General features: G+C 62.9%; 97 protein-coding genes, 1 tRNA gene, 1 other RNA gene and 1 riboswitch (2 of these 100 running past the window's edge). Of the genes, 42 read left to right on the top strand and 57 right to left on the bottom strand.

Features of this window, described 5'->3' with window-relative positions; all coding sequences use genetic code 11:
- A protein-coding gene (locus tag CWB41_RS00770) for a class II 3-deoxy-7-phosphoheptulonate synthase (protein ID WP_115835868.1) crosses the window boundary here: on the top strand, positions 1-1,299 show its 3' portion. 87 nt of this gene lie to the left of the window's left edge; only the last 1,299 of its 1,386 coding nucleotides appear in the window; the start codon falls outside the window, past its left edge; its stop codon occupies positions 1,297-1,299.
- 132 nt (positions 1,300-1,431) lie between these two features.
- Positions 1,432-1,686, top strand: a complete 255-nt coding sequence (locus tag CWB41_RS00765; RefSeq protein WP_115835869.1) for a hypothetical protein — start codon at positions 1,432-1,434, stop codon at positions 1,684-1,686.
- Positions 1,687-1,722: 36 nt separating this feature from the next.
- Here CWB41_RS00765 and CWB41_RS00760 read toward each other — a convergent pair whose 3' ends face one another.
- Positions 1,723-2,856 (bottom strand): ceramide glucosyltransferase, encoded by a 1,134-nt coding sequence (locus CWB41_RS00760; protein WP_115835870.1) that lies wholly within the window; start codon positions 2,854-2,856, stop codon positions 1,723-1,725.
- Between the two features lie 135 nt (positions 2,857-2,991).
- Here CWB41_RS00760 and CWB41_RS00755 point away from each other — a divergent pair, with 135 nt between their 5' ends.
- Positions 2,992-4,344: a glutamate--tRNA ligase gene (locus CWB41_RS00755; protein ID WP_165204423.1), complete on the top strand. Its 1,353-nt coding sequence runs from the start codon at positions 2,992-2,994 to the stop codon at positions 4,342-4,344.
- Here the strand turns inward: CWB41_RS00755 and CWB41_RS00750 are convergent.
- The 6 genes from CWB41_RS00750 to CWB41_RS16300 form a co-directional block, all read right to left on the bottom strand.
- Positions 4,307-5,485, bottom strand: a complete 1,179-nt coding sequence (locus CWB41_RS00750; protein WP_165203904.1) for a DUF2865 domain-containing protein — start codon at positions 5,483-5,485, stop codon at positions 4,307-4,309. The genes CWB41_RS00755 and CWB41_RS00750 overlap by 38 nt on opposite strands.
- Before the next feature lie 274 nt (positions 5,486-5,759).
- On the bottom strand, positions 5,760-6,245 hold the full coding sequence (locus CWB41_RS00745; protein ID WP_115835873.1) for a F0F1 ATP synthase subunit B family protein: 486 nt from the start codon (positions 6,243-6,245) through the stop codon (positions 5,760-5,762).
- A gap of 18 nt (positions 6,246-6,263) precedes the next feature.
- The gene (locus tag CWB41_RS00740; RefSeq protein WP_115835874.1) at positions 6,264-6,803 is read right to left on the bottom strand and encodes a F0F1 ATP synthase subunit B family protein; all 540 of its coding nucleotides are present in this window, start codon (positions 6,801-6,803) and stop codon (positions 6,264-6,266) included.
- A gap of 60 nt (positions 6,804-6,863) precedes the next feature.
- On the bottom strand, positions 6,864-7,121 hold the full coding sequence (locus CWB41_RS00735) for a F0F1 ATP synthase subunit C (RefSeq protein WP_115835875.1): 258 nt from the start codon (positions 7,119-7,121) through the stop codon (positions 6,864-6,866).
- Positions 7,122-7,176: 55 nt separating this feature from the next.
- The gene (locus tag CWB41_RS00730) at positions 7,177-7,920 is read right to left on the bottom strand and encodes a F0F1 ATP synthase subunit A (protein ID WP_115835876.1); all 744 of its coding nucleotides are present in this window, start codon (positions 7,918-7,920) and stop codon (positions 7,177-7,179) included.
- 60 nt (positions 7,921-7,980) lie between these two features.
- On the bottom strand, positions 7,981-8,607 hold the full coding sequence (locus tag CWB41_RS16300; RefSeq protein ID WP_245411203.1) for an AtpZ/AtpI family protein: 627 nt from the start codon (positions 8,605-8,607) through the stop codon (positions 7,981-7,983).
- Between the two features lie 93 nt (positions 8,608-8,700).
- Here CWB41_RS16300 and CWB41_RS00720 point away from each other — a divergent pair, with 93 nt between their 5' ends.
- A complete protein-coding gene (locus CWB41_RS00720) occupies positions 8,701-9,690 on the top strand; it encodes an energy transducer TonB family protein (protein WP_165203901.1) in 990 nt (329 codons plus the stop codon).
- A gap of 61 nt (positions 9,691-9,751) precedes the next feature.
- Here CWB41_RS00720 and CWB41_RS00715 read toward each other — a convergent pair whose 3' ends face one another.
- Positions 9,752-10,219, bottom strand: a complete 468-nt coding sequence (locus CWB41_RS00715) for an SRPBCC family protein (RefSeq protein ID WP_115835879.1) — start codon at positions 10,217-10,219, stop codon at positions 9,752-9,754.
- 175 nt (positions 10,220-10,394) lie between these two features.
- On the opposite strand from CWB41_RS00715, the gene CWB41_RS00710 reads away from it, so the two are divergent.
- Both CWB41_RS00710 and CWB41_RS00705 read left to right on the top strand, forming a co-directional pair.
- On the top strand, positions 10,395-10,688 hold the full coding sequence (locus tag CWB41_RS00710) for a hypothetical protein (RefSeq protein ID WP_129396364.1): 294 nt from the start codon (positions 10,395-10,397) through the stop codon (positions 10,686-10,688).
- 66 nt (positions 10,689-10,754) lie between these two features.
- A complete protein-coding gene (locus CWB41_RS00705; RefSeq protein WP_115835880.1) occupies positions 10,755-11,294 on the top strand; it encodes a formaldehyde-activating enzyme in 540 nt (179 codons plus the stop codon).
- A gap of 63 nt (positions 11,295-11,357) precedes the next feature.
- Here the strand turns inward: CWB41_RS00705 and smc are convergent, their stop codons facing one another.
- The 4 genes from smc to CWB41_RS00685 all read right to left on the bottom strand — a co-directional run bounded on the left by smc (position 11,358) and on the right by CWB41_RS00685 (position 16,704).
- Positions 11,358-14,813: a chromosome segregation protein SMC gene (gene smc / locus CWB41_RS00700; protein WP_115835881.1), complete on the bottom strand. Its 3,456-nt coding sequence runs from the start codon at positions 14,811-14,813 to the stop codon at positions 11,358-11,360.
- A gap of 149 nt (positions 14,814-14,962) precedes the next feature.
- The gene (locus tag CWB41_RS00695) at positions 14,963-15,373 is read right to left on the bottom strand and encodes a YccF domain-containing protein (protein WP_115835882.1); all 411 of its coding nucleotides are present in this window, start codon (positions 15,371-15,373) and stop codon (positions 14,963-14,965) included.
- Positions 15,374-15,427: 54 nt separating this feature from the next.
- Positions 15,428-16,099, bottom strand: coding sequence for a DsbA family protein (locus CWB41_RS00690; protein ID WP_115835883.1), 672 nt, complete (start codon positions 16,097-16,099; stop codon positions 15,428-15,430).
- A gap of 56 nt (positions 16,100-16,155) precedes the next feature.
- Positions 16,156-16,704, bottom strand: coding sequence for a DUF721 domain-containing protein (locus CWB41_RS00685; protein ID WP_115835884.1), 549 nt, complete (start codon positions 16,702-16,704; stop codon positions 16,156-16,158).
- Between the two features lie 209 nt (positions 16,705-16,913).
- Here CWB41_RS00685 and CWB41_RS00680 point away from each other — a divergent pair, with 209 nt between their 5' ends.
- Together CWB41_RS00680 and mfd are read left to right on the top strand one after the other, a co-directional pair.
- Complete coding sequence (locus CWB41_RS00680) at positions 16,914-17,192, top strand: FAD assembly factor SdhE (RefSeq protein WP_115835885.1); 279 nt, start codon at positions 16,914-16,916, stop codon at positions 17,190-17,192.
- Between the two features lie 30 nt (positions 17,193-17,222).
- A complete protein-coding gene (mfd, locus tag CWB41_RS00675; RefSeq protein ID WP_115835886.1) occupies positions 17,223-20,741 on the top strand; it encodes a transcription-repair coupling factor in 3,519 nt (1,172 codons plus the stop codon).
- A 3-nt stretch (positions 20,742-20,744) separates the two neighbouring features.
- On the opposite strand, the gene CWB41_RS00670 is transcribed toward mfd, so the two are convergent.
- The 3 genes from CWB41_RS00670 to CWB41_RS00660 are packed head-to-tail and all read right to left on the bottom strand — an operon-like array spanning position 20,745 to position 22,830.
- A complete protein-coding gene (locus CWB41_RS00670; RefSeq protein WP_115835887.1) occupies positions 20,745-21,263 on the bottom strand; it encodes a DUF6790 family protein in 519 nt (172 codons plus the stop codon).
- A 41-nt stretch (positions 21,264-21,304) separates the two neighbouring features.
- Entirely contained in the window at positions 21,305-22,573 is a 1,269-nt protein-coding gene (locus tag CWB41_RS00665) for a CCA tRNA nucleotidyltransferase (protein ID WP_115835888.1), read from the bottom strand.
- Positions 22,570-22,830, bottom strand: coding sequence for a DUF6111 family protein (locus tag CWB41_RS00660; protein WP_115835889.1), 261 nt, complete (start codon positions 22,828-22,830; stop codon positions 22,570-22,572). The genes CWB41_RS00665 and CWB41_RS00660 overlap by 4 nt, the downstream gene beginning before the upstream one ends.
- Before the next feature lie 199 nt (positions 22,831-23,029).
- Between CWB41_RS00660 and pabB the strand changes: the two genes are divergently transcribed.
- The 6 genes from pabB (at position 23,030) to CWB41_RS00630 (ending at position 29,106) form a co-directional block, all read left to right on the top strand.
- On the top strand, positions 23,030-24,454 hold the full coding sequence (pabB, locus tag CWB41_RS00655) for an aminodeoxychorismate synthase component I (protein ID WP_342633302.1): 1,425 nt from the start codon (positions 23,030-23,032) through the stop codon (positions 24,452-24,454).
- Complete coding sequence (locus CWB41_RS00650) at positions 24,451-25,056, top strand: anthranilate synthase component II (RefSeq protein ID WP_115835890.1); 606 nt, start codon at positions 24,451-24,453, stop codon at positions 25,054-25,056. Before pabB ends, CWB41_RS00650 begins: the two co-directional genes overlap by 4 nt.
- Complete coding sequence (locus CWB41_RS00645; RefSeq protein WP_115835891.1) at positions 25,043-25,876, top strand: aminotransferase class IV; 834 nt, start codon at positions 25,043-25,045, stop codon at positions 25,874-25,876. Before CWB41_RS00650 ends, CWB41_RS00645 begins: the two co-directional genes overlap by 14 nt.
- A gap of 97 nt (positions 25,877-25,973) precedes the next feature.
- Positions 25,974-26,489, top strand: a complete 516-nt coding sequence (locus CWB41_RS00640; RefSeq protein ID WP_115835892.1) for a SixA phosphatase family protein — start codon at positions 25,974-25,976, stop codon at positions 26,487-26,489.
- Between the two features lie 27 nt (positions 26,490-26,516).
- Positions 26,517-28,019 carry a YcjX family GTP-binding protein gene (locus tag CWB41_RS00635; protein WP_115835893.1) on the top strand — a complete coding sequence of 501 codons (1,503 nt, stop codon included), beginning with the start codon at positions 26,517-26,519 and terminating at the stop codon, positions 28,017-28,019.
- Positions 28,020-28,104: 85 nt separating this feature from the next.
- Positions 28,105-29,106 carry a YcjF family protein gene (locus tag CWB41_RS00630; protein ID WP_245411204.1) on the top strand — a complete coding sequence of 334 codons (1,002 nt, stop codon included), beginning with the start codon at positions 28,105-28,107 and terminating at the stop codon, positions 29,104-29,106.
- Here the strand turns inward: CWB41_RS00630 and CWB41_RS00625 are convergent, their stop codons facing one another.
- Positions 29,107-29,799 (bottom strand): Crp/Fnr family transcriptional regulator, encoded by a 693-nt coding sequence (locus tag CWB41_RS00625; protein ID WP_129396363.1) that lies wholly within the window; start codon positions 29,797-29,799, stop codon positions 29,107-29,109.
- Positions 29,800-30,057: 258 nt separating this feature from the next.
- Between CWB41_RS00625 and CWB41_RS00620 the strand changes: the two genes are divergently transcribed.
- Positions 30,058-30,960, top strand: a complete 903-nt coding sequence (locus tag CWB41_RS00620; RefSeq protein ID WP_165203898.1) for a transporter — start codon at positions 30,058-30,060, stop codon at positions 30,958-30,960.
- A 76-nt stretch (positions 30,961-31,036) separates the two neighbouring features.
- Here CWB41_RS00620 and CWB41_RS00615 read toward each other — a convergent pair whose 3' ends face one another.
- The 3 genes from CWB41_RS00615 to CWB41_RS00605 all read right to left on the bottom strand — a co-directional run bounded on the left by CWB41_RS00615 (position 31,037) and on the right by CWB41_RS00605 (position 33,016).
- Positions 31,037-32,074: an NAD(P)/FAD-dependent oxidoreductase gene (locus tag CWB41_RS00615; protein WP_115835897.1), complete on the bottom strand. Its 1,038-nt coding sequence runs from the start codon at positions 32,072-32,074 to the stop codon at positions 31,037-31,039.
- Positions 32,075-32,163: 89 nt separating this feature from the next.
- Positions 32,164-32,484, bottom strand: a complete 321-nt coding sequence (locus CWB41_RS00610) for a 2Fe-2S iron-sulfur cluster-binding protein (protein WP_115835898.1) — start codon at positions 32,482-32,484, stop codon at positions 32,164-32,166.
- 175 nt (positions 32,485-32,659) lie between these two features.
- Positions 32,660-33,016, bottom strand: a complete 357-nt coding sequence (locus tag CWB41_RS00605) for an Hpt domain-containing protein (protein ID WP_245411205.1) — start codon at positions 33,014-33,016, stop codon at positions 32,660-32,662.
- Between the two features lie 328 nt (positions 33,017-33,344).
- Between CWB41_RS00605 and CWB41_RS00600 the strand changes: the two genes are divergently transcribed.
- The gene (locus CWB41_RS00600; RefSeq protein ID WP_115835900.1) at positions 33,345-38,000 is read left to right on the top strand and encodes an apolipoprotein A-IV repeat region-like domain-containing protein; all 4,656 of its coding nucleotides are present in this window, start codon (positions 33,345-33,347) and stop codon (positions 37,998-38,000) included.
- Positions 38,001-38,037: 37 nt separating this feature from the next.
- Here CWB41_RS00600 and rnpB read toward each other — a convergent pair.
- Positions 38,038-38,415: RNase P RNA component class A (gene rnpB / locus CWB41_RS00595), an RNA gene on the bottom strand.
- Between the two features lie 139 nt (positions 38,416-38,554).
- Here rnpB and CWB41_RS00590 point away from each other — a divergent pair.
- Positions 38,555-38,878: a hypothetical protein gene (locus tag CWB41_RS00590; RefSeq protein WP_115836360.1), complete on the top strand. Its 324-nt coding sequence runs from the start codon at positions 38,555-38,557 to the stop codon at positions 38,876-38,878.
- An 18-nt stretch (positions 38,879-38,896) separates the two neighbouring features.
- Entirely contained in the window at positions 38,897-39,643 is a 747-nt protein-coding gene (locus tag CWB41_RS00585) for an N-acetylmuramoyl-L-alanine amidase (RefSeq protein ID WP_115835901.1), read from the top strand.
- Here the strand turns inward: CWB41_RS00585 and CWB41_RS00580 are convergent.
- Genes CWB41_RS00580 through CWB41_RS00565 form a run of 4 tightly spaced genes read right to left on the bottom strand, consistent with a single transcriptional unit; the run spans position 39,640 to position 45,571 of the window.
- On the bottom strand, positions 39,640-39,870 hold the full coding sequence (locus tag CWB41_RS00580; RefSeq protein WP_115835902.1) for an FmdB family zinc ribbon protein: 231 nt from the start codon (positions 39,868-39,870) through the stop codon (positions 39,640-39,642). The two genes, CWB41_RS00585 and CWB41_RS00580, sit on opposite strands and share 4 nt — an antisense overlap.
- Before the next feature lie 53 nt (positions 39,871-39,923).
- Positions 39,924-43,643 (bottom strand): methionine synthase, encoded by a 3,720-nt coding sequence (gene metH / locus CWB41_RS00575; protein WP_115835903.1) that lies wholly within the window; start codon positions 43,641-43,643, stop codon positions 39,924-39,926.
- Positions 43,644-44,564 (bottom strand): methylenetetrahydrofolate reductase [NAD(P)H], encoded by a 921-nt coding sequence (gene metF / locus CWB41_RS00570; protein ID WP_115835904.1) that lies wholly within the window; start codon positions 44,562-44,564, stop codon positions 43,644-43,646.
- Positions 44,564-45,571 (bottom strand): ArsR/SmtB family transcription factor, encoded by a 1,008-nt coding sequence (locus tag CWB41_RS00565; protein ID WP_115835905.1) that lies wholly within the window; start codon positions 45,569-45,571, stop codon positions 44,564-44,566. The genes metF and CWB41_RS00565 overlap by 1 nt, the downstream gene beginning before the upstream one ends.
- 600 nt (positions 45,572-46,171) lie before the next feature.
- Here CWB41_RS00565 and CWB41_RS00560 point away from each other — a divergent pair.
- On the top strand, positions 46,172-46,459 hold the full coding sequence (locus CWB41_RS00560; RefSeq protein ID WP_115835906.1) for a hypothetical protein: 288 nt from the start codon (positions 46,172-46,174) through the stop codon (positions 46,457-46,459).
- A 119-nt stretch (positions 46,460-46,578) separates the two neighbouring features.
- On the opposite strand, the gene ettA is transcribed toward CWB41_RS00560, so the two are convergent.
- Positions 46,579-48,231, bottom strand: a complete 1,653-nt coding sequence (ettA, locus tag CWB41_RS00555; RefSeq protein ID WP_115835907.1) for an energy-dependent translational throttle protein EttA — start codon at positions 48,229-48,231, stop codon at positions 46,579-46,581.
- Between the two features lie 289 nt (positions 48,232-48,520).
- Here ettA and CWB41_RS00550 point away from each other — a divergent pair, with 289 nt between their 5' ends.
- Positions 48,521-50,527, top strand: a complete 2,007-nt coding sequence (locus CWB41_RS00550) for a P-loop NTPase fold protein (RefSeq protein ID WP_129396362.1) — start codon at positions 48,521-48,523, stop codon at positions 50,525-50,527.
- 30 nt (positions 50,528-50,557) lie between these two features.
- Here the strand turns inward: CWB41_RS00550 and CWB41_RS00545 are convergent, their stop codons facing one another.
- Positions 50,558-52,222 carry an OFA family MFS transporter gene (locus tag CWB41_RS00545; protein ID WP_115835909.1) on the bottom strand — a complete coding sequence of 555 codons (1,665 nt, stop codon included), beginning with the start codon at positions 52,220-52,222 and terminating at the stop codon, positions 50,558-50,560.
- Between the two features lie 216 nt (positions 52,223-52,438).
- Positions 52,439-53,650 carry a cupin domain-containing protein gene (locus tag CWB41_RS00540; protein WP_115836361.1) on the bottom strand — a complete coding sequence of 404 codons (1,212 nt, stop codon included), beginning with the start codon at positions 53,648-53,650 and terminating at the stop codon, positions 52,439-52,441.
- Between the two features lie 149 nt (positions 53,651-53,799).
- On the opposite strand from CWB41_RS00540, the gene CWB41_RS00535 reads away from it, so the two are divergent.
- The gene (locus tag CWB41_RS00535; RefSeq protein ID WP_115835910.1) at positions 53,800-54,654 is read left to right on the top strand and encodes a LysR substrate-binding domain-containing protein; all 855 of its coding nucleotides are present in this window, start codon (positions 53,800-53,802) and stop codon (positions 54,652-54,654) included.
- Between the two features lies 1 nt (position 54,655).
- Here the strand turns inward: CWB41_RS00535 and mobB are convergent, their stop codons facing one another.
- Both mobB and CWB41_RS00525 read right to left on the bottom strand, forming a co-directional pair.
- Positions 54,656-55,162, bottom strand: a complete 507-nt coding sequence (mobB, locus tag CWB41_RS00530; protein ID WP_115835911.1) for a molybdopterin-guanine dinucleotide biosynthesis protein B — start codon at positions 55,160-55,162, stop codon at positions 54,656-54,658.
- Positions 55,162-55,929 (bottom strand): class I SAM-dependent methyltransferase, encoded by a 768-nt coding sequence (locus CWB41_RS00525; RefSeq protein WP_115835912.1) that lies wholly within the window; start codon positions 55,927-55,929, stop codon positions 55,162-55,164. The genes mobB and CWB41_RS00525 overlap by 1 nt, the downstream gene beginning before the upstream one ends.
- A gap of 45 nt (positions 55,930-55,974) precedes the next feature.
- On the opposite strand from CWB41_RS00525, the gene CWB41_RS00520 reads away from it, so the two are divergent.
- Positions 55,975-56,211, top strand: coding sequence for a sulfurtransferase TusA family protein (locus tag CWB41_RS00520; RefSeq protein ID WP_115835913.1), 237 nt, complete (start codon positions 55,975-55,977; stop codon positions 56,209-56,211).
- On the opposite strand, the gene mobA is transcribed toward CWB41_RS00520, so the two are convergent.
- Together mobA and CWB41_RS00510 are read right to left on the bottom strand one after the other, a co-directional pair.
- Complete coding sequence (gene mobA, locus CWB41_RS00515; protein WP_115835914.1) at positions 56,177-56,830, bottom strand: molybdenum cofactor guanylyltransferase MobA; 654 nt, start codon at positions 56,828-56,830, stop codon at positions 56,177-56,179. The two genes, CWB41_RS00520 and mobA, sit on opposite strands and share 35 nt — an antisense overlap.
- Before the next feature lie 8 nt (positions 56,831-56,838).
- On the bottom strand, positions 56,839-57,615 hold the full coding sequence (locus CWB41_RS00510) for a hypothetical protein (RefSeq protein WP_115835915.1): 777 nt from the start codon (positions 57,613-57,615) through the stop codon (positions 56,839-56,841).
- A gap of 215 nt (positions 57,616-57,830) precedes the next feature.
- Here CWB41_RS00510 and CWB41_RS00505 point away from each other — a divergent pair, with 215 nt between their 5' ends.
- Complete coding sequence (locus tag CWB41_RS00505) at positions 57,831-58,817, top strand: NAD(P)H-quinone oxidoreductase (protein WP_181902960.1); 987 nt, start codon at positions 57,831-57,833, stop codon at positions 58,815-58,817.
- A 76-nt stretch (positions 58,818-58,893) separates the two neighbouring features.
- On the opposite strand, the gene CWB41_RS00500 is transcribed toward CWB41_RS00505, so the two are convergent.
- Positions 58,894-60,054 (bottom strand): NAD-dependent formate dehydrogenase, encoded by a 1,161-nt coding sequence (locus CWB41_RS00500; RefSeq protein WP_115835916.1) that lies wholly within the window; start codon positions 60,052-60,054, stop codon positions 58,894-58,896.
- 355 nt (positions 60,055-60,409) lie between these two features.
- Here CWB41_RS00500 and CWB41_RS00495 point away from each other — a divergent pair, with 355 nt between their 5' ends.
- Together CWB41_RS00495 and rpsD are read left to right on the top strand one after the other, a co-directional pair.
- A complete protein-coding gene (locus CWB41_RS00495) occupies positions 60,410-62,251 on the top strand; it encodes a 2Fe-2S iron-sulfur cluster-binding protein (RefSeq protein ID WP_207206620.1) in 1,842 nt (613 codons plus the stop codon).
- A 302-nt stretch (positions 62,252-62,553) separates the two neighbouring features.
- The gene (gene rpsD, locus CWB41_RS00490) at positions 62,554-63,171 is read left to right on the top strand and encodes a 30S ribosomal protein S4 (RefSeq protein ID WP_115835918.1); all 618 of its coding nucleotides are present in this window, start codon (positions 62,554-62,556) and stop codon (positions 63,169-63,171) included.
- Positions 63,172-63,251: 80 nt separating this feature from the next.
- Here rpsD and CWB41_RS00485 read toward each other — a convergent pair whose 3' ends face one another.
- The 6 genes from CWB41_RS00485 to CWB41_RS00460 all read right to left on the bottom strand — a co-directional run bounded on the left by CWB41_RS00485 (position 63,252) and on the right by CWB41_RS00460 (position 70,768).
- On the bottom strand, positions 63,252-64,538 hold the full coding sequence (locus tag CWB41_RS00485; protein ID WP_115835919.1) for a glycosyltransferase family 87 protein: 1,287 nt from the start codon (positions 64,536-64,538) through the stop codon (positions 63,252-63,254).
- A gap of 71 nt (positions 64,539-64,609) precedes the next feature.
- Positions 64,610-65,158, bottom strand: a complete 549-nt coding sequence (locus CWB41_RS00480; protein ID WP_115835920.1) for an RBBP9/YdeN family alpha/beta hydrolase — start codon at positions 65,156-65,158, stop codon at positions 64,610-64,612.
- A gap of 3 nt (positions 65,159-65,161) precedes the next feature.
- Positions 65,162-65,788 carry a hypothetical protein gene (locus tag CWB41_RS00475; RefSeq protein ID WP_115835921.1) on the bottom strand — a complete coding sequence of 209 codons (627 nt, stop codon included), beginning with the start codon at positions 65,786-65,788 and terminating at the stop codon, positions 65,162-65,164.
- Between the two features lie 3 nt (positions 65,789-65,791).
- Positions 65,792-67,099, bottom strand: coding sequence for an adenylosuccinate lyase (gene purB, locus CWB41_RS00470; RefSeq protein ID WP_115835922.1), 1,308 nt, complete (start codon positions 67,097-67,099; stop codon positions 65,792-65,794).
- A 16-nt stretch (positions 67,100-67,115) separates the two neighbouring features.
- A complete protein-coding gene (gene rpe, locus CWB41_RS00465; protein WP_115835923.1) occupies positions 67,116-67,796 on the bottom strand; it encodes a ribulose-phosphate 3-epimerase in 681 nt (226 codons plus the stop codon).
- A gap of 167 nt (positions 67,797-67,963) precedes the next feature.
- Positions 67,964-70,768, bottom strand: a complete 2,805-nt coding sequence (locus CWB41_RS00460; protein WP_245411206.1) for an EAL domain-containing protein — start codon at positions 70,766-70,768, stop codon at positions 67,964-67,966.
- A gap of 242 nt (positions 70,769-71,010) precedes the next feature.
- Here CWB41_RS00460 and CWB41_RS00455 point away from each other — a divergent pair, with 242 nt between their 5' ends.
- Positions 71,011-71,379, top strand: a complete 369-nt coding sequence (locus tag CWB41_RS00455) for a cupredoxin domain-containing protein (RefSeq protein ID WP_115835925.1) — start codon at positions 71,011-71,013, stop codon at positions 71,377-71,379.
- Positions 71,380-71,445: 66 nt separating this feature from the next.
- Here CWB41_RS00455 and CWB41_RS00450 read toward each other — a convergent pair whose 3' ends face one another.
- A complete protein-coding gene (locus CWB41_RS00450; RefSeq protein WP_115836363.1) occupies positions 71,446-72,543 on the bottom strand; it encodes a hypothetical protein in 1,098 nt (365 codons plus the stop codon).
- 211 nt (positions 72,544-72,754) lie between these two features.
- On the opposite strand from CWB41_RS00450, the gene CWB41_RS16080 reads away from it, so the two are divergent.
- Positions 72,755-72,916, top strand: a complete 162-nt coding sequence (locus CWB41_RS16080) for a hypothetical protein (protein WP_165203894.1) — start codon at positions 72,755-72,757, stop codon at positions 72,914-72,916.
- A gap of 15 nt (positions 72,917-72,931) precedes the next feature.
- Here the strand turns inward: CWB41_RS16080 and CWB41_RS00445 are convergent, their stop codons facing one another.
- Positions 72,932-73,957 (bottom strand): cytochrome-c peroxidase, encoded by a 1,026-nt coding sequence (locus CWB41_RS00445; protein ID WP_165203891.1) that lies wholly within the window; start codon positions 73,955-73,957, stop codon positions 72,932-72,934.
- Between the two features lie 84 nt (positions 73,958-74,041).
- Entirely contained in the window at positions 74,042-75,277 is a 1,236-nt protein-coding gene (locus tag CWB41_RS00440) for an O-succinylhomoserine sulfhydrylase (RefSeq protein WP_115836365.1), read from the bottom strand.
- An 86-nt stretch (positions 75,278-75,363) separates the two neighbouring features.
- Positions 75,364-75,443: riboswitch (SAM riboswitch) on the bottom strand.
- A 109-nt stretch (positions 75,444-75,552) separates the two neighbouring features.
- On the opposite strand from CWB41_RS00440, the gene CWB41_RS00435 reads away from it, so the two are divergent.
- The gene (locus CWB41_RS00435) at positions 75,553-76,719 is read left to right on the top strand and encodes a 2'-deoxycytidine 5'-triphosphate deaminase (RefSeq protein ID WP_115835926.1); all 1,167 of its coding nucleotides are present in this window, start codon (positions 75,553-75,555) and stop codon (positions 76,717-76,719) included.
- 79 nt (positions 76,720-76,798) lie between these two features.
- Positions 76,799-78,409 (top strand): Na+/H+ antiporter, encoded by a 1,611-nt coding sequence (locus CWB41_RS00430; protein ID WP_115835927.1) that lies wholly within the window; start codon positions 76,799-76,801, stop codon positions 78,407-78,409.
- Positions 78,410-78,426: 17 nt separating this feature from the next.
- Here CWB41_RS00430 and CWB41_RS00425 read toward each other — a convergent pair whose 3' ends face one another.
- On the bottom strand, positions 78,427-78,708 hold the full coding sequence (locus CWB41_RS00425) for a hypothetical protein (protein WP_129396361.1): 282 nt from the start codon (positions 78,706-78,708) through the stop codon (positions 78,427-78,429).
- Positions 78,709-78,991: 283 nt separating this feature from the next.
- Between CWB41_RS00425 and pqqC the strand changes: the two genes are divergently transcribed.
- Positions 78,992-79,765 (top strand): pyrroloquinoline-quinone synthase PqqC, encoded by a 774-nt coding sequence (pqqC, locus tag CWB41_RS00420; protein WP_115835929.1) that lies wholly within the window; start codon positions 78,992-78,994, stop codon positions 79,763-79,765.
- Between the two features lie 78 nt (positions 79,766-79,843).
- A tRNA-Gly gene (locus CWB41_RS00415) sits at positions 79,844-79,917 on the top strand.
- 36 nt (positions 79,918-79,953) lie between these two features.
- On the opposite strand, the gene CWB41_RS00410 is transcribed toward CWB41_RS00415, so the two are convergent.
- Both CWB41_RS00410 and CWB41_RS16450 read right to left on the bottom strand, forming a co-directional pair.
- Positions 79,954-80,670 carry a hypothetical protein gene (locus tag CWB41_RS00410; RefSeq protein WP_115835930.1) on the bottom strand — a complete coding sequence of 239 codons (717 nt, stop codon included), beginning with the start codon at positions 80,668-80,670 and terminating at the stop codon, positions 79,954-79,956.
- 59 nt (positions 80,671-80,729) lie between these two features.
- The gene (locus CWB41_RS16450; RefSeq protein WP_165203888.1) at positions 80,730-82,325 is read right to left on the bottom strand and encodes a globin-coupled sensor protein; all 1,596 of its coding nucleotides are present in this window, start codon (positions 82,323-82,325) and stop codon (positions 80,730-80,732) included.
- Positions 82,326-82,580: 255 nt separating this feature from the next.
- Between CWB41_RS16450 and CWB41_RS00400 the strand changes: the two genes are divergently transcribed.
- Complete coding sequence (locus CWB41_RS00400) at positions 82,581-83,474, top strand: Crp/Fnr family transcriptional regulator (protein ID WP_147301469.1); 894 nt, start codon at positions 82,581-82,583, stop codon at positions 83,472-83,474.
- On the opposite strand, the gene CWB41_RS00395 is transcribed toward CWB41_RS00400, so the two are convergent.
- From CWB41_RS00395 to CWB41_RS16445, 7 genes are read right to left on the bottom strand one after another with little or no spacing between them, the layout of a single operon-like run.
- Positions 83,431-84,129 (bottom strand): response regulator, encoded by a 699-nt coding sequence (locus CWB41_RS00395; RefSeq protein WP_115835933.1) that lies wholly within the window; start codon positions 84,127-84,129, stop codon positions 83,431-83,433. The two genes, CWB41_RS00400 and CWB41_RS00395, sit on opposite strands and share 44 nt — an antisense overlap.
- Positions 84,126-86,813, bottom strand: coding sequence for a sensor histidine kinase (locus tag CWB41_RS00390; protein ID WP_115835934.1), 2,688 nt, complete (start codon positions 86,811-86,813; stop codon positions 84,126-84,128). The genes CWB41_RS00395 and CWB41_RS00390 overlap by 4 nt, the downstream gene beginning before the upstream one ends.
- 31 nt (positions 86,814-86,844) lie before the next feature.
- Positions 86,845-87,450 (bottom strand): K(+)-transporting ATPase subunit C, encoded by a 606-nt coding sequence (locus CWB41_RS00385; RefSeq protein ID WP_115835935.1) that lies wholly within the window; start codon positions 87,448-87,450, stop codon positions 86,845-86,847.
- A 10-nt stretch (positions 87,451-87,460) separates the two neighbouring features.
- Positions 87,461-89,548, bottom strand: a complete 2,088-nt coding sequence (gene kdpB, locus CWB41_RS00380) for a potassium-transporting ATPase subunit KdpB (protein ID WP_425373904.1) — start codon at positions 89,546-89,548, stop codon at positions 87,461-87,463.
- Positions 89,549-89,563: 15 nt separating this feature from the next.
- The gene (gene kdpA / locus CWB41_RS00375; protein WP_115835937.1) at positions 89,564-91,291 is read right to left on the bottom strand and encodes a potassium-transporting ATPase subunit KdpA; all 1,728 of its coding nucleotides are present in this window, start codon (positions 91,289-91,291) and stop codon (positions 89,564-89,566) included.
- Between the two features lie 11 nt (positions 91,292-91,302).
- A complete protein-coding gene (locus CWB41_RS00370) occupies positions 91,303-91,392 on the bottom strand; it encodes a potassium-transporting ATPase subunit F (RefSeq protein ID WP_115835938.1) in 90 nt (29 codons plus the stop codon).
- Positions 91,393-91,399: 7 nt separating this feature from the next.
- Positions 91,400-91,531 (bottom strand): hypothetical protein, encoded by a 132-nt coding sequence (locus CWB41_RS16445; RefSeq protein ID WP_281024143.1) that lies wholly within the window; start codon positions 91,529-91,531, stop codon positions 91,400-91,402.
- 212 nt (positions 91,532-91,743) lie between these two features.
- Here CWB41_RS16445 and hemN point away from each other — a divergent pair, with 212 nt between their 5' ends.
- Positions 91,744-93,066: an oxygen-independent coproporphyrinogen III oxidase gene (gene hemN / locus CWB41_RS00365; protein WP_115835939.1), complete on the top strand. Its 1,323-nt coding sequence runs from the start codon at positions 91,744-91,746 to the stop codon at positions 93,064-93,066.
- Positions 93,067-93,083: 17 nt separating this feature from the next.
- On the opposite strand, the gene CWB41_RS00360 is transcribed toward hemN, so the two are convergent.
- On the bottom strand, positions 93,084-93,749 hold the full coding sequence (locus CWB41_RS00360) for a Crp/Fnr family transcriptional regulator (protein WP_165203885.1): 666 nt from the start codon (positions 93,747-93,749) through the stop codon (positions 93,084-93,086).
- Between the two features lie 411 nt (positions 93,750-94,160).
- Here CWB41_RS00360 and coxB point away from each other — a divergent pair, with 411 nt between their 5' ends.
- From coxB to CWB41_RS00340, 4 genes are read left to right on the top strand one after another with little or no spacing between them, the layout of a single operon-like run.
- On the top strand, positions 94,161-95,363 hold the full coding sequence (coxB, locus tag CWB41_RS00355) for a cytochrome c oxidase subunit II (protein WP_207206619.1): 1,203 nt from the start codon (positions 94,161-94,163) through the stop codon (positions 95,361-95,363).
- 24 nt (positions 95,364-95,387) lie between these two features.
- Entirely contained in the window at positions 95,388-96,986 is a 1,599-nt protein-coding gene (ctaD, locus tag CWB41_RS00350; RefSeq protein WP_115835941.1) for a cytochrome c oxidase subunit I, read from the top strand.
- Positions 96,983-97,576, top strand: a complete 594-nt coding sequence (locus CWB41_RS00345; protein WP_115835942.1) for a cytochrome c oxidase assembly protein — start codon at positions 96,983-96,985, stop codon at positions 97,574-97,576. The genes ctaD and CWB41_RS00345 overlap by 4 nt, the downstream gene beginning before the upstream one ends.
- Complete coding sequence (locus CWB41_RS00340) at positions 97,566-98,426, top strand: cytochrome c oxidase subunit 3 (protein WP_115835943.1); 861 nt, start codon at positions 97,566-97,568, stop codon at positions 98,424-98,426. The genes CWB41_RS00345 and CWB41_RS00340 overlap by 11 nt, the downstream gene beginning before the upstream one ends.
- A 93-nt stretch (positions 98,427-98,519) precedes the next feature.
- On the opposite strand, the gene CWB41_RS00335 is transcribed toward CWB41_RS00340, so the two are convergent.
- Entirely contained in the window at positions 98,520-99,614 is a 1,095-nt protein-coding gene (locus tag CWB41_RS00335; protein ID WP_245411207.1) for a putative bifunctional lysylphosphatidylglycerol flippase/synthetase, read from the bottom strand.
- 38 nt (positions 99,615-99,652) lie between these two features.
- Between CWB41_RS00335 and CWB41_RS00330 the strand changes: the two genes are divergently transcribed.
- The 3 genes from CWB41_RS00330 to pbpC are packed head-to-tail and all read left to right on the top strand — an operon-like array spanning position 99,653 to position 107,242.
- Complete coding sequence (locus tag CWB41_RS00330; protein ID WP_115835945.1) at positions 99,653-99,961, top strand: hypothetical protein; 309 nt, start codon at positions 99,653-99,655, stop codon at positions 99,959-99,961.
- 10 nt (positions 99,962-99,971) lie between these two features.
- Positions 99,972-105,173 carry an alpha-2-macroglobulin family protein gene (locus CWB41_RS00325; RefSeq protein ID WP_115835946.1) on the top strand — a complete coding sequence of 1,734 codons (5,202 nt, stop codon included), beginning with the start codon at positions 99,972-99,974 and terminating at the stop codon, positions 105,171-105,173.
- The gene (gene pbpC / locus CWB41_RS00320) at positions 105,170-107,242 is read left to right on the top strand and encodes a penicillin-binding protein 1C (protein ID WP_115835947.1); all 2,073 of its coding nucleotides are present in this window, start codon (positions 105,170-105,172) and stop codon (positions 107,240-107,242) included. Before CWB41_RS00325 ends, pbpC begins: the two co-directional genes overlap by 4 nt.
- On the opposite strand, the gene CWB41_RS00315 is transcribed toward pbpC, so the two are convergent.
- The 3 genes from CWB41_RS00315 to CWB41_RS00305 form a co-directional block, all read right to left on the bottom strand.
- Complete coding sequence (locus tag CWB41_RS00315) at positions 107,243-108,073, bottom strand: oxidoreductase (protein WP_115835948.1); 831 nt, start codon at positions 108,071-108,073, stop codon at positions 107,243-107,245.
- An 11-nt stretch (positions 108,074-108,084) separates the two neighbouring features.
- Positions 108,085-109,059 (bottom strand): aldo/keto reductase, encoded by a 975-nt coding sequence (locus CWB41_RS00310; protein ID WP_115835949.1) that lies wholly within the window; start codon positions 109,057-109,059, stop codon positions 108,085-108,087.
- Positions 109,060-109,128: 69 nt separating this feature from the next.
- The gene (locus CWB41_RS00305; protein WP_115835950.1) at positions 109,129-109,554 is read right to left on the bottom strand and encodes an organic hydroperoxide resistance protein; all 426 of its coding nucleotides are present in this window, start codon (positions 109,552-109,554) and stop codon (positions 109,129-109,131) included.
- Between the two features lie 408 nt (positions 109,555-109,962).
- Here CWB41_RS00305 and CWB41_RS00300 point away from each other — a divergent pair, with 408 nt between their 5' ends.
- Positions 109,963-110,790, top strand: a complete 828-nt coding sequence (locus CWB41_RS00300) for a DUF3108 domain-containing protein (RefSeq protein WP_115836367.1) — start codon at positions 109,963-109,965, stop codon at positions 110,788-110,790.
- Positions 110,791-110,816: 26 nt separating this feature from the next.
- Here the strand turns inward: CWB41_RS00300 and CWB41_RS00295 are convergent, their stop codons facing one another.
- Entirely contained in the window at positions 110,817-111,530 is a 714-nt protein-coding gene (locus CWB41_RS00295) for a glutathione S-transferase family protein (RefSeq protein WP_115835951.1), read from the bottom strand.
- A 477-nt stretch (positions 111,531-112,007) separates the two neighbouring features.
- Here CWB41_RS00295 and CWB41_RS00290 point away from each other — a divergent pair, with 477 nt between their 5' ends.
- Positions 112,008-114,210, top strand: partial view of a helicase-related protein gene (locus CWB41_RS00290; RefSeq protein WP_115835952.1) — the 5' portion only. The gene runs 1,076 nt beyond the window's last position; 2,203 of the gene's 3,279 nt are visible here — the first part of the coding sequence; the start codon lies at positions 112,008-112,010; the stop codon falls past the right edge of the window.

Here is a 114,210-nt window from a genome sequence, read left to right as displayed (position 1 = left end):
GATGTCGAGCGCCAGCTCGCCTCGTTCCCGCCGCTCGTCTTCGCCGGTGAGGCGCGCAAGCTGAAGGGGCTGCTCGCCAAGGCGTCGAAGGGTGAGGCTTTCCTCTTCCAGGGGGGCGATTGCGCCGAGAGCTTCGCCGAACATGCGGCGGACAATATCCGCGATTTCTTCCGCGTCTTCCTACAGATGTCGGTGGTGATGACCTTTGGCGCCGCGCTGCCGGTGATCAAGGTCGGCCGAATTGCCGGGCAATTCGCCAAGCCGCGTTCCGAGGCTTTCGAGAAGAAAGGCGATGTGTCGCTGCCGAGCTATCGCGGCGATATCGTCAATGACATTGCCTTCACCGAATCCGCGCGCGTGCCGGACCCGCAGCGCCAGCTCGATGCCTATCGCCAGTCCGCCGCGACGCTCAATCTGCTGCGCGCCTTCGCTTCGGGTGGCTATGCCAATCTTGAGAACGCGCATCGCTGGATGCTCGGCTTCATCAAGGACAGCCCGCAGTCCGCGCGCTATCAGGAATTGGCCGACCGCATCACCGAGACGCTCGGCTTCATGCGGGCGATCGGGCTTGATCCGGAATCGCATCAGGAATTGCGGCAGACGGATTTCTACACCTCGCACGAGGCTTTGCTGCTCGGCTTCGAGGAGGCGTTGACGCGCGTCGATTCGACGACGGGCGATTATTACGCCACGTCCGGCCATATGCTCTGGGTTGGCGACCGCACGCGCCAGCTCGACCATGCACATATCGAATATCTGCGCGGCATCGAAAATCCGCTCGGGCTTAAATGCGGTCCGTCGCTGACGCCGGAAAATCTGCTGCAACTCATCGACCGGCTGGATCCCGCGAACGAGCCGGGTCGGCTCACCTTGATCTGCCGTTTCGGTGCCGACAAGGTCGGCGATCATCTGCCCAAGCTCATCCGCGCCGTTCAGCGCGAGGGCCGGCATGTGCTCTGGGCCTGCGATCCGATGCACGGCAATACGATCAAGGCGGCCTCGGGTTACAAGACGCGGCCGTTCGATCGTATCATGAGCGAAATCCGCAGCTTCTTCGCCGTACATCATGCCGAGGGCACTTATGCCGGCGGCGTGCACCTCGAAATGACCGGCAAGAACGTCACCGAATGCACCGGCGGCGCGCGGGCGATCTCGGAGTCCGATCTCTCCGACCGCTATCACACCTATTGCGATCCGCGTCTCAACGCCGAGCAGGCGATCGAGGTGGCGTTCCTGGTGGCGGAGCTTTTGAAGGCGGAGCGTCTGCAACGCCCGCCGGCGGTCGTCGCGGCGGAATAACACAGCTCAAGCGCTGCTTATCGTTACGCCAGTCCCCATGGGGGCTGGCGGCGATGCTTCGCGGAGAATTTTCTTCCATGCTATACGAGTCCTGTTCGGCGGCCATGAGAGCTGCAGCACAGGAGGAAATTCATGGCGTGGAAATTTGCGATTGCGATGCTGAGCGCATTGGCTTTCTCAGCGCCGGCCTTTGCCACCGGGATGACGAATTACACCGGCCATCACGCTTGCGCGTCCGGCGGCAAGAAAGGCGGTTGTATGGAGCACCATTACACCGGCCATCACGCTTGCGCATCCGGCGACAAGAAGGGCGGGTGCATGACGCATCACTCGATGGGGCATCACGCTTCGCCGTCGGGTGACAAAAAGAGTGGCGCGATGCACTAGTCGCGCGGCGCGCGCGCTTCTTTCCGGCCGGGCGCTCTACGTGCTCGGCCGCTCCTTTTCGCGCATCGTCATTTCCGTTCCGCGCCAGACGAAATCGTTGACCAGCCAGGCGTCGAAATAGACGACCGGCAACATCAGATCGCGCAGCAGAAAGAGGAACGGCAGGCGCCAGGAGAAATGCCATCTGTTGGAGAGCGCGAGCGCCGTCTCACCGCTATAGAGTATGGCGAGAACCAGCGCGGCGCCGGCCAGCGGCGTGACCCCGAAGAGACCGGCGGCATAGGCGCCGATGATCGCGGGCGTGGCGGAGCCGGAGAGAAGCTCCGGGAAGAAATGCAGCGGGAACGTCTTGCGCCGCATGCGCGCCCAGCGGATTTGGCGGCTCCAGACGTCGCCGAGCGTCCGCTTGCCCAGCGGCTGCGGGAAGGGGCTGTCGACGAGATTGATCTCGAGGCCCGCGGCGCGCACCACTTTGGTCGAGGCGGCGTCCTCCGCGATCTCCGCTGCGAGGGCGCGGATGCCGCCCGCGTCGTCCAGAATATCGCGGCGCCAGAGCATGTTCTTGCCCTGGGCGAATCCGGTGCCGACGCCGTCCGCCGCATATTGCCAGCGCGCCTGATAGGTATTGAGGAAAGCGATCTCGAGTTCGGCCCAGAGATTCTGCGGATGTGATCCCTGCGGCATCGAGCAGACAAGGCCGGTCGTCGGCTGCCAGGCGGCAAGGAGCCGCTGGATATAATCACGCGGCATAAGCACGTTGGAATCGGCGAGGATGACCCATTCGTGCCTGGCCGCCTCCCAGCCGCGCACGCAATTGTTAAGCTTGGGATTGGCGCTTATGCGCTCGTCGCCGATGATCAGTGTCGCCGGAACTGCGGGATTGGCCGCGATCAGCTTTTGCAGGACCGGGATAACGGGGTCGTTGCTGCGGGCGACGCAGAAAATGACCTCATAGGAAGGGTAATCGAGCTTGAAGCTCGAGCCGAGCGTTTCCTCGCAGAAATTGTCGATACCGCAGCAGGGACGGACGATGGATACGCCCGGCGAATCCGGGGCCGGCGGCAGCGGCGTCGCGCGGGGCTTGGAATTGCGGATTGCAATGCCGTCGCTGATCAGGTTGAGGACAACGAGAACAAGACAGATAAGGGCCAGGGCCCAGGCTAGCGTCATCAGCGGCGCCTCCGCACCTTTTCAGTTTGCCCACATTGGCCCGCGAACGCAATCCAACGGCGGCATGGAAACCTGCAACCGGGCATCAGCCTTGCGGTCTGGCGGTTGCGAGGGTAGGCCGTAAACGAAAGGAAAATCATGCCGCCCGTTGTCCGCTTTGCTCCCTCGCCCACTGGCCGAATCCATATCGGCAATGTCCGTACGGCGCTCATCAACTTTCTTTTTGTAACGAAAGACCGTGGCCGATTCATTTTGCGTTTCGATGACACTGATGTGGCCCGCTCCAAACAGGAATATGCCGAGGCGATCGAGGAAGACCTCAAATGGCTTGGGATCGCGCCCGATCTAATCGTCCATCAGTCCAAGCGGTTCCCGCTTTATGACGCGGCGGCGGCGAAATTGCGGGGCGTCGGACGACTCTACCCCTGCTACGAGACGGCCGAGGAACTGGAGCGCCGGCGCAAACGCCAGCAGGCGCGCGGCCTGCCGCCGATCTACGATCGCGCCGCCCTGACCCTGACCGAGGCCGACCGGGCAGCGCTGGAAGCGGCCGGCCGCCGGCCGCACTGGCGCTTTCTGCTCGATCATGTGGTTGTGCACTGGGACGATCTCGTCCGCGGCGCGAGCCATATCGACTGCGCCTCCCTGTCCGACCCGGTGCTGGTGCGCGAGGACGGAACCTATCTTTATACGCTGCCCTCCGTCGTGGACGACCTCGACCTCGAGATCAGCCATATCATCCGCGGCGAAGACCACGTCACCAATACTGCCGTGCAAATCCAGCTCTTCGAGGCACTCGGCGGCGCAAACGCGGCGCCGGTCTTCGGCCATCATAATTTGCTGACGACCGCCTCGGGCGAGGGGCTCTCGAAGCGCAGCGGCGCATTATCGATCGGCACGCTTCGGGAGGAGGGGATCGAGCCGCTCGCGGTCGCCGCCTGCGCCGTGCTGACCGGAACCTCGGACTCGGTTCATCCCGTGCAATCGCTCGACGAACTCGCCGCGGATTTCGATTTCTCGCATGTGAGCCGCAATCAGGCGCGGTTCGATCCCGCGGAGTTAAAGACGCTTTCCGCGCGGACGCTGCACCAGATGTCCTTTGCGGCCGCCGCCGGCCGTCTTGCACTCGCGGGCATCAGCGGGCCGAACGCGGAAGCCTTCTGGTTCGCCGTGCGCGGCAATCTCGAAACCTTCGGCGATGTCGCGATCTGGTGGGCTGTCGTCGAGGGGACGATCGCCCCGGCCATTGAGGACGCGGATTTTATCGCCGCCGCGCGGGCGCTGCTGCCCGCCGAGCCGTGGAATCAGACGACCTGGGCCGAATGGACAAATCTGTTGAAAACTCAAACGAATCGGAAAGGCCGGGCGCTCTACCACCCGCTGCGGCTGGCGCTGACCGGGCGGGAGCAAGGGCCGGAACTTGCCGCCCTGCTGCCGCTGATCGGCCGGGCTAAGGCTGAGGCCCGACTATCCGGACGCGCTGCTTGACGCCTTCGGGCGTGGTGATTTCCGTCGTCTGTCCCGCGCCCTGCGGATAGGAGCTCTGGTTCTTGACGTTGCCCGCGGAAATGCCGGCGGAATCGGTGCTCGCGGTCGGCACCTGCGCGGCGGCGGCGGCGTCCTGATCGATGATGTCCTGATCGCTGGTGTCGTCCGCGGCGGGGACTGGGGCGCGCTTCTTCTTTTTGTCCGGTGTCGCTGCCGTCGGGCGCGCCATCTCGTCGGACTTCTCCTGCGTGACGACGAATTCGCCCTTCTTGCTGTGGCTCAGCATGGCTTCCGCGCCAGCCAGCGTATCGCCCCAGGTGGCGCCCTGCGCGCGGCAGGTGCAGGAGGCGTCGAGCGACTTCTGGTATTTGAGCGCGGCCGGCAGGCTCATATAGGCTTTGCCGTCGAGCCCGACCGCCGTCTGGATCACCTGGCCGGGCACCCGCGAATAGACGCTGACCTCAGCATTCGGGCAGGAGGCCTTGCAGAAGTCAGACAGCGTCTCCTGGTCGCGCCCCGGGGCGTCCGTGATCGGGAAAAAGGCGCCGTCGCAATGGCGCACGCAGAGCATTTCCGAACCGCCCGTCGGCTGTCCCGGCTGGTCCGTCGCCGGCAGCGCATCGGGCGAGGGAACGTCGGCGATATCGGGCTCGTTGCTCTGCTGCGTGGGGCCGCCGAACAGGCCGCCGAGGAAGCCGCCCTGCGTTGCCGTCTGCTGACGGCAATAGGCGTTGTAACTGGCGACCATCTGCCGGCGCTGCGGCGAATCGAGCATGCCGCGGGCGCTGCCTTCGAGTTGCGCGAGACTGGCCCGCAATTGCGCGATTTGCGCGTTGATCTGGCCGCACTGTGCCGGCGGTGGCGAGCCGAAAAATATGAATTGCTGACGGTCGCAGCCGATCTTGTGCGCATAGTCCGCAGTGCGCTGAAGCCCCGCTCGTTGGCTGCGGATCGTCCCGGCATAGGGGTTGGCGCGGGCGTTCGACCGGTCGAGCCCGGCGATCTGAGCGCGCAGGCCGGCGCAATCATAGCCCTGAGCGAAGGCCGCGCCGGACAGAGCCGCAAATAGTGCGATCGCGGCCGCCAGACGCGCGGCGGCAAAGCCTCGGAAAGCAAAAAGCCGGCGTGGGGAACGCTTCATCCAAACCTCGTCGGGCGAAAGCTGCGGGCTGGATGAGAGGCCCGCGCAAGGGGGAGGCCCGAACCGCGCCCGCAGCGGAAAATCAACGCGCCGATCCGTCCCTGCCTTTAGCCATGCGACCGCGACCTTTTCATGGCCGGCCGCGGCTATCGCGCCGCTGCTTAGAGCGTGTTCCGGAAAAGTTGCATGACTTTTCCGATGAGAACACGCTCCGACGTATTGAATCGGCGCGATTTCTTGTCGACCGGATGATTCCATCCGGTCGGAAAGCGCGCTAGTGCAGCAGGCGCTTGAGGCCGGCGATGCCTTGCTCGACGAGTTCGTCGCCATAGGCACCCTGCGCTTGCGTCTTCAGCACGATCTCCGAGGCCTTGGCCGCGGCATCGGTCGCGGCGTCGCGCACTTGCGCCAATGCCTGCGTTTCGGCGGAGGCGATCTTGTCTTCCGCCTGCTTCGTGCGCCGCTGGACGAAATCAGCGACGCGGGCATGGGCTTCCTTGGCGATGAGTTCGGCTTCGACTTGCGCCTGGGCGATAATGGCCTTGGCTTCCTCTTCCGCCTGCTTCTTCTTCACGACAAAAGAGGCGAGCAAATCCTCGGCTTCCTTGCGCAGGGAGATCGCTTCGTCGAGCTGCGCCTTCACCCGCGCGCTGCGCTTGTCGAGGGCATCCGCGATCTTCTTGTGCAGGCCGAAATAGCCAAGCAGGCCGACAAAAGCGATGAAGGCGATAGTATCCCAGAATTCGGCATCGAAATGCATGGGGCGGCTCCCTCTGCTCTAGGCTTTGAGCTTGGCGATGGCGCCGGCGATGGCGGCCGCGTCGGCTGGCTTGCCGGTGATATGTTCGACAATGGCCGCCGCGGTTTCCTGCGCGATCTGATCGACATTGGCCATAGCCTTGGCCTTCGTCTCTTCGATTTGCTTTTCGGCGGCGGCGAGTTGAGCGCCGAGTTCGGCCTCAAGGGTGTGGCGCTTGGCGTCGGCTTCCGCGGCGAGGCGGGTTTGGGTTTCCTGCGCGAGCGCCTGTGCATCGGTGCGGGCGTTGTCCAGGGTCTTTTGATAATCGGTGGCGGCCTGATCCGCCTCCTTGCGCTTGGCATGCGCGGCGAGCACGTCCGTATTGATCTTGTGGTGACGCGCTTCAAGGATACCGGCAACGCGCGGCAGGGCGATACGCGACATCAGCCAATAGAGCAGGCCGAAGGTCAGCGCGAGCCAGATCAGCAGCGACGCAAAATTGGTCGTATCGAATGGCGGAAATTGCTGCTGGGCCGGCTGGGCCTGGCTGGCTGTTGTTTGGGCCGTACCTTCTGCCATTTTCGAGTCCTGCAAAATGAATGAAGCGCGAGCCGCCGGAAGCAGCTCGCGCCGTTGAGATCAATGAAGTGCGAACAAAAGCAGCAGCGCAACGAGGAAGGCGAAAAGCCCGAGCGCTTCCGCCAAGGCGGCGCCGACGAAGGCGCGACCGAACTGCGCATCCGACGCCGTCGGGTTGCGGAGTGCGCCCGACAGGAAGTGGCCGAACACCAGACCCACGCCGATAGCGGCGGCACCCGTACCGACGGCGGCGAGACCGGCGCCGATATATTTGCCCGCCGTGACGATGTCGCCGGGGCTCGCGATTGCATCTACCATATTTAAAACTCCTGCATGTATTGAAGGGCGACCGATCTGTTGTTGCGCTCTTTATTCAGTGGCCCGGATGAATTGCGTCGTTGAGATAGACGCAAGAAAGGATGGTGAAGATGTAGGCTTGCAAAACCGCAACGAAGAGTTCGAAGCCCAGGAGTACGACATTGGCGAGGAAGGGCAGCGGTGCGACGATCCACGTGGCAGCACCGGCGCCGAGCAGCGCGGCGACGAAACCTGCCATCACCTTCAGCGTGATATGGCCGGCCAGCATGTTGGCGAAGAGACGGACGGAGAGGGTGACTGGCCGTATCAGGAAGGAAATAACCTCGATGACGACGATGAACGGCAAAAGCCATATCGTGACGCCCGACGGCACAAACAGCTTCAGAAAGTGCAGGCCGTGCCTGGAGACGCCGACTGCGATCACGACAAGAATAATCCCGATCGCCAGCGCGAAGGTGATGACGATCTGACTGGTGATCGAGAAGCTGAAGGGCAGGAGGCCGAGCAGGTTGCAGGCCAGGACGAACATGAAGATCGTGAAGATCAGCGGGAAGAATTTCATGCCCTCGTTGCCGGCGGTCATGCGCACGGTCGAGGCGACGAATTCGTAAGACATTTCGGCGGCCGATTGCAGCCGTCCGGGAACGATCGAACGCTGTGAGGTGCCGATCAGCATGACGATGCTGACGAGCGCGACGACCAGTATCATGAACAGCGAAGCATTGGTGAAGCTGACATCGAGCCCGAAGAGATGCACAGGCACGAACGGCTCGACAGTAAATTGATGAATAGGATCCATTGCGAAACCTGCACCCCTTAAACCAGCCCGCGGCGCCGCGGCGCTACGTTTATTCTGCCTTCACCCGGCGCGCGGCGGCTTTGGGCCGGCCGTGATCCGATAAATGTTCACCAGCCCCGCCACCATCCCCAAGAGCAGGAAGATGATGAGAAAGATCGGACCCGTATGGACCCATTTGTCGATTTGCCAGCCGATAAGCGTTCCGACGAGAATCGCCGAGAAGAATTCGACAAGCACACGAAACCCAATATTTGACGCGCTCAGCTCTTGGCCGGAAAGCTCCGGCACTTTGATCCCATCCGGCTCGGCCGAATTTTGATGCTGCTCGAGTGCGTTTGATAATCTGGAAAGCCGCGCCTGCAAGGCGGCGTCTTCGCCCGCGTCGTGCCCCCCGTTGGTGTGACCGGCTTCGCTCCGGCCGTCCGAACCCTCGTCTTTTGCCATCGCCAATCCGCCTTCCTGGAAGCGGGACTGGCGCTCTATAATGTGCTCCCGCGCAAAAAGCGAGATGGATGAGAAGACACGCTGCGTCTTGCCAGGCCCTGCTTTGCCGGAGAAAGCGGCGGCACCATAAAAATGCCCCCTGCCGCTGTCAAGCTGCCGAAGTGTTGTTCTAAGGCTATGAAGACATTTGATTTTCCGGTGTACTTGTCGCCGAGAAGCCGGATGTGACAAAAGGTTGGGCATGGCCGGCTGACGAGCCTGCGCCGAATCTTATTTTTGGCGCAGGCTGGCGAAGAATTTCCGGCCCGGTAACGTGAAAGCGCCTCTGTGACGGACGTGCCTTCTTTCTCTCAGGAAACCGTGGTGGCGCGGCCGGAAGATCGGCTGTTCGCAATCGCCGACCCTTTTTGGCGCAGGGCCCGGCGTCGGTTTCCGCAACTGCTGTTGGCCTGTCTGCTGCTGCACCTCACGGTGCTGCTGTTTTTGTTTCTTGCCGACCAGCCGGACAAGAACATCGCCGCGCCGGAGAAGGAGATTCCGGTTCAGGTGGTCATCGAACCGCCGCCGCCCCCTCCGCCACCGCCGCCGAAGCCGGAACAGAAGAAGCCCGAGCAGCCGAAGCCGAAACCGCCGCAATATGAGCGGGAGGAAAAGCCCGCCTTCGACGCGCCGCGCGCGCCGAATCAGGAGACGATCAAGCGCGAGGCGCTTGACGACCAGACCCGCGCGCCGGTGATGGCGAAACCCGCGCCCGCCAACGATACCAAACCGACGCCCGACGTGCCGAAGCCGGCTCAGAACGCCGCTCCCGAGGCCGCGCAGCAGACGACATCGCCGCAGGAGCAGAAAGACGACAAGGACGCCGAGGCCTTGTCGAAAGCGGCGCCGATCAAGGACAAGAAGACCGCCGTGCGCATGCGGCAGGCAAAGCGCCATGCGCCGCTGCCGGACGACGAGCGCGGTGCCGTCGCGCGCGAGCTCGCGTCACTGATGCCGTCGCCGAATTACACCTTCGCCGCCAAGACCGAAGTCTCGCCGGTTAACGGCGGCACGGAGGACATGCGTTATCTCTCCGTCCTCTTTGGCCTGATCATGCGTCAGCGCCATTTCCCGACACGGATCATCCACGACGATATCGAGGTCGTCGTCGCCTTTTGGGTCGACGATTCCGGGCATCTGGTCCAGAGCGAACTCTATCGCACCAGCGGCTATCCCGAATTCGACCAAGAGGCGGTTGCCGCGGTTCGCCGGGCCGCGCCGTTTCCGCAGCCGCCTTATGGCGAGCCGCATGGATTCATCGCCAAGATGGATTTCCCGGCGCGCTGATGCCGAAAAGAAAACGCTCTCCCCCGTCGGGGGAGAGCGCTTCACGACGAGAAAAGACTGCTTACTGCGCCAGAGCGTCCGCGCCGGCCTTGTAGATGCCGTCGATTACCTTCTGCGCGTCGGCATCGCTCGTGCCCTTCACGGCCTTGTATTTGCCGGTCCAGATGACATCGGAGCCCGTGCCGTCGGCGACGACCTTGATGGTCGAAATATAGTTCTTCACCGGCAGCGGGCTGGAGACGATGCGATAGACGTAGTCATGGTGGCCCTTGTCCCACTTCACCAGGCGCTCGACGATCGTGCCGCCGCCTTTCAGCGTCAGGGTACGGATCTTGTTGCCATGCGAGAGTTCGCATTTCGCGACGGCGGGGTGCCAGGTGCCGATGCCGCAGAAATCGCCGACTTTCGCCCAGACGGCATCGACGGGGTGGGTGGACGCCGCCTTGTATTCCGACTCGATGGCAAAGGCTGACGCGCACGAAAACAACAACGCGACCGAACCGGCCGCGAGCACAAAAGCTTTCTTCATTGGGCGTTTCTCCATTTATTCCCACGGCTTTGAGCATTGGGCGGCGCACCTTAGCCTCGGGGGCAGGGGCGTGGCAATCCTGCGCCCGCGGTTCGATTTGCCCCTCTTTGGCTAAAAAAATCGCGCCAGGCGGGAACCTGGCGCGAGACACAAGCTCAGACGCTTGTGCTTAGTGATGCACGACGACGACGTGATCGTGGTGGTGATGGTGGTGGTGATGATGCCAATCATTACCGTGGTGGACGACGACGACATGGTCCGCCATGGCGGCCAGCGGTGCAAAAGCGACAGCCAAAACCAGCACGATCGCCGCGATCATTTTCTTCAACATCAGGCTTCCCCTTATGGTTATGTGAACCGCGCAAACCCCGCGAGTTCGCAAGTGAATATCAAAAATGCAGCATTAACCGCGACTGAACATGACTTTTGGGCGGGTCGCGGCAAGACTGGCCCGCGGGCCAAAGCTTGACGCTTTCCGCCTTTACCCAATGTTAGCGCGAGTGTTAATGCGGGCACGCAGCGTGAGAGGAACGACATGAGCGAGATTTGGTTGCGTACCGGCGAGGCGACTGTTTTGGCCGCAGAAGGGCAATTCACCGATGCCATGCCGGAAGTGCTGATCGGCGACATCAGAGGGCCGGTGGGCAATGCCTTTGCGGCGATGACCGGGCAGGTCGCGGGCCACCCGCGCATGTTCGTCATCCGCGATCTCAATCAACAGGTTCGTCCGGCGACGATGATGACCACCAAGATGACAGTGCGCTCGGAGGCTTACGTCGAACTGCTGGGCGGAATCGTCCAGGCCGCGACGGGCGATGCCATCGTCGACAGCCTCGCCGAGGGAATCCTGCCGAAGGATCAGGCCGACACTCTCTGCATGATCATCATGATTTGGCTCGATCCGCGCTGCGCGACCGACGAGAATCTCGACCGCCGCGATCTCTACCGCACCAATTACGAGGCGACGAAGCTCGCGATCTCGCGCGCCATTAAGGGCGAGCCGACGGCCGACCAATTGATCGCCAACCGCAAGACGATCAGCCATTACGCGCTTGAGGGCGTGTTCGACGATTAAGCCGGTAACGTCATCGTGAAAAGTGCAGGCAGCGAAACTTCGTTGCCTGCACGATGACAGTACTCACACCGCTTCGAGGAAACGTTCGACCTCGGCGAGTTCCACCGACACCAATTGGCTGACGCCGCGCTCGGCCATCGTCACGCCAAAGAGCCGGTCCATCCGCGCCATGCTGATCGGGTTGTGCGTGATGGTGATGAAGCGCGTGTCGGTGCGCTTCACCATCTGCTCCAGCAGATCGCAAAAGCGTTCGACATTGGCATCGTCGAGCGGCGCATCGACCTCGTCCAGCACGCAGATGGGCGACGGGTTGGTCAGGAACACGGCAAAGATCAGCGACAGCGCGGTCAGCGCCTGCTCGCCGCCAGAAAGCAGCGAGAGGATCTGCATTTTCTTGCCCGGTGGCTGGGCGAGGATTTCAAGCCCCGCTTCGAGCGGGTCTTCGGATTCAACGAGTTTCAACTCCGCCGTGCCGCCGCCGAAGAGCGTGGTGTAGAGATCCTTGAAATGCGCGTTCACCGCGTCGAAAGCGGCGAGCAAGCGCTCGCGGCCTTCCTTGTTGAGGCTCTGGATCGCCTGACGCAAGCGGCGGATCGCCTCGGTCAAATCCTCGCGCTCGCTGGTCAGGTTGGTGCGGCGGGTCTCCGCCTCGGTCAATTCCTCATCGGCGCGCAGGTTGACATTGCCGAGCCGTTCACGCTCGGCCTTCAGGTTTTCGAGCTTCGACTCGACGGCCGCCACCTCCGGCAATTCGCTGTCGCGATCGACCTTGGCGAGCCCGGCGAGGCTGGAAGGTTCGCATTGCAATTCGGTCGCGATGTGATGGGCGATCGCGGCAAAGCGCTCGCGCGCGGCTTCGAGCCGCGCTTCGCTGCGCGCCTTTTCCTCGCGCGCGGCGCTCATTGCCTCCAGCGCCCTGCGCGCCGCACGGTCGGCCTCGGCAAGACGTTCTTCCGCTGCCGTACGCGCATCAGACGCCGTGCGGCGGGCATTTTCCGCCGCCTCGATCTGATCCATCAAATTGCGGCGCAGGCGCAGAAATTCGTCCGGCGCCTCGGCGAGCTTTTCCTGCTCCGCGCCGGCTTCCTTGAGGCGTGAGTCGAACTCGCCGATCTGCGCAAGGGCGCGCTCGCGCCGCGTCTGCCAGGAGCCGCGTTCTTCGCCGATGGCGGCGAGGCGTTTTGTCCGCGCCTGCGCCTCATGCACGAGCGCTTGCAGATGCGCACGCGCTTCGGCGGTGGTGGTGCGGTCCTGCGCCGCTCCGGCGCGCGCGGCTTCGAGCGCCATGGCCAATTCGGGCGTCGCGGCGAGTTCTTTCAGCGCGGCCTCGGCTTTGGCGCGATTGACGCCGGCTTCGTCGCGGCTCGCGGTGAGCCGTTGCGCCGCTTCCTCACGCGCCGATAGCCGTGCCGCGACCTGTGCCTTTTTCCGCTCGGCCTCGGCAGCGGCTTCACGCGCGCCTTCGACGGCGCGCAGGGCCTCGCGATGCGTCTGCCGGGCTTTTGCCTCGACCTCGGCCCTGGCGCGAAGCTCAGCCTGCACCACTTCGGCTTTGGCTTTCAATTCCTCTGCGGCCTGACGAGCCAGTTCCGCTTCGCGGGTGAGATCGCCGAGCCTGTTCTTTTCGGCAAGGCGGCGCGCGGCTGGCGTTGGCGCCTCTGCGGCGAGGCAGAGACCATCCCAACGCCAGAGATCGCCTTCGACAGAGACGAGCCGTTGGCCCGGCCGTAAATGCGCCTGGAGCGCCTTGCCTTCGCCACGGGCGACGACGCCGATCTGGGCGAGGCGGCGCGCGAGCGCGGTCGGCGCGGAGACATGCTGCGCGAGCGGGACGACGCCCGCGGGCAGGGCGGGATCGCCTTCGGCCGAGAGCGCATCCCAATGCGCCGGCGCTTCGGCATCGGTCGAGGCGTCGAGGTCGTCGCCCAAGGCCGCGCCGATTGCGGCTTCATAGCCCTTGGCGACGCTGATTTCTTCGACGACGGCGGGCCAGCGGCTCGAGCCCGAATCGGTGAGCAGCTTGGCGACGGTTTGCGCCTCGGTCGCGAGGCTTTGGGCTTTGCGCTCGGCGTCCTGCAAGGGCGCGCGCGTTTCGGCTTCAAGCCGCCGGGCTTCGACATGCGCGGCCTCGGCGGCCAGCATGTCTCTTTCGGCTTCTTCTGCGGCGGTCCGCGCGGCGTCGAACGCGCCGGCCAATCCTTCATCGCCGCTCGCACTTTCGATTTCACTATGCAGCCGGGCGAGCTCCTCGCTCACTCTGGCGAGTTCGGCCTCAAATTGCACAAGCCTTTGTGTCTCGTCGTTCAGGCTCTTGTTGAGCGCGTTGCGCTGCGCTTCGGCGTTGGAGAAGGTGCTTTGCGCGGCGTTGAGCGCAGCCTCCGAGGTCGCGAGCGCCGTCTCGGCTTGCGCGAGCTTTTCGCGCGCTTCGGCCTCAGCCTGCTGATCGCCGCTGCCGAAGGCGGCAAGCTCCGCTGCCTCGTTGTCGAGGCGCGCGAGCACGGAGGCCGCGTCCTCGATCAAAGCCTGTTCGCGGGTGAGGTCGGCGTTCATCTGGGTGATGCGCCGCTCGAGCTCGGCGAGGCGCGCCTTGGCGCGGCGCTCTTCGCCTTCGAGCGTTTCGCGCGCCAAAACCAGTTTTTGCAATTCGCTGCCGGCGGCGGCTTCCGCCTCGCGCAACGGGGGCAATTCATGCGCCGCGACAGCCTGAAGACGCGCGGTCTCGGCCTGCTGCAAGGTCGTATCGGCGACCAGCTTGAGATCGGCTTCGGCCTTGGCTTCCGCGGCGGCGACCTGCGCATTGGCCTCGCGGAAATTGACGAGCGCGAGCAGGGCCTCGTGGCGCTTGATGTCGGACGCGAGATTGCGATAGCGCGTCGCCTGCCGCGCCTGCCGCTTCAGGGCGTCGATCTGCGCCTCGATTTGCTTCACCACATCTTCGAGGCGAACGAGATTGTCCTCCGCCCCCTTCAGCCGCAGTTCCGCCTCGTGCCGGCGCGAATAAAGCCCCGCGATGCCGGCGGCCTCTTCGAGAATACGGCGGCGCTGCTGCGGCTTGACGTTGATGATCTCGCCAATCTGCCCCTGGCGCACGATGGCTGGCGAGCGCGAGCCGGTCGAGGCGTCGGCGAAGAGAAGCTGCACGTCGCGCGCGCGGACCTCGCGGCCGTTGACGCGGAAATTCGAGCCGGCGTCGCGCTCGATGCGCCGGCCGACCTCGATCACGTCGCTGTCGTTGAAGGCACCCGGCGCCGTGCGGGCGGTATTGTCCAGCGTCAGGCGGACTTCCGCCATATTGCGGCCCGGCCGGTTGCCGCTGCCCGAGAAGATAACGTCGTCCATCTCGGCGCCGCGCATGTTCTTCGACGAGCTTTCGCCCATCACCCAGCGCAGGGCATCGACAAGATTGGATTTGCCGCAACCATTCGGCCCGACAATGCCGGTCAGGCCCGGCTCGATCAGGAAGTCGGTCGGTTCGACGAAGGTTTTGAAACCGGCGATGTGGAGCTGTTTAAATTTCATTGCCGGTCCGGACGCTAAGCCTTTGCTTTTCCAATTGACTGTTCATATTCGCTACGAAACCGGAATCATAGTTTTCCGCCGCGATTACGCCGGGAGCACACGCCCGAGCGCAAGGCGAGAGGCCATATTTCCTGTGCGCAACAGCCTTTTCAGGCGTTGGCCGGGACGATGACTTTTCCGATCGGCCAGAGCGCCAGGCCGGCGAGCTTCAAATGCGCCCAGGCGAAGGGCAGGCCGATGATCGTGATCGCCCAGAGCGCGGCGGTAAGGACATGCGCCAGCGCCAGCCACCAGCCGGCAAGGACCAGCCACAGGATGTTGCCGATGAGTCCCAACGGCCCGGTGCCCACGTCCTCGCGCCCGGTGAGTTCCGTCCGGGGCACGGCGCGGCTGCCGAAGGGCAGCAAAGTATAGGCCGCGATACGGAAGGCTGCCGGCGCCCAGGGCAGACCGATGATCGTCAGTGCCATGATGATGCCGGCGATCACCCAAGCGACCGACATCCAGATGCCGCCGAACGCGATCCACAGGATATTCAGGATAAACTGCAACAGGTTCATGGCGGTTTTCTCCGATCCGGGTCAAGCCCCCGCCTGTCCGACCTTTTATGCAGTCTACTTCTTCGCGAGCAGCGGATCGATGATTTTGCTCAAGGCGTCGATCGAGATTTCGCCGCTGTATTTTTTGCCGTTGATGAAGAAGGTCGGCGTCGCGTCGATAACAAAATCCTTACCGGCGTCATCGCGTTCCTTGATGACGTTATTGTAGAGGCTTTGATTGTTGAGGCAGGCGTCGAAATCCTTCGCGCTCATGCCTGTCTGTCGCATCAAACCGGAGAGCGTGTCGAGCGGCTTGTCGGACTCGGCCCAGCTCTGCTGCGAATTGAACAGAAGGTCGATCACGGCCGTGCGCTTGTCGCCGTCGCCGGCGCAGCGCGCCAGCATGAAAGCCGCCGCCGCCCGCGGATCGAGCGGGAATTCGCGCAGGATGAAGCGCACCTTGCCGGTGTTGACATATTTGCTCAGCAAAGCCGGATAGGTCTCGGCGTGGAAGCGGGCGCAATGCGGGCAGGTCATCGAGGCATATTCGACGATCGTCACCGGTGCATCGGCCTTGCCCTCAACGATGTCGGGGAGCGCCTGCGGCGCAAAGAGTTTCTCCGGCGGGATGGTGGTCTGATCGTCCGCCTGCGCGGGTGCAAGCCCAGCCGCGAGCCATCCGCCCATGACCAGGCTCGCAATGATCCCGAGCAATTTCAGAGCCGAACGCTGTTGACAGTGAGGCATGAGCAATCCTGCGAAGAGTTAAGCGATATGGCGGATAATCCAGCGCGGATTTCCGATCATGGCGTGGGCTTGCGGTCAAGTGAATGTTCGATAATGCGCGCGCCGAGCCGCGTCAGCGCCTGCCGCAGCGGCGCTTCGGCAATGTCGCCGACGATCGCCGCCGCCGCTGCGACCTGCGCTTCCGAGGGCGGCGCCGGGCGGGTCTTGCGGGCGCTTTTGCGCAAGAGCGGGCCCTGGCGCAGGCCGATCCGGTCGACGCAGGCAAAGCCGAGATGCGCGTTGACCCTCTCGATCACAACTCCGGCAAGATGCTGCAATTCGAGGGCGAAGCCGCTCTCGACCCGGACAACGAGCGTCGCCGGCGCATGTTCCCTCGACGCCTTGCCGCGCGGCGGCCATTTGAGCGCCATCGGTTCCGACATTGCGGCAAGCCGCTCGCCGACAATATCTTCCCAATAGAGGACGATCTGCGACTCACCGAAGCCTTGACGGGCAAGCACGGGGTCGATAGCGGCATCGACGAGGTCGGCGAGCGGGCGCGACCAAGGCCCGCGAGACGAAGCGGCGCGGGAGGCGGAAGCGCGGGAGGGCGGAGCCTTCGGCATGGCTACTTATAGCCCGCGCGGCGTGCCGATCAAAGGCGATGGCGCCCGGCTGCGCGGCGCGTTCCAGAAAAAATGTATGACTTTTGCGATGCGAACACGCGCCAATCGTTCGATTTTGGGCGATTTCTTATCGGCGGGACGATTTTCCATCTGGCCGGAAAGCGCGCTAAGGCGATACGAAGCGGCCTATTCCCAATCGGTGGAGACCCATGACACAGCTTTCCGACCCGCGCCGCAGGCGGGCCCTGTTCCGCTCCTGGCATCGCGGCATGCGCGAAACCGACCTCCTCATGGGCCGGTTCGCCGAAGCCGAGATCGCCAATCTGAGCGCGGCGGAGCTCGATGACTACGAGGTGCTTCTGGAGGCGCAGGACCGCGACATTCTCACCTGGCTGACGGGCGAAGCCGAAATCCCATCGAGCTATGACACGCCTGTGTTCAGAAAGCTGCGCCGGTTTCACATCCATGCCGGGCCGATCCATATCTGAACCCTTGCGCTTGCATCCGAAGATTGAACCGTGACCGATATCAAACGCGCGACTGCCGAACTTGCCAAAAAGCAGACCCTTATCCTGGCCTCCCTGCCGGACGGGTTCGATGCCTTTTGCATCGCCGACCTGACCCGGGCGCTGGCCCCGGCGGCGGAGGATCGCGCCGTCGTGCTGGCCCACGTCGCCCGCGACGAGCAGCGCGCCCGCGCCTTCAACGAGGCGCTCGCCTTCGCCGCACCGGAGATCGAAGTGCTCGATTTCCCCGGCTGGGATTGCCAGCCCTACGATCGCACGTCGCCCAATGCGGCGATCGCCGCACGGCGGATGACGGTATTGTCGCGACTCGCGCGTTCGCGCACCGCCGCCGAGCGTCCGCGCATTCTCTCGACGACGATCAATGCTGTCCTCCAGCGCGTGCCGCCGCTCGAAAAAATCGCGGCCGATTCCTTCTCCGCCGCGCCCGGCAATGCCGTCAACATGACGAGCCTCACGCAATGGCTGGAGAACAACGGCTTCGCCCGCGCCTCCGCCGTGCGCGATACCGGCGAATATGCCGTGCGTGGCGGTATTCTCGATCTCTTCGCGCCGTCGTTGCCGGAGCCGATCCGGCTCGATTTCTTCGGCGATACGCTGGAATCGATCCGCACCTTCGATCCCGAGACGCAGAGGACGGTCGCGCCGCTGCGCGCCGTCGATCTCGTGCCGATGAGCGAAGTGCAATTGACGTCCGACTCCATGCGCCGCTTCCGTCAAGGCTATGTCACGCAATTCGGCGGCGGCTTGCGCGGCGACACGCTCTATGAGGCGGTGAGCGAAGGCCGCCGTCATCCCGGCCTCGAACATTGGCTGCCGTTGTTTTACGACGGGCTCGACACGTTGTTCGATTATACCGGCGGCGCCCCGCTGGTGCTTGATCCATTGACGGAGGAAGCTGCGGGCGAACGTTTCGCGCAAATCCGTGATTATTACGAGGCGCGCAAAAGCGCGCACGATGCCGATCCCGTCAATTCGCCCTATAAGCCGCTGGCGCCCGACGCGCTTTATCTGCCGGCGAAGGAATGGGACAAGGCGCTGGCGTCGCAAGGCGTCGCGCGGGTCACGCCGTTTTTGCCGCCGGAAGGCAGCAGGACGCCGGTCATCGATTGCGCCGGCAAGCTCGGCCGTAATTTCGCGGCGGAGCGTGCGGACGAGGGCGCCAATGTCTTCCGCGCTGCGGCGGAGCATGTTCAATCCTTGCAGGCGCAGGGCAAGCGCGTTGTCGTCGCCGGCTGGTCCGAGGGCTCGCGCGAGCGTCTTGGCCATGTGCTGAAGGACTTCGGCATTCACGCGCTCGAGCCGGTTTCGTCCTTCGGCGAGGCTTTGCGGCTGCCGAAATCCGCTGTCGCGCTGGCCGTCATCGGCCTCGAAACTGGTTTCGAGGCGCCCGCGCTCGCGGTGATCGGCGAGCAGGACATTCTCGGCGACCGTTTGATTCATGGTCGCAAGAAAGCGCGCCGCGCACAGGATTTCATCGCCGAGATCGGCGCACTCACGGCGGGCGATCTCGTCGTCCATGTCGATCACGGCATCGGGCGCTTTCATGGCCTCACGCCGGTCGAGGCGGCGGGCGCGCCGCACGATTGCCTCGAAATCCACTATGCCGGCGGCGACAAGCTCTTCCTGCCGGTCGAGAATATCGAGCTTTTGTCGCGCTACGGATCGGAGGATTCCGAGGTCGAGCTCGACAGGCTCGGCGGAGCGGGCTGGCAGAAGCGCAAGGCGCGGATGCGCAAGCGCATCCTCGAAATGGCCGCGGGCCTTCTGCGCATCGCCGCGTCCCGGCAGACCCACGCGGCGCCGAAGCTCGTGCCGCCTGAGCCGCTTTACGAAGCCTTCTGTACGGGCTTTCCTTATGACGAGACGGAGGATCAGGCAGCGACGATCGAGGCCGTTCTCGACGATCTCGCCTCGGGAAAGCCGATGGACCGGCTCGTTTGCGGCGATGTCGGCTTCGGCAAGACGGAGGTGGCGCTGCGCGCCGCTTTCGTCGCGGCGATCAACGGCAAGCAGGTGGCGGTCGTCGTGCCGACGACTTTGCTGGCGCGCCAGCACGCCAGGAATTTCGCCGCGCGCTTCGCCGGCCTGCCGATCAAGGTCGCGCAACTCTCGCGCATGGTCGGAACGGCGGAGACCAAGGCCGCGAAGGCGGCGCTTACCTCCGGCGAAGTCGACATCGTCGTCGGCACACATGCGCTGCTCGGCAAGCAGATCGCCTTCAAGAATCTCGGCCTCGTCATCATCGACGAGGAGCAGCATTTCGGCGTCAAGCACAAGGAGCGGCTGAAGGAGCTGCGTGCCGAAGTGCATGTGCTGACGCTTTCGGCAACGCCGATTCCGCGCACGCTGCAACTCGCGCTGACTGGCGTGCGGGAACTTTCGATCATCGCGACGCCGCCGGTCGACCGGCTGGCGGTGCGCACCTCTGTCAGCCCGTTCGATCCGCTGCTCGTGCGCGAGGCTTTACTGCGCGAACGCTATCGCGGCGGCCAGAGCTTTTACGTCTGTCCACGCATCGAGGATATCGAGGAGGCCGGCGCCTTCCTGCGCCAGAACGTGCCGGAGGCGAAATATGTGATCGCCAACGGCCAGCTTCCGGCTTCGGAACTCGAAGCGCGCATGGCCGCCTTCTATGATGGCAGATATGACATTCTGCTCTCGACGGCGATCGTCGAATCCGGGCTCGACATTCCGCGCGCCAATACGCTCATCGTCCATCGCGCCGATATGTTCGGCTTGGCGCAGCTCTATCAATTGCGCGGCCGGGTCGGGCGCGCCAAGTCACGCGCCTATGCCCTGTTCACGACGCCACTCCACAAAAAGCTGACGGTGCAGGCCGAAAAGCGCCTGAGCGTGCTGCAATCGCTCGATACGCTCGGCGCGGGCTTCCAGCTCGCGACCCACGATCTCGATCTCCGCGGCGCCGGCAATTTGCTGGGCGAGGATCAATCCGGCCACATCAAGGAGGTCGGCTATGAGCTTTATCAGCAGATGCTGGAAGAGGCGGTGTTGGCGCTGAAGGCCGGCATCGAGGAACCGGCGGAGGAGGCCTGGTCGCCGGCGATCACGCTCGGCACGCCGGTGACGATCCCGGAGGATTATGTCGCCGATGTTGATCTGCGGCTCGGCCTCTATCGCCGCCTCTCGACGCTCGAAACCGACACCGAGATCGAGGCGATGGCGGCCGAGATGATCGATCGCTTCGGCCCGTTGCCGCGCGAGGTCGAGCAATTGCTCGCGCTCGTCGCCATCAAGGCGCTCTGCCGCAGGGCCAATGTCGAAAAGGTCGAGGCGGGGCCGAAGGGCGTCACCCTGACCTTCCGCGACAATTCCTTCGCCAATCCGCAAGCCCTCGTGCGCTATGTCGCGGAGCAGGGGTCGCAGGCCAAGGTGCGGCCCGATATGCGCGTCGTCTTCATCCGAGATTTCGAGAATCCGGCCGAGCGGCTCGACGGCACACGCACGATTCTGCGAACGCTTGCCGCCATGGTGAAGAAGAAGGCGGCTTAAGCCTCAACGTGCAGCGTCTTCCGGCTTGATGCGCGACTGCAGCCATAACAAAACGAAGCCCGCGACGGGGATCAGGATGTCGCTGTAAAGGACGGCGCCCGAATTGCCGGGCGCAAAATTATGGGTGTTGGCGATCTGATAGAGATGGCCTGCAGCGGCGCCAAGCAGAAACAGAGACGGGCCGACGACAGCGGCGAGCCGTAATCCAAAGCTGCCGCGGAAGGCGAGAAAGCCGACAACCGCATAACCAAGACTTGCGAATCCGACCTCGGCCTGGAATGGGCTGTCGGCCCAGCCGATGAAGCGCGCCGACATGGCCCCGAAAAACGTGTGCATGACAAAATTGTAGAAGAAGCTCACGCCGATCGAGAAAAACAGAAAATAGGAAAACAGCGCTTCGTGGATCGCGCGGGGTGTGAGCGGCTTTGGCGCGCGAAGCAACACGATCCCGGATGCGAGAAGACCGATCACAAAAAAGGTTACGGTGAAATTGCTCAGAGCCAGACGAATCGCGGCGGACATTGTGCGCATCCCTTATCGGGCTGTGAGAAAAGTGCGGGAATCTAAGCCGCGCTGCCCTGCTTGCGGATGGTGATCACGGCTTCGTCCAGCAATTCGGCGAGCCGGTCCGGCGCCTCTGGATAGCCTGCTTCGATCCAGCGCGATTCCAGGAGCCTCAGCGCATCGCCCACGGCTTTGCCGGCGTCGATGCCGCGGGCGATGAGATCGTCGCCACTGAAGGGCAGGCGCGGTTCCTTCGCCGTGCGCAGGACGTCGAGCGCCGCGCGCCATTCGGCCGCCGCATCGCGGGCCTCGGCGGCGGCAAGGACGAGCGCGTCGCAGGCGGCGCGGCGGCCGTAGAGGAACAGTAGTTTCAATAAACCCTGTTGCGCCGGTGGCGTGTCCCGGCCATGCAGGGTCTCGAGGGCTTCCGCCGCCCGCACCAGCCGCTGATGCTCGGGGTTCGAGAGGCGCAGTTTGTCGCGCAGGCGATGCGCGTCCTCAGGCAGGTTCAGCGCCAGCGCGGCGAGGTTCAAAATCGGATCGCGCTCCTCACCCTGCGTGAATTGCAGCAGGCGTTCGAGCCTTTGCGGATTGGGCGCCGAGGCGATCAGCGGACCGAGCAGACCGGACCGGGAAAACTCGCGCGTCACTTCGCCTGTGCGGGGCGCGGCAAGGAGTTTCAGCAACTCGTTGCGGACGCGCTCGCGTGACAGCCGCGCCAATCCGTCGCGGGCGCGGATGCAGGCGAGCAGTCCCTCGGTATCGAGTGGCCCTTCCGCATAGCCGGCGGAGAAGCGGAAGAAGCGCAGGATGCGCAGATAATCTTCCTTGATCCGCTCGGCCGGGTCGCCAATGAAGCGCAGCTTTTTTGCGGCAATGTCGGCAAGGCCGCCGACGTAATCGTAGAGTGTGCCGGTGCGGCTCAGCGACAGAGCATTCATGGTGAAGTCGCGCCGCTGTGCGTCGGCGGCGAAATCGCGGCTGAAGCGGACGACGGCATGGCGTCCGTCCGTCTCGACATCTTCGCGCAGGCTCGTCACCTCGAACGGATGGCCGTCGACAATAACCGTGACGGTGCCATGCGCGAGGCCGGTCGGCACGGCGCGAAGATCCGCCGCCTGCGCCCGCGCGGCAACGACTTCGGGCGTTGCGGTCGTGGCGATGTCGAATTCCGTCGCCGGTTTGTCGAGGAGGGCGTTGCGCAGCGCGCCGCCGACCAGCCGCGCTTCCTCGCCGTCACCATCGAGAAGCGCGAGGATGCGCTGAAGTCCCTGGTTCTTGAGCAGCGCCAATGCTGCCGCCGGCGCTTCGACCGCGATGGAGCTCATTGGATGTGTCCGGGCACGAGCACGCCATTCTCGATATGCGCAGGCTGATAGGCGCCGAAGCGGCGGTCAGCAAAAATTCCGAAGGCGAGCATTCCAATCACCGCGACGGCAAGGCCCAGGAGCGTCAGGTTCGAAACGACAGTGCGGCCCCAATGCTGGCGGGCAAAGGGCATCGTCCGGCTTAAAGCAAGCCACGCCACATAAAGCAGGAAAGGCGCGAGGAACAGAAGCGCCGGCCTCAGGACGACGCGCCACATTGCAAACCTTTCACGAAAAGACCAGCCGCACATATGGTAGGGCCGGCGGCCGATGTTTGCAAAATCACTTCGAGTGGGATGCGAAACTAGCGCGCGGGCGCAGGTTGCAGCGCGCCCTTCGCATGCACATATGCGTGCCTGTTTTCAAGTTCTTGATGAAAATGTTAGGGAAACACGCCGATTTCGGCGGGAAGACAACGTGGCCACAAAGCTCGACGGACTTTGGATGCATGACCTCAAGTGGCGCGAGCCGCTCGATGTCGCGCGCGTCCTCGCCGAGCGGCCGGGATTCGCCTTTCTCGACAGCGCGATGTTCGAGCCGAAGCTGGGGCGCTATTCCTTTATCGGAATAGAACCTTTCGGCAGTTTTACCGCAATCGGTGGCCAGGCGGCCTGGAACGGGGCGTCTCTCGACGCACCGCCCTTGGCGGCCCTCCGCACCCTTCTGGCGCGGTTCGCGGTGCCGGCTGATCCGGACCTGCCGCCGTTTCAGGGCGGGGTGATCGGCGCCGTGCCCTATGAATTCGGCTGGGAGTTCGACGGCTTGCGCGGTGGCAAGCATACCATCGCCCAGGACGAGCCGGTTTCGCTCGGTTTTTATGACCTTGTTCTGGCGTTCGACCATCTTCTGCGGCGCGCCTATATTTTTTCCTCCGGCCTGCCGGAGACCGACCCCGACGCACGCGCGGCGCGTGCCACCGCGCGAATCCAGCAGGTGTTGCACCTCATCAGCCATTCCGCGCGCGGCAACGTCGAACAACCGCAGCCGATTCGCGGCTGGACCTCGAATTTCACGCCCGCAGCCTATCATGCTGCGATCGAGCAGGTTCAGGCGCATATTTTTGCGGGCGACATCTACCAGGCGAATATCGCGCAAAGGTTTTCTGCACATCTGCCGGCGGATTTCTCGCCCTTTGGCTTCTACGAGAAACTGCGCGCCGCCAATCCGGCGCCCTTCGCAGCCTATCTCAATCTGGGCGGAACGGTGATCGCTTCCTCTTCGCCCGAACTGCTTTTGCGCAAGCGCGGGCGCGCGATCGAGACGCGGCCGATCAAAGGCACGATCAATCGCTCGCCGGACCCCGCGGCAGACGCCCGCCGCGCCGAGGCGCTGAAAAAGTCGGAAAAAGACCGCGCGGAAAACATCATGATCGTCGATCTTCTGCGCAACGATCTCTCCCGCGTCAGCCGGCCGAATTCGGTGGACGTGCCGGTGCTGTGCGGTCTCGAATCCTATGCCAACGTCCACCATCTCGTCTCCGTGGTGACGGGCGAACTTGCGGCGGACAAGGATATCGTCGATCTCCTCGCGGCCACCTTTCCCGGCGGCTCGGTGACCGGTGCGCCGAAGCGCCGCGCGATGGAGATCATCGACGCGATCGAAAAGGTCTCGCGCGGCTATTATTGTGGCTCGATTGTCTATATCGGGTTTGACGGTACGACGGATATGAACATCGCTATCCGCACCGCGGTGCTGAAGCCGGGCCGTGCCTCGCTGCATGCGGGCGGCGGCGTCACCATTCTGTCTGATCCCGTTGCGGAATATGTCGAGACGGAAGTGAAGGTGAAGCGCCTGTTCGAGGCATTCGGCGCCGCCGATGAACTGGAAGAAGCAGCGCAATGAGCGGTCAGGTTCTCGTCATCGACAATTACGATTCGTTCGTCTTCAATGTCGCCCGATATTTTGAGGAATTGGGCCGCGACGTTGCCGTGCGCCGTAACGATGAGATCGACATTGCCGCGATCCGCCGTGCGGCTCCCGCGGCGATTGTGATTTCGCCCGGCCCTGGCACGCCGCGCGAGGCGGGGATTTCCGAAGCCGTTGTCGCGCAACTTACCGGCGAGATCCCGATCCTCGGCGTTTGCCTCGGTCATCAGGCGATCGGCGAGGTGTTCGGCGGCAAGGTCGTACCGGCCAAGCGGCCGCTCTACGGGCGCACGTCGCGGGTCGCGCATGACGGCACCGGGCTTTTTGAGGGCCTGCCGCAGCCGTTGGTGGTCGGGCGCTATCACTCACTGATCGTCGAGCCGACAGCGGCGCTCGAGGCGGAGCTTGCGATCGATGCGGTCTCGGAAGAGGGCGAGATCATGGCGCTCTCGCATCGCGCCGCGCCGGTCTATGGCGTGCAATTTCATCCTGAATCGATCCTGACGGAATTTGGCCATGCTCTTTTCGCTAATTTCTTGCGCCTCACAGTAGAAAGAAAGCCGCGTGTTCTGGTTTGATGGCGCGTTGCGAGAGCAGTCGATCGTTCCTTTCGACCTGACGGACCGCGGCTTGACGCTGGGCGACGGGATTTTCGACACGTCGCTGGCGCGCAACGGCCGCATCTTCCGGCGCAAGTCGCATATCGACCGGATGGCGGACGCCGCCGAAATTCTCGGCATCCCCTTCGATGAATCCGTCGCGGCGCGGGCTCTCGATGCGCTCGCCGAGTCGATTGTCGATGGCGCGGTGCGGCTGACGCTGACGCGCGGGCCGGGTCCGCGCGGTCTCTTGTTTCCGAAACAGCCGAAACCGGTATTCTTCGGCGTCGCGGCCGAACTGGGACGCCCGCTGTTCCCGGTCCTGAAGCTCGGCACGACGGCGATCCGGCGCAACGAGACCTCGCCCGGCTCGCGCATCAAGGCGATTCCCTACCTCGATTCCGTCATCGCGCTGGAGCAGGCGGCGTCCAGGGGCGCCGATGAAGTTCTGTTCGAAAATACGCACAGCCGCGTCGCTTGTCTTGCGAGCGCGAATATTTTTGCGGTATTCGGGCGTCAATTGGTGACGCCGCCGCTCTCCGATGGCGCGCTCGCCGGCACGACACGAGCCTTCGTTCTGTCGAAGGCGCATGGCTTGCATTATGACGTTGCCGAGCGCTCGCTGCCGCTGGAGAAGTTCTCGCGCGCGGATGCGCTTTTCGCCACCAGCAGTCTGCGGCTGATTGCCCCGTGCAGTCGGCTCGACGCCATCGCCTATCCCTCTGAGGAAAATGAAATCGTGCGCGAATTGCAGGCTGCGATCCAGGAGGCGATCGCCGCCGAATGCGGACGTTTTTGAAGAGAGTTCCGCCGGCGTGGCTTTGCAAGCGCCGCCGCGCGGGGGATAATAGCGCCGCCGGGCGACCGGCTGAATTTTGGTCCCAACCGGTCTTTTGATGTTGCGTCTCGCGATCCTGCGCCATGCCGAAGCCGTTCCGCTCACCGATGAATCGGATGCCGAGCGCGAGTTGACGCCGACCGGTCGCGACATGGCCGAGCGGATGGGCCGCTATTTCCACGATTCAGGTCTTAAGCCCGATCTCGCGCTGGTCTCGCCCGCCAGGCGGGCAAAGGAGACGTTCGAGGGATTGGAGCGCGGCGCCGGCGATACTTTCACCGTCGATTATCTGCCGGACCTCTACAGCGCCGATCTGCGCACACTGGAGGATGTCGTCGCCGAGGCGCCGCCGGATGCGAAGTTTCTGCTCCTCGTCGGGCATAATCCGGGCCTGGCGGAACTGGCGCTCGTCCTCGCCGGACGCGGCAACAAGTCGGAACTGGCGCGGATGCGCGGGCATTTCCCCGCACCGGCTCTGGCGGTCATCGATTTCGACGTCGATACCTGGCGCAAAGCGCGGCGCGGCGACGGCCAGCTCGAACATTTTGTGACTCGCCACGTTCTGGCCAAATGAATCGCATGGCCATTTAAGGGGTCTTCCGTGCCCTCTTTCGCCGATTTCCTCTTCGATGCCGGGCTGGCGATCCAGAACCTCGCCGAATCCCTTTCGGGGCGGGCGCTGCGGCTTGGCGTCACCGGTCTGTCGGGCGCGGGAAAGACGATTTTCGTCACCGCGCTCGTCCAGCAACTCACTCTCGCCGCCCGCGTCGCGGCGCAGGGCGGCAAGAATCCGCTGCCGGTTTTCCGCGTCCATGCCGAGGGACGGCTGGTGCGCGGCACGATCGAGCCGCAGCCGGACGATGCCGTGCCGCGCTTTGCCTATGAGGAGCATATCGCGACACTGACCGGCCCCGGCGGCGATTCCGAAAAACGCGCCTGGCCCGAGTCGACGCGGCGCATCTCCGAACTGCGGCTGACGCTGGAATTCGAGCGCGAGACGAGCTTCGGCCGGCGCAATTCGCAGCTCTCGATCGATCTCGTCGATTATCCCGGCGAGTGGCTGCTCGATCTGCCGCTGCTTGGAAAATCCTATCAGCGCTGGTCGCAGGATACTTTGGAAGCCAGCCTCGCCCCGGCGCGGGCCCCGCTTGCCGCCGAATGGCGCGCCTATGTGACTAGCCTCGATCCCGCGGCGCTGTCCGATGAGGCCGTGGCACAGAAGGCGGCGATGCTTTTCACCGCCTATCTGCGCGCTTGCCGGGCGGAGCCGATCTCGGCTTCCGCCCTGCCGCCGGGACGGTTTCTGATGCCGGGCGATCTCGAAGGCTCGCCGCTGCTCACCTTCTCCCCGCTGCCGCTCACCGAAGGCAGCGAGATCGCCCCGCAATCGCTCGCCGGCATGATGGCGCGCCGTTACGACGCCTATCGCAACCATATCGTGCGGCCCTTCTTCCGCGACCATTTCGCCCGTCTCGATCGCCAGATTGTACTTGTCGACGTTCTCGCCGCGCTCAATGCCGGTGTCGGGGCGGTGCGCGATCTCGAACATGCGCTCGGCGAGGTTCTCAACGCCTTTCGCGCCGGCAAGAACACGCTGCTGACCAGCTTGCTGCGGCCGCGGATCGACAAAATCCTCTTTGCCGCGACGAAAGCGGACCATCTCAACCACGTGAGCCATGATCGGCTCGAGGCGATCCTGCGTCGGTTGACGGCACGCGCCATCGCACGATCGGAGGATGTCGGCGCTGCGATCGATGTTGTGGCGCTCGCCGCCGTGCGGGCGACGCACGAGGCCAATGTCGGCGGCCGGGGCAATGCGGCGCTGGCCGCTGTCGTCGGCATTTCGATGGCGGGCGAGCGCATCGGCAACGAGGTTTTCGACGGCCGCACGGAGGCGGCCATCTTCCCCGGCGAACTGCCACGCGACCCGGACGCGGTCTTCTCCGGCGATATGGGCGTGGTCGATCCACGCATGGCGGATTATCGTTTCGTGCGCTTCCGGCCGCCGATCGCGCAGCGCGATGCCGCCGGCATGGCATTGCCCCTGCCGCACATCCGCCTCGACCGCGCCTTGCAATTTTTGATCGGCGACAGATTTGATTGAGGGCTCAAAGAGGATTTCCGTGGCGAGCGAAGCAAAGATAAAGCCTCAGGCGTTTCGAATCGGCAAGCCGGGCGCGGCGGAGCCCATGCCCGAGACGTTCACGCTCGAGCCGGTCGAGGATTTCGTCGAGGCCGAGGCCGCGAAGGCGGTGGCGCCCATCGATCCGGCCGAACGCGCGGTCGAATCGGCACAGGGCCGCGGCATCACGCGCAGCAGCCTCATATCCTGGGGCGGGCTGTTCTTTTCCGCGGCCGGCGGCTTCATCCTGGTTGCCTTGAGCAATTGGCTGATCTCGCTCGTCGTTGAGCTTTTCTCGCGCTCGAAAGTGCTGGGCTATGTGGCGGTCGGCCTCGGCGGCCTTGCGCTTTTCGCGCTGGCCGTAATGGCGGCGCGCGAAATCTGGAGCATCGCCCGGCAAAGCAAGATCGCGCATATGCATATGAGCTTTGCCGCCGCGCGCGCGGCCGACGATCGCGACGCGGCGCGCCGTCTCGTCGCTGAGCTTGTCGGCCTGCAGGCCAAGCGCGGCGCGAACGCCGCCGTGCGTGCCAATCTGCTCGACCTTACCAAGGAGATTATCGACGGACGCGATCTCATCGACATTGCCGAGCGCGACCTCGTCCTGCCGCTCGATCGCAACGTTGCGCGCGAGATCGCCGGCGCCGCCAAGCGCGTCTCGATGGTGACGGCGATTTCGCCGCGCGCGCTCATCGATGTCGCTTTCGTTGCCGCGCAGGCGCTGCGGCTGGTACGACGGATTTCGGAGATTTATGGCGGACGCCCGGGCTTTTTCGGCTTCATCAAGCTGATGCGCTCGGTCGGAGCGCATCTTGCGATCACTGGCGGCGTCGCCATCGGCGATTCGCTGATCCAGCAGGTCGTCGGGCACGGCATCGCGGCGAAACTTTCGGCGCGGCTGGGAGAGGGGGTGCTGAACGGCATGCTGACTGCGCGCGTCGGCCTTTCCGCCATGGCGGTGTGCCGGCCGATGCCCTTCGAGGTCGAATCTTCTCCCGGCATTGGCGATGTCGCGCCATTTCTTTTCCAGTCGGAAAAGAAAACCCCCGACGCGGCACATAAGAACTAATTAACTCTCGGCGATGTCGCGCAGGCGTTTGGTGTCGAGAAGATCGAACCCCTGTTTGGCGACGCTGATGATCGCCTCGCGGACGAGGCGCGCCATCGTCCGGTTCACCGTCTCGACCGTCATGCCGAGATAGTCGGCGATATCGGCTTGCGGCACGCGCACGGGGACGTTCGCCGGATTCGAATCGGGCCGCGCGCAGCTTTCAAACAGCGTCAGAAGAAATTGCGCCATTTTGGGCTCGGCTTTTCGCTGGCTGAGAAGCGCAATCTGGCTGCGCGCGCGCGTCAACTCCTCGTGCGTCACCACTGCGAGAGCGGAAAGAACCTCCGGCTCGCGCTGCAGCAAGCCATGGAAATCCTGCCGCCGGAATTGGCAGAGATAGACCGAATCGAGGGCGTCGGCGCTATAGTCGTTGCGCTCGCTGAGCGGGAACAGCAGGAGATCGCCCGCCTTGGCGAAACCGATGACCTGCCGCCGGCCGTCGAGCATACGCTGATAGAGGCGCAGCATGCCGGTGCGGACGACATAGACGCTGTCGGTTTCCTCGCCCTGGCGGAAGAGGGTCTTGTGCGATTCGAGCGTCACCAGCCGGGAGACTTCGGCGAGGAGCGCCTTATGGCTGTCCGAGAAATGACTGCAGAAGCCCTTGCTGCGCAGCTCGCAATAGCTGCACGCGCGGCTTTTCTCTGCCAAAAAGTTTCTTGCTAGATCCACTTCTTTTCGCGGGTTTGCGACCGGGCCGGATGCCGTGTCCCGCGCCTCAATCTCTAATGTTTACCGTCACTAAGCTGACGCAGAATCAGCGGGCGGAAATTGATCTGGATCATGCCAAACGGGGGAGACAATTTGCCGCGAGTTGATGCAGGGCGGACTTGAGCAGGATCATCCGTCGCGCGCCCGGAGGGTGCAAGTTCCTCATATATGACATGCGCAAACCGTGGGGGAATTTGCATGAGAATTACAAAACTGGCCGGGACAACGGCCCTATGTACAATGGCCGTACTTGGCATCACCGGAACCAAGGCTTTTGCGGATACCGTCAGCCCTGCCGGCTGGACGATGAATCTGCCGGTCGCCGTGGTTCTCCCCGGCGGTCTCTATTTTGCCGACACCGGTTATTACATGAACCGCCAGTCGGGCATCGGCCGGGTCGATGCGGAGGTCAACCTTCCGACATTGGTGTGGTCGACGCCGTGGGATTTCCTCGGCGGCCATGTCGAGGCGATCGCCGCAGTGCCGGAGCTGAGCGTCGGGGATCACACCGCCGGCGTGAGCGATACGTCGTTCTACAATGCGGCGGCCCTTATCGGCGAAGTGTGGAACCTCGGCAGCGGCTGGAGCGTGTCGGAATTCGCCGGTGCCTTCTTCCCGGTCAATACTGACGTCGGCCAGCTCGGGATCGGCGGCAATTTCTGGACGTTCACCGATCTCGCGGGCATCGCTTACAACACCACCGACGGCTGGAGCCTCGGGGCGAACTTCACCCTCGGCATCAGCGGCAACAACGCCAGCTACGGCTACCAGACTCAGCCCGATACGATCGACGTCGATTTCTCGGCGGTGAAGCACATCGACAAGTGGGAGCTGGGTCTCGTCGGCAATGCGTCGACCGACATCAGCAACACGGTCGGCAACGACTACGGCAATTATCGTTACAGCCAGGTCGCGCTCGGCGGTCTCGTCGGCTACACCTTCGGATCGGTGACGGCGGAAGTCTTCGCGACGCGCAGCGTCCTGGCGAACAATCAGGCGCCGCTCAGCCTCGGTGGCCCGGACACGCGGGTTTGGGGCCGCATCATCATTCCGTTGTGGAATCCCCCGGCGCCGGCCGCACCGGTCGTCGCCAAATACTGAATTTCACAGGCTCCCGTCCAGGGCATGTGACTTGGACCGGCCTTCGGGCCGGTCCTTTTTTATCTGGCGCCGGTTTTTATTGGACGCCGAGCTTCTTCTGCAGATTCGTCGAAGAGGTCGTGTACTGGAAGGTCAGCTTCTTGTCCGGATAGACATAGCGGTGCACCTTCTGCGCGGCCAGCGAGCCCTCGTGGAAGCCGCAGAGAATGAGCTTCAGCTTGCCGGGATAGAAGTTGATGTCGCCGATGGCGAAAATCCCCGGCACGTTGGTTTCGAATTGCGCGGTATCCACCGGGATCAGATTTTCGTTGAGGTTGAGGCCCCAGTCGGCGATCGGCCCGAGCTTCATGGTGAGGCCGAAGAAGGGGATCAGCCGCTCGGCGGCGATCACGACCGCGTCTTCCTTGCCGGCCTTGAAATGGGCGCCGCTCAATTCGCCGTCATCGCCGGAAAGCCCGACGATCTGGCCGATGCGCAAATCCAATTTGCCGGCGGCCACAAGCTCGCGCATGGCATTGACCGAATGCGGCGCGGCGCGGAAATCGTCACGGCGATGGACGAGCGTGATCCGCTTGGCGATCGGATGCAGGTTCAAGGTCCAGTCGAGGGCGGAATCGCCGCCGCCGACGATAATGACATTCTTATCGCGGAATTCTTCCATCTTGCGCACGGCGTAGAAGACGGATTTGTCTTCATAGAGCTCGATGCCTTCGATCGGCGGCTTCTTCGGCTGGAACGAGCCGCCGCCCGCGGCGACGATCACCGCCTTGGCGGTGAAGGTAGCGCCGGCATCGGTCTTCACCCGGAAGGCGGGCGCCTCGGGCGTGCCAAGAGTCTCGAGCTCCGTCACCAGTTGATTGAAATGGAAGGTCGGGTGGAACGGCTCGATCTGCGCCAGCAGATTGTCGATCAGGCCGGCGCCGGTGATCGTCGGATGGCCGGGAATGTCGTAGATCGGCTTTTCGGGATAAAGCTCCGAGCATTGGCCGCCGGCACGCGGCAGAATGTCGATCAGGTGGACTTTGATATCGAGCAGCCCGAGCTCGAACACAGTGAAGAGGGCCGAAGGACCGGCGCCGACGATGACAACGTCGGTTTCAATATTGTCTACCATCAAAGGCTCCTTGGAAATTCTCATCGCGGGCAGCATGCGCCGTCCGCGGCTCAGCACATCTCGACGATCATCGCGGAATTGGCGCGGGGCTAACCCTGGCGCGCCGGCGTCGTGACGATCAGCCCCTCAACTTCGGGCCCGATCTTGATCTGGCATGCCAGGCGCGAATTTGGCTGCACGGCATAGGCGAAATCAAGCATGTCCTCTTCCTGCGGGCTGGCCTCGCCAGTCAGCGGGACGAAAGCTTCATCGACATAGACGTGACAGGTTGCGCAGGCGCACGCCCCGCCGCATTCGGCGGTGATCTCGGGGATCGAATTGCGGATCGCCGCCTCCATGACGGTCGAGCCTTCCTCGGCTTCGACCGGCCGCTTTTCGCCCGATGAATCGATGAAAGTAATATGGACCATTGATGCTTTCTCTGGAGGTTTGAAGGAGGGGATTGCGCGCCTTTTAATGAAGAGCTTGCACAATGAATAGCCTCGTCTTGGCGACGAAGCCGGAATTTGGCCCAAAACCGCGGTTTTGGCGGGACTTTTTTGCCGCAGCGCAGCAATTACCCGCCTGGATTGCGGAAATTGGCGGCTACGGACGCTCGCCGAGATGGCGCCGGATGGCCGCCAATGCGGCCTCGCTGGCGCCGGGAAGGCGCGCAAATGCGTCTGGCGCGGCGGCGCCCGCCCGCCACTCGGCCTCCGCGGCTGCGGCGGCTTCCGCGAGGGCAAAGGCGCCGACGGCCCTGGCAGAGCCCGTGAGTTTGTGTGCGAGATCGGCGCGGGCAAGCGGCGTGGCGGCGGGATCGTCCAGTGCTGACAGGATCGCTGTGGATTGGTCGGCAAAGAGTATCAGCAGTTCGCGTTGAAGCGCCGTATCGCCGCCGGTTTGCGACGCGAGATGATGCGGATCGAACGTCTTCACCGATCGTACTATCTCTTCGGTCAACGCCGGCTTCATTGCGGCCCGCGATTCATGAATCCGTCCCCAGCGAATTTTGCGCTGGCCTTATCGGCAGCTTGCCATCGTACGGATTTTGCTTGACAAGTTACAGGGATAACCGTGGTGGCGCCCGCGTGCGGCAATTCTTTGTTTTTATGGTGAAGGCCGCGTTAACGACGTTTGCAAACCTTCGACAGCGGCGGTTTCAATCGCTCTAGCGCGGATGTAGACTGCCTTTGGTTAACGGAATGTTTGCGGTTTTGCCGCCGGCCGGTGGCAAAACGCGTCGTGAGTAGGGTGCGGATGCGTATCTCCGTTTGCGTAAGAGGTTATCATGGCGACGTCCAATAAGGCGCAAGATCCGGCGGCTGCGGCGCTGTCGGCGATCGAAGAGGCGTTGAACCTTTCCGCCGACTCGCCCGCCGAGGATGAAAATAAGGCGCCGGAGATTTCGACGCCGATTTTCCCGAAGGCTTCCGACCCCGACAAGACGCCGAAGGTCATGCGGCGCTATCCGGAAGGACCGGCGCTCGGTGTGCCGTCGTTCGGCCCGGACGATCGTTCGCTGCCGCGCCTGCCGGAGGTCGAGGAACACCCGCTCTTCGTGCCAAAGAAGCCGGAGACCGGAAAGTCGGCGGGGCAGAGCGATTTTGCCGCCAGCCAGGCGCCCGTCCAGCCGGCTGGCGCGCCGGCCAACGATGACCGCCATTCCGTCGGCGCGATGCTCCGGGCGCTGAACCAGCGCCCGAGCCCGGCGCCGTTGGTCATTGCCGGGCTTTTGTCTTTAGTCTGGCTCGTTCTCGCCGGGCTTTATTTCGGCGCGCATCGTGCCGAACTTCTGGTTCCCGGCGCTTCGGCCCTGCGTCCGGAGACCGCGTTGTTCGCGATTATCGCGCTTGGGCCGGTCATTTTCTTCGTCGTCACCGCGCTCTTGGCGCGCCGGGCGCAGGAGATGCGTCTGACCGCGCGTTCGATGGTTGAGATCGCGATGCGGCTTTCCGCTCCGGAGACGATCGCCAGCGAGCAAATGGTGACGTTGTCGCAAGCCATCCGCCGCGAGATCGTCTCGATGGGCGACGGCATCGAGCGGGCACTGGCCCGCGCGGGCGAACTTGAAACCCTGGTACGTTCCGAGGTCTCCAATCTCGAGCGTTCCTATTCGGAAAACGAGCGCCGGATCCGTTCGCTCGTTGACGAGCTGACGACCGAGCGCGAATCGATGCTCGCCAACAGCGAGCGGATGCGTGCGGCGATCGGCAGTGCGCAGGATTCCTTTGCCCGCGAGCTCGACAGCGCCGCCGGCGGCCTGACCGAAAACCTTAACGGCACCGGCAATCGCATCACCAATTCGCTCGGCGCCAAGGCCGAGGAAATCCGCTTCTCGCTCGCTCAGGCGGGCGAAGATCTGGTCGGCGCGCTGGCCGCTCACGGCGAGGACATTATCGGCCGGCTCGATCAGGCGCGTGAGGCCGTCGAAGCGAGCATCGGGCGCGCCAACTCCGAACTGGCGCAAAGCTTCAATCAGCGCCTCAGCGAGATCGACGCCCATCTCAACGAAACCGGCGAGGCTTTTGCGAGCCATATTACGCAGCGGCTGAACGATGCGAGCGAGCGCGCCGCCCTGGCGCTGAGCGGGGCGACCTCGGCCTTCGATCAAGTCTCGAACGACCTGACGCAAAAGTTCGCTGATGTCGACGCGCATTTGCGTGACAGTGGCCAGAGCCTCGTCAGCGATATCGCGCAGAAGCTCGACGATGCGAGCGAGCGCGCTGCCCTGGCGCTGAGCGGGGCGACCTCGGCCTTCGATCAAGTCTCGAATGACCTGACGCAAAGGCTCGCCGATGTCGACACGCATTTGCGCGACAGCGGCCAGAGCCTCATCAGCGAAATCGCGCAAAAGCTCGACGATGCGAGCGCTCGCGCCGCCGCCGTGCTCGAGGACTCCTCCTCGACGCTCACGGCACATTCCGAGCGGATGCACGAGCGCCTCGCGGCCACGGCGCAAGAATCTTTCGACAGTTTCGCTTATCACGCGGGGACGCTCAACGATCGCTTCGCCGAGACGGCGGGCGATGCCATCGGCGCCATCGCGACGCATGGCGAGCGTATCAACGAGACTTTGTCCGAGCGGCTCGCGCGGTTCGAGGATGCCATTTCCGGCCACGGTAACGAGATCGCCGAGCGGCTTGGCGAAAGCGCCGATGCGCTCGCGGCTCGGCTCTCCTCGCATTTCGAGACATTGCAGGGCGTGCTCGACAACCAGGGCGGCGAACTCGACCGCAAGCTCTCCGAGCACAACGATCATACCGTCGCGGTCTTCGCCGAGCAGGCGCAGAATCTGGACGATCGCGCCTCCGCACGGGCGCAGCAGGTCGCCGATTCGCTGGAAGGGCTGCTTGGCCGGATCGACAATGCGCTTGATGGACGTGCCCGCACGCTGCACGAGACGCTTGCCGCACGGACGCTCGAAATCGCCCGCGTGCTGAGCGATGGCAATCGCGAAGTTACGCAGGCGCTCGAGGCGCGCGCCGAAGCGATCAATGCCGATCTGGCGCAGCAGGTCGCGGCCTTTACCGAGAATTTCGCCGAAAAGGCCGGCGAAGCGCATCATTTACTGAGCGCGAGCACCGCCGGCATCGGCGATTTGCTGGCAAATCGCGCGGAGGAAATCAGCGCGGTCCTGAGCAGTCAGACCAACGAGATCAATACGACCTTCGATGCGCGTGCCGGCGAAATCAACGCCTCTCTGGCAGGCCGGGCGGCGGAAATTGCACTGCTGCTGTCGGCCAAAGCCGATGAGGTCGATCAAGTGCTGGGGGCGCGTGCCACGGAGATCGCGCAGACTCTCTCGGTCAAGGCCGACGAGGTCAACCGTCTGCTGGGCGGCCGCGCGATCGAGATCGCGCAGACCTTGTCCGATCAGGCGCAGGACGTGAACGAGGTGCTGGGCGTTCGCGCCAGCGAGATCGCCGATACGCTTGATAGCCGCATCGCCCGCTTCGAGGAGCAGATCGTCGGCCGGCTCGATCTCGTCACCAGTGACCTCGACCAGCGGGGGCGCGAGCTCTCCGACAATCTGGCGGCGCGGGCGCAGGAGATCGACCAGACGCTTGCCCACCACACCGGCTCGATCAGCGCCGCGCTCGACCACGAATCGGGCCAGCTCGAAGGTCTGCTGAGTGGCCGTGCCGATGCGCTGCGCAGTCTGCTTGGCCAGGCCTCGCAAGATCTGGACACCACGCTCGCCGGCCGTATCGCCGAGATCGGCGGGGTCCTTGCGGGCCGCGTCAACGAGATCGGCTCGACTTTGGCGGGGCGCCTGGTCGAGCTGCAGGCCACGCTCGACGAGCGCGGCGGCAATTTGCACGACACGCTCAGCGCACGGTCCGACGACATCCGTGCCGTCCTCGACACGAAGGGTTCGGATCTTGTCGAAAGGATTGGCCAGAAGCAGGCGGAACTCGCCGCCACGCTCGATCAATCGACGCAAAGCCTCAACACTGCTCTGGCGGCCGGCGCCAGCGCTTCGGTCGATTCGCTTGTCTCCACGCATCATCAGGTGCGCGCTGGCATGACTGAAGCCATCGGCGCTCTCGATGAGAAGAACGCCGCCGTGCAGCGGACTGTTGAAAGCGCCCAGGCGAGCTTCGCGAGTGTCGAAATCGCTCTTGCCGCGCGCATCGCCGAATTCGAACGGGCGACCGCCAACATCGGCGAGCAGATCGAGAGCCTCGGCGCCAATGCCGGTTCGACGATCAGCAGCGCCGAGGCGCTCTATCAGGTTATCGCGCAACAGCAGCAGTCTTTAGCCGCCGCCGCCGCCGATCTGTCGCGCTCGCAGGTTGAACTCGACCGGACGCTCCACGAACGCCGCGGCGCGATCGAAAGCCTTTTGACCACCGTTGCGGCCCGGCGCGAGGAATTCGAAGGTGTGATGGGGTCGTTCCAGGCTCTCGTCGATGAAGCCTTCGGCCGCGCCGAGGCGCGCGCGGAGGAGATCGGGTCATATCTGGCGAATACATCGCAGATGACGGCAGGCCAGGTGGAACGGCAATTCAGTGATATCCGTGCTTCGATCGGCAGCGAGCGCGAGCGCACCGCCGAGCTTCTGCAGGCGGCCTATCAGCAGGCGAGCGCCGAGATCGAAGATATCTTCGGCAAATCGACGGCGCGGTTCCAGACGGCCGCGGCGGAGATGCGCGGCATTGCCCGCGAGATCCAGCGCGAGCTGGAGACGACCCGCGAGGAAGTCCGCCGCAACGCCGTCGGCCTGCCGCAGGAGACGGCCGAGCAAACCGCAGCAATGCGCCGGGCCGTCGCCGATCAGATCAAGGCGCTCAACGAGCTGACGGATATCGTCGCGCGTTCCGGGCATTCCTACGATCTTTCGGACCCGGTGACCGCCCCGCGTGAGGCCGCACCCGCGCGACGGCTGGAGCCCGCACGGTCCGAGCCGCCGCGTGCGGCACGCCCGGCACCGGCGCCGGCGGCACCACCGCGTCCCGCGGCCGCCGACCGTAGCCCTGGCTGGCTGTCCGATCTGCTGGCCCGCGCCTCGCGCGAGGATCAGCAGACGCCGCGCCGGCCGTTCCAGCCGGAAGAGCCGTCGCCGCCGCGTGGCCTGCCCGCGATCGGGCGCGCCGCCGCGGCCTCGGAGCCGCTGGAGACGATCTCCCACGATATCGCGCGGATGGTCGATCACGCGGCGATCGCCGAGGCATGGGATCGCTATCGCAGCGGCGAGAGCGGAGCCTTCGCGCGCGGCATCTACATCGGCCGCGGCGCGCAGACCTTCGAGGAAATCCGCCGCCGCTATCGTGGCGACAGCGAATTCCGCATCACGGTCGATCGCTATATCCAGGAATTCGAGCGCCTGCTTGCCGATGTCAGCCGCGACGATCGCGACGACACGCTGACCCGCACCTATCTCACCTCGGAGACGGGCAAGGTCTATACGATGCTTGCGCACGCGGCGGGCCGGCTGAACTAAGCCGGCCACGCACGGCCCGTAAAAATGGCGCGTAAAAATTGCCAGTCGGCCTATAAGCCGGGTTTGGTATGGCGCGCGAAGCGCGCGTGATGGCCATTCCTCTGGGACGGCCGTTGCCGACCGTCTCAAGCAACCTACCCGGACGCGGGCCAGAGACGGCCCTGCGGCCTCTTGCGAGACCGCCTGCGCCCCTATTCGGTTTTGCTCCCGGTGGGGCTTGCCATGCCGCGACTGTTACCAGCCACGCGGTGCGCTCTTACCGCACCGTTTCACCCTTGCCTGCCGGCGAACCGGCGGGCGGTCTCGTTTCTGTGGCGCTATCCCTGGGGTCACCCCCGCCGGACGTTATCCGGCACCGTGTCTCTATGGAGCCCGGACTTTCCTCCGCAAAAGCGGCGGCCATCCAGCCGACTGGCCGGCTCGGGATAGGCGCGTGACGGTCTGCCGTCAACCGAAGCGGAATATTGGCGCCGCACGCCCACCGCGATCCCGACAAAATTTTAAGGGATTTCTGCACCTTTGAAAAAGGCATTTCCTTCGCGGTGGAGGCAGAAATGAAGATGCGCAACGGCCTTTCGATAGCGATGCTCGGTCTTGTCCTCTCCGGCTGCGGCTATACGCCGGAGCAGCGCGCGACATCGGGTGCGGCGATCGGCGGAGCGACCGGATTGGCGCTCGGCGCGGCGGCCGGGGGGTCGCCGGGCGCGGCTCTCGCGGGCGGCGTCCTGGGCGCCGCGACCGGTGCGATTGTGGGCGCCAACACGCGACCGCCGCCGCCACCGCCGCCGGGCTATTATCCGCCGCCACCGCCGCGCTGCGCACATTGGGGCTATGATGTCTATGGGCGCCCGATCTGCGTGGCGTATTACGGATATTGATCGGCGCGGCCCAACCTCATGCAAGATTTCGCGCCTGACAGTCCCTTGGCCGTCGCGCATCCCTCGCCGAACCATGGCGACAGGGACGAGCAGGTGCCGCGCGCGATCATCCTGCACTACACCGGCATGAAGACGGGCGCCGCGGCTCTGGAGCGCTTGCGCGATCCGGCGTCGGAAGTTTCAGCGCATTATGTCGTCGAGGAAGACGGGCGGATATTTCAGCTCGTGCCCGAGGCCCGCCGCGCCTGGCACGCCGGTAAAAGTTCTTGGGCCGGCGAGACCGACATGAATTCCGCTTCGATCGGCATCGAGATCGTCAATGGCGGCCATGATTTCGGGAACCCGGCGTTTCCCGATGCGCAGATCGAAGCCGTCATCGCGCTTTGCCGGGACATCGCGCAGCGGTATGGGATTCCGCCGCAAGACATTCTCGCGCATTCGGACATTGCACCGGAGCGCAAAGCCGATCCGGGTGAGCTTTTTCCGTGGGCGAAGCTCGCGTCGGCCGGGGTCGGCCATTATGTGCCGCCGCATCCGCTGGGCCCCGATGCGGGCTTGAGCTTGGGCGACGAAGGCGCGGAAGTCTGGAACCTTCAGCGCAAACTCGTGGCCTATGGTTACGGACTCGACGTCACGGGGGTCTATGACGATCAGACCGAGAAAGTGGTGATTGCCTTCCAGCGCCATTTCCGGCCCGCGCGAATCGACGGCAAAGCCGATCTTTCGACGCTGAAGACTCTGCAGGATTTGCTGGCGTCGAGTTAGCTCCCGCCACGCTCGGAGCGGCTGAAATTGCTCAGATGGCCCTCGCGCGCCGCCTGGTCGCGCGCCCCGCGCAGGAAGGCGCGGCTTTTGTTCTCCGGCGCCACGAAGGAGACCTGCTGCGCGATCTCGATATTGCCGCAGGTGGGGCAGGCGGGCGTGTCGCTGGAACGCACCAGCAGCTCAAAATCCTTGTCGCATTTCGAACAATGGTAGCTGTAGAGCGGCACGCACGGGCCTCCTGTGAACTGTCCCGCTGCTGCTATTCCAATCTCGTGCCAGATTATTCCGCCGCGACGGCGGTGCGATCGTAGTTCAGGATCGGCGCGAGCCAGCGCTCGACTTCCGCGACGCTCATGCCCTTGCGCCTGGCGTAATCCTCGACTTGATCGCGCTCGATCTTGCCGACGCCGAAATAATGCGCCTGCGGGTTCGCCAGATAAAGCCCGTTGACCGAAGAGCCCGGCCACATGGCGAAGCTCTCCGTCAGCTTCACGCCAATGCGCCTCTCGGCGTGGAGCAGATCGAACAGGGTCGCTTTCTCGGTATGGTCGGGCTGCGCCGGATAGCCCGGCGCGGGACGGATGCCGCGATATTTTTCGGTGATCCGCTCCTCGTTGGTCAGCGTCTCGTCCGGCGCATAGGCCCAGAATTCGCGCCGCACGCGCTCGTGCATGCGTTCGGCGAAAGCCTCGGCGATGCGGTCGGCGAGCGCCTTGACGAGGATCGAGCGATAATCGTCATTCGCCTTGGCAAAACGCTCCGCCAATTTCTCTTCGCGCGCCCCGGCGGTGACGACGAAGGCGCCGATATAATCGGCCTTGCCGCTGGCTTCGGGCGCGATGAAATCGGACAATGCGATATTGTATCGGCCCTCGCGCTTGGAGAGCTGCTGGCGCAGCGTGTGCAGCGTCGCCAGAGTCTCGCCGCGGGATTCGCCAGTGTAGAGCCTTATGTCGTCGCCCACCGCATTCGCTGGCCAGAAGCCGATCACGGCTTTCGGATCGAACCAGCGCTCGGTGACGATCTGCTTCAGCATATCCTGAGCGTCTTCATAGAGCTGGCGCGCAGCTTTCCCCTGCTCCTTGTCGTCGAGGATTTCCGGGTAATGGCCGCGCAATTCCCAGGTGCGGAAGAACGGCGTCCAGTCGATATAGGGGATCAACTCCTCGACATCATAGGTGCGGAAAACACGCGTGCCGGTGAAGAGAGGCTTCGGCGGCAGATAGTCGGAGAAATCGAGCTTGAGGCCGTTTGCACGCGCCTTGGCGAGGGATACGCGCGCCTTGTCGAGTTCCGCGCGCGCGTGAGCATCCGCCACCTTCTGGTATTCGGCGCGCACTTTGTCGATATAAGCGCCGCGTTTATCGTGCGAGAGCAGCGATTGCACGGTGCCGACCGCGCGGCTCGCGTCGGTGACATAGACCGTCTGGCCGCGATGATAGTTGGGATGGATCTTCACCGCCGTATGCACGCGGCTCGTCGTCGCTCCGCCGATGAGCAAGGGCAGATCGAAGCCCTCGCGCTCCATCTCGGAAGCGACGAAGCACATTTCCTCAAGCGAGGGCGTGATGAGGCCGGAGAGGCCGATCGCGTCGACATTCTCGGCCTTGGCCGTTTCGAGAATCTTCGCCGCCGGCACCATGACGCCAAGATCGATGATCTCATAATTGTTGCAGGCGAGGACGACGCCGACAATATTCTTACCGATGTCATGCACATCGCCCTTGACCGTCGCCATCAGGATTTTGCCGGCGCTGGAGCGCGCGTTGGCCCCCTTTTCCGCTTCCATGTAAGGCAGCAGATAGGCGACGGCCTGTTTCATCACGCGGGCGGATTTGACGACTTGCGGCAGGAACATCTTGCCGGAGCCGAAGAGATCGCCGACGACATTCATGCCGCCCATCAAGGGGCCTTCGATCACGTCGAGCGGCCGCGTTGCCTTCTGCCGCGCCTCTTCGACATCGACATCGATATATTCGGTGATGCCGGCGACGAGCGCATGTTCCAGCCGCTTCTCGACCGGCTGCTCGCGCCAGGCAAGGTCACGTTCCTTCGCTTCAATGCCCTTGCCTTTGTAGCTTTCGGCAAGCGCCAGCAGCCGCTCGGTCGCGTCGGGGCGGCGGTTCAGCACGACATCCTCGCAGGCCTCACGCAACTGCGGTTCTATGTCTTCATAGACCGCGAGCTGGCCGGCGTTGACGATGCCCATATCCATGCCGGCGGCGATCGCATGATAGAGGAAGACCGAGTGCATGGCCTCGCGCACCCGTTCATTGCCGCGGAATGAGAAGGAGAGGTTGGAGACGCCGCCGGAAATGTGAACGAGCGGAAAACGTTTGCGGATTTCCGCCGTGGCCTCGATGAAATCGACGCCGTAATTATTGTGCTCCTCGATGCCGGTCGCGACGGCGAAAATATTCGGATCGAAAATGATGTCCTGCGGCGGAAAGCCGACCGTCTCGGTCAGGATTTTATAGGCCCGCGCCGAAATCTCGACCTTTCGCTCGAACGTATCCGCCTGGCCTTTCTCGTCGAAGGCCATGACGACGACCGCAGCGCCATAGCGGCGCACGGCCTTTGCCTGTTCGATGAATTTCTCCTCGCCTTCCTTCATCGAGATCGAATTGACGATCGGCTTGCCCTGGACGCATTTCAGGCCGGCCTCGATCACCGAGAATTTCGAGGAATCGATCATCACCGGCACGCGGGCGATGTCCGGCTCGGCGGCGACGAGGTTGAGAAAATCGACCATCGCCTGCTTCGAATCGAGCAGGCCCTCGTCCATGTTGATGTCGATGACCTGCGCGCCATTCGTCACCTGATCGCGCGCGACATCGAGCGCGGCGGCGAAATCGCCCTCCTTGATCAATTTTCGGAAGCGGGCCGAGCCGGTGACATTGGTGCGCTCGCCGACATTGACGAAGCGGATGTCGGGCGAGAGCGTAAATGGCTCCAGCCCCGAGAGCCGCAATTGCGGTTCGATTTCGGGAATTTCGCGCGGCTTCAATCCCGCGACACGCTTGGCGATCGCGTGGATATGCGCGGGCGTCGTACCGCAGCAGCCGCCGACGATATTGACGAGGCCGGACTCCGCGAATTCGCCGATGAGGCCCGCCATATAGTCCGGGCTCTCGTCATAGAGACCGAATTCGTTTGGCAGGCCCGCATTGGGATAGGCGCAGATCAGAGTGTCGGCGGCGCGCGAAAGCTCGGCGAGATGCGCCCGCATTTCCCGCGCGCCGAGCGCGCAATTGAGCCCGATCGAAAGCGGGCGCGTATGCTGCAGCGAATACCAGAAGGCCGTCGGCGTCTGGCCGGAGAGGGTGCGCCCGGAAAGATCCGTGATCGTGCCGGAAATCATCACCGGCAGGCGGCGGCCGAGTTTCTCGAACACATCGTCGATGCCGGCATAGGCGGCCTTGGCATTCAGCGTATCGAAAATCGTTTCGATCAGCAGAACATCAGCGCCGCCCTCGATGAGCGCTTCGGCCGCTTCGGCATAGGCGGCACGCAATTCGTCGAAGGCCACGGCGCGAAAGCCGGGATTGTTCACGTCCGGGGAAATCGATGCGGTGCGGTTGGTCGGGCCCATCGCACCCGCGACGAAGCGGCGGCGGCCGTCCTTCGCCATTGCCCTGTCGGCGGCGCGGCGGCACAGTCGCGCGGCCTCGCGGTTCAATTCCGCCACCAGCTCCTCCATCCCGTAATCGGCCTGGGCGATGCGGGTGGAGGAGAAGGTGTTGGTGGCGATAATGTCGGCACCGGCCTCGCAATAGGCGAAATGGATCGCCTCGATCGCGTGCGGCTGGGTCAGCACAAGCAGATCGTTATTGCCGCGCAGATCGCTCGGCCAGTCGGCGAAGCGGGTGCCGCGGAAATCGGCCTCGGTGAAATTGTGCGTCTGGATCATCGTGCCCATGGCACCGTCCAGCACCAGGATGCGCTCAGCAGCGGCGGCGCGAAGATCTTTCTCGGTATCGGACGCGGGAACTCTGGACATTCAGACGACTTTCGTCTCGGCCGTGGGTCTCAGGCCGAGCAAATGGCAGATGGCATAGACGAGATCGGCGCGGTTCATTGTGTAGAAATGGAAATGGTCGATGCCCGCGTCAACGAGGTCGAAAACCTGTTCGGCGGCGACGGTCGCGGCGATCAGCCGCCGCGTCGTCGGGTCGTCATCGAGCCCCTCGAAGCGCTCGGCGAGCCACCCCGGTACCGTGGCTCCGGCCCTCTCGGCAAAGCGTGCCGTCTGGCGGAAATTCTGCACCGGCACGATCCCCGGGATGATCGGAATCTCGATGCCTCGGTCGCGCACCTTGTCGAGAAAGCGGAAATAGACCTCGTTCTCGAAGAAGAACTGGGTGATGGCACGGGTCGCGCCCGCGTCGATCTTGGCTTTCAGCACATCGATGTCCTGATCGACCGAGGCACTTTCGGGATGGCCTTCCGGGTAGGCCGAGACGGTAATCTCGAAATCGGCGAGCCGTTTCAGCCCGGTGACGAGTGCGGTGGAATTGGCATAGCCGCCGGGATGCGGGTGGAAGCGGCCGACGACCCCACCCGGCGGGTCACCCCGCAGCGCCACGATGTGGCGCACGCCGATCTCCCAATAGGCGCGGGCGATCTCATCGACCTCCGCGCATGTCGCGCCGACGCAGGTGAGATGGGCAGCAGGCTTGATCGCTGTTTCGCCGGCGAGGCGGGCGACCGTCGCGTGGGTGCGCTCGCGCGTCGCTCCGCCGGCGCCATAGGTGACCGAGACGAATTCGGGTGCGAGTGGCGCGAGCCGCTCGATCGAGTTCCACAGGGTTCGCTCCATCTCCTCCGTCTGCGGCGGAAAGAATTCAAACGAGACATTGATTCCCGAGCAGATCCGGCGGCTGGCGCGCGGCTGAGGTTCGGAGAAATCGGCCAGGGCCATCAGGCAAACTCGCGATTGGTGAGGGGGATTGGATCGGCGATGACGCGGCGGTCGCGGCCGAGCCAGAGGGAGACGGTCAGCTTGCCGCCGTCCTTCTTGCTGGGAACGAGATCACGCCGGCCGATCACGTCAAGGCCGGCTTCTTCCATCAAGCCAGCGATCTCCTCGCCAGAGAAGCCGAGGCGGCGGTGCGCGTGCTGCGTGCGCAGGCTCTCTTCCTCATGCGGGGCGAAATCGACGATCAGCAGGCGGCCGGAGGGGCGGAGCGCCCGCGCCGCCTCACGCACGGCGCGGGCGGGATCGTCGAGGTAATGCAGGACCTGGTGGATGATGACGAGATCATAGCAGCTATGCTCGACGGGCAGGGCATAGATGTCCCCCTGGCGGAGCTGGACGTTGCGCAGTCCGGCTTTCTCGATCCGGGCGCGGGCGAGGGCCAGCATTTGCGGCGATTGGTCGATACCGACGGCGCGTTCGGCGCGCGGTGCGACGAGTTCGAGCATCCGGCCCGTCCCGGTGCCAAGATCGAGAACGGCGTTCAGCGGCGCCCGGCCGATGAGCTCCGTAACGGCAGTTTCGACCCGCTCCTCGCGGATATGCAGGGCGCGAAGCTTGTCCCAGTCCGCCGCATGGGCGGCGAAATAGCGGGCGGCCTGCTCGACGCGAGCGCGGCGAACCTCGGCGAGCCGGTCGCGATCCGCCTGGCGGGCGGTATCCTGTGGGGCGAGAGTCGCGAGGATATTGCTCAGCAATTTGGCAATCGGCCCCGTGCTCGCGGCCAGAAAGAAGACCCAGGCCCCCTCGCGATGGCGCTCGACCAGCCCGCCCTCCAGCAGCAGTTTGAGATGACGCGAGATGCGCGGCTGCGACTGGCCGAGGATGGTGACGAGCTCGGTGACCGTCAGTTCCGCCTCGGCGAGCAGGGCGAGCAGGCGCAGCCGTGTCGGCTCTCCCGCCGCGGCGAGCGCGTCGAGCAAGGTTTCGAAAGAGGTCGTCTCAGAGGCCATCGCTGCTCTCAAGTTTCATAAATCATATAAAGATATGTTTATATTGTAAAGTAAAATTCGGGGGCATCTAAGGGCCGCTTCGCCGCGCGTTTCCACTTTTTCGCCCGATTGCATTCGGGTGGTGTTCAGCTTCACCGCGTTAAATGCAGAGGTGTCATGCGGACCATGTACTTCCGCATTACGGAGGCGAGACAAATATCCACCGGGCTGCGCGCCTTGCATGGTTCCTGCATGGCGCAAAGAACACAGGCGTCGATAAACACAAGAGGTGGCCGACTTTCATATGGCTTTCGTTAACTGCGTGCGGGAAATTCAAGCGCAGCGAATCAGTGCAAAGCGTGCGATTCGAAACGAAGTTTTAATGCGTTGTGAACGCATAGTCGTCGTGAGAGCCGTGACGCACCGATGAAAGCCACATTCTCTCCCTCTTTGCGCCCCGTAACGCGGGCATGGTGAGAGGATACAGCGGTCGGTGCGGACCAAAGAAAACTCAGATCGCGCGCCAGGGAGAAGCCCCTAAGGGATCGTAAGAAAAAGACAGCTTCGGTGCATGAACGGGCGGATGTTCGGCATCAAAGTGAATGAAGGACGGAATGAATTATGCGGATCATCTACGATAACGAAATCGACGGAGTGAAGGTGGTGCCGATCGGCCGCATTCAAGCCGCTTCGGGTTGGCACGGCCGGCGCTCGGCGGTGACACAAGACTTCTACAAGGCCAAGGCGCTTGAGAACCTGGTCGATGTCGCGGAAGACTGCGACGCCGACGCGATCATCGAAGTCGATTACGGCGTCGATCATGCCGACGACGGCGACCTGCCCGGCGCGGCGACCCTTCAAAGGGTCAAGGTCACCGGCCTCGCCGTGAAATTGATGCGGGCCTCGTAAACATTGACGTTGGGCCGGCACCTGTGCCGGCCCGTCATCCCAGCGACATGAAGCAATCCAGTTTTATGCGGATTGCTTCGTCGTTTTGGTCCGCGCACTGACAGCGGAAAGCCGCCTTCCTACCTCGAAAATTTCTTGTATTTCATGCGGTGCGGAACGAGTTCCGTCACGCCGAGACGGCGCTTCTTGTCTTCCTCGTAATCCGCGAAATTGCCTTCAAACCATTCGACATGGCTGTCGCCCTCGAAGGCGAGCATATGCGTCGCGATCCGGTCCAGAAAGAAACGATCATGCGAGATGATGACGGCGCAGCCGGCATAGTCGGTCAGCGCGTCCTCAAGTGCGCGTAGCGTCTCGACATCGAGATCGTTGGTCGGCTCATCGAGCAGCAGCAGATTGGCGCCTGACTTCAGCATCTTGGCGAGATGCACGCGGTTGCGCTCGCCGCCCGAGAGCTGGCCGACCTTCTTCTGCTGGTCGGTCCCCTTGAAGTTGAAGGCGCCAGTATAGGCGCGGGAGTTGATCTCGCGCTTGCCGAGATAGATCACCTCCTGGCCGCCCGAAATCTCTTCCCAGACGTTTTTCTTGGGATCGAGCGCATCGCGCGACTGATCGACGTAGCCGAGCTTGACGCTCTCGCCGACCGTGATCGAGCCTTTGTCGGGCTTCTCTTGCCCGGTGATCATGCGAAACAGGGTCGTCTTGCCGGCGCCATTCGGGCCGATCACCCCGACGATACCACCGGGCGGCAGCTTGAAGGTGAGGTCGTCGATGAGCAGCTTGTCGCTGAAACCCTTGGAGAGATCGGTGAAATCAACGACGGTGTTGCCGAGACGCTCGGCGACCGGGATGACGATCTGCGTCGCCGAGGGCACGCGGTCCGCCTGCTTGTCGACGAGATCCTGGTAGCGCTGTATGCGCGCCTTGGACTTGGCCTGCCGCGCCTTGGGCGAGGCTCCCATCCATTCGGCCTCCTGCTCAATCTGGCGTTGGCGCGAAGCGTCTTCGCTCTTCTCGAGCGCGAGGCGTTTGGCCTTCTGCTTGAGGTAGCTGGTATAATTGCCTTCGTGCGGGATACCGCGGCCGCGGTCGAGTTCGAGAATCCAGCCCGTCACATTGTCGAGAAAATAGCGATCGTGGGTGACGATCAGGATGGCGCCGGGATAGGTCCGCAAATGGCCTTCGAGCCAGTTGACCGTCTCGGCGTCGAGATGGTTGGTCGGTTCGTCGAGCAGCAGCAGGTCGGGCTTTTCGAGCAGCAGCCGGCAGAGCGCGACACGGCGGCGCTCGCCGCCCGACAGCTTGTCGACCGGCCAGTCGTCTGGCGGGCAGCCGAGCGCGTCCATCGCCTGCTCGACCTGGCTGTCGAGATCCCAAAGGCCCTGCGCCTCAATCTCATCCTGGAGCTGCGTCATCTCGTCCGCAGTCTCGTCGGAATAATTCATGGCGAGTTCGTTGTAACGGTCGAGGATCGCCTTCTTGCTGGCGACACCGAGCATCACATTGCCGCGCACGTCGAGGCTGTCGTCGAGCTTGGGCTCCTGCGGCAGATAGCCGACCCGGGCGCCCTCGGCGACGAAGCCTTCGCCGGTAAATTCCTTGTCGATTCCGGCCATGATCCGCAGCAGCGTCGATTTGCCGGAGCCATTGATGCCGAGCACGCCGATCTTGGCGTCCGGGTAGAAGGAGAGATTGACGTTGTCGAGAACCTTCTTGCCCGCCGGATAGGTCTTGGTCAGGCCTTGCATGTGATAGATAAATTGCCGCGCCATTTGAGGCTTTTCTCGCTTTCGGATGATAAAATTTGCCACGTTCTAGCCGCGCCTGCGGCTGCGGTCCAGCGGCACCGGCACTGTGTAAATAGTCTTGTTTTTTGATGACAGGGCGGTCTTTTCGCCGTCACAATCCGGTGGTGACCTGCGCGCCCTTAGATCACCATGATCGATTCTGAATATTTAGAGCGGGATTTTGCGAAAAACCAATATCCACTTTTCGCATCCCGCTCCAGGCCGGAGTGGCCACGATTAGCTTCATATGGATGTGCTTGAAAGGAACGGCAACGTGACTGACGTCGAAACGCGCGATCTGGGCAAAAATTCGGGCCGTGCCGAGCCGATCGCCCCGAGCCTTCCCGGTGCATCGAACCTTGCGGCTGCCGCGGCGGCCGTCTTGCGCAAGCGCGGCAGTATTTTCGCCTCCGACGCGGGGCGCGGGGCGGATGCCTTCGGCCTCGACGCGGCGCTACGCCCGCTGGCCGAACTGGCAACGCACCGCGATGCCGAGACACCGCTGACCATCGGCCTTCTCGGTGGCGCGGGGTCGGGCAAGACGTTTGCGCTCGCCACGCTGCTCGGCGATATCGACGCCCTGAGCGCCAGCCGCGATGCGGCGATGCTGCCGCGGATCAGCACCGTGCGGATCGATGCCGCCAGTCTGGAGGGCGAGCCGAGCGTCGCGCTCGCCGCCGTGGTCTACGACAAGCTCGGCGCGGACTATCCGGAATTTGTGCGCGAGGCGGCCCATGCCGTGCGCGATCCGCATGTCGTCGCGCGCGAAGCGGCGGAGCGGCTCGACGACGCGCGCCGGCGCCTCGATGGCGAGCGCCAATCGCTCGACGAGATCGAAAATCGGCGTGGTCGCCTCACCGAAACCGTGCTGTTCGAATCGGCCGGCTCGCAGGTCGATGCCTTTGCCCGCACCAATCGCGGCAAGATCGAAAGCCGGCTGGCGAGTTTCGGCATCACCGGCGATCCAATCGCCAATTATAAGTCGATGGTGCGCGATATTTCAGACGCCAGCGGCGCAACTGGCCGCGTCGGCGCCACGCTGCGCGCCTTCTGGGCTTTCGCCGGGCAGGGCAGGCTGCTGGTCATTGCGCTGCTCCTTTTCCTGGCCGGCATCGGCTTCGACGCCGCCGTGGATCAGCATGAGGCCTGGCTCGCTTCCCTGGCGCAAGCCGGCAAGGGCTTTGGCCCGCTATCGGCCTGGCTTGGGGCGCATATCGGCTGGCTCGGCTTTGCCGCCAAGCTGGCCTATCTCGGCGCGGCCGCGGCGCTCGTCGTCAATATCCTGCGCGGCATTCTCTTCCTCGGCCCACTGTTTCGCGGCGTCGGCCTGCTGAAAAGCGATGTCGCCAACCGCCGCCAGTCGCTCGACCAGCTCTATGCGCATCAGACGCGCCGTGTCGACGGGCTTGAGGCGGATGTCGATCTCGCCGCCCGCGCGGCGGCGGAGGCCGAGCGGCGAGCTGGAAATGCGGCGCGCGGCGCGGTGCGCAGCGAGCCTTCGCCGTTCAAGGAGGGCGGCGCGAAATCGCAGGCCGAGCATTTCTTCGCGTCGCTCGCGACCTATCTCGCCGGAGCGCAGAAGGCTGCCGCCGGAACGCCGAGCGGCGCGCTTTCGGTGCCCGACCGGATTCTTGTTGCGCTGGACAATGTCGATGCGCTCGCGCTGCCGCAGGCGCGCGCGGTGCTTGAGGCGGCGCATCGCGCCTTCGCACACGCCGGCTTCGTCACGCTGATCGCCGCCGATCCTGCGCGTCTTGCCGACGAAGCCGTGCAGCTCGAAAAATGGATTCAGGTTCCGTTCCGCCTCGATGCGGCCGGCTCCGGCGATTATGCCGGATTCGTCGAACAGGTGATCGGCCGCCCCGGGACGATCGAGGATGGCGCGGCGTCCGCGACGCTTGCGCCCGCGCATGATTGGTCGATCACGGCCGAGGAATCAGCGCTTCTCGCCCAGTTCGCGTCGCTTGCAGGCGGGACGCCCCGCGCGGTCAAGCGTTTCGTCAATCTCTATCGCATCGCCCGCGCGCAGGCGGGGCAACACAAAGGCGCGCTGGCGCTTTTCCTCGCGCTCTATAGCGGCGGCACGGCGGATGAAATCGGCGCCGCGCGGCGGGCTTTGTCCGGGCGGGACGACGATGCGCCGCTCGATCTTTCCAGCGGCGGAGTACAGCTCGCGCAAGCATTGGACGCTGCCCAAGCCGCCGACGGTCTGGTCAGCGTTGGGTCCGCGCGCCGCTCTGCAGCGATCGCGCGGACGTTTTCGACGGGGACGGCGGCTTAAATCAGCGCCGCCGCGGCCTGCGGGCTGCGTCTACGATAGAATCTTCGCGGCGCTGAGGAGGGCCTTATAGAGGCCCCATGCGACCGGAATCGCCACGATGAGCCACGGAATGACCGCAGCGCCGCCGAGGGTGCCCGTACCGATGCCTTGCGCAGAGGTCTGCGCGACCGTCGTCGATGTGCCGCCAGCCGTGCCGTCTTTCTTTATCAGCCATTTCGGGTCGACGGGTCGCACGAGCAAGTTGCAGATGAAGCCGAGCGCGAGGACGCCGACCATGATGTAGAGGACCGCATCGTACACTTGCGTCTTCGGCACGCCGGCCGCGATCTGCGCGTCACGTACGCGGACGATGACCTCGGAGCCGACGACGCCCGCCGCGGACCAGGCTGTCAGCAGGCGGCCGTGAATGGCGCCGACGAACTTCGTTCCGAAGATATCGGCGAGATAGGCCGGCACCGTTGCGAAGCCGCCGCCGTACATCGACAAAATGATACAGAGCGCACCGACGAAGAGTGCCTTGTTGCCCGCGTCCGCCAATGTCGGCGTCAGGCCGTAAAGGATCATGCCGAGCACGAAGAACGTGAAGTAAGTCGTTTTGCGGCCGATCTTGTCGGACAGCGAGGCCCAAAAGAATCGGCCGCCGATGTTGAACAGGGACAGCAAACCGACGAAGCCGGCGGCAACAGCCGTGATGGCGACGAGCTGCTTGGCATCAGGCGTCGTGCCCTTGGGCAGCCCGATCAACGAGCCGCCGAAGATCGTCTGCAGCATGGGCGACGCCATTGACAGAACGGCGATGCCGGCGGTGACGTTGAGGAACAGCACACCCCAAATCATCCAGAAGGACATCGTCTTATGCGCGTCCTTGAGATCCACGTCGCCTGCTGAAATGAATTTGCTCGTCTTCGCGGGCGAAACCCAGCCCTCCGGGGCCCAATTCTCCGGCGGAACGCGGTAGCTGAAGGCACCAATGGCCATCAACACCAGGTAAAGGACGCCAAGAACGATGAATGTCTGCATCACGCCGGGATCGGTCGCCGTCTTGAAGCCCGGCACGTTCCAGCCAGGCACGACAGGTCCCCCGGACATCAAAAGGTTCGCGAGCGGGGCGCCGATCATCGCGCCACCGCCGAAACCCATGATCGCCATGCCGGTCGCCATACCGCGCCGGTCCGGAAACCATTTGACGAGAGTCGAAACAGGGGAAATGTAGCCAAGGCCAAGACCGACGCCACCGATGAGCCCAAGGCCGAGAAAGAGAAGCCATAATTGATGGATGTGGACTGCGAGGGCACTGATAAGAAAGCCGCCGCCCCAGCACAAAGCCGCAACGAGACCCGCTTTGCGTGGGCCCGCTCTTTCGAGCCAACCGCCGAAGAGTGCCGCTGAAACACCGAGAAACACGATGCCGATCTCGAACGTCAAGACGGTTTGCGAGTCCGGCCAATTACAGGTTGTCGTCGTCAGCATTTCGAAGAAATTGATGTTCTTGCAGGACGCCGGCGCGTTGGGGATCACCTTCGCCAGTGGCTTCCAGAATACGCTGAGCGCATAAGCCATCCCGATGCAGAGATGGATCGCGAGCGCCGCGGGGGGGACCAGCCAGCGATTGAAGCCCGGCCCGGCGATGGTTCGGGAGCGATCAAGAATTCCGCCGGACGTATCTGTAGCGGCAGGGGAAACCAAAGTGCTCATGGGCGTTCCTCATTCCTCAGGCGGCGGTCCGGCTTTGCGGCCACCATCTTTTCGGCACCGTTTTCGGTGCATTTTGATGGGTGATTAAACTGCACAATTGCCTGTATCGGGCAAGGAATATTTAAATCTCCTGCCCCGGCGAATTGGATAGGTGCAGCGCGAAAAGAGGCCGCCGCCTGGGCTTGAAACCCAAGCGGCGGCCTAAGGTTGCAGGGTTCAGGTTGGGACGACGGGGGTTTTAACTCGCGGCAGATCGCGAACAATTTTCTCATCGATATTGAGGTGTGCCGCGACGAGCTCGTTTGGCGTATTCGCCATCCATGATGTCAGCGACAGGTCGGCGTATTGGCCGACATGGAAGACTTCGAGAAAGCGCAGCACGTCATTGCCGGTATTCTCGATGTAATGGCCCAGCGCGCGCGGCACATATCCGACATCGCTCGGCGCAAAATCGACCGTGTTGGCGCGCCCCTCACCGGCAAAGAGCGTCATCCGTGCCGTTCCCTGAATGTAATATTGCCACTCGTCCGAAGTCGGATGCCAATGCAATTCGCGCAGACCGCCGGGCTCGACCTCGACGAGCGCGGCCGCCATCACGTCCGAAGCTTTGAAGTTGTTTTTGTCGGCAATGCGCACGGTGCCGCTTTTGGTCCTGATCGGTGGCTGGTCCATCAGCGGGAAGGAATAGGAATCGGGCACCATCGGCTGGCTGCTTTGCGCAAGGTCGCCGGCAAGCGAGCCGGGCAGCGGCGCATTGAAGATCCACAAGTCCTTTTTCGGGATATTGGCGAAGGCGCTCGCCGGCACGCCGAGGTTTTTGGCCAGAACCTCCGGCGGCGTATGCCGCACCCAATCACTGATGAGAAAGGTGCTGTCTTCGGAAAAATTGCCATCGTTGAAGACGAGGACAAATTCGGCGCCGTCCGGTTCAAGGCCCTGAATGGAATGCGGGATGCCGGAGGGGAAGAACCAAAGGTCACCCGCCTTCACGTCATTGACGAATTTGCGCGCTTGCGCATCGATGCCGGTGATCCGCGCACGGCCATAGGTCATGAAGGCCCATTCGGCGGGCTTGTGCCAATGCAGCTCGCGCACCGCGCCTTTCGGCAAGCGCATGTCGACGCCGGCCATCTCCTTGGAAATTGGAAAGTTTCGCACGGTCACTTCGCGCGCCCAACCAGCGTCGGTGTGGCGATTGTGCGATTCCGAAAACGAATATTTGAGCGTTCCGAGATTGCCGTGATCGGTCGATAGCGGATTCAGTTCGTCGGGATTCAGCGCTTCCTCGCGCGGATCGTGCGGCCCCGGCGTCTGCGATGCGTCACGCACATTGTCATAGGTTCCGGCATAGGTCTGGCTTGCAGCGACAAGCAATCCGCCAGCGGCGGCCCCCGTCGAAAGCAATGTACGGCGCGAATAGAGTGGCATCGTTTCCTCCGTTTTTTCGCGCAAGCGTTCCCGATGCGAACATCATGGTTCGCCTGCGGAATTTTTTGTCTTGACCACTATGACAATTGCCAGCGCGGCTCGGAACGCCGTAGAAGCCGGTCAGTGTGATCGTGACTTCCGATAGGCAAATGCTCGACCCGGTTTTGTTGCAGACCTTTCTCGTCATTGCCGAGGGCAACAGCTTCTCGGAGGCAAGTCGCAGACTCAATCTGCGGCAATCGACGGTCAGCGAGCATGTGCAGAAGCTTGAGAAATGCATCGGCCATCGTCTGTTCGTGCGCGACACGCATTCGGTTACGATGACCTCTGAGGGTGAGGCGCTTGTCGAATTTGCGCGCAACATCATGGAGACGAATGCGCGTGCGGCGGATTATTTCGCTGGCACCGAGCAGCGCGGACGCTTGCGCTTCGGCGCGTCGGAAGATCTCGTGCCCTCATGGCTACCGGAGGTGCTGGAGGGATTCGTATCACAGCATCCACTTATCGAATTCGAGTTCACCGTCGCGTTGAGCGCCGTGTTGATGAATCGTCTCGATAGCGGCGAGCTTGATATCATCCTGTGCAAGCGTTGGGTGGGCGACGAGCGCGGCGATCTCGTCTGGCGCGACAGGCTTGTTTGGGTCGGGGCGCGCAAAGACTGGCTGCGCCCCGAAGGGCCTGTCCCGCTGGTGCTCTACCGTCCGCCGGCGATCACGCGCTCGGCCGCGCTGTCGGCGCTCGAATATGCCGGCATTCCCTGGCGCATCGCCTGCACGAGCAGCAGCCTGAACGGCTTGACGACGGCGACGCGTGCGGGGCTCGGTCTCATGGCGCATTCACGCAGATTGATTCCGGAAGGTCTGGAGGAAGTCGATCCGGGGCAGGGTCTGCCTGACCTCGGCCCAGTTGAATTCATGCTGCTGAAGGCGCGTCGCGCGCCGGGCCGCGCCGTTGCCGCACTTAGTGCCGCGATCCGCGCCCGCGCCAATCTGGAAACTCTCTGAGTTACCGCCAGACCGCCGCGAGCCGCAGGACGAGCGTTGCAACAGCTTCCACATCATCGATCGACGCGTGCGCGAGATGCTCGGGGACGTCGGTATCCGCCAGGTCGCTCACCAGCGCCTTGATCTGCGTGTCGTCCGGATAAAGCAGCGGCTTGCCGTTGGCGGCGCGATGTACTTCGAGCTTCGGATGTGCGTCGCGCTTGAACCCCTCGATAAGAACGAGATCGACCTGCGCAAGCTTGCTGAGCAGTTCGGTGAGCGGCGGTTCCGGCGCGCCGCGTAATTCGTGCATCAGGGCGAAACGCTGATCGGAGGCGACGAGAACCTCCGTCGCGCCAGCGGCGCGATGCTCGTAGGAATCCTTGCCCGGCTTGTCGATGTCGAAATTATGATGTGCGTGTTTTATCGTCGAGACGGTGAAGCCGCGCGCGCGCAAAACCGGAATCAGCTTGACGATCAAGGTCGTCTTGCCCGCGCCGCTCCATCCGGCAAAGCCGATGACGCGCATTATCTGTCTCGCGCGACTTCGATTGCCGCCGTGTCGATGGTGAAACTGCCGTCGGCTTCGATCGCAAAATGCGCCGCGACATCTTCCGACATCTGCGTTTGCAGCGCGCGGATCGTATCGATCTGCATTTGCGGTGTCGCTATGCGCGCGACCCAGGTCGCGAAGTCGAGGTGCAGACGCCGCGCAGTCACGCTCTTCAAAGCGAAGCCGGCGGCGGCGAGTGCATCCGTCCATTCGGCGAGCGAATAATCGCGCACGTGGGACGGATCGCGGATGAGTTCGATGCCTTGCAGGTAAGTGTCGAGCAGGCCGAGGCCAGGCGAGACGACATCCATGAACAAGGCCCGGCCGCCAGGGCGCAGCACGCGACGCGCCTCGGCGAGCGCTTGACCGAAGCCATGCCAATGATGCGCGCTGTAGCGGCTCAGGACGACATCGAAATGCGCGTCCGGGAACGGCAGCGTTTCGGCGCGGCCTTGCTGTGTCGCGATATTGGCGAAGCCGCGTTCGGCCGCTACGCGCGCAACGGCGGCGAGCATATCGACTGAAAGATCATAGGCGGTGACTTCCGCGACGAGCGGGGCGGCGCGGAAGGAAACATGGCCGCCGCCGCAGCCAAGGTCGAGCACGCGCGCCGTGCTTTGGCCTTGAAGGAGCGCCGCCGCCTGATCGAGATCGGCGCCTTGGGCGTGGACAGAGCTTTCGACATAGGCCTCGGCGCGGGCGCCGAATTGGCGTGTCACCAGTGCCGCGTGTCCGCTGGTCATTTCATCCTCCGTGGCGTCCGCCTGACATTGTCCTATAAACAGCGCATGGATGAGCCTGTCAAAGAACTCGATCTCAAGGGCCTGAAATGCCCTTTGCCGGTTCTGCACACGCGCCGGGCCCTGCTGCGGCTCGACGCGGGCGAGCGGCTGATCGTTTTCTGCACCGATCCTTTGTCCGCGATCGATATCCCGCATCTCGTCCACGAACTGGGGGACGCGCTCGAAGACAGTCATCGGCAGGATGGCGTTATCGTCTTTCGGATTCTGCGGTTGTCGCGGTGAGTATCCGCTCGGCTGCGTGGAGATCATCCAGGGTGTTGATGTTGAGGAACGGATCGTAGGGCGTCACGTTCCAATCCGCATAGGCGCAGACATGGCGCGCGAAGAAACTATTGACGCGGCGCAGATCCTCGACGACGAGCGCCTCGCGCAGATCGGCGCGGAGCGCGACCGGCCAAAGCGCAAAGGTCGGATGCACGATATTGTCGGAGCGCGCGACCGCGATCTCGGCGGGTTTGGCGCTGCGCGCTGCATGAAGCCGCGCGACGAGGTCGGCGGGGAGAAAGGGCGTATCGGTCGCGACGCTCACGGCGAAAGCAAGATCGGGGCGTTGCGCGGCGAAATAATCGAGCCCGGCCAGCACACCGGCCAAGGGGCCCGGAAAGTCGGGCAGATTGTCGGGCACGACAGGAACGCCGAAGGGCGCGAACCGCGCCGCGGGGCCATTGGCGTTGATGATAATGGAAGCGCATTGCGGCTGGAGCGCCGCGATCACATGCGCGACGAGTGGCTCGGCGCCGAGCTTTTGCAGCGCTTTGTCAGCGCCGCCCATCCGTGTCGCGCGGCCGCCCGCGAGAATGATGGCGCCGGTTGGCGGATAGGCAGTGTCCTGCGTGACCATAACTCACGCTAAAAGCGATACCAGACGGCGGCAAGTGGCCCGAGTTCACGCCCGGCATTTGTCCCCGCTACCGTCTCGAAAACGCCGCCCTGCACCGACCAGGTCGTCGAAACATCATAGACCAGGCTTTCCTGCAGCTTCACCCAATTATATGCGGGCGAATCTGCGGTCGCTTGCGGTGCAATCGTCGCAAAGCTTTGTAGCAGCAGCAGAATATTTGGCCGCGGTCGCGCGCCGAGAGTCACGTCCGCGTGCCATTCGTCGGGCATGTCGTCGCCGACCAGACGATAGCTGCCCTGAAGGTCCACGAAACCGTCCATGCCGGCGAGCGAAAACGAATGGCCGATCAGCAGCCGGAAATCGCCCGAGACGATGGAATCGGAATCGAAATTGACGAGTGGCTGGCGCGAAACGAAGGGAACGTGCGCCACCGCCTGAACCGAAATGACAGTATCGCCGAAATTGGCGACGCCGGCGCGCAGACCGATATCCGTCCCGCCTGTCGTGAGGCGTGTCGTGGGGGTTGTCGCCTGGGTGTCGTGATCGAAGAAGGGCCGCGCGACGAGCGTGAATTCGTCGCTCAAGCCATATTCGATATAGGAGCCGAGAGAAAATTTTTCGTAGGCGGGAATCGGGATCAGTTTGCCGTTCGGGTCGAAATAGCGCGTCGAATCCGAAAAAACCGATCCGGTGATGATTTGCCCTTCACCCGGCGGCTCAAGCCAGGCGCTCGCCCGCGCCTGCCGGGACGCAGCGAGGAACGATGCGATTGCGATTCCCCCCAAGAAACAAACGCGCGATACTCGCACCGCAGCCCGCCCGCAAATTCATTTGATCCGCAACAAGGGAAAGCTTGCATGTACGGCTAAGCTTGCCAAGCGGGAAAGCGATCGTTTGGCGACGCCACTTAATTTGCGGTGCGCGGTGGCTGCGCTGCAAGGCGCGTGCGATTATGTGCGGGCGGACCGGAGGAGCACAGATTTTGGCAGCGGCAAAAATCATGCGGGAGATTTTCTTCGACGGGGCAGGCGGGCCGGAAGTGATCCGCCTGCGCGAAGCCCCGGTTCCGGTGCCGGGACCGGGCCAGGTTCTGATCGAGGTGGTCGCGGCAGGCATCAACCGGCCGGACTGTCATCAGCGCGACGGGAACTATCCGCCGCCGCCCGGCGAGTCCGACGTGCCGGGGCTGGAGATTGCCGGGCGCGTTGTCGCCCATGGCGAAGGGGTTTCGGCGCCGCACCTTGGCGAGGAGGTCTGCGCACTCGTCGGCTCCGGCGGCTATGCCGAATATGCGGTGGCGGATACGCGGCTTTGTCTGCCGGTGCCGCGTGGCCTAAGCCTTGTCGAAGCGGCAGGAATCCCTGAGACTTATTTCACTGTCTTCGACAATGTGTTCACGCGCGGGCGTTTGAAGCCCGGCGAGACGATCCTCATTCATGGCGGTTCGAGCGGCATCGGCTCAACAGCCATTCAACTCGCCAAGCTGTTCGGCTCGCACGTGATCGTCACCGCCGGTTCGCCGGAAAAATGCGCCTTCTGCCGCACGCTCGGCGCCGACCACGCGATCGATTACAAGACGCATGACTTCGTTGCCGAGGTGAAGGCGCTCACCGCCAAGCGTGGCGTCAACATAATCCTCGACATGGTTGGTGGCAGCTATATCGCGAAGAATCTTTCGCTGCTCGCGCTCGAAGGCCGGCTGGTGCAAATCGCTTTCCTGCAAGGCAGCACTGTCGAGAACATCAATCTCATGCCGGTGATGATGAAGCGGCTGACGATCACCGGTTCCACGATGCGCGCCCGCTCCGTCGAGCAGAAGGCCGAGGTCGCGCGCGCTCTGCGTGACAAGATCTGGCCGTCGCTTGATCGCGGCAAGGCGCTGCCCGTCATTCACGCGACCTTTCCGCTGGAGGACGCCCGCGCCGCGCATGCGCTGATGGAATCCTCAAGCCATGTCGGCAAGATTGTGCTGGAGACGGGGAAGTAGCTCGTTCAGCGATATTTTTGCCGCGGCTGCCCGCAAAGTAGCCCGGCGCGATTGAAACCGCGCCGGGTCCGTCACATTACTTCGCCACGCTATAGGAATGCGCGCCGACGCCGGCGAGATGGCCGCCCTGGACGATCAGATATTCGTCGCGGATCGGCTTGCCGGCGAAGAAGTTCTCAAGGATTTCCCGCGTGCCGGCGGCATAGCGCGCCTGCGCCGAGAGGGTCGTGCCGGAGGTGTGGGGCGTCATGCCTTCGTGCGGCATGGTGCGCCACGGGTGATCCTTCGGCGCTGGCTGCGGATACCAGACATCGCCGGCATAGCCCGCGAGTTGACCGCTTTCGAGCGCGCGGACAATCGCATCGCGGTCGCAAAGCTTTCCGCGAGCGGTGTTCACCAGATATGTGCCGCGCTTCATTGTCGCGAGCGTCTTGTCGTTGATCATATGCTCGGTTTCCGGATGCAACGGCGTGTTGAGCGTGATGACGTCGCAGACCTTGAACAAATCCTCGCGATTTTCATGGAAGGTGAGGCCCAATTCCTTCTCGACGTCCGCCGGCAAGCGATGCCGGTCGGTGTAGTGCAGCTTGACGTCGAAGGGTTTCAGACGGCGCAGCACGGCCGTGCCGATACGCCCGGCCGCAACAGTGCCGACATGCAAGCCTTCGAGGTCATAGGCGCGCTCGACGCAATCGGCGATGTTCCAGCCGCCCTTTCGGACCCAATCGTGCGAAGGAATGTAATTGCGCACGAGGCTCAGGATCATCATCACCACATGCTCGGCGACGCTGATGCTGTTACAATAGGTGACTTCGGCGACGGTGATTTTGTGCTTGTTGGCGGCTTCGAGATCGGTGTGGTCGGAGCCGATGCCGGCGGTCACGATGAGCTTCAGGTTTTTGGCCTTGGCGATCCGCTCCGCCGTCATATAGGCGGGCCAGAAGGGCTGCGAGATCACCACCTCCGCGTCGTGCAGCTCCTTGTCGAGTGTCGAGTTCGGACCTTCCTTGTCCGAGGTGACGATGAGCTGATGGCCATTGTCCTTGGCCCACTTCTTCAGGCCGAGGGCGCCGCTGACGCTGCCCAAAAGTTCGCCGGGCTTGAAATCGATCGCCGAGGGCGTCGGGGTCGTCTGGCCGTCGGGATAGGATTTGATGACCGGGATCGTGTCGCGGGCGTAGGTCTTGGGGTAGCCGTCGACCGGATCGTCATAGAGAACGCAAATAATCTTCGCCATCGTTTCCTCCTTGGGAAGTTGTCGTTTCCTGCTGTATTTATGTTCATACAGCAGCCGGACACTGGCGCTATTCGTGGCAGAGTGCCAATTGATTGTTGCGTACATTTATCGAGCACTTCTATGAAGCGGCGCCGGCACGTTCGGTTTGACTGCCAATTTCAGAACGTGCGACCGATCAGACGCGTTCCAAAAAACGCGGGATCTCCAAACAGACGTTGGTGTTATTCGCGCACGGCTCAAGACTGGTCGAAGCGGATTTCGGAAATTGTCCTGGCACCATCAAGCAAATGAAATCTGGACGTTCTCGGGGCCAGGAAAGCGTGGTCGTTTGGGGTGGGGCAATCAACGATCGATGATGTCGAAGCGCGAGCCGTTCCTCTCCCGAATACTGATTTTCCCGATCAAGTCGCTTGACCCCGTTGAACCGCGGCTGGCGCGGGTATTGTCGAGCGGCGCCCTGGAACATGACCGGACCTGGGCGCTCTTCGATGAGGCGGGCAAATTCGTCAATGGAAAGCGGCATGCGGCCGTGCATCGCCTGCGGTCCGAGATCGACATAGACACGCGCGCCGTCACTTTGCGCGACGAGAGTGAGCGCGGGCTCGGCAGCGAAAGCTTTTCGATTGACGCAGCCCCGCCGCTTGAGAATTGGCTCAATGCCTATTTCGGTTTTCCCGTCTCCTTCGGGAAAAATGGCGATCTCGGTTTCCCCGACGACACGGATTCGCCGGGGCCGACAATCATCAGCGTTGGCACGCTCGCGGAGATCGGTCGGTGGTTCGGCCTGCCGATCGATGAAGTGCGCCGGCGTTTTCGGACCAATCTCGAAATCGACGGCGTGCCGCCGTTCTGGGAAGACCGGCTCTTCAGTGCACCCGGAACGACGGTCAAGTTTCGCATCGGCGATGTGATTTTCGAGGGCATCAACCCGTGCCAGCGCTGCGTCGTGCCGCCGCGCGATCCGTTGACGGGCGAAAGCGACGACACGTTCGTGCGGCGTTTCACGGAATTGCGTGCCCGCACGCTGCCGGGCTGGTCGACCCGCGAAAGGTTCAACCATTTCTATCGCGTTGCGATCAACACCCGGACGCACGGCGATCAGGGCGGCAAGGTGCTGCATGTCGGCGATAGCGTCGAAATCCTCGAAGTGCCAGCCGGGAGAAGCACCGAGCGGGCGCCGCATGTCGCGGATTTCTGGGCCGGTGATCTCGTCGTCGAATCCACGCGGGACGAAACCGCGACGGTAAAAACCTTTCGCCTGCGTCACCCGGGCGGTGCTGATATTCCGTTTCGCTTTTTGCCCGGCCAGTTTCTGACCCTCTCGTTGGATCGCGGCGCGGAGGTCTTGCAGCGCTGCTATACGATCGCCTCGTCGCCATCGGAGCCGGGCTTCTGTGAGATCACGGTGAAGCGCGAAGGCCTCGGCTCCGGTCTGCTGCACGAGTCGCTGGCGCCCGGATCGCATCTCGCCGTTTCCGGTCCGCTGGGACGCTTTACTTTCGACGGCGAGAATTCGGACGAGATCGTTTTCATTGCCGGCGGCGTCGGAATCACGCCGCTGATGTCGAAAATCCGCTATCTCACTGGCCGGAACTGGCAGGGCCGTATCGATCTCATCTACTCCGTGCGGACGCCGCGCGACATCATTTTCCGCGACGAGCTTGATGCGCTTCAGCGCGCTCACCCCGCGCTCAAAGTCCATCTCACCGTCACCGCGCCGGACGAAGGCTGGACGGGCGCCCGCGGCCGGCTGTCGGAAACCTTCATCCGCGCCGCAGTGCCGGACATCGCTCATCGCACGGTGCATATTTGCGGACCGACAGCGATGGCGGCGGCGGCGCAGCAGATGCTCCATCATCTCGGCGTCGAGGCCTCGCATATCGAGATCGAAGCTTTCGGCGGCAACGCGAATGTTGCGCCGACGGGCGATGCGGTCGATTGCGAGGTCAGGTTTGTGAAATCGGGCAAGGAAGCTGTCGTTTCCTCGCGGGCGACACTCCTCGATGCGGCGCTCGCGGCGGGCGTCGGTCTCGATTATGGTTGCCGGGCCGGCGTTTGCGGCCGCTGCAAGATCAGGGTGATCGCGGGCGAGGTCACGATCGACTGCGATTTCGTGCTTACACCGGAGCAGAAAGATTCGGGGCTGGTTTTGAGTTGCCAGAGTCATCCCGCCGGCACTGTGCTCATTGATGCTTGACTTCGCACCGGGTTCTTCTTACAGCTTATCCAGCGGGCGCCTTCGGGCGCCTTCTTTCATGGCGGGTTTGTCCTGTCATGGCGCACCCGTGGCGTCCCGGAGCTTAGCTCGAGAGCGGACACCTGTCGGCAAGGGTTCCTGATAAAGGATTCCTGGCAGAGGAGGGCGCGGACCTCCGCCAAGCGTGTCTTTATAAAGCATGTCTTTGTAAGAGCACGCCTTTTTCCAATGGCGGGGACGCGGTTTTGTGACACGCCTAGCGGCGTTGGCGCGCGCGTTTCCGTCGCAATTTCGAGGACGCGATGACCAAACGCGCAGAAGCCAAATATAAGATCGACCGCCGCCTGGGGCAGAATATCTGGGGCCGCCCCAAGAGCCCCGTGAACCGTCGTGAATATGGCCCCGGCCAGCATGGCCAGCGCCGCAAGGGCAAGCTTTCCGACTTCGGCACGCAGCTCCGCGCCAAGCAGAAGCTCAAGGGCTATTACGGCAACATTTCCGAGCGGCAGTTCCGCAAATATTACGCCGAGGCGATCCGCCTGCGCGGCGACTCGGGCGATAATCTGATCGGCCTCCTGGAGCGCCGGCTCGACGCGGTGATCTACCGCGCCAAGTTCGTGTCGACCGTCTTCGCCGCGCGCCAGTTCATCAACCACGGCCATGTGAAGGTGAACGGCAAGCGCGTGAACATTGCCTCCTATCAGGTGAAGGTCGGTGATGTGGTGGAGGTGAAGGAGGCTTCGCGGCAGTTGACGCTGGTGCTCGAAGCCGTCGGCCTCGCGGAGCGCGACGTGCCGGATTATTTCGAGGTCGACCACGGCAAATTCACCGCCAAGATGACGCGCGTTCCGCTGCCGCGCGAGGTGCCCTATCCGGTTCAGATGGAGCCGAACCTCGTTATCGAATTCTATTCGCGCTGAGTTTTCTCGACGCTGGACAGATATGCGAAGGCCGCCCTCGGGCGGCCTTTTTATCTGCGGCCGACATGGCCGGCGCCGGCTCAGCCTGAAGGAACTTCGAAAACGCTGTCCGTCTTGATCTCCGCAGGCGTTGCGTCTTGCGCTTGTGGAGTGCTTGCCTGTCCGCGCCTCAATATACGCCACGCAAGACCGAAGACGCAGAGAAGCGCCAGTCCGCCGAGCGAAACGGGCATGCTCTCATCAAGCATTATCTTGGTGCCCTGTGGGTCGAGAACCACGGCCGCGACAAGCCCAAAGCCGCATGCAAAGAAGGCCGAGAGATAAAGAAGCGAGCGTTCAAACGCCGTTCCGAATTGCAGAATGTCCGGCAACAGGAGCGCCAATCCGACCCCGAGAATCGGCAAGTCATAGTCATAGGCATAAGGGCTGATGAGCAGGGACGCTATTGCGGTCAGCCCAAGTGATTGTTGCAGGGAGAAGCGTCGGCTGGCGGCGACGACCATTGTAAGCGCAGCAACCGCTACGACCGCCTGCACAAACATCGCGAGCGATGCCGGAAGGCCGAGGGTTCTTGCGGCGGCATAAAATGAGACCATTCTGTATAAGGGATAATAGCCGTGGGCGAGAAAGAAGCCGGCTTGCTTGATGCTGTGGAAGAAGGCCGCCCAGACCTCTATTCCCAAAACGAGTGTCGCGACTATCGCGGTCGCCGCCACGGTTCCGCAGGCCGCGACGGCTGTTCTCCAGCGACGGGTTGCGAGAGTATAGATCGCGAAAGCGACGGCGAGATGCGGCTTGATCGCCATCAGGCCTAGCGGTACGCCAGCCAGCGCACTGCCTCGCCTCAGGTAGAGACACGTCAGGCCAATGAGAGCGCCGGTGACAAAGCCATTCTGTCCGCAGCGAATTTCGACGACGAGCACAGGAAAAGTCACGATCAAGGCCAGGACGAAGCTCTCCGTCGCGAGCCGCCGCAGGATTGCGAGATAGGCTGCGAAAGAGCCGACGATAAAAAGGCAATAGGCGATCCAGCGCGAGGTCAATGGAAACGTAGCGACGAGGACATCGAACGGTGGCGGATATGTCCAGAGAAGCAGGGTTTTGCCGCGCGCGGGCGAGGCCGGAATTTCTCCGATGCTGTGGACGAGATAGGCCTTATCCACGTCGCCGTGCCACACCATCTGGCCGACGATGTAGAAATCGTCGAAGTCCACCAATTGGCGTGGATGCGCCTTGGTCCCAAGACTCGAAAACTGGATGGCCGACAGGGCTATGAGGACAATCGCCGCGGCAAGAATGAACTTCGCGTAGAACGAACGTTTGCCGCCGGAATAATAGCTGGCTTCGATTGTCGCGAGCAGAGTCATTGCGAAGCTCTTCCGCTATTGCGAAGGCTATTGAACGCCACTTCGCGGGCAGGAGTGTGCTCGACGTGTGTTTATAAATTCTTCAAAAATCCGGCGAGACGCATCAGGCCCTCCGGCCAGGGACCGTGGCCGCTCGCGGCGTTGATGTGGCCGGCATTGCCGGCATCCGCGATTTCTGCCTGCCAGGCGCGGGCAAAGTCTTCCGATTCCGCAAAGCTCGCGTAGGGATCGTCGCGGCTTGCGACGAGGACGCTCGGAAACGGCAGAGCCGCGGCCGAGATATCGGCAAAGGCAGGGTCGATCGTTTCTATTTCTTTGATCGAGCGCAAGGAGGGCGGGGCGACGAGAAAGGCTCCCTTGACCTTATCTCCGAGTGCCGCCGCAATGTCCGCGACGGTGGTCGCGCCGAGGCTGTGGGCAACAAGGATGACCGGCCGTTCCGCCTCGGCCACAGCATTTGCGATGGCATCGCGCCAGTCGGCGAGACGCGGACGCTCCCAATCTTTCTGCTCGACGCGCCGGGCGGTCTTGAGCTTTGCCTCCCACCGGCTCTGCCAATGGTCCGGGCCGGAGCCGCCGAGGCCGGGAATGATGAGAATGTCGGCGTCGCCCGTGCGCATGGGTCACGCGTGGGGCGGCGGCGCGAGTTCCTGCGCCAGTGCCGCGACGAAGGTTTCGAAAAGATTTTTCTCCAGCGCTTCAAAAGCGGGCGCGCGCGTCGCATGCTCCGGGTCGCCGGCGGCAAGTCCCGCCTCGACCTGACGCAAGTGGCCGACCTCCTCATCAAGGAGCGCGTCGAGCTGCGCGGAGAGCGGCGAGGCGCCGAGTGCTTCCTTGTAGCGGCCATAGACGTCGAGCGCGCGCCGCTCGATCAGCCAGGTCACATAGAGGTAGACGATCTTTGCACGTTCGGACTCCGGCACGCCGGCGAATTTTTCGTCGCAGCCGTGATCGAGATTTTGAAAATAGGCGCTCGCCGCCTTGGCAGCGAGCATGCTCTCCGGCGTGTAGAAATCGAAATCCTTGCCGCCGACCTTCACCGCCATGTTCTTGAGCAGAAAAGCGTGGCCGCCTTCTTCCAGCGCGTGGTTGAGGAAGGCGCGGTTCAGCACGTCGGCGCGCTGGCTTTTGATGATCTTCCGGAAGCCGACATATTCGAGATAGGAGAAGGTGTTGAGCCAGCGCGCGTGGAGTTGATCGTCCTTGATGACGATCGGCATCAGCGCGGCGAGACGGTCGGATGCACTCATCAGTCAGTTGGCTCCGAAAACACGGTTGAAGATGAAATCGACATGCTTGAGGTGGTAGCCGAGGTCGAAGAGGTCTTCGAGTTCGGCATCGCTCAGGACGGCCTTCACATCGGCGTCCTTTTTCAGGAGGTCGAGGAAATTGCCTTCGCCGCGCCAGACCGGCATGGCGTTTCGCTGAACGAGCGTATAGGCGCGCTCGCGGGCGAGGCCCTTCTGCGTCAGCGCCAACAGAACTCGCTGCGAATGGACGAGGCCGCCAAGCGCATCCAGGTTCTTCTTCATGTTCGCCGGATAGACGACGAGCTTGTCGATGATGTCCGCGAGCCGCGCCAGAGCGAAGTCGAGCGCGATCGTCGCGTCAGGCCCGATCACCCGCTCGACCGAGGAATGGGAGATGTCGCGCTCGTGCCAGAGCGCCACGTCTTCCATGGCCGGCAACGCCATGCCGCGCACGAGGCGGGCGAGGCCGGTCAGGTTCTCGCTCAGCACCGGGTTGCGCTTGTGCGGCATCGCCGAGGAGCCCTTCTGCCCCTCGGAGAAATATTCTTCCGCCTCCAGCACTTCCGTGCGCTGCAAATGGCGGATTTCGGTGGAGAGCCGCTCAATCGATGAAGCGACGACGCCGAGCGTCGCGAAGAACATCGCATGGCGGTCGCGCGGGATGATCTGCGTCGAAACCGGCTCGGGTGTCAGCCCAAGCTTGCGCGCGACATAGTCTTCGACGCGCGGATCAATGTTGGCGAAAGTGCCGACGGCGCCGGAAATGGCGCAGGTCGCGATCTCGGCGCGCGCCGCGACGAGCCGGGCGCGGGCGCGGGAGAATTCCGCATAGGCTTCGGCGAGCTTCAATCCGAAGGTCACAGGCTCGGCATGGATACCATGCGAGCGGCCGATGCTGGGGGTAAGCTTGTGCTCGAAGGCGCGCCGCTTCAGCGCCGCGAGCAGCGCGTCGGTATCCTTGATGAGCAGATCCGCCGCGCGGGAAAGCTGCACAGCGAGGCAGGTGTCGAGCAGATCGGACGACGTCATGCCGAGATGGAGAAAACGCGCCTCCGGGCCGATCTCCTCGGCGAGATAAGTGAGGAAGGCGATGACATCGTGCTTCGTCACTTTTTCGATGGCATCGATCCGCGCAACATCGAAGTTGAGCCCGTTGCCTTTTTGCCAGATCGTCTCGGCAGCGGCTTTCGGCACAACGCCGATCTCGGCCAAGGCGTCGCAGGCATAGGCTTCGATCTCGAACCAGATACGCAGGCGTGTCTGCGGCTCCCAAAGCGAAGCCATCTCGGGGCGGGAATAACGCGGGATCATCGAACCTGTCTCAAATTCAAGCCAATTCGCCGCGCGCGAGCTGCGCGGCCTTGCGGATGGCGGCGATATTGCCGGCATAGGCGGTGGGACCACCTTTAAAGACGGCGGAGCCCGCGACGAGCCAATTGGCGCCGGCGCCGGCAACGAGGCCCGCCGTCTCGGCAGTGATGCCGCCGTCGACCTCAATGTCAATATCGCGGCCGGCGGTCATCGCGCGGACACGATCGAGCTTTTCGAGCGAAGAGCGGATGAAGGCCTGGCCGCCGAAGCCCGGATTGACGCTCATCACGAGGACAAGGTCGATCTCACCGAGGACATGCTCGATCGCTGAAACGGGGGTTGCCGGGTTGAGCGCGACACCGGCCTTCTTGCCGAGCTGGCGGATGGCGCCGAGCGAGCGGTGGAGATGCGGCCCGGCTTCAGGGTGAATGGTGATGACGTCGGCTCCGGCCTTCGCGAAGGCCTCGATATAAGGATCGACCGGGGCGATCATCAGATGGACGTCGAGCCGCGCGTCGGTGACGCCGCGAATGGCCTTCACCATGTCCGGGCCGAAACTGATGTTCGGCACGAAATGCCCGTCCATGACATCGAGATGCACGATGTCGGCTCCGGCGGCGATCACCTTTTGCACCGAGTCGCCGATATGGGCCCAGTCGGCGGCGAGAACGGAAGGGAGAATGGCAAGCGGACGCATCGAGCCTCGTCGTGCAGGCGACGTTTCCCGGCAAGCGGACGTTTCGCGGCAAGAGACTGAAAAGAAGAACCTTTCCAGAATTCAGCCCGGACGGATTGCCGATAGGCCCCGGCCATAGCACGGCCGGGCGGCGCGCGTCGAGGGGCGGCGGGTGAGGCGCGTTGAAGCTAGACCGCCGCGCGCTTCTGGTCGTTCCACTGATGAATGAGGCCGGGCAGTTGGGCGGCAGGAAGCGCGCGGCTGAACAGAAAGCCTTGGGCTTCGTCGCAACCCGCCGCGCGCAGCCAGGCGAGTTGTTCCTGGGTCTCGACGCCTTCGGCCGTGGCCCGGATGCCGAGACTGCTGGCCATCGCGGTCATGGCCTTGACGATGGCGCGCGAACCGTCCCTGTTCGTCATGCCGCTTACGAAGGACTGATCGATCTTGATCTTGTCGAAGGGGAAGCTGCGCAAATAGTTGAGTGACGAATAGCCGGTGCCGAAATCGTCCATCGCGATGCGGACGCCGAAGTCGCGTAATTCGTGCAGTTTGGCGAGCGTCGCAGTATTGTTGGCCAGCAAGAGCGACTCGGTGATTTCAAGTTCGAGCCGGCGCGGCGAGAGGCCAGAGGCGCGCACGCTACTGGTCACTATCTCGAAGAGATGCGCGTTCTTGAATTGCGCGACCGAGACGTTGACCGCGAGCTTGATATATTTCGGCCAGGTTGCGGCCTCGGCGCAGGCGGTGCGCAGAACCCATTCGCCCAGCGGTACAATGAGGCCGATCTCTTCGGCGAGCGAGATGAACTCCGCTGGGGAGACCTGGCCGCGCGTCGGGTGGTTCCAGCGCAGCAAGGCCTCGAAACCGCCGATGCGGTTCTCCTGCAGATCGAAGACAGGCTGGTAGTGGACTTCGAACTCGCCGTTGCCGAGGGCGTCGCGCAGATCGAGCTCCAGCGCGCGGCGCACTTGCAAACGCACGTCCATCTCGGGCTCGAAGAACCGCCAGGTGGCACGCCCGTCCGCTTTGGCGAGATAGAGCGCCACATCGGCATTCTTCAACAGCTTGTCGTAGGCGGTGCCGTCGCCCGGCGCGATCGAAATGCCGATGCTGACGCTGATGGTCAGGCGGTGGCCGTCGATCTCGTAAGGCGCGCTGAGCACCTCGACGATGCGGCGCGCGAGAAGCGCCGCTTCCTCCGGCTTTTGAATGTCGGATTGCAGGATCGCAAATTCGTCGCCGCCGAGCCGGCTGACGGTATCGACCTCGCGCACGCAGGCCTTCAGACGTTCCGCCACCGAGCGGAGCAATTCGTCGCCGACAGGGTGACCGAGCGTATCGTTCACCTGCTTGAAGTGATCGAGATCGAGGTTCAGCACCGCGAAGCCGCTGCTGTTGCGGCCGATCTGGCTGATCGCGGTCTCGATACGTTCGGCGAAGAGGACGCGGTTGGGCAGTCCGGTCAACACATCGTGCCGTGCCATGAAGACGATGCGCTCTTCCGCGCGGCGGCGCTCCGTTACGTCCTCATAGGTCGCAACCCAGCCGCCGTCGCCGGTGGGCTGGCGCGAGATCAGGATGACGCGATTGTTGCTCAATTCGAGGAAATGCGTCGCCGCGATCCTTTGGCTGATCAGCGGAAATTCCTGCGCATAGAGTTCATCCGCGGTTTCATCCGGATGATTGCCGGCGGCAACGCCGAGAGCGAGAACGTCGCGAAAGACGATGCCGGGGCGCAATTGCGACGGCGACAGGTGAAAGATTTCGCAGAAGCGCCGATTGACGACCTTCAGCCGATGTTCGGCGTCGTAGAGGCACAGACCCTGGGACATGTTGTCAAGCGCGGCGTCGAGCAGAAGGTTTGTCGCCTTCAGTTTCGCTTCCTGCTCTTTCGACACGCTGATGTCGCTAAAGAGCGCGATGAAGCCGCCGTCCTGCGTCGCGCTGCGGCTCACGCGCAGCCAGCGGCCGTCCTGCAGGCGTATCTCGCCGGTCGCCTGAGAAAAATTGTTCAACGACAGCGCGGAGGGGACGAGATTGTTCGGTTCGGCCGTCGCGTCCGCGGACGTTCCGGGTTCGAGCAAGGCCATGGCGCCGCCGAAGAATTCGTTGGCCTGCGAATTGGCGAGCGCGATGCGGTGATCCGAATCGACCACCACGATGCCTTCGCGCGAGCTTTCGAGCGCATCGGCGAGCCGGACCTGTGCGGTACGCCGCTGCGTCACCTCGCGCTCCATCATCGACCGGATGTTATCGCGCATCGTGCGCATCGCGGCGAGCAGGGCGCCGAGTTCGTCGCCGCCGCCGATGGGAATCTCGGCATCGAGCTGGCCGCTGGCGATACGCTTGGCGGCGGACGAGGCCGCCGCAACCGGCTTGGTGATGCGCCGCGAGAGCAGCAGCGCGACAAGGCCCGAGAGAAAGAGCGCGCCGGCGGTGCCGAGGAAGGCGAGGTCCGTCGCGACGGCGACCTGCTTGCGGGCGCTTTGACGATAGGTGAAACCATCGCCGGCCGTGTAATTCACCAGAAGGTCGATTTGCTGCGATACCGTCTGGGCATAAGGGTCGAGTGCATCCCAGGCGGCGTTGAGCGAGATATCGTCTCGCAGATGGCGGCGCGCCTCGCTCCAGGCATCGGCGGCGTTTTGCACTTCCGCCGCCGCGCGTGCGGCGCGCAAAGACTGCGATCTCTCGGCAGCGATTTGCAGGTCTTCCGCCAGGTTTTCCTCAAGATCGGCGATCGCCTGGTCCAGTTTCGTGCGGGTTTGCGGCTTGGTTGCGCTCCATCGCCGCGCGAAGGTTGCCTGCATGGCCGCGAAATCGGCCGAGGCGGCGCGGGCATAATTGATCGACATCAGGGATTCGTCATAGGTCTTGGTGACCAGCACGCCGGCGCGACGGATGCCGAGTGCCGCATAGCCGCCAAGAGCCGCGGTGATCAGGCTCATCGCCAGGAAGGCGATAAGGATTCGGCCGCGGATTGTCTGTGCCATCTGGACAGCCATGACGAGCGGTGATCGCCGCTTCCGGGCTAGTCCTTGCAATGCCGGCAATGGCTGACGACCCATCAAAATAACTCGAACACCAATAGGGTCTTTTGCGCCAGTTTAGGTTAAGACGAGGCTAAATTCGCTTGCCCGATAGTGCCAAAAAGTGCTGATTTCGCTGTTAGTTAACCTATCGATTCGCATAACCCTCGGGAGAGCGTGCCCGTTTCGGGCGACGGATAACATACATGAGCCTGCCAAGGCCCACCCGATTAGTGAGAAGCGGCCGCTTCGCGATGCTGGCCGCAGCGGCGGCTTTGAGCCTGCTCGCCGGCGGAATCGGCTGGACGCAGCAAAAGTCACCCTATGTCATTTCCCAGCGGGGACGCGCCTTTCACCCCACCTTCCTCAGTCTCAAACGGGGTGAAACGATACGGATCGTCAACGATGACGGCGATTTGCTGCACCATGCCTATGTCGAGTCCGACACGTTCAACTTCGACTCGGGCGACCAATTGCCAGGCAGTCAGACGGATATCGTGTTTTCGGTGCCCGGTACTTTCAACGTGCTGTGCGGCATTCATCCGAAAATGAAGCTGGTTGTCCTCGTCAAGTGAGGAAAATGCGTGAGGCTCCAGCCTGGGGTGCTGGAGCCTCGCTTCGCGCTTTTACGCCGCTGCCGTCTAGACGACGTGGGTGCCGTAAAGCGCCGAATGCAGCACGTAATAGGCGACCAGGAACGCAGCGAGCGCCGCGCAATAGGCGGTGGGGATGAGAACGACATCCCACGCCGAGATCGCCACCTTGAACCGCGTCAGATAGTTCCTGATGCCGAGCCACAGATGCACCGGGCGCTTGCTGGCCGCATTGTCGCCGATAAGGCCGAGAACGACACCGATGATCGGCGCGTGACCGATGGCGTCGATTTTGCCGAATTCCGGCACGGCCGCGATAAACATGGCGCACAGGATGACCGCTGCCACGCGACGCACGAGCGGGGTCAGGATGAGGGCGAAAGACAGAGTGAATTCCACCATGCCGGCAGCCCGCATGTAGAATTCCTGGCTAAAGCCCATGCTCATGCCGGGATGCGTGATGAAGAGCGGATAGGTCCATTGCGGATAGGCCCATTTCTCGATCGAGGCCCACATCAGCGTGATGGCGATGCTCCAGCGGGCGATATCGAGGGGGCGGATGCCGTAGAAATTGCGCCCCAAACCCGTCAGCGCCAGATAAGCGGCGATGCCGAGAAAAATCGGATAATCGAGCAGATGAAAGATGCCGTATTCGTAGACAGCATAGCCGAACAGCCCGACGAGGCCCGCCGCAGTGAACACGAGCGTTTCACGCCACAGCAATCCCGCTGCGAGGGCGAGCTGAATCCAGGGAATGAGCGTTGAGGAGGTCTTGAGCTCCGGCGTCAGGATCACGCCGCCGTTCGCCCAGCAGGCGACGAGAAAGAAGCCGCACGTGGCCCGGATAATGGTTTCGGTTTCGTCGTGCAGTCCGCTCGTCACGCGGTTGAGCGCGGCGATGAGGGCGGTGCCGATCGCAGTCCATTCGACGACATAGCCGAAGAGCAGCATTGTAAATGCCGTCAGCATCAAGACTTCGAAATCGGGGCAAAGGACGTTTTCGAGACCGCGTGGCTGGCCGGCGACGTTAAAGGCGCAGAACCACTTCACATGCGCGCTAGCTTGCCCGGAGCAGAGAACGCTTGCCGCCAAAGCGAGCCCGCTTGCGGCCGAGACGCGCCGCAGGCGTTGCCAAGTCAATTCCATCATCATTCCTCGTGGAGTGGCCGATAACGAAGAATTTAATCGAATTTTAAGGCTACGTCCGCGCTATTCCTAATAATTGGTTAATTCCACTTTCGAAACTCAGGTCTATTAAGGTTGATGAAAGAAGAGCCGATTGCGCAAAGGGCTGGCAAGGGCGTGGTAAGCTTGGCTACCTAGACTCGCGTGCAACGCATTTTTTTACGAGAGACAGATGATTCTCGCTCTGAGCCTTGCAAGCATTTTTCTCGGAACCGGCCTTGCCTATGCCGCGCCGAAGACGCCGGCTTTGACGATCCGTTTGGAGCAATCCGGCGGCGCGCTGTTCATCGCCGGCCTCGCCTTGATTGGAACGATGCTTCAGCAGATGTATTGATCCCGCTTTGCGGGTTCAGCGCGGCGCGGCAGGCTGCACGGCGACTTCCGTCTCGCCGCTCAGTGTTTTGAGGAAGGCGAGCAGATCAGCCTTTTCCCCGGCGCTCAGCCCGAGGGGATGGATAAGCTCCGAGCGGCTGGGGCGATCGATGCCGCCGCGATCATAAAGATCGATCACGCCTTCCAGGGTCGCTATGGACCCGTCGTGCATGTAGGGCGCACGCTCCGCGACATTGCGCAGGGTCGGCGTCTTGAACGCGTAACGCAGCTTGACGGACGTCGGGAAAAAGGCGCCGCGGCCGATATCCTTGCCCTTACCAACACCGACATCGTGGAAAGATCCATCGGTGAATGACCATCCGCTATGGCATTGCGCGCAATTGCCCTTGCCGTTGAAAATGGCGAAGCCGCGTTTCGCCGCCGGGCTGACGGCATCTTCGTCGCCCATGATCCAGCGGTCGAACGGCGCTTCCGGCGAGTGAATCGAGCGCACATAAGTTGCCAGCGCCGCGGAAATATTTTTGCGGTTGACCGCATGGTCCGGAAAGGCCGCGGCGAAGGCCCGGGCATAGACTGGCGCAGCAGACAAGCGTGCGATCAGCGTCGACTCGGTCAGGTTGAGATTTCCCGCCGCCGTGATGGGCGCGAAGACGACCTTCTCGAGCGTCGGGAACTTGCCGGTCCAGCCGTAGAGGTCGATAAAAGCGGTGTCCAGAAGCGTTGGCGTCCGAAACGCCATGGCATGGCCCGTATCGCCGAGCGCCAGCGGGAGATGATCGCCGAACGACAATTTCGGGTCGTGGCAGGTCGCGCAGCTATGCTGCCCCGATCCCGAAAGCAGCGGGTCGAAGAAAAGCGTGCGGCCGAGAGCCTCTTTCGCCGACGAATAGGTATCGTCGTCCGGATAGGGCGTTGTGGCCGGCCGTGCATATTGCTGGCGCAGTGCAGCGTCGCTGGGGTCCGGCGTCTGCTCGTCGCCATAGGCGGCCATGGAAAGCGGCAGAAGCAGCACGGCCAGCAGACTGCGGTGGATGTTCGTCATCGCGGTCTCCGACGGTGGCACATTCACCCGAGACGGTTGATAATTCGTTGAGATTCCAAACCGATCTTCGCCGCCCGCAGTTTGCTACTCTGCCGCAAGGCCCGGCTGCGCCAGCGCCGAGAGCGCATGTGAGAGGTCGGCGATCAGGTCTTCGACATCCTCAAGGCCGACCGAGAGCCGCAGCATCCCGTCGCTGATACCCATTTTGGCGCGCCCCTCCGGCGTCAGCCGCTGGTGCGTGGTCGTTGCCGGATGGGTGATGATGCTTTTGGCATCGCCGAGATTGTTGGAAATCTTGATGATCGAGAGCGCGTTGGCGACCGCGAAGGCGCCCGCCTTGCCGCCGGGCACCTCGAAGGTCACCAAAGTGCCGCCACTCTTCATCTGCCGCCGTGCGAGCGCTGCCTGCGGGTGGTCCGCGCGGCCCGGGTAGACCAGCCGCTTCACATTCGGATGCGTGGCCAGAAAGTCGGCGATCCGCGCCGCGCTCGCGGCCTGATGGTTGACGCGCAGCGGCAGGGTCTCCAGCGATTTGAGCATCACCCAGGCATTGAAGGGCGAAAGGGCGGGGCCGGTCTGGCGCAGATAGGTATGGATGTAAGTATCGATGAATTCGCGGCTCGACAGGATGATGCCGCCGAGACAGCGTCCCTGGCCGTCGATATGTTTGGTCGTCGAATAGACGACGCAATCGGCGCCGAATTGCAGAGGCTTCTGCAAGACCGGCGAGGCGAAGACATTATCGACGACGAGCCGCGCGCCATGCCGGTGGGCGATGTCCGCGATGGCTTTCAGGTCGTAGATTTCGAGGCTCGGATTGGTGGGGGTTTCGAGGAAGAAGACCTTGGTCTCCGGCCGCACCGCTGCTTCCCATTGGGCAAGATCGGCGCCATCGACAAGCGTCGCCGCGATGCCGAACCGGGGCAGCAGTTCCTCGATCACATAGAGGCAGGAGCCGAACAGCGCGCGCGCCGAAACGAGATGGTCGCCGGCCTTCAACTGGCCCATCAGCGCGGCGGTGACCGCCGCCATGCCGCTTGCCGTCGCGCGGGCGGCCTCGGCACCTTCGAGCAGGCACATCCGCTCCTCGAACATGGCGATGGTCGGGTTGGAATAGCGCGAATAGACGAAGCCGGGGTCTTGCCCGTTGAAGCGCGCCTCGGCCGCCTCGGCCGTATCGTAGACGAAGCCCTGGGTGAGGAAGAGGGCTTCCGACGTTTCGCCGAATTGCGAGCGCAGGGTGCCGCCGTGGACGAGGCGGGTGGCCTCGCGCCAGTTTTTCGGGTCCTTGAGCGCCTCGTCAGCGGTTTTCTTCGTCATCAGCCATCTCCTCATCGCCGTCTTGGGCAAGACGGCGCAGTCCTGCCAGGGCGCGGCCGGGTCGACGAAAATGAGGGAGGATGCTTCGCGACGAAGCCTCGGCCCTTTTAGTCCCTTGTTTAACGTGGCGGCAAGCCGGCCGGCCCAAATGACCACATCCGGAAGAATAAACCTTGCCTTTGCCCGGCTCAAGGGAAAATAGCTGTTCGCAGGCGGCTTTCCGCCTTGACGCCGGAGGCCCCCACGGGATTGGTCTCGGCAGAGAGAGCGTTCCGATGTCCCTGAATCCCCTCCCGCTTGAAGACGAGAATGCCGGCCTCTTCGGCACGCGTTTCGGCCTGCTTGGGCGCGAAAAGATAAGACTTATGCTGCGACGCAAGATGATCCGCGTCGGGGGCGAAATTGAGCCGACTCAATTGCAGCCAGCGAGTCTTGATCTCAGGCTTGGCGCTCGCGCTTACAGAGTCCGCGCCAGTTTTCTACCTGGCAGGGAACGTACTGTTGAAGATCAACTCAGATCGCTGAAGATCGATGAGATTAGTCTTAAAGAAAGCGGCGCAGTACTCGAGCGTGGCGGTGTCTATGTGGTTCCTCTAATGGAATCTCTCGGGTTGCCGGAGAGCATATCTGCTGTCGCAAATCCGAAAAGTTCGACAGGGCGACTCGATATTTTCACGCGCCTGATAACGGATCGAAGTGAAGTCTTCGACGTAGTGGAACGCGGATACGAAGGACAGCTTTACGCTGAGATTTCGCCGCGCAGTTTCAGCGTCCGCGTTCATGAAGGCAGCAAGCTCAATCAAATCCGCTTCCGCCGCCTCGCCTCGTCGCAGCATTCGCGCACCGACTTCGCGTTGAGTGACAAGGACCTTGCCTCGCGTCACCGCGATCAAAAACTCGTCGATGACGAAGAGCTGAACTTGCGCGACGGTCTCATCCTGCGTGTCGCGCTCAGCGCGGAGACGATTGGCGACATCATCGGCTATCGCGCGCAAAAGCACACGGATATCATCGATGTGAACCGCGTCGGCGTTTACGATATCGCCGATTTCTGGGAGCCTATTCATGCCCGCGCGGATCGGCGGCTCATCCTCGATCCGGACGAGTTCTACATTCTCGCGTCGCAGGAAAAGCTGCACATTCCGCGCGATCTCGCCGCCGAGATGGTGCCCATCGATCCGGCAATGGGCGAATTCCGCGTTCACTATGCCGGCTTCTTCGACCCCGGCTTCGGCTATACCGAAAGCGGCCATCCCGGCAGCCGCGCCGTCCTCGAAGTGCGCAGCCATGAGGTGCCTTTCATCCTCGAGGACGGGCAGGTGATCGGCCGGCTCGTCTACGAGAAAATGGCCGAGGCGCCGCAGGAGCTCTATGGGCAGATCGGCGGCTCGAACTATCAGGGCCAGGGCCTCAAGCTCTCGAAACATTTCCGCATGCCGTGAGCCGTGTTGTTGACGCTCGCGCCTTAAAAAAGGCTGGCATAGACTTTGTAGGTTCAGGTCACCCCAACCGGACCGCTTGATGCCGCATGCTGCCCTGATCGCTTTTGCTCTCATCGCGCTGACGATGACCGGCGCGATTCTCGCGCGGCGGCTGCACCTTCCGGCGTCGATCTTTCTGGTCGTGTTCGGCATTGCGGCGAGTTTCGTGCCCGGCCTGCCGCATATCCCGATCGAGCCGAACGTCGTTCTGCAAGTGCTGCTGCCGCCGCTGCTCTATATTGCTGGGGTCGGCATGAGCTGGCGCGGCTTCAAGCGCGAATTCGCCGAGATTTCTCTGCTCGCGGTGGGCTGCGTTTGTGCCACCGCCGCGGCGGTCGCCTTCACCGTGCATGGGCTGCTTGGCTGGCCTCTGGCGCTGGGCTTTGTCCTCGGCGCTATTGTCGCGCCGCCGGATGCTGTCGCGCCCCTCGCGCTTACGGACGGGCTGGCGCTGCCGCAGCGCATCGTTACCATTCTGGAAGGCGAGGGCCTCGTCAACGACGCGACCGCGCTGATTATCTTCAGCTTCGCGGTCACCGCGGTCGAAACCGCGAGCTTCTCGCTGCCGCAAGCGACCGGCCTGTTTGTCATCGTTGCAATCGCCGGCGTCGCCTGGGGGCTCGCCGTGGGCTGGGGAACCCTACGCCTGCGTCGCGCGATTGGCGATCCGCAAATCGAGCTGACGATCGCGCTGCTCGCGCCCTACATCGCCTTTTGGCCTTTGCAGGCGCTGGGCGGCTCCGGGGTTTTGGCGGCCGTGACGGCAGGGCTTTATGTCAGCGCCAATGGCGCCGGGTCGATCCCGCCGGCGACACGCCTTCAGGGCTATTTTTTCTGGCGCCTCGTCGTCTACATCACAGAGGGTTCGATCTTCGTCATCACCGGCCTGCAGGCGCGGCCGATCCTCGAGACCTTGCAGAAGGACTCGTGGGAGAAGCTGCCGTTGGCGATCGGGGTTGTCATCCTCGCGGTGGTGGCGGTGCGCCTGATCTGGGTTGTCGTCCTGACGCGAGTCCCGCGCGATCTCATCCGCAAAAGCAAGCACAAGGCGCCGCCGCCCTGGCAGCATGACTTCTTCATCGGCTTTACCGGCATCCGCGGCGTCGTCTCACTCGCCGCCGCATTGTCGATCCCCTTCATGGTCGACGGCGCGCCGTTTCCCGAACGCGACATCGTTTTGATCATCACCTTTGCGGTGATTCTCGCGACTCTGGTGGGGCAGGGCCTCAGCCTGCCTTGGCTGGTGCGCAAGCTGGGTCTCGATGCGGAGGGCCGGCGCGAGTCGGCGGCGGCGAAGGATCGCGAGATCCGCGCCCGCGTCCTCGGCGTCGAGGCGGTGCTTACACGGCTCGGCGCGCTGGACGGCATATCGGCCGGGACGATGCGCGTTCTGAAGAACCGTCATCGCGACCGGCGCGACACGCTGATCAGCGCACTCAAGCGTGCGGACGGGCAATATGGCGATTCGCTTCAGGTGCAGCTCAGCCTCATCGAAGCGGAGCGGCAGAAAATCGCTGAACTTTATGCCCAGGACGCCTTGAGCGACGAAGCGCGTCGCCGGATCGAGCGGGAACTCGATCTCGAGGACGCGCGCGTGCGGCACGCCTATTCGAGCGCGCTGCCGATCAAATACGACGATCCACTGACTTGACCGCGAGCGCCGGCCGCTCAGCGCTTGTGGTGATGACGCAAATATTCGTGCAGCGACGCCGAGCCGGTTTCCTTGAGCAAAGTGGCAAGGTGCATGTCGCCGCGCCGGCCGGCGGCGAAGTGATCGCCGTAAGTCTTGCGGAGCGTATCTACCCGGGTGTTGCCATGTTTGTGGCTGATCCGGCCGCCGTGTTCCTCGGAGCGTCCGTCAAGACCCCTCTTATGCGTCTTCACCGCTTTACTTGCCTTGACTGTTTTACGTGCCTTGACTGCTTTACGTGCCTTAACCGCTTTTGCCATTGAACCCCTCCCATTTTCGAGGATATACCGGCGGAGCATTAACCCGCACAATCTACTCCGCTCGCGGATTTCCCACGTGCATCAGCGCACGATACTGCCAAGTATCACCACGTTGGGGAAATCGAGTGTCGGGATATTGGAAATCGGGGCTTTAACAAATGTAATGCCCCTGCTTACAGCAAGCTTACAATAAAGTTACAAGAAACAAACAACAACATTATTGCTCGAACATAATATTCGTCTCTCCTGACACAGCGAATAACTGCGCGCCAGAGGTGGGACTATGAACGAGATCGTCAAGACGAGCGCCTTTATCGGCGCGCAACCCTATTCGCCGGACGAATTCGAAGCCGCGATCCGCGCCGTCGGCGCCGAGCGCTATCACGACAAACACCCTTTCCATAAAATGCTGCACGGCGGCCAACTGAACAAGGAACAGGTCCGCGCCTGGGCGCTCAACCGCTATTGCTATCAGGAGGCGGTTCCGCGCAAGGACGCCGCCTTCATGAGCCGTGTGCATGACCGCGAATTGCGCCGGGAATGGATTCATCGCATCCACGATCACGACGGCCTCGGCGAAGAGGGTGGTGGTATCGAACGCTGGCTGGTGCTGACCGACGCGCTCGGCTTCTCGCGTGAATATGTCACCTCGCGACGCGGCGCGCTGCCGGCGACGAAATTCGCGGTCGAAGCCTATGTGCGCTTCGTCGTCGAACAGCCGCTGGTCATCGCCGTCGCCTCTTCGTTGACGGAATTGTTCGCGCCGGCGATCCACCGCGAGCGCATCGCCGGAATGCTGGCCAATTACGATTTCGTCGACGACCGTGTCATGGCCTATTTCAAACGGCGGCTGGCGCAGGCGCCGCGCGATTCCGAATTCGCGCTGAATTACATCAAGACCAATGCGCTCACCCGTGCCGAGCAGGAAGGCTGCATCGCCGCGGTGCGTTTCAAATGCGACGTGCTATGGGCGCAGCTCGATGCGCTGCATTATGCCTATGTGACGCCGGGCCTCGTTCCGCCCGGCGCGTATCGGCCTGGACAGGCAACGGAGTGAGGCTGCCGCCCATAATTTGCGCGCTGCCCGTCCTGCCTTGATTTATTCCCATATCCTTGGCATGTGTTGTCGGCTCGCGCGGGCGTAGTTCAATGGTAGAACGGCAGCTTCCCAAGCTGCATACGAGGGTTCGATTCCCTTCGCCCGCTCCATTGCGCTTATATCGCAAACGCCCAGCGCCGGGTCCGCTACTCAAGCGGCGTAGAAAACTTCACTGCAAAAGCAATCTCGAAGGCTTGCGTCACTTCCGCCGGGGATTGGCGCGTCCGGTGAAGCAGTACGATGCGGCTCTTCGCCGGTGGGATGATCCGCGCCCGGATCAGCGCGTCGAGCGACGAAATTCTGACGATCGTTCCCTCCCGCAACGTGCCGGTATGGTCGAGGAAACTGGATTTCTTGATGCCTGGCTCGATCTTCGTGATTGGCGATTGGGCGGCCGCGCCGTGATCGACCGCGACGGCATGTTCGGCAGCCATATGGGCAAGCTTGTTTTGCATCGCCGGCCTGTATTGGCTGTCCAGCGTCACCTGTAAGCCTTCCGGCTTTCTGGCGGTGATAACGCCGCCGACTTCGCCGATCTTCTCAAGGCGCAGCTGGACGTCCGTACCCTCGGCGAGATCCTGCGATTGCTTGCGCGCGGCGTCCGCAGACTGGCCAACTTTCGGTTCGTAGACGAGATCAACGGTGTCGGTGCTGATCTTCGCCGTCTTGCAATTCAGCGCCGGGCCGTTGCGCCGGCTTAAGGTTCCCGGCAACTGGACATCGATCAGGGGCCGGTAGTCGTACAGGGCCATCATCGCTGCCAATTCATCGACCTGGATCGCCGGCGGTGGCTCGGCGTTGTGCGACAGGTTTTCCTTGGCGAGTTCCCAAATTCTGTAGCGGCGTTTCACGGGTTCGTCCATCTGACGCTCTCTACCTTGCTGTCTTGAAGCCATGAGCCAGACATAACGAACTTTTCATGTCAGAATTCTTCCCATTTGCCAGCGGACTTCGTGCCCGTTTTACGCGCCGGCGCCGGCTTGCCGCCGCCTACGGCCTTCAAGAGCGGGCGCGCTGCCGGTGACGAGTGCGCTTTTGCAGCCGGGCTCGGCGCGGCGCGTATATTTTCCTGGCCGGTCTGAAAACTGTCAATCATCTCCGCCAGACGCTCCGTTTCCTCGGAAAGCGAATGCGCTGCCGCGGTCGATTCCTCGACCATAGCCGCATTTTGCTGGGTGACCTGGTCCATTTCGCCGACGGCGATATTGACCTGATGAAGCCCGGTCGCTTGTTCCCCGGCGCTTGTCGCAATGTTGCCGACGATCTGGTTGATTTCGACCACCTGCTCGACGATGCGCTGAAGCGCCGTGCCGGTCGCCTCGACCAGATGCACACCCTGGTCGACTTGCGCCGACGAGGCCGAGATGAGTCCCTTGATTTCTTTCGCGGCTTCCGCCGAGCGCTGGGCCAGGCCGCGGACCTCCATGGCCACGACGGCGAAGCCGCGTCCCGCATCGCCGGCACGGGCCGCCTCGACGCCGGCGTTCAAAGCCAGAAGATTGGTCTGGAAAGCGATTTCGTCGATGACGCTGATGATCTGGCCGATCTGGCGCGACGACTTCTCGATGCCACCCATGGCACCCATCGCTTCATGCACGACAGCGCCGGCTTTTTCCGCTTCCGCCTTTGCCGCCGAGACCGCGTCGCGCGCGTGGGTTGCGCCCTCGGCCGTCAGTTTGACGGCCGCCGTAATCTGGTCGAGAGCGGCCGCGGTTTCCTCGAGGCTCGCAGCCTGTCTTTCACTGCGACGTGAGAGGTCGTCTGCGGCGACCGCAATCTGCTCGGTCCCGGCGCGGATGGCTTGCGTCGTCGCGCTGATCCCCAACATGGTTTGCTGCAACTTCTCCATCGATCCGTTGAAATCGGCGCGCAGTTGCTGATATTCCGCCGGAATGTCATCGGCCAGCCGGTAGGTGAGATCACCGTCGGAAAGCGACGACATGGCGTTGCCGACCGAGCCGGAGACGTTCGTGCGTTCCTGCGCGAGCACCGCGGCTTCCGACCGCGTGCGGGCGGCTTCGGCCGCGGTGAGATAGGCAGAAATCGCGAGGTCCATATCGAGCATCGTTGCCTTCACCAGCGCGCTCAATTCGCCGGCGATCTGCTGAACCGGCAACGGCTTCAGATTGAAGCCGCGCTTTGCCAGACGCTCCTCGAGGATCTTGCCGATGAGCGCTTCCATGACCAGGGCATAGCCGCCGATATACCAGCGCGGCGCCAGGCCGATCGCCGCATGGACCTCGCCCACGGCGGTGGCGCCTCTCACATAGTTACTGTCGAAACGGCCGCTCGAAATCGCGTCCCAATGCGCGAGCTGCTTGCTTTTGACGCCGGCGATTTGGCTCTCGGCCGCGAAGAATTTGGCCGTTTCCGGAAACGCGCGGATTTGCGCATAGACGATGTCGAGCGCGGCGGGCAATTCCCGCATGATGATGGTCTTGGCAGCCTGGATATTCGCTTGTGCCTCGGGCCCAAGCTTCATGAATCTGAGTTGATCGGCCAATGCGTCCGTTGACATAATCCGCCCCCAATAAAGCACTTCGGATTGCCGCGGAGCTTTTCGCTCGCGGCGCATACGCGCTTTCAACTGACGCAGAGCACGCTTCTTGCACGAATCAATGCAGCAAATAGCTTCGCTTATCTGTGGACGCGAAAGCGTTACGGTCTATGTCAAACACTCGGATTGACGCAGTTTTTCAACAAGAGTTCTAAACATATCACGAATATAAAGAGATTTATACTTATGTTGCGAACATAGATTGCGAGTTATTTCTTGAAAAGGAAGGCGATGCTGCGAACGGCGGCGTTGCCTTTTCACCCGATCCCGTGCTTATCCCGGCGGCGAAGTTTCCACTGTCAGAGGGGAGCAATGTTTCTTAAACACCTTTACGAAGGAGGCCGGCCTTGCTCCGCTTGCCCCGCAGGTTATCCGCCGTTCTGCCGCTCGCTGGTCAATCCGAAAAACGAACATAATGATCCGCGGCGACTCGAGGTTGCGCAAGATTTCGATGTCATTGAACCGCACCGGAACATCTATCTCCGCAACGCCAGGACCGACGACATCTATGTTATGTGCGACGGCTGGGCGTTTACATTTTTGCAAACCGCCGATGGGCGGCGCCAGATTGTCTCGTTCCTGGTTGGCGGCGATTTTTTCGCTTGCGAGTTATTGATCGAACAAAATTCGGGCTTGTCGCTGCGTACCCTGACGAAGTCTCTCTTCTGCCGGATGCCGCGCGCACAGGTGCGGGAGCAGGTTCTCAAATCGGACGAGACGTTGAATATCGTCGGCAAGATCTGCATCGCCAATGAAAGGGCGAAAAATGATCTGCTGCTCGATCTCGGGCGTCGCAACGCGGACGAACGTGTCGCGCACTTGATTCTGACCCTGACCGAGCGTCTCGACCGGCTTGGTACGACTCGCGACGGCAATTACCCGTTTCCGTTGCGCCAGCAAGATATCGCCGACGCCACCGGACTGACGCCGGTCCATGTCGGCCGGATGATTTCCAAATTCCGCGAATTCGGATGGATCGAATTATCCGCCGGCCATTTGCGTATCCTCAATCGGGGCGAACTGGTTCGTCTCGGCCGCATCGAATTAAAGCGCGCGTTGCGGCAGCTTAATCCTGTATGGCGAGCCGGTAGCCGACGCCCGTTTCGGTGAGGATATGCCGTGGCCGTTCGGGGTCGGCCTCTATTTTCAGCCGCAAGGCGCGAATATACATTCGCAGATATTGCACGTCCGTGTCGCCGCCCCAGACTTCGCGCAAGATGAAGCGGTGGGTCAGAACCTTGCCGGCGTGGGCGATGAGCAGGCGCAGGACATCATATTCGCGCGGCGAGAATTTCACCTCCTGGCCGCGCACCGTGACGATCCGCCGGACGAGATCAGCGGTCAGATCGCCGCTGCGGAAAATGGCTTTTTCGCCCTGCTGTTGAAGGCGATGGCGTTGCGCGGCGCGGATGCGCGCCAGGAGTTCGTCTATGCCGAACGGCTTTGTCACGTAATCATCGGCTCCGAGATCAAGCGCCTCGACCTTCAGCCCCTCGGCCTCGCGGCCTGAAAGAACGATGATCGGCAGGGTTGCGCCTTCCGCCCGTAATTTGCGGATGATGTCGAGCCCATCCATATCCGGCAGTCCGAGGTCGAGCACGACCACATCGGCCGCCTTGGCCCGGATCGCCTCGATTGCGCTAAGGCCATCCCTGGCTTCGGAGACGACATAGCCTTGCGTCGCCAGACTCGCCCGCACGAAGCGCAAAATGGCGGGTTCGTCGTCGACCAGCAGCACACGCACCGGCGCTGAGAGCGTGCTCATGCGAGGGCCTCCACCTTTGGGGCTGGCGGAACCGGAAACTTCAGCGTGAAAATGGCGCCCGACCGGTCGGTGCGATTGGCGGCTGTGATCGTGCCGTTCATCGCTTCGACGAAACCCCGGCAGATGGCGAGCCCAAGGCCGGTGCCGACCCGCTGGCGATCGCCGCGGTGAACGCGGTAGAACTTGTCGAAAATCTGCTCATAGTCGGCCGGCGGAATGCCTTCGCCCTCGTCGGCGATGGTGATCGCGACCTTTTCGCCTTCGCGCCGGGCCGTGAGGGTGATCGTGGAGCCGGGCGGCGCATATTTGGCGGCATTATCGAGCAGATTGAACAGGACCTGTTCCATGAGCACCACATCGAGAGACAGCATCGGCAGACCCGCCGCGACGTCCGTCTCGATCTTATCATCCTTGAGGATCTTCTGCGCCCTTTGCAGGGCCGCGCCGACGAGGTCCGAAATATCCACCAGATCGGCATTGGGTTTGAGCGACCCCGATTCCAGCCGCGTCATATCGAGCAGATTGCCGATGAAGCGATTGAGCCGCTCGCCTTCTTCCTGAATGGTACGCAGCAATGTCATGCGCGCCGGGGCATCGAGTTCTTCGCCATGCGCGACAAGGCTCGTCGCGGAGCCGATGATCGACGCGAGCGGCGTCCGCAAATCGTGCGAAATGGAGGTCAGCAGAGCCTGCCGCAGCCGGTCAGTCTCCTCCGCCAGCCGCGCCTTTTCGATATCCGCCGCGAGATGAATGCGCTCGATTGCCAGCGCTGCCTGATCGGACAGAGAGTCGAGAAGACGTGCATTCTCCGGTCGCAGCAAAGGCCCGGGGCGGTCGGAATCGATGCCGATCACGCCGATGGCGCCGCGCCCGGTCCGTATCGGAATGAAAAGCCGCTTGGCGCCGGGCAATGTATCGGCGCCGCGGCCGGCCGCGTGATTTTTCTCGAAGCTCCATTGCGCGGCGGCAAGGTCGGCCGCGTCGAGCTGATCCTCCGGGGGATAGCCGCCCGCGAGTTCCAGCCGGCCTTCCTTCGGCAGCAACAGGACGACATTCACCTTCAGGAGCAGTGCGATCTCGTAGACGCTCGCCCAGACGACGTCGTCGAGCGAGGCCGCGCTGGCAAGCTTGCGGCTGAAAAGATAAAGCTCCTCGGTGATGCGGGCGCGTGTGCGTGCGGCGATCGCTTGCGCCCGCAAACGCGCGGCGAGATTGCTGGCGATGACGGCGACGATCGCGAAGACGATAAGCGTAACGACATTTTCCGGAGCGGTGATCGTGAAGGTGTAAAACGGGGGCAGGAAAAAGAAATTATAGGCGAGCACGCCGAATAAAGCGGCGACGAGCGACGGAAAAAGCCCGTAGCGCACGGCGCTCGCCAAAACGCCGATAAGGAACACCAGGGCGACGCTGGTGATGCCCAGCGCCTCGCGCAAAACAAACGCGAACAGCCCCGCCGCGGCAACGAGGCCGAGGCTTTTGGCATAGGCTGCCCAATCGCGTGAGGGATGCGGCGGGGTGAAGCCGAGTGGGTTCGCCTTCCGCCGCGACTCCATCGAGGCAATGTGAATATTGATATCGCCGGCATTCCGGATGAGCTTTTGCGCCGTCGAGCCGCGCAGGAAGCTGAGCCAATCGGACTGGCCGGTCTGCGCGACGAGGATATGTGTGACATTATGCGTCTGCGCATAGTCGAGGATGGTGGCGGCGGCATCCTCGCCGGGCAACGTCACCGCGACACCGCCGAGGCGTGTGGCAAGTTGCTGGGCCTCGGCGATGGCGTTGCGCTGCGCCTCGTCGGCGCGCAGATCGCGCGATGTCTCGACATGAAGCGCGGTCCACGGGGCGCGCAGAAGTTCGGCGAAGCGCCGCGCCCGGCGCACCAGAGCGGCGGCGCCGACACTGTCGATCGCGACCAGCAGGCGCTCGCCAGCCGGCCAAGGCCCTTCGATCGCATGTGAGCGCATATAGTCGAGCATTTGCGCATCGACCCGCTGCGCCGTCCGGCGCAAGGCGAGTTCGCGCAAAGCCGTCAGATTGCCGCGCGAAAAATAATTGTCGATCGCCCGTGCGGCGCGATCGCCGATATAGACCTTGCCTTCGCGCAGCCGGGCGATGAGGTCATCGGGCGTGAGATCGATGACTTCGATATCGTCGGCATTGTCGACAATCGAATCCGGCACCATCTCCCGCACGCGCGTGTGCGTTATGCGGGCGACGACATCGTTCAGGCTTTCGATATGCTGGATGTTGACCGTCGTATAGACATCGATCCCCGCGGCCAGCAATTCCTCGACATCGAGATAGCGTTTGGGGTGGCGGCTCTCCGGAGCGTTCGTATGGGCAAGCTCATCGACCAGGACGAGACGCGGGTGCCGCGCCAGAATGGCATCGATGTCCATCTCGGTCAGGACGCGGCCCTTGTAGAGGATGTTCCGCCGCGGGATGACCTCAAGGCCGGCAAGGAGTTCTTCCGTCTCCTTGCGGCCGTGGGTCTCCACAACGCCCACCACCACATCCACGCCCTCGCGGTGCTTCGCCCGGGCGGTGAGCAGCATTTCATAGGTCTTGCCGACGCCCGGCGCGGCGCCGAGGAAGATCTTCAGCCGCCCGCGGCTGCCGGTCTCGGCTTCGCGGAGCAGGGCCTCGGGCGAGGGCCTTTTGTCGCCTGACGCAATGTCCATTCCGCTTGATCATACTCCATCGCGCCGGAGCCTAGGACTTTTTCAGTGCGTCAAGGGCGAGGTTCAGGTTGAGAACGTTAACATGCGGCTCGCCGATTACGCCGAGGAGCCGCTCTTCGATATGTGCGGCGACGAGCGCCTTCAGGTCCGCCTCCGGGATGTTCCGTGTCTTGGCGATGCGCGGAACCTGGAAATAGGCAGCCGCCGGCGTGATGTCGGGATCGAGCCCGCTGGCAGACGTCGTGACGAGATCGACAGGCACCGGCACGGAGGGGTTCTCCTTATGAAGCGCCGCCGCGTCACCCTGAACGCGCTGGATCAGGGCCTTCGACGTCGGGCCGAGATTGGAGCCGACCGAATTGTCGGCTGCATAGGGCACGGCAATCGTCTTGGTCGGATCCTTCGGGTCCGGCTCGCTCGTCGCCGAGGGGCGACCGTGGAAATATTTGTCGCTCACGAAATTCTGGCCGATCAGCGACGAGCCGATTACTTTGCCGCCACTCTCGATCAGGCTGCCGTTTGCCTGATGTGGAAAGAGAACCTGGGCGATGCCGGTCATACCGAGCGGGTAGGCGAGGCCGGTGATGATCGTCATCAGTACAATCATCAGAATGGCGGGACGGATTTGCTTCAACATTGGAGTTACCTCACGCAAGGCCGATGGCGGAAACCGCCATGTCGATGAGCTTGATGCCGATGAACGGCACGATGATGCCCCCGAGTCCGTAAATCAGCAGATTGCGGCGCAGGATGTGGGCGGCGCCGAGCGGGCGATAGGTGACGCCTCTGAGCGCCAGCGGCACCAGAGCGATGATGATCAGCGCATTGAAGATAATGGCCGACAGGATCGCGCTCTGCGGCGTATGCAGGTGCATGATGTTCAGCGCCTGAAGCTGCGGATAGAAGGCGAGGAACATGGCCGGGATGATGGCGAAATATTTGGCCACATCATTGGCGATCGAGAAGGTCGTCAGCGCGCCGCGCGTCATGAGCAATTGTTTGCCGATTTCGACGATTTCGATGAGCTTGGTCGGATCGCTGTCGAGGTCGACCATGTTGCCAGCCTCGCGCGCCGCCATCGTGCCGGTGTTCATGGCGACGCCGACGTCGGCTTGCGCGAGGGCGGGCGCGTCGTTGGTCCCATCGCCGCACATGGCGACGAGCTTGCCCTGGGCCTGCTCCTGACGAATGAGCTTCAGCTTGGTCTCGGGGGTCGCCTGAGCGAGGAAGTCATCGACCCCGGACTCGGCGGCGATCGCCGCGGCGGTCAGCGGATTATCGCCGGTGATCATGACCGTGCGGATGCCCATGCGGCGCAATTCCTGGAAGCGCTCCTTGATACCGCCTTTGATAATGTCCTTCAGGTGGATGACGCCGAGCAGGCGTCCGTCCTTGGCGACGGCGAGGGGCGTCGCGCCCGCCTTGGCGATCTCATCGGCCTTGGCGGTCAGTTCGCGCACGGCCGCTTCAATGTCGGCCTTGGTCTGGCCGCGCACATAGGCGATTACGGCGTCGACCGCGCCCTTGCGGATCGAGCCTTCGCCGCTGTCGATGCCGCTGATCCGCGTCTGCGCCGAGAAGGGGATGAACTTCGCCTGCAGGCTGGAAAAGTCGCGGCCGCGAATACCCTGCTTCTCCTTGGCGAGGACGACGATCGAGCGGCCTTCCGGTGTCTCGTCGGAGAGCGAGGCGAGCTGCGCGGCGCTTGCGAGGTCCGCCTCGCTGACGCCGGTGAGCGGAATGAAAGCCGTCGCCTGCCGGTTGCCGAGCGTGATCGTGCCGGTCTTGTCGAGCAGCAGCGTATCGACATCGCCCGCCGCCTCGACGGCGCGGCCGGACATGGCCAGCACCTTGAAGCGAACCAGCCGGTCCATGCCGGCGATACCGATGGCCGAGAGCAGGGCGCCGATCGTCGTCGGGATCAGCGTCACGAACAGCGCGACAAGCACGAGAACCGTGGTCGAGCCGCCGGCGTAAGACGCAAAGCTCGGGATTGTCGCAACGGCGAAGACGAAAATGATCGTCAGGCCGGCGAGCAGGATGTTGAGCGCGATCTCGTTCGGGGTCTTCTGCCGTTCGGCGCCTTCGACGAGCGCGATCATGCGGTCGAGGAACGTCGAGCCCTGCGCGGCGGTGATCTTCACCTTGACCCAGTCGGAGATCACCAGCGTACCGCCGGTGACCGCCGACCGGTCGCCGCCACTTTCGCGGATGACCGGCGCGGATTCACCCGTGATCGCCGATTCATCGACCGAGGCGACGCCTTCGATCACGTCGCCGTCACTGGGGATGAGATCGCCGGCTTCGACCAGCACGATGTCGCCCGGCTTCAGCGAGACGGCTGGCACCGAACGCCAGTCCGTGCCTTTGTTCTCCGCCCCATTGGCAAGGCGTAAGAGCTTGGCGTTGGATTCCGTCTTGCTGCGCCGCAGAGTCGCTGCCTGCGCTTTGCCGCGGCCTTCGGCCACCGCTTCGGCGAAATTGGCGAAGAGCACGGTGAACCACAGCCAAAGGATGATCTGGAAGGCAAAGCCATAATGGCCATGCCCCAGAGCAACGTCGCGGAGGAAAAGGATCGTGACAAGCGTCGCGACAACCTCCACCGTGAACATCACCGGGTTACGGATCAGCAGGCGGGGGTCGAGTTTCCTAAACGAGTCGCCGATGGCGGTAATGAGAATCTGCGGGTCGGCCGAACCGGCGACGGGCATCCTCGTACGAGTGGACTGGTCCATGGATTGCCTCTTGGATTAATAGAGCGTGCCGGCGTTCATCGCGAGATGTTCGACGATCGGGCCGAGCGCCACGGCGGGGAAATAGATGAGACCGCCGGTGATCAGGATGACGCCGATGAGCAGGCCGACGAAGAGGCCGCTGTCGGTTGGGAACGTGCCTGCCGAGGCCGGGACGATCTTTTTCGCCGCGAGAGAACCTGCGATCGCGAGCATCGGAACGATCATCAGGAAGCGCCCGATGAACATCGCGAGACCCAGCGTCGAGTTGTAGAACGGCGTGTTGGCTGTGAGGCCCGCGAAGGCGCTGCCGTTATTGCCGGTCGCCGACGTGAAGGCATAAAGAATCTCGCTGAAGCCATGCGGCCCGGCGTTTTCCGGTCCGGCGAGCCCTGCGGGCAGCACTGTCGCGAGCGCGGTGAAGCCGAGGATCGAGAACGGCAGGATGAGAATGGCGAGCATCGCCATTTTCACTTCCTTCGAATCGATCTTCTTGCCGAGATATTCGGGCGTGCGGCCGACCATCAGGCCGGCGATAAACACGGCCAGGATGGCGAAGATCAGCATCCCGTAAAGGCCGGAGCCGACGCCGCCGAAGACGATCTCACCCAGCATGATGTTCACCATCGGCACGAGACCACCGAGCGGCATCAGGCTGTCGTGCATCGTATTGACCGCGCCTTCCGAGGCATCGGTCGTCACCGTCGTGAACAGAGCCGAATTGGCAATGCCGAACCGGACCTCCTTGCCTTCCATATTGCCGCCGGCCTGGAGCGCCGAAGGCTCCTGGTCGACATGGAGTGCAGTAAAGGAGGGATTGCCCGGCGCTTCGGAATGATAAACGGTCGTAATGCCAGCGAGACAAAGAACGCCCATGACCGCGAAGATCGTCCAGCCCTGGCGCTGATTGCCGACCATCCGGCCGAAAACATTGGTCAGCGCCGCGCTGATCACGATGATCTCGACCATCTCGATGAAATTGGTCAGCGCGTTGGGGTTTTCGTAGGGATGCGCGGAATTGACGTTGAAGAAGCCACCGCCGTTGGTGCCGAGCATCTTGATGACTTCTTGCGAAGCGACGGGTCCCTGCGCGATGACTTGCTTCACGTCTTCCAGCGTCGTCACCGTCGTATAGGGGTTGAGGTTCTGCGGCATCCCCTGCCAAACGAAGAACAGCCCGACGACGATCGCGGCCGGCAAAAGGATGTAGAGGACGCAGCGGGTCATATCGATCCAGAAATTGCCGATCGATTGCGCCGAGCGGCGCGCAAAGCCGCGAACCAGGGCGATCGCGAGTGCAATTCCGGTCGCCGCGGACAGGAAATTATGCACCGTCAACCCGGCCATCTGCGTGAAATAGCTCATGGTCGTTTCGGGCACATAGGATTGCCAGTTGGTGTTGGTGATGAAACTTACCGACGTGTTGAAGGCGAGGCTCTGCTCGACAGCGCTCTGACCTTGCGGATTGAACGGCAGGACGCCTTGCAGCCGCTGAATGGCATAAAGCGCGACGAAACCCGCCGCGCTGAAGAATGCCATCGCGATCGCGTAGGTGACCCAATGTTGCTCTTCGGCTTCGTTGACGCCGCAGACCGTGTAGATGGCGCGCTCCACCGGTCTCAAGACAGGTGAGAGGAACGTCCGCTCGCCTGAAAAGACGCGCGTCATGTAATAGCCAAGCGGCTTCGTCATCGCGATGATCAGCACCGAATAAAGGGAGATCTGAATCCATCCGTTCATGGTCATCTGGATGCTCCTCAGAATCGCTCAGGGCGCACAAGCGCATAGACGAGATAGGCGAGGATGAAGATCACGGCGAGACCGCCGAGCGCGTAGTCGATAATCATGGCTGGCTCACAATCTGTCGCAGACGAAAACGTAAAGCGTGAGGATCACGAACGCGGCGATGCCGATCGCGAGATAGAGAATGTCAAAGAGCATGCGAACGATCTCCTGGCGGCGCACGGCGGCCACGCTCAGAAGCATCGATCGATTTCGCCGACCTGGGCTCTGCGTGACTTACGCGAGGATTTGGCGCAAAGCGCATATAGGTTCGAGCGCTCTTCGCAGGTGCGGAAATATAAATCTCATATATGCGGGCCGTATGAGGGCGTGCGCATGATGAGTTTGGCCCGCCGCATCATCGATTTTTGATGAGGATCAAGGTCGCTGCTGGATTTTCGGGATAACGGACGCAAATGCGTTCGATCTATGCGCTCGCCGAGCGCAACGTGCCGCGTTACACATCCTACCCGACCGCGCCGCATTTCTCCGATGCCGTGGGGCCGGAGGCTTATGCGCACTGGCTTGGCGCTCTGACGCCCGATGCGGACCTCTCGCTTTATATCCACGTCCCTTATTGCACGGACATCTGCCTTTACTGCGGCTGCCACACTAAAGCGGTGCGGCGCCGGGGGCCGATCGACCGCTACGCCGAACGGCTGGTCGGCGAGATCGAACAGGTCGCGCAGGCGCTCGGCCGGCGCCGGGTCACGCATCTGCATTGGGGCGGCGGCACGCCTTCGATTCTGGGGCCCGAATGGCTCACGGCCATTGCCGACCGGATCGGCGCGGCCTTTGATCTTTCGACGCTCGTCGAGCATGCGATTGAACTCGACCCGAGGCATTTGTCGGCCGAACTCGCGGGTGCGCTGGCCGAGATTGGCGTCAATCGCGCAAGCCTTGGGGTGCAGGATTTCGCGCCACAGGTGCAAAAGGCGATCGGCCGCATCCAGCCCTTCGCACAAGTCGGGCGCGCGATCGGCGCGCTGCACGGTGTCGGCATCGAGAACATCAATATCGATCTGATGTATGGCCTGCCGCACCAGAGCATCGAGGACGCTGCGGAAAGCGCCCGGCTGGCTGCGCTGCTCTCGCCGCAGCGGATCGCTCTATTCGGCTTTGCTTATGTGCCCTGGTTCAAAACCCACCAGAAGCTGATCGAGGCGGATGCATTGCCGGGCGCGGCGGAAAGACTCGAACAGGCGCGGGCGGCAGCCGATACGCTGGCGTCGCTTGGTTATGTCGCTGTCGGTCTCGATCATTTCGCGCTGCCTGACGATCCGCTTGCGGAAGCGGCGCGAAGAGGAAGCCTGCATCGCAATTTTCAAGGCTATACGGTTGATGATGCCGAGGCGCTGATCGGCCTTGGCGCCTCGGCCATCAGCAGACTGCCGCAGGGATTCGCGCAGAACGCGGTCGATGTGGCGGGCTATTTACGGAATATCGAGGCGGGGCGCTTGGCGACGGTGAAGGGCTACGCCTTTACGCCAGAAGACAAGCGGCGCGCTGCGGTCATCGAACGGCTGATGTGCGATCTGGCCATCGATCTCGATGAGGTTCCCGGCGATTATTCCGCTGAAATCGCGGCCTTGCAGCCGCTGGCCGAGAACGGGGTGGTGGCAATTGACGGGCGCCGCCTGGCGATCACCGAGCAGGGGCGTCCGTTCCTGCGTCTCGTCGCCGCTGCCTTCGATGCTTATCTGCCGGCCAATGCGGCGCGCCATTCGGCGGCGGTCTAGCGCCGCGCGCAGCTATTTTAAGATGCCTCCGGCAGCAAGGCGACATTGGCGAGATCCTGCTCCCGATGCACCGTCAAGCGTTCGCGCGAAAGTGAAATGAGGCCCTCGCGCCGCAGCGCGCCCAATGTCCGGCTCGCGTGCGTGACTGTGATGCCGAGCGCGTCCGCGACATGAGCGAGACTCAGCGGGAAGTGAACGACATTGCCTTCGGCAAAGCCCCGCTCCTTCAATTCCTTATAGAGCGAAAGAAGCAGCCAGGCCGTGCGCTCTTGCGAATTACGCTGGTTGATCTCCGCCAGCCGCGCTTCGCTGCGCACCAGCCCCGCCGTGCAGGTGACCTCGATGCGCCGTGTCGCCTCGCTGGAAACTTCCTGACGGCCGAAATCCTTCAGCGCGAAAGTGCAGAGCATCGCCTCGGTCAGGGCGTGGACCGTATAGGGAAGGCGCGGCAGGAAAAGCAGGGGAAGCAGCACAGGGTCGCCGGGCAGCAGGAACTCCATGATCTGCCGCCGCCCGTTGGGCAGCACGGTGAACCGGAAGGCCCAGCCTTCGCGTAGGATATGCACTTGGCCGCCGACATTGTCTTTGTGATAAATCGAGCGGCCCTTGCGGCAGAGATACATGCCAACGCCATCGCGCGCGATTGGGGTCTGCTTGCCGAGCGCTCCGCATATTTCCGCCATCGGGCATCGCGCGCAGACACGTAGGGTTTGAGAATTCGCAGTCATTATTGCCGGTTTCCAAATTCCAAGTGCCAATTCCAAGCGTCATTCGCGACATTTGCCGCCCAACTCCCGTTGGGCGGGAACTTTTCCACTCACGCGCGGCGCGAACGATAATGATCACAAAGACTTTCAGTGGGTCTTGCACTTTGTCAATGATCCAGATCAACGAAATTGCGAGTCATTGCGCGTTGGGGAAACTATTCTCTTGGTCCGCGAAAATATTGCGAAATGTCAAACACAAAGATCGCCCATGCGCTGCGACCTGTCGCACTAGTCACGGTGCGCGTGACGTGTGATTCCAAGGTCGGCTTCCTTGGAGGCCAGGGTGTGAAACGTTCGCCTCGCAGCGGGCTTTTAGAAGTCAAAAATATGGTTAAGCCAAAACAGGTTATCCTCGGATCGGCTGCTCTCATGCTGATCTCGGGAGCGGCACAAGCTCACAATCCCTTCGAATTCCAGACGCCGGTGACGCCGATCGCGCGTGAGACGCTCTACGTCCACGACCTGTTTTTGACGATCGCTGGCATCCTCTTCACGATCGGGTTCGGCTTCCTCCTCTTCGCGGTAATCCATTATCGCCGCGGCCGCGGACACACGCCGGCGACCTTCACGGCGCCCAGGACGCCGCTGCAATGGGCGCTCTCGGCTCTGCCGATCCTGACGCTCATGTTCATCGACTATATTGTGATGGGCATCCCAGCCTATCACGCGGTTCTCAGCCTCGCCGACACGCGCAACGACGCAGCGCTCGTCATCAAGGTGACGGGCAGCCAGTGGCGCTGGCACTACGATTATCCGGATCAGGGCATTTCCTTCGTCAGCAATCTGTCGACCTCGGAGGCCCAGCGCGACAGCGGCGCGCCGACCGATTCGAACTATCTGCTCGAAGTCGACAAGCCGCTGGTTCTGCCGGTCGGCGAGAAGGTTCGCGTTCTGCTGACCTCCACGGACGTGATTCACGCTTGGTGGATTCCCTCCTTCGGCATCAAGCAGGACGCCGTTCCCGGCTTTCTGCGCGAGACCTGGGTGAAAATCGACAAGCCCGGCGTCTATCGGGGGCAGTGCGCCGAACTCTGCGGCGTCGGCCATGCCTATATGCCGATCGTCGTCGAAGCGAAGTCGCAGGACGATTTCAAGAAGTGGGTCGCCGATGCGCAAGCGAGCGCGGCCCAGGCGGCGGCCGTGACGACCTTGAGCAAGGAAGACCTGCTGAAGCACGGGCAGCAGACCTACACGACCTATTGCGCGCTCTGCCACCAGCCGACGGGCCTTGGCCTGCCGGGCGCTTTCCCGCCGATCGCGGCTGGCAAGCCCTTCGCGGCGCCGCCGACCATGACGGATCTGCTCGCGCAGCGCGGCTTCTTCAAGAACGGCTTGATCGCCGAGGGCCCGGTGGACCAGCATATCCAGATCGTGCTGAAGGGCATTCCCGGCACGCCGATGCCCAACTTCGATGGGCAATTGAATGACGCCGATATCGCGGCCGTCATCACTTTCGAGCGCAACAGCTTCGGCAACCATACCGGCGACGTCGTGCAGCCTTCCACCGTGAAAGCGGCGCGCGGAAAATAATTGGCTTGAGAAGAGGAAAACCCGATGAGCGGTGCCATCACGGATTTCGGCCATCACGACGCCCACTACGAGCCGAAAGGCCTGGGGCGCTGGCTCACGACCACCAATCACAAGGACATCGGCATCCTTTATATGCTGTTCGGGTTGACGATGTTCCTGCTGGGCGGCCTCTTCGCCGAACTGATCCGCGCCCAGCTCATCCATCCCTCCAATCATTTTCTCACGCCGGAAGTCTATAACCAGGTCATCACGCTGCATGGCCTCGTGATGGTCTTCGGCGCCCTGATGCCGGTCACGGCCGGCTTTGCGAACTATCTCATCCCGCTGATGATCGGCGCGCCCGACATGGCCCTGCCGCGCCTCAACAACTGGGGCTTCTGGCTATTGCCGCCGGCGGCGATCGTTCTGGTGCTTCCCTTCATCCTGAAGCTGTTCGGGATCGGCAACGGCCCGGTTGATACTGGCTGGACGATGTACGCGCCGCTCTCGGTGCAGGGTGGCCCCGGCGTCGATTTCGCCATCTTCGCGATCTTCCTGCTCGGCGCTTCGTCGCTGATGGCCTCGATCAATATCGTCGTGACCATCTTCAATTTGCGCGCGCCGGGCATGACGATGATGAAGCTGCCGCTCTTCGTCTGGAGCTGGCTGATGACTTCGTTCCTGCTGATCGCGGTGTTCCCGGCGCTCATCGCCGGCAGCGCGATGCTGCTCGCCGACCGTCATTTCGGCACGCATTTCTTCAGCGCGGCTGGCGGCGGCGATCCGGTGCTCTGGGAGCATCTCTTCTGGTTCTTCGGCCATCCCGAGGTCTATATTCTTCTGTTCCCGACCGCCGGCATCCTCTCGCACATCCTGCCGACTTTCGCGCGCAAGCCCATCTACGGCTACAAGGCGCAGGTCTATTCCTATTGGGCGATCGCGGCGCTCTCGGTCGTGGTCTGGGCGCACCACATGTTCACGTCCGGCATGCCGGTCGCGGGCCAGCTCTATTTCATGTATTCGACGATGCTAATCTCGGTGCCGCTCGCCATCCTGTTCTTCTGCTGGCTCGCGACCATCTGGAAGGGCTCGCTGACCTTCGAGACGCCGATGCTGTTCGCGCTCGGCTACATCGTGCTCTTCGGCATCGGCGGCTTGACCGGTCTCATTCTTGCCGATGCGGTTGCCGACCAGCAGTATCACAACAGCTTTTTCCTGGTCGCGCACTTCCATTATGCGCTGTTTGGCGGCCCGATCATGGGCGTGATCGCCGGCATCTATTACTGGCTGCCGAAGATCACCGGCCGCATGTATAGCGAGCCGCTCGGAAAGCTGCATTTCTGGCTGACGATGATCGGCTTCAACATCACGTTCATGTCGCAGTTCTTCCTCGGCGTCGCCGGGATGCCGCGTCGTATTCCCGATTACGCGCTGCAATTCGCGTCGCTGAATCTGGTCTCCAGCCTCGGTGCCTTCCTGCTCGGTGCGGCGCAATTGATTCTCGTCTACAACGTCATCCGCGCCGCGGCCGGCTTCGGCAAGCCGGCGACGAGCCAGGTCTGGGAAGGCGCGCAGGGCCTTGAATTCACGCTGCCCTCGCCCCCGCCGCACCATACGTTTGACGAACAGCCGGTCGTGGCATGACCGACAACGAAGCCGCGCCGAGGCAAGCGCCGATCCGGCAGCGCCCGAACCATCGGCGGCTGGCCCTCGGCCTGCTGCTCGTGGCGCTCGGCTTCTTCGGCTTTGGCTTCGCTCTCGTACCTTTGTATAACACCTTCTGCCATACGACGGGACTCAACGGCACGACAGGCGAGGCCACGGCGCGGCCGGTAGGCGGGGTCGATCTGTCCCGCACCGTGACGGTCGAATTCACCAGCACAGTGATGCCCGGCCTCCCGTGGAAATTTCAGCCGACGGTTCGCCGCTTGCAGATTCATCCCGGCGAGCCCGCCACCGCAACCTATCTCGCGACCAATCTCGGCGGCGAGCTGCGATACGGCCAGGCGATCATGAGCGTGAGCCCTGAGCAGGCCGCGATAAACTTCAAGAAGATCGAATGCTTCTGCTATCACGCTCAGGCGCTCGCGCCGCATCAATCGCGGATCATGCCGGTCGTGTTTTTTGTGACTCGCGACCTGCCGAAGCAAATCACGACGATCACGGTGTCCTATTCGGCATTTCCGGCCGTGCAAGAAGCCGCGTCGAGAGGGGAGAACCAAAGTGAGCGCTAACCCAGCCGCGACCACCCGTCGCTATTTTGTCCCGAAGCCCAGTCCCTATCCGGCGCTGCTCTCGTTTGCGATCATGCTGCTCGCAATCGGCCTTGCGCTGCGCGTCAACGGCTATCCCGCCGGGCAATGGATCGCATTGGTCGGCCTGGGTACGATCATCTTCGCCCTCGTGCGCTGGCTTGGAAATGTCATCAGCGAAAGCGAAGGTGGCTTCTACCACCATTGGGAGGACCGCTCCTTCCGGCTCGGCATGATCTGGTTCATCATTTCCGAGATCACGCTGTTCGCGACGCTGTTCGGCGTCCTGTTCTACGAGCGCGAAATTTCGGTGCGGGCGCTCGCCGCGCTTGATGTCAATTTCACGCCCTGGCCGCATTTCGCTGGCGCGTGGCCGACATCGGGCCCGTTGGGCAAGGACTTCGAAACCGTCAATCCCTGGCGCATTCCGGCATTCAACACGCTGCTTCTGCTCATCTCCGGCGCGACGGTGACGCGCGCGCATCACTGGCTGAAGCGTGACCGGCGCGACGCGCTCGTCTTCTGGCTCGCCGCGACGATCGCGCTCGGCGTCGTCTTCCTGCTTTTGCAGGCAAACGAATTCTACGAAGCCTATACCAAGCTGGGCCTGACGCTCGGTTCCGGTGTCTATGGCGCGACCTTCTTCGCGTTGACCGGCCTGCACGGCTTCCATGTCACCGTCGGCGTCATCATGCTGACGGCGATCCTGGTGCGCATTCTGCGCGGCCATTTCAATCCCGAGCACCATTTCGCCTTCGAGGCGGTGAGCTGGTACTGGCATTTTGTCGACGTCGTCTGGCTGATGCTCTTCGTCTTCGTCTACTGGCTCTGACGGCAGCCGTCCGCCGGGGCTGGAACACGCCCCGACATCCCGAATGAGAGAGCGTGCTCCAACCGGAGTACGCTCTTTTGTTTTGGGTTGAGGCTAGTCCGCATCCCTTTCACTGGCGCGGCGCATCGCTTCGCGCAAATCAGCCCATCGCCGGTTTCCCTCGTTGGCGCCGAGCAGCGCGAAGGCGAGGACGAAGGGGATGAGATAATAGATGATGCGGAAGAGCAGCAGCGAGGCCAGCAGGCCCTCCTGCGACGGCACGGGCAGGAATTTCAGCATCGTTGCTTCGAAAACGCCGATGCCGCCCGGCGCATAGCTCGCGATCCCAAGCGCGCAGGCGAAAACATAGACGGCCGCGAAGGTGAAGAAATCGACGTTGTGCGGTTCCGGCAGCAGGACATAGAGCACGCCGGCGGCCGCGCAGAGATCGATGACGCCCAGAACGACCTGCGCCAGCGTCAGTTTGAATCCGGGCAGTTCGAGCTTCAGGCCCTGGATGCGCGTCCAGCGATGCTCGATCGAAACCCAGACGAGATAGACGCATAAAGCGCCAAGCGCGCCGAGCCCGACCAGCATGTTGATCTGAGGCTCGAAATGGTCGAGCTGGCTGATCGTGCCGGAACGGAACAGGAGCGCGATGCTGAGGATCAGCACCATGCCGAGCCAATAGGTGACGCCGGCGATGACGGTGAGACTCGCGATCTTCCCCGGCTTCAGGCCGGCCTGCGAGTAAATCCAGAATCGCACCGTTCCCGCTGTGATGAGCGGAAAGCCGAGCGTGAAGCAGATCGCATAGCTCGTGAACGAGGCGAGGGCCGTCGTCGTATAGGGAACGCGCTGACGCAATTGCAGCAGCGCGACGCCGTCATAGCCGGTCAAGGCGAGGAACGACACGGCCGTCAGCCCCAGGGCCTCGAAGATCTGCGTGTTCTGCGTGGCGGCGAAAGCGGCGCGCAATTGGCCGGGGTTAATGTGCGCGAGCGTATGAATCAGGACGAAAATAGCGAGGGCGGCGATGGCCACGCTGAACGAAAAGCCGATATAGGTCGCGATCGTCCGCCGCCGCTTATGGTCCGCGCTGTCCGACTTGGAAGAAAAGCTGTTCAGCCAGGTATGCAGATTCGCCTTGCGCGGCCGGCTCAGGCCACGGCGGTTTTGCGTCGGGCGAATTTCCTCATTCAAAGCCATTCGGTTTTCCATGCTGCGAGCCGCTCGGCCGGCGGGTTATGCGGCGTGAATACGCCACGGGCAAGGCTGTTGCATCGCGCAAATATTTCGCAAAATTGGCGCGACCGGGTTCATGCGGCGATGAGTATTTGTATTATAAGGCATTGAAACGCATTGCCTTATTGTTGCGTCCCCGCGAGATGTCGAGAGTCGCTGCCAAGATTGTGCCCGTCCTCTTGCCGAATCATGTCAGCCGTTGCGAAATCACCACATTATTTTGGTATCCGGGCCAACCGCCGCAAGCGCCAGATCGCGGATTGCGAAAGCGCACCGCGCGTTTGCGCGGTCTGGAGAATCCTTCGGGCTGACGGAGCGAATATGCGCATGATCGCCGCCTTGTTCGGGCTGATGTTGGGTCTCGTTGTCGCTAGCGGCGCTTCGGCCTTGCAGAGCGATTACAGCAATTCGGACCTCACCAGCGATGCGCTGCGGCTCGCGGCGCAGGTGGCGCAAGACGGCGACGATCTCAAGGACCAAACTCCCGATTCCCTGCGCAAAGCCGCGGCGGCGGCCCTTGCCAAGGGCGATACCAAAGCGATGCTGCATGCGATCGCCGGATTGATCGCGATCGCGCCGGACGATTTCGGCGCGTGGCTGGCTTACTCGCGCGCCGAGGTCGCCTCCGGCAAGACCGATGACATTTTGCAGGCCGCTTCGACTGCCGCCTATCTCGCTTATACCAAGGCCCCGGACAAGAGTACGGCGGCGCAGGCTCTGGCGCAGCTCGGTGCGGTCTTCGCGCAACGCGAATTATGGCGCCCTTCGCTCAATGCCTATCACGCGAGCCTGGCGCTTGCCGAAAATGCCGATATCCGTACGACGTATCAGAAAGAGCGTGAAACCTACGGCTTCCGTATTCTCGAATACAAGGTGGACAAAGACTCGGCCGCACCGCGCGCGTGCTTCCAGTTCTCGGAATCGCTCGCCAGTGGCCACGTCGATTTCGCCTCTTATGTGAGTGTCGCCGGCATCGACCGGCCGGCGGTTTCGAACGAAGACCAGCAGATTTGCGTCGATGGTCTGCATCACGGCCAGCATTATACGATCACCTTGCGCCAGGGACTTCCGTCCTCGGTCGGCGAGCAGCTTCTGCGCACGGCGGTCTATGACATCTATGTGCGCGACCGTTCCGAGCAGGTGCATTTCACCGGCAAGAATTATGTGCTGCCGCGCGTCGGCCAGCAGGGCATTCCGGTCGTCTCCGTCAATGTCAAGAAAGTCGCCGTGCAGATTTTGCGCGTCAGCGACCGCAGCCTGCTGCCGATCATCAGCTCCAGCGATTTCCTGACGCAGCTCTCCTCCTATCGTCTGCAGCAATTCAAGGACAGCGACGCGCGCAAAATCTGGAAGGGCACGCTCGATGTCGCGAGCGAGCTCAACAAGGATGTGACGACCGCTTTCCCGGTACTGGAGGCGGTGGGCACGCTTGAGGCCGGTGTCTACATCATGACCGCCAAGCCCGCCGACGCTTTGCAGGCGGGGGCCGACGATTACAGCAATGTCGCGACGCAATGGTTCGTCGTCTCCGATCTCGGCCTCACCGCGCTGACGAGTCGCGACGGGTTGCATGTCTTCATCCGCTCGCTGACGACGGCGAAGCCGCTCAGCGGCATCTCGTTGCGCCTCGTCGCGCGTGACAATGAGATTCTAGCGACCAAGCAGAGCGACGCGAGCGGCTATGTGCGCTTCGAGCCCGGCCTGTCGCGCGGCAGCGGCGGACTGGCGCCGGGGCTCGTCGTCGCCGAGGACGGCAAAGGCGATTACGGCTTTCTCAATCTCCAGCAAAGCGCGTTCGACCTGACGGATCGCGGCGTCAAGGGTCGCGACGTGACGCAGCCGCTCGATGCGCAGGTTTTCACGGAGCGCGGCGTTTATCGCTCGGGCGAGACGGTCTATGTCACGGCCCTCCTTCGCGACGATAAGGGCGTCGCGAAGGAGGGCGTGCCGCTGACGCTCATCGCCAGGCGGCCGGATGGCGTCGAATACAGGCGCATGCTGGTCGCGGATCAGGGCGCCGGCGGGCGCAGCTATGCGTTGCCTCTGCTGCCGTCGAGCGCGAGCGGCACATGGCGCGTGCAGGCCTACGTCGATCCCAAGGGCGCGCCGGTCGGCGAGACGACATTTCTCGTTGAGGACTATGTCCCCGAGCGCCTCGACTTCAAGCTGAAGCCGCGCGAGACGCAGGTGCGGGCCGGGGACACGACGACGGTCGACACCAATTCGCGCTATCTCTACGGCGCGCCGGGCTCCGGCCTCGATGTCGGAGGCGAGGTGACCGTCGAGGCGGCGGGCGACCATGGCCTGCCGGTTCTCCGAGGCTATGAGGCCGGGTTACAGGACCAGACCTTCGAGGCGGTGAGCAAAGACCTGCCGACGATTGTCACGACCGACGACACGGGCGATGCCGCGGTCGATGTGCCAATTCCCGATATCGCCGCGACGCAGCCGCTGGAAGCCAAGGTGGTGTTGCGTGTCGGCGAACCGGGCGGACGCGCTGTCGAGCGCAATGTCACGCTGCCGATCTTGCCGAAGGGCGGCCTCATTGGGGTGAAGAAGGATTTCACCTCACTTGGCGACGGCGACATAGCCAATTTCGATGTCATCGCGATCAATTCCAGCGCCGCCCGGGTCGCGCGCAAAGGCCTTACCTGGTCGCTCTATCGGCTGATCACGGATTACCAATGGTACAATCAGGATGGCCATTGGGATTTCGAGGAAGTGAAATCCTCGCGCCGCGTTGCCACGGGAACACTCGATTTAACCGCTGATGCTTTGGGCAAGATCGCCGCGCCGGTCGAACTCGGTGATTATCGTCTCGACATCGCGAGCGCCGATCCGAACGATGCGCCCACCAGCGTGACCTTCGGCGTCGGCTGGTCCGGCGAGGCGACGGCGGGCGCGCCCGATCTTCTCGAAGTCACGCTCGATAAGGAAGATTACGCGCCGGGCGATGCGATGAAGCTCAAGATCGCCTCGCGCTTTGCCGGTACCGCGACGGTCGCGATCCTCAACGATCAGCTCGAATATTCCGCGCTCGTCGATGTGAAGAAGGGCGACAATATCGTCAGCGTTCCGGTCGGCGTGAATTGGGGCGCCGGCGCTTATGCGGTCGTCTTCGCGCATCGCCCGCTCGATCAGGCGGCGCAGCGCAATCCCGGCCGCGCGCTCGGGCTCGCGTGGTTCAGCATTGCCGCCGCCAGCCACAAGCTCAACATTGCCATCGGCGCGCCGGAAAAGCTGCGCCCGCACGAGCACATCAGCGTGCCGGTCACGCTCGCCGGCCTTCAGCCCGGCGACGAGGCTTATGTCACACTCGCCGCAGTCGATGTCGGCATCCTCAATCTCACTCATTATCAGACGCCGGATCCGAGCGCCTATTTCTATGGCCAGCGCACGCTCGCCACGGAAATCCGCGATCTCTACGGCTTCCTGATTGATGGAACGCAAGGCACCGCGGGCGCGATCCGATCCGGCGGCGATGCGGGTGGCGAGCTTCAGGGCAACAAACCGACGGAGGCGCCACTGGCACTCTTTTCCGGCGTTGTGAAAGTCGGCGCGGACGGCAAGGCGGAGATCGGCTTCGATCTGCCGCCGTTCAACGGCACCATGCGGCTCGCCGCCGTCGCCTGGACGAAAACGCGCGTCGGCAGCGCCAACGAAGACGTCATCGTCCGCGATCCGGTCGTCGTGCAACCGACGCTGCCGCGCTTCCTCGCGCTGAAGGATCATTCGCGGCTTTATCTGCAGATCGACAATGTCGAGGGACAGGCGGGCGCCTATAGCTATGAGGTCACGACGGACGGCCCGGTGACGGTCGGCGCGCACGCGCATGGGACGATCAAGCTCGCGGCGGCCGAGCGCACGTCGCTCTCGGTTCCGCTGATCGGCACGGGTGTTGGCACCGCCAGCATCGACTTCAAAATGCACGGGCCGAAATTCACCACCGAGCGCAATTTCGCGCTCGATGTCGAAGCGGGAACGTCGAGCGTCTATCGCCGCATCGTGCGGCAGATCGCGCCGGGCGATTCCGTCCTGGTGAGCAAAGACTTGACGGCCGAGTTTCTTCCCGGCACCGGCCGCGTCTCGGCCGCCGTCGCAAGTCTTTCCGGCATCGACGCGGCTGGGCTCCTGCAATCGCTCGCGGATTATCCGTTCGAATGTTCCGAGCAGCTCGTGAGCCGCACCATGCCGCTGCTCTATGTCGGCAAGCTCGCTGATCCGAAGGCGCTCGCCTTCGATACGGGCATTGCCGATCGCGTCAATCGCGCGATTGCGATTCTGCTGGCGCGGCAGGATTCGAGCGGCGCCTTCGGGCTCTGGTCGTCCGACAATGCGAGCGACGAATGGCTCAACGCTTTCGTCACCGATTTCCTGACCCGCGCGCGGGAGGAAGGTTATGACGTGCCGCAGCAGGCCTACGCCCAGGCGCTGGAGCGGTTGCGCAATTTCGTCGCCAATACCAGCGATGTCGAAGCGGGGCAGAGCAGCGGGCTCGCCTATGCGATCTATGTGCTCGCGCGCAACGGCAAGCCGGTGATGGAAGATCTGCGCTATCTCGCCGACGCGCGGCTGCCGGTCTTCACGACGCCGCTGGCGCGGGCGCAGATCGCTGCCGCGCTCGCCTTGCTCGGCGACCGGGGCCGGGCAGCGAAAGTCTTCGCCGCGGCGGGCCAAAGCCTTGCCCAGGCGAACGACAAGGACAGCCTCACGCGCGTCGATTTCGGCTCGCGTCTGCGCGATGGCGCCGGGCTTCTGACGCTCGCGGTCGAGGGCGGCGCCGACAGCGCGCAGATTGACAAGGCGGTTCGGGTCGTCGAAAGCGCCCGCGACGCGATCACCTATGCCAGCACGCAGGAGGAATCCTGGATGGTGCTTGCAGCCGAGGCGCTGGCCGCGCGCGATCAATCGATATCGCTCGGCATCGATGGGACGACACATAATGGCGCCTATTATCGGACGTGGCTCGCTTCGACTCTCGCGGCGGCGCCGGTGAAGCTCGTCAATCAGGGCCAGCAGCCGGTTGCCCTCGCGCTGACGACTTCGGGCAATCCGATCGTGCCGGAGCCGGCGGCAGGGCAGGGCTATACCTTGGAGCGCGGCTATTATTCGCTCGACGGCACGCCGCTCGATCCGACGAAGATCAAGCAGAACGATCGCCTCGTCATCACGCTGAAGGTGACGGAGAGCGTCGCGAGCTATTCGCATCTGGTGCTCGACGATCCGCTGCCAGCCGGGCTTGAGATCGACAATCCCGATCTCTATGACGGCGGCGATGTCGACAGCCTCTCGTGGGTGAAGACCGATGTGCAGCCGACGCATACGGAATATCGCGACGATCGCTTCGTCGCGGCTTTCGATCGCGATGGCCAATCGGCGGCGACTTTCGCCGTCGCCTATATCGTCCGCGCCGTAACGCCCGGCCATTATGTCGCTCCGGCGGCGACGATCCAGGATATGTATCGGCCGCAGCGGTATGCGCGCACCAACTATGGCGCGGTGACGATCGCGGCGCCGAAATGAAGCCGCGGTATTGGCTCGCCCTTTTCAGCCTGGCCATCGTCGCCGCGGGCTATAGTCTCTCTTGGGCGTGGGATGGTTATTTCGCCAGCCTGCATCCGCTCGATCTCGCGACGAGCGAGCGCACGTCGCCGGAGGTTCTCGACCGCGACGGAAAACTGCTGCGCGCCTTCACCATGCCGGATGGGCGCTGGCGCCTGCCGGTGAGCCTGCCGGATATCGATCCGCGTTTCGTCGCCATGCTGCTCGCCTACGAGGACCATCGCTTCTATGAGCACCACGGCGTTGATCTCGAAGCGCTCGCCCGCGCGGCGGCGCAATTCGCGACACGGGGGCGGATCGTCTCCGGCGGCTCGACATTGACGATGCAGGTCGCGCGTCTGCTCGAGCCGCGCAAGGAAAGATCGGCCGCCGCCAAGGTGAAGCAGATGGCGCGCGCGCTGCAGCTCGAACAGCAATATGCCAAGCCGATCATTCTCGATCTCTATTTCGTCCTCGCGCCCTACGGCGGCAATATCGAAGGCGTGCGGGCGGCGAGCCTCGCCTATTTCGGCAAGGAGCCGAAGCGCCTCAGCGTCGCGGAGGCGGCGCTGCTCGTCGCGTTGCCGCAGGCGCCGGAAGCGCGACGTCCGGATCGTTTCCCGGCGCGAGCGCGGACGGCCCGCGACCGCGTTCTGGAGCGCGCCTATCGCCGCGGCGTCATCACGCTCGCCGAACGTGACGAGGCAATGCAGCAGAACGTGCCGCACAGCCGTCTGGCTTTTCCGCATCTGGCGCCCCATGCGGCAGAGGCGGCGCTGCGCGCCGACAAGGAGCACGGCACGCATCGGCTGACGCTCTCGGCCGGCTGGCAGGCCGCGCTGGAAAGACTGGCGCATGAAAGCGCGCAGCGGCTGGGCCCAAGAATTTCCGTCGCCATTCTCGTTGTCGACAATGCGACAGGCGAAATTCGCGCCCATGTCGGCGGCGCGGATTATTTTTCGGCCTCACGTGCTGGCGCCATCGACATGACCAGGGCCTTGCGCTCGCCCGGCTCGGCGCTGAAGCCTTTCATCTACGCGCTCGCCTTCGAATCCGGCGTCGCCCATCCCGAAACCGTACTCGACGACCGGCCGGTGCATTTCGGCCAATATGCACCGGAGGATTTCGATCTCGGCTTCGAGGGTACGGTGACGGCGCGCCACGCGCTGCAGATGTCGCTCAATCTGCCGGCTGTCGAACTGCTCAATGCCGTGGGGCCGGAGCGGTTTCTTGCCCGGCTGCGCAGCGCCGGCGCCGATGTCGAATTGCCGGAAGACCAACCGCCGGGCCTCGCCATCGGGCTTGGCGGCGTCGGCATCAAGCTGACCGATCTCGTCAAACTCTACGCGGGCCTCGCGCGCGGCGGCAGCGTGCCCACTCTGCATGAGCGCGTCTTGGGCGCGCTGGCATCGCATGCGCGCATCTGCGAGCCGGTCTCGGCCTGGTATGTTGCGGACATTCTGCGCGGTGCGCCGCCGCCGGACAATGCGCCCTATAACCGTCTCGCTTTCAAGACGGGCACCTCCTATGGCTATCGCGATGCCTGGGCGGTCGGTTTCGATCGCAGGAATACGATCGGCGTCTGGGTCGGACGCCCGGACAATGCCGCTGTGCCGGGGCTCATCGGCCGCGTTGCCGCCGCGCCAATCCTCTTCGATGCCTTTGCCCGCGTCGGCAGTTCTTACGAGATCATTCCGAAGCCTGCCGATGCGCTCGTCGCGCGCACGGCCGACCTGCCGCCGCCGTTGCGCCAGCTCAGTGACGACCACGCGGCGGAGGCAGGCGATGGCGATACGCAGGCGCTGAAGATCGTCTATCCGCCGAACGGCGCCCGCGTCGATCTCGGCCTGTCCGCGCCGGACGGCAGCGATCTGGCGCTGAAGGCGGAAGGCGGCGTGCCGCCGTTCCGCTGGATGGTCAACGGTGCGCCGGTCGGCACGCCCGATCCGCGCCGCGATTCAGAATGGACGCCGGACGGCGCAGGCTTCGCCCGCATCTCGGTGATGGACGCCAAAGGCCAGTCCGACAGCGTGCAGGTGCGGCTGCAATAATTACTGCTTCGGGTAATCCGTCCCCGCTGACACCGGCGCCCATTTCATGATCTCGGTCTGCAGCGCGCCGAGCTTTTCCCCGGCGAGTTGCAGCGCGTCCGAGCCGAGCAGGAGATGCAGCGGCGGCTCCGGCGATTCGACAATAAGCAGCATCGCTTCCGCGGCTTTGCGCGGATCGCCCGGCTGGCGGCCGTTGCGCTCGGCGAGCCTTTTGCGCGACCAGCCCGCGGACGGTTCATAATCCTCGATCGTGCGCTCGACGTGGCGCATCGAGCGCCCGGCCCAATCGGTGCGGAAGCCACCCGGCTCGATGATCGTCACCTTGATGCCGAGGTGCTTCACTTCCTTGGCGAGCGATTCCGAAATGCCTTCGAGCGCGAACTTGCTGCCGTGATAGGCGGAGATGCCGGGGAAGGTCGCCAGCCCGCCCATCGAACTGATGTTGAGGATGTGGCCGGCCCGGCGGCTGCGCAGATAGGGCAGGGTCGCCTGCATCATCGCGACGGCGCCGAAGACGTTGACATCGAACTGCGCGCGGAAATCCGCCAGCGTCGCTTCTTCCAGCGCGCCCTCGAACCCATAGCCCGCATTATTGACGAGCACTTCGATGCCGCCGAGCTTTTCCTCGGCTTCGGCAACGCCGCGATGCACCGCGGCCTCGTCGGTGACATCGAGCAGAATGGCGAAGGCGCGGCCCGGCGCGAGCTTCTCGAATTCGGCTTTGTCCGCCTCTTTGCGAACCGTGCCGGCGACCTTGCCGCCTTTTTCCAGAATGAGTTCCGACAGCGCGCGGCCGAAGCCGCTGGAAACACCCGTGATGAGCCAATTCATCTCAAGCTCCTTTATTGGAAACCAACGATCGGATGCGGCACATAAGGCGCTTCCAGCTTGGCGATCTCCTCCGCCGTCAGCTTGAGCGACAGTGCGGCAACCGCATCGTCGAGGTGATTGAACTTGGAGGCGCCGACGATCGGCGCGGTAATGCCGTCTTTCTGTAAAAGCCACGCGAGGGCGACTTGCGCGCGTGGTACGCCGCGGGCCTTGGCAACCTCGGCCACAGCCGCAGCGACTTGGCGGTCGGAGTCGAGGCCGTACAAAGTTTTACCGAAAACATCGGTGTTCTGCCGCTCGGTCGTCTCGTCCCAATCGCGGGTGAGCCGTCCCCGCGCCAACGGACTCCAGGGCAGGACAGCGATCTTCTGGTCGCGGCAGAGCGGCAGCATTTCGCGCTCCTCCTCGCGATTGAGGAGATTGACGTGATCCTGCATGGAGACGAATTCCGTCCAGCCGTTGAGGCGCGATATATAGAGCGCCTTGGCGAATTGCCACGCATACATGGACGAGGCGCCGATATAGCGCGCCTTGCCGGCCTTTACGACATCATGCAGCGCTTCAAGCGTCTCTTCGATCGGCGTGCCGTGATCCCAGCGGTGGATCTGATAGAGATCGACGAAATCGGTGCCGAGGCGGCGCAGGCTGTTGTCGATCTCGGCGAGGATGGCGCGGCGCGACAGGCCGGCGCCGTTCGGCCCCGGATGCATGCGGCCATGTACCTTGGTCGCGATCACGACATCCTGGCGTGAGGCGAAATCCTTCAGAGCGCGGCCGACGATCTCCTCCGACGTACCGTCGGAATAGACGTTGGCGGTATCGAAGAAATTGATGCCGAGTTCGAGCGCCTTCTTGATGATCGGGCGGCTCTTTTCCTCATCGAGCGTCCAGGAATGCGGTCCGCGGCCCGGCACGCCGAAGGTCATGCAACCGAGGCAGATAGGGGAGACCTCAAGGCCGGTGCGGCCGAGCTTCACATAGTCCATGTTTTTGCGAACTCCGAAAGCGAACAGCCGCGAATGATGCCGCGGCCGTGTTGGTGCGTGCGCGTCTCGTTAGACAAGCTTGAGACGAACCGGGACATTGCCCCGCAACGCATTGGAATAAGGACAGACCTGATCCGCCTTGTGAATCAATTCCTCGGCTTCGTCGCGCGGCAGACCCGGCAGCGAAATATCGAGCTCGACATCGAGGCCGAAGCCGCCTTCCGAACGCGGCCCGATGCCGACATTGCCCGTCACCGTCGTATCGTCCGGCACTTTCGGGCCGCCTTGCGAGGCGACGAATTTCATCGCGCCGAGAAAGCAGGCCGAATAGCCGGCGGCGAAAAGCTTTTCCGGATTATTGCCGGACTTGCCGGCGCCGCCGAGTTCCTTCGGTGTCGTTAGCGTGACATCGAGCGTGCCGTCTTCCGTTCGGGCATGGCCTTCGCGGCCGCCGGTGGCAGTGGCTTTGGTGCGGTAGAGAACATTGACCGACATGGCGTGCTCCTTGAAATCGCGTGCGACAAATCCCGGATGATAAGGGACCGGCCCGGCGAAGGGGCCGGCCGGATTTTATCCCGGGCTCTGGAGGTTCAGGTAAGGTATATGGGGCGAAAATGCAGTTTCGAGAACGGGACCTGGATAAACGAACGCCGCGTGCAGAGCTTGTCCCATATTGCGCAAATCCGAACGCGCGCATGGAGCCCGGGCCGCTGTTGTCGAATCGGCGCCCCTTGCGCCTGCGCGCCAAAAGAGGAATAGTCCCCCGCTCGCGCCTCGATTCTCGTTCTATCGCCTTGAAAGAGGCCGAATTTCCCGCCAAACGTGACGCGCCCTGCGAAATACGTGCAGAAATAACCTTGCAGGCTTTGGTCGCGATCCGTCAGGACTTATAAGCGGTTGCTCATGCGCATCGTCTCCGCCTGCCCGCCACTTGCCGCCGCGCTGCTCGCGATAGTGCTGGCGGCTGCGCCAGCCGGCGCGGAGACTATTCTCGCGCGCTATTCGGTGAGCCTTGTCGGCTTCAGGATCGGTGAAGCCAGCGCCAAGGGCGCCGTCAGCGCCGCGGCCTATCGCGTCGCGCTCGATGCGCATCTGACCGGCCTTGCCGAATGGCTCGCGCATATGCGGATCGCGCTGGTTTCCTCGGGCGAGATTCATCGCGGAACGGTACTGCCCAACGCCTACGCGACGACAGCGGCGACCACCCACGAAGCACGCACGGTTCGCATGGCGCTCGAAAGCGGCAATGTCCGCGCCGTCGATATTTCGCCGCCGCTTGAAGACGAGGCGATCCGTATTCCGGTTTCATCCGCCGAAAAACGCAATGTGCTCGATCCGACAAGCGCGTTGATCATGGCGGTCCCCGCTGGTGAGCCGCTTGTCGGCCCCGCTGCCTGTAACCGTACTTTGCCGATCTATGATGGTGTCGTGCGGTTCGATCTGACGATGACCTACACCGGCACCCGCAATGTCTCGGCCATTGGATACGATGGGCCGGTTTCGGTTTGCTCGGTTCGCTACAAGCCAATCGCTGGCCATCGCTACGATTCGCGGTCAACGAAATTCATGGCCGAGAATCACGATATCGAGGTTTGGCTGGCGCCGATCGAGCGGGCGCATGTCGTCATCCCGTTCCATATAGGGCTGCGGACCATGGCGGGCATGGCTTATGTGGACGCGATCGAACTGCATCTCGAGCCCAGCGGCAAGACGCTCAAGGCCGATCGCTGATTGGTGCGAAGGCGCCGATGCCGATCCTACAATTTCGGCGCTTCAGCCTTCTGATCGAGATGCGCGCGCATCCGCGCCAAATAGGCCGAAAGCTCGGGGTATTTCTGCGCGGCCGCCTTTAGCGATGTTTCTACCGGCGCTTCGAGGATGTTGGTGAGGAAGGCGAAGAGCGTCGCGTCATAAGATGTCGGGCGAGCGCCGACCGCAAAGCCATCCGGCGCAATGAAGGCAGCGAGAGCCTCCAAATCCGCTGCGCCGTGGGTGAAGACCTCCTGCGGCGCAAAGCGGCCATAGCCCTGCCCATAGAGCGCACGCCGAACGCCGCGCCGCGCCATCGCCGCGACGGCATCGCGAACGAGCGGCGGCGCCGCGCCGAACAGGGCTCGTTTAATGACCTTCCATCCCTCCGGGTCGATCCAGCGCGAATAGAGAATCGTGAAATAAAGGCTCTCTTCGCAGCAACGGCGGATCAGGTGGCCTTTGGCGCGCTGCGTCGCATCGAGCTCGCCATCGAGCCGGTCGCCGTAGCGCTGCTTCAGATAGCTGATTATGCGCGCGCTATCAGGAATTTTCTCCGGCCCGTCGGTGAGAAAGGGCAGCTTGCCACGCGGCGCGCGCAGCGGCAGCGAATCGACCGTGCGAAATTCGATTTCCGCCAACCGGCAATAGGTTTCAGCCTTCAGGCAGAAAGGGCTGGGGTTGAACGGCCAGGGGCTCGGAAACACATGTAGGTCAATCATGATGCCCGACCGAAATTGAAGCGTATCGCTTCGGCAAAAAATGACGGGGGAGGGGCATCCGTCAAGGGCATTCGGAGCGGCAAAGTTCGGCGTGAACTCGGCTTGACAAAGGGCGGCTTCGGAGTCCGTTGCGAATCCGCCGCGGGGCCGGTGCGCGAAGCTTGAATCGGTCCTGTTTTTACAATCTATAGAAGCCGTCGTTCGAGGCGCCCAATATGTTGCGGTGAACAAAGACGGATTCGGCACCGGTCAGTGATTCGGGCGCGATTCGTTCGCGGCGCGTTCGGTGTGTCAACGCGATTGTGGCTCGCCCACAGGTTTTTGCTGCAGATTGGGACAGGTGCGCCCGGTTTTGCGACGTTTGCACAAATATCCGCGTCGCAGCCGTCAGGCTTGGCCACGCTTGCCGGCGGGGCCGGGGCACCGCATATGAAGCGAGTCGGAGCCGGCGCAGAGGCGCCGCCGAAAGATTGAGAAATGAACCTTCCCATTTCCGGCCCGCAGATTCATCCGCTGGAGCGTGCGCGCGGCGTCCGGATCATTCTGGGGCCGACCAATACCGGCAAGACGCATTACGCCATCGAGCGGATGCTGGCGCACCGCAATGGCATGATCGGTCTGCCGCTGCGGCTGCTCGCACGCGAGGTCTATAATCGCGTCGTCGAAAAGGTCGGCCCGGCAGCAGTTGCGCTCATCACCGGCGAGGAGAAGATCAAGCCCGAAGCGCCGCGTTATTGGGTTTCGACGGTCGAAGCCATGCCGCGCGATCTCAACCTCAGCTTCGTTGCCGTCGACGAGATTCAGCTCGCGGCCGATCTCGACCGCGGCCACATCTTCACTGATCGTCTGCTGAACCGGCGCGGCAGCGAAGAGACGCTGCTGATCGGCGCTTCGACCATGCAGCGTTCGCTTGAGCAACTTCTTCCCGGCGCGCCGATTATCTCACGGCCGCGCCTCTCCAAGCTCAGCTTCGCCGGCGAGCGCAAAATCGCACGGCTGCCGCCGCGCAGCGCCATCGTCGCCTTCTCGGTCGAGGAGGTCTATGCGATCGCCGAATGGATCCGCCGCCAGCGCGGCGGCGCGGCTGTCGTGCTCGGGGCGTTGTCGCCGCGCACGCGCAATGCGCAGGTGGAGATTTATCAAAACGGTGACGTGGATTACATCGTCGCCACCGACGCCATCGGCATGGGCCTCAATCTCGACGTCGATCACATTGCTTTCGCCGGTGATCGCAAATTTGATGGCTGGCAATATCGCCGCCTGACGCCGGCCGAATTCGGCCAGATTGCCGGCCGTGCCGGCCGGCATATGCGTGATGGCACATTCGGCACAACCGGGCGGTGCGCACCCTTCGACGCCGAGCTCGTCGAGGCGCTCGAAGATCACCATTTCGACCCGGTCAGGATGCTGCAATGGCGCAACAGCGAACTCGACTTCTCGTCCATCGCCGCGCTTGGCGTATCGCTCGACCGGCAGCCGCAAGACTATGGCTTGACGCGCGCGCCGCTGGCCGAAGATCAAATGGTGCTTGACATTGCCGGGCGGGACGAGAATGTCCTGCGGGTGACCAAGACCACGGCCGATGTATCGCGGCTTTGGGACGCCTGCCAGATTCCCGACTACCGCAAGCTGTCGCCGGCAGCCCATGCGGAACTCGTACTTTCGATCTATGGTTTCACTGTCCGTGCCCGCCATATTCCCGAAGACTGGTTTGCACGGCATATTCACGAGCTCGATCGTGTTGATGGAGACCTCGACACGTTATCGGCGCGGATCGCCCAGGTTCGGACTTGGACTTTCATCGCCAATCGCCCCGATTGGCTCCGCGACCCGGAGCATTGGCAGGAGGCCGCCCGTCAGGTAGAGGACAGGCTGTCGGACGCGTTGCACGAACGGCTCGCCCAAAGGTTCATCGACCGGCGGACGAGCGTTCTGATGCGTCGCTTGAGAGAGAACGCGATGTTGGAAGCCGAAATCACCCCCGGCGGCGACGTGTTGGTCGAAGCCCAGCATGTCGGGCATTTGTCGGGATTTCGTTTCACGGCGGATCCGCAGGCTGATGGCGAGGCCGCCAAGGCATTGAACGCCGCGGCGCAAAAAGCCCTGGCGAGCGAGATCGAGGGCCGTGCGCGGCGCGTGCATGAGGCGGTCGACGAGGCGTTCGTCCTCGCCAATGACGGAATCATCCGCTGGCTGGGCGAGGCCGTCGCCAAGATCGTGCCGGGCGAGCATATCCTGCAGCCGCGTATCGCTGTTCTCGCCGATGAGCAATTGACCGGCGCATCTTTGGAACTCGTCCAGACGCGCCTCGATCTCTGGCTCGCGCAACATGTCAAGAAATTGCTCGGGCCGCTCAGCGAACTCGAAAGCGGCGAGGGGCTTGAGGGCATCGCGCGCGGCGTGGCCTTTCGTATCGCCGAGTCGCTCGGCGTGCTTGAGCGTTCGCAAGTCGCCGAAGACGTCAAGAGCCTGACGCAGGAGGCACGTGCGACCTTGCGCAAGCTTGGCGTGCGCTTCGGCGCCTATCATCTTTATCTGCCGGCGCTGCTGAAGCCGGCGCCGCGTGCCTTCGCGGCGCAGCTCTGGGCGCTGCGCAATCCGAGCAACGAGAACGGCCAGAATCAGGCCGACATTCCGCATCTTGCCGCCTCCGGGCGCACGTCCTTTCCCGCCGATAAGG

This window comes from Methylovirgula ligni, from assembly GCF_004135935.1.
Lineage (GTDB): Bacteria > Pseudomonadota > Alphaproteobacteria > Rhizobiales > Beijerinckiaceae > Methylovirgula > Methylovirgula ligni.
The sequence above is the reverse complement of the archived record's forward strand: the minus strand, read 5'-3'. Positions and strand labels throughout refer to the sequence as shown.

What these genes read in the sequence shown, in the direction of transcription:
- CWB41_RS00765 (WP_115835869.1), top strand. Translation starts at nt 1,432, where the DNA reads ATGGCGTGGAAATTTGCGATTGCGATGCTGAGCGCATTGGCTTTCTCA.
- CWB41_RS00760 (WP_115835870.1), bottom strand. Translation starts at nt 2,856, where the DNA reads ATGACGCTAGCCTGGGCCCTGGCCCTTATCTGTCTTGTTCTCGTTGTC.
- CWB41_RS00750 (WP_165203904.1), bottom strand. Translation starts at nt 5,485, where the DNA reads ATGAAGCGTTCCCCACGCCGGCTTTTTGCTTTCCGAGGCTTTGCCGCC.
- CWB41_RS00745 (WP_115835873.1), bottom strand. Translation starts at nt 6,245, where the DNA reads ATGCATTTCGATGCCGAATTCTGGGATACTATCGCCTTCATCGCTTTT.
- CWB41_RS00740 (WP_115835874.1), bottom strand. Translation starts at nt 6,803, where the DNA reads ATGGCAGAAGGTACGGCCCAAACAACAGCCAGCCAGGCCCAGCCGGCC.
- CWB41_RS00735 (WP_115835875.1), bottom strand. Translation starts at nt 7,121, where the DNA reads ATGGTAGATGCAATCGCGAGCCCCGGCGACATCGTCACGGCGGGCAAA.
- CWB41_RS00730 (WP_115835876.1), bottom strand. Translation starts at nt 7,920, where the DNA reads ATGGATCCTATTCATCAATTTACTGTCGAGCCGTTCGTGCCTGTGCAT.
- CWB41_RS16300 (WP_245411203.1), bottom strand. Translation starts at nt 8,607, where the DNA reads ATGCCCAACCTTTTGTCACATCCGGCTTCTCGGCGACAAGTACACCGG.
- CWB41_RS00715 (WP_115835879.1), bottom strand. Translation starts at nt 10,219, where the DNA reads ATGAAGAAAGCTTTTGTGCTCGCGGCCGGTTCGGTCGCGTTGTTGTTT.
- CWB41_RS00710 (WP_129396364.1), top strand. Translation starts at nt 10,395, where the DNA reads ATGCACGACGACGACGTGATCGTGGTGGTGATGGTGGTGGTGATGATG.
- CWB41_RS00705 (WP_115835880.1), top strand. Translation starts at nt 10,755, where the DNA reads ATGAGCGAGATTTGGTTGCGTACCGGCGAGGCGACTGTTTTGGCCGCA.
- smc (WP_115835881.1), bottom strand. Translation starts at nt 14,813, where the DNA reads ATGAAATTTAAACAGCTCCACATCGCCGGTTTCAAAACCTTCGTCGAA.
- CWB41_RS00695 (WP_115835882.1), bottom strand. Translation starts at nt 15,373, where the DNA reads ATGAACCTGTTGCAGTTTATCCTGAATATCCTGTGGATCGCGTTCGGC.
- CWB41_RS00690 (WP_115835883.1), bottom strand. Translation starts at nt 16,099, where the DNA reads ATGCCTCACTGTCAACAGCGTTCGGCTCTGAAATTGCTCGGGATCATT.
- CWB41_RS00685 (WP_115835884.1), bottom strand. Translation starts at nt 16,704, where the DNA reads ATGCCGAAGGCTCCGCCCTCCCGCGCTTCCGCCTCCCGCGCCGCTTCG.
- CWB41_RS00680 (WP_115835885.1), top strand. Translation starts at nt 16,914, where the DNA reads ATGACACAGCTTTCCGACCCGCGCCGCAGGCGGGCCCTGTTCCGCTCC.
- CWB41_RS00670 (WP_115835887.1), bottom strand. Translation starts at nt 21,263, where the DNA reads ATGTCCGCCGCGATTCGTCTGGCTCTGAGCAATTTCACCGTAACCTTT.
- CWB41_RS00665 (WP_115835888.1), bottom strand. Translation starts at nt 22,573, where the DNA reads ATGAGCTCCATCGCGGTCGAAGCGCCGGCGGCAGCATTGGCGCTGCTC.
- CWB41_RS00660 (WP_115835889.1), bottom strand. Translation starts at nt 22,830, where the DNA reads ATGTGGCGCGTCGTCCTGAGGCCGGCGCTTCTGTTCCTCGCGCCTTTC.
- CWB41_RS00650 (WP_115835890.1), top strand. Translation starts at nt 24,451, where the DNA reads ATGAGCGGTCAGGTTCTCGTCATCGACAATTACGATTCGTTCGTCTTC.
- CWB41_RS00640 (WP_115835892.1), top strand. Translation starts at nt 25,974, where the DNA reads ATGTTGCGTCTCGCGATCCTGCGCCATGCCGAAGCCGTTCCGCTCACC.
- CWB41_RS00630 (WP_245411204.1), top strand. Translation starts at nt 28,105, where the DNA reads ATGCCCGAGACGTTCACGCTCGAGCCGGTCGAGGATTTCGTCGAGGCC.
- CWB41_RS00620 (WP_165203898.1), top strand. Translation starts at nt 30,058, where the DNA reads ATGAGAATTACAAAACTGGCCGGGACAACGGCCCTATGTACAATGGCC.
- CWB41_RS00615 (WP_115835897.1), bottom strand. Translation starts at nt 32,074, where the DNA reads ATGGTAGACAATATTGAAACCGACGTTGTCATCGTCGGCGCCGGTCCT.
- CWB41_RS00610 (WP_115835898.1), bottom strand. Translation starts at nt 32,484, where the DNA reads ATGGTCCATATTACTTTCATCGATTCATCGGGCGAAAAGCGGCCGGTC.
- CWB41_RS00600 (WP_115835900.1), top strand. Translation starts at nt 33,345, where the DNA reads ATGGCGACGTCCAATAAGGCGCAAGATCCGGCGGCTGCGGCGCTGTCG.
- CWB41_RS00590 (WP_115836360.1), top strand. Translation starts at nt 38,555, where the DNA reads ATGAAGATGCGCAACGGCCTTTCGATAGCGATGCTCGGTCTTGTCCTC.
- CWB41_RS00585 (WP_115835901.1), top strand. Translation starts at nt 38,897, where the DNA reads ATGCAAGATTTCGCGCCTGACAGTCCCTTGGCCGTCGCGCATCCCTCG.
- metH (WP_115835903.1), bottom strand. Translation starts at nt 43,643, where the DNA reads ATGTCCAGAGTTCCCGCGTCCGATACCGAGAAAGATCTTCGCGCCGCC.
- metF (WP_115835904.1), bottom strand. Translation starts at nt 44,564, where the DNA reads ATGGCCCTGGCCGATTTCTCCGAACCTCAGCCGCGCGCCAGCCGCCGG.
- CWB41_RS00565 (WP_115835905.1), bottom strand. Translation starts at nt 45,571, where the DNA reads ATGGCCTCTGAGACGACCTCTTTCGAAACCTTGCTCGACGCGCTCGCC.
- CWB41_RS00560 (WP_115835906.1), top strand. Translation starts at nt 46,172, where the DNA reads ATGCGGATCATCTACGATAACGAAATCGACGGAGTGAAGGTGGTGCCG.
- ettA (WP_115835907.1), bottom strand. Translation starts at nt 48,231, where the DNA reads ATGGCGCGGCAATTTATCTATCACATGCAAGGCCTGACCAAGACCTAT.
- CWB41_RS00545 (WP_115835909.1), bottom strand. Translation starts at nt 52,222, where the DNA reads ATGAGCACTTTGGTTTCCCCTGCCGCTACAGATACGTCCGGCGGAATT.
- CWB41_RS00540 (WP_115836361.1), bottom strand. Translation starts at nt 53,650, where the DNA reads ATGCCACTCTATTCGCGCCGTACATTGCTTTCGACGGGGGCCGCCGCT.
- CWB41_RS00535 (WP_115835910.1), top strand. Translation starts at nt 53,800, where the DNA reads ATGCTCGACCCGGTTTTGTTGCAGACCTTTCTCGTCATTGCCGAGGGC.
- mobB (WP_115835911.1), bottom strand. Translation starts at nt 55,162, where the DNA reads ATGCGCGTCATCGGCTTTGCCGGATGGAGCGGCGCGGGCAAGACGACC.
- CWB41_RS00525 (WP_115835912.1), bottom strand. Translation starts at nt 55,929, where the DNA reads ATGACCAGCGGACACGCGGCACTGGTGACACGCCAATTCGGCGCCCGC.
- CWB41_RS00520 (WP_115835913.1), top strand. Translation starts at nt 55,975, where the DNA reads ATGGATGAGCCTGTCAAAGAACTCGATCTCAAGGGCCTGAAATGCCCT.
- mobA (WP_115835914.1), bottom strand. Translation starts at nt 56,830, where the DNA reads ATGGTCACGCAGGACACTGCCTATCCGCCAACCGGCGCCATCATTCTC.
- CWB41_RS00505 (WP_181902960.1), top strand. Translation starts at nt 57,831, where the DNA reads ATGCGGGAGATTTTCTTCGACGGGGCAGGCGGGCCGGAAGTGATCCGC.
- CWB41_RS00500 (WP_115835916.1), bottom strand. Translation starts at nt 60,054, where the DNA reads ATGGCGAAGATTATTTGCGTTCTCTATGACGATCCGGTCGACGGCTAC.
- CWB41_RS00495 (WP_207206620.1), top strand. Translation starts at nt 60,410, where the DNA reads ATGTCGAAGCGCGAGCCGTTCCTCTCCCGAATACTGATTTTCCCGATC.
- rpsD (WP_115835918.1), top strand. Translation starts at nt 62,554, where the DNA reads ATGACCAAACGCGCAGAAGCCAAATATAAGATCGACCGCCGCCTGGGG.
- CWB41_RS00485 (WP_115835919.1), bottom strand. Translation starts at nt 64,538, where the DNA reads ATGACTCTGCTCGCGACAATCGAAGCCAGCTATTATTCCGGCGGCAAA.
- CWB41_RS00480 (WP_115835920.1), bottom strand. Translation starts at nt 65,158, where the DNA reads ATGCGCACGGGCGACGCCGACATTCTCATCATTCCCGGCCTCGGCGGC.
- CWB41_RS00475 (WP_115835921.1), bottom strand. Translation starts at nt 65,788, where the DNA reads ATGAGTGCATCCGACCGTCTCGCCGCGCTGATGCCGATCGTCATCAAG.
- purB (WP_115835922.1), bottom strand. Translation starts at nt 67,099, where the DNA reads ATGATCCCGCGTTATTCCCGCCCCGAGATGGCTTCGCTTTGGGAGCCG.
- rpe (WP_115835923.1), bottom strand. Translation starts at nt 67,796, where the DNA reads ATGCGTCCGCTTGCCATTCTCCCTTCCGTTCTCGCCGCCGACTGGGCC.
- CWB41_RS00460 (WP_245411206.1), bottom strand. Translation starts at nt 70,768, where the DNA reads ATGGCACAGACAATCCGCGGCCGAATCCTTATCGCCTTCCTGGCGATG.
- CWB41_RS00455 (WP_115835925.1), top strand. Translation starts at nt 71,011, where the DNA reads ATGAGCCTGCCAAGGCCCACCCGATTAGTGAGAAGCGGCCGCTTCGCG.
- CWB41_RS00450 (WP_115836363.1), bottom strand. Translation starts at nt 72,543, where the DNA reads ATGGAATTGACTTGGCAACGCCTGCGGCGCGTCTCGGCCGCAAGCGGG.
- CWB41_RS16080 (WP_165203894.1), top strand. Translation starts at nt 72,755, where the DNA reads ATGATTCTCGCTCTGAGCCTTGCAAGCATTTTTCTCGGAACCGGCCTT.
- CWB41_RS00445 (WP_165203891.1), bottom strand. Translation starts at nt 73,957, where the DNA reads ATGACGAACATCCACCGCAGTCTGCTGGCCGTGCTGCTTCTGCCGCTT.
- CWB41_RS00440 (WP_115836365.1), bottom strand. Translation starts at nt 75,277, where the DNA reads ATGACGAAGAAAACCGCTGACGAGGCGCTCAAGGACCCGAAAAACTGG.
- CWB41_RS00435 (WP_115835926.1), top strand. Translation starts at nt 75,553, where the DNA reads ATGTCCCTGAATCCCCTCCCGCTTGAAGACGAGAATGCCGGCCTCTTC.
- CWB41_RS00430 (WP_115835927.1), top strand. Translation starts at nt 76,799, where the DNA reads ATGCCGCATGCTGCCCTGATCGCTTTTGCTCTCATCGCGCTGACGATG.
- CWB41_RS00425 (WP_129396361.1), bottom strand. Translation starts at nt 78,708, where the DNA reads ATGGCAAAAGCGGTTAAGGCACGTAAAGCAGTCAAGGCACGTAAAACA.
- pqqC (WP_115835929.1), top strand. Translation starts at nt 78,992, where the DNA reads ATGAACGAGATCGTCAAGACGAGCGCCTTTATCGGCGCGCAACCCTAT.
- CWB41_RS00410 (WP_115835930.1), bottom strand. Translation starts at nt 80,670, where the DNA reads ATGGACGAACCCGTGAAACGCCGCTACAGAATTTGGGAACTCGCCAAG.
- CWB41_RS16450 (WP_165203888.1), bottom strand. Translation starts at nt 82,325, where the DNA reads ATGTCAACGGACGCATTGGCCGATCAACTCAGATTCATGAAGCTTGGG.
- CWB41_RS00395 (WP_115835933.1), bottom strand. Translation starts at nt 84,129, where the DNA reads ATGAGCACGCTCTCAGCGCCGGTGCGTGTGCTGCTGGTCGACGACGAA.
- CWB41_RS00390 (WP_115835934.1), bottom strand. Translation starts at nt 86,813, where the DNA reads ATGGACATTGCGTCAGGCGACAAAAGGCCCTCGCCCGAGGCCCTGCTC.
- CWB41_RS00385 (WP_115835935.1), bottom strand. Translation starts at nt 87,450, where the DNA reads ATGTTGAAGCAAATCCGTCCCGCCATTCTGATGATTGTACTGATGACG.
- kdpB (WP_425373904.1), bottom strand. Translation starts at nt 89,548, where the DNA reads ATGGACCAGTCCACTCGTACGAGGATGCCCGTCGCCGGTTCGGCCGAC.
- kdpA (WP_115835937.1), bottom strand. Translation starts at nt 91,291, where the DNA reads ATGACCATGAACGGATGGATTCAGATCTCCCTTTATTCGGTGCTGATC.
- CWB41_RS00370 (WP_115835938.1), bottom strand. Translation starts at nt 91,392, where the DNA reads ATGATTATCGACTACGCGCTCGGCGGTCTCGCCGTGATCTTCATCCTC.
- CWB41_RS16445 (WP_281024143.1), bottom strand. Translation starts at nt 91,531, where the DNA reads ATGCTTCTGAGCGTGGCCGCCGTGCGCCGCCAGGAGATCGTTCGCATG.
- hemN (WP_115835939.1), top strand. Translation starts at nt 91,744, where the DNA reads ATGCGTTCGATCTATGCGCTCGCCGAGCGCAACGTGCCGCGTTACACA.
- CWB41_RS00360 (WP_165203885.1), bottom strand. Translation starts at nt 93,749, where the DNA reads ATGGCGGAAATATGCGGAGCGCTCGGCAAGCAGACCCCAATCGCGCGC.
- coxB (WP_207206619.1), top strand. Translation starts at nt 94,161, where the DNA reads ATGGTTAAGCCAAAACAGGTTATCCTCGGATCGGCTGCTCTCATGCTG.
- ctaD (WP_115835941.1), top strand. Translation starts at nt 95,388, where the DNA reads ATGAGCGGTGCCATCACGGATTTCGGCCATCACGACGCCCACTACGAG.
- CWB41_RS00345 (WP_115835942.1), top strand. Translation starts at nt 96,983, where the DNA reads ATGACCGACAACGAAGCCGCGCCGAGGCAAGCGCCGATCCGGCAGCGC.
- CWB41_RS00335 (WP_245411207.1), bottom strand. Translation starts at nt 99,614, where the DNA reads ATGGCTTTGAATGAGGAAATTCGCCCGACGCAAAACCGCCGTGGCCTG.
- CWB41_RS00330 (WP_115835945.1), top strand. Translation starts at nt 99,653, where the DNA reads ATGCGGCGTGAATACGCCACGGGCAAGGCTGTTGCATCGCGCAAATAT.
- CWB41_RS00325 (WP_115835946.1), top strand. Translation starts at nt 99,972, where the DNA reads ATGCGCATGATCGCCGCCTTGTTCGGGCTGATGTTGGGTCTCGTTGTC.
- pbpC (WP_115835947.1), top strand. Translation starts at nt 105,170, where the DNA reads ATGAAGCCGCGGTATTGGCTCGCCCTTTTCAGCCTGGCCATCGTCGCC.
- CWB41_RS00315 (WP_115835948.1), bottom strand. Translation starts at nt 108,073, where the DNA reads ATGAATTGGCTCATCACGGGTGTTTCCAGCGGCTTCGGCCGCGCGCTG.
- CWB41_RS00310 (WP_115835949.1), bottom strand. Translation starts at nt 109,059, where the DNA reads ATGGACTATGTGAAGCTCGGCCGCACCGGCCTTGAGGTCTCCCCTATC.
- CWB41_RS00305 (WP_115835950.1), bottom strand. Translation starts at nt 109,554, where the DNA reads ATGTCGGTCAATGTTCTCTACCGCACCAAAGCCACTGCCACCGGCGGC.
- CWB41_RS00300 (WP_115836367.1), top strand. Translation starts at nt 109,963, where the DNA reads ATGCGCATCGTCTCCGCCTGCCCGCCACTTGCCGCCGCGCTGCTCGCG.
- CWB41_RS00295 (WP_115835951.1), bottom strand. Translation starts at nt 111,530, where the DNA reads ATGATTGACCTACATGTGTTTCCGAGCCCCTGGCCGTTCAACCCCAGC.